Genomic DNA, 112488 nt, shown 5'->3' on the forward strand with positions numbered 1-112488 from the left:
CCGGGCGCGCATCTTCTGGCCGCGGTGCTCCTGGCTGCCGCGCTCCCGGCTGTCGCCCTGCTGCCGACGGGGGTGCTGGCCGCCGACGTCCCGGGCGCGCCCCGCGACGGGCGCTTCGTGGCGGCCTGCGAGGATCTCGGCCGGTTCTGCACGGCGCGGGCCTGCGGGCGCGACCAGATCGCGGCGGCGCTCGGCTGCCGGGCGCTCTGCCCGAGTTCGGTGGTGCTGCGCGTCGAGCCGGCCGCCTGCGCGATCCTGTCGCCGGTCCCCTTGCGGCGACGCGGCTGAGATACTTGGTCGACCTGGCGCAGGCCCGTGAAACGAAAAGCGTTCCAGCGCATTAACCTGCTTAAATGGCGGCTGCCGGCCGCCCGCCATCCCGAGACAATCCAGCACAGCGCGGCCGTGACGAAAGGCGGGCCGCGGGAGACCGTTCATGTCCGCGTTCCGGAGCGACCTCAACCCGCCCCATTCGGGCCCGACCTCGGACCCGGTCCTGTACGGGGTCGCCTCCGGCCTCGCCGAGCTGTTCCCGCCGGTCGAGCCGGGACGCCCCGCCTCGCGCAGCGAGGGAGAGGGCCGTCGCGACCGCGACGACGAGGCGCACGAGGCCGAGGATTCATAGGCTCTCGCGCGCCGTGTCCTGCCAGCGGGTGAGGGGCTTCGTCAGCGCCACCAGCGCCGCGTCGGCGAGCTTGCCGAGGACCGCGAAGGCGATGATGGCGGCGAGGATCTGGTCCGGCTTGCTGAATTGCTGGCCGTCGACGAGCAGGTAGCCGAGCCCCTCGGACGCACCCATCAGCTCCGCCGCCACCACGAACAGGAAGCCGAGGCCGAGGCCGGTGCGCAGGGCGACGAGGGTCGCGGGCAGCACGGCCGGCAGCAGGATGCGCCGGGCGAGCGCCGCCTTCGAGAGCCGGAAGATGCGGCCCACCTCGACGAGCTTGCGGTCGACCGAGGCGATGGCGCCCGCCACCCCGACATAGACGGGAAAGAACACGCCGACCGCGATCAGCGCCACCTTCGGCGTCTCCAGAATGCCGAGCCACAGGATGAAGAGCGGCACCCAGGCGAGGGAGGGCACCGCGCGCAGGGCCTGCAGGCTCGGGTCGAGGAGGTCGCGCGCGAGCGGCAGCGTGCCGGTGAGCGCCCCGACCGCGATGCCGGCCACCGCCCCGAAGGCGAAGCCGAGCGCCACCCGCAGGAGCGTCGCGGCGACATGCGTCCACAACTCGCCCGAGGCCGCGAGCCCGTAGAGGGTCGCGCCGATCCGGCTCGGCGGCGGCAGCAGGCGCCCCTGCGCCAGGCCGTGGCGCACGGCGAGCTCCCAGCTCACCGCGAGGACGAGGGGCAGCAGGAAGCCGAGCGCGAGGCGCCCACCCGAGCCGAGGCGCGCGGCACGGCGCGGCAGGGTCCGCGCGGGCGGAGTCGTGGTGTCGGTCGCGAGGCCGTGCGCGCTCATGCGGGCGCCGTATCACATGCCGGCGCGAAACCCGAGACCCGTCAGCGGGCGGCCGCGGGCGGGTTGAACTGCGGGTCGATCAGCCCGTCCACCGCCGCAGCGACGTCCGTGTCGGCCGGGATCACGCCAGCCTGCTGGAGCGCCAGGCCGGCGGCCCGGATCGTCTCGGCCTGCGCCGGCCCGACGGCGGGCTGGCTCAGGTCGGTGCGCTCGATCTGCCGGGCGATCACGGGCTCGGGCAGCCTGGTCGCCGCCGCCAGAGCCGACTTCAGGGCATCCGGGTTCTTGAGCGCGTAGTCGCGCGCCTTCTCGTAGGCCGCGATCACGGTCCGGACGAGGTCGGGATGGGCCTTGGCGAATTCCTCGCGCACGTCGAGGACGCCCCAGGTGTTGGCCGCGGCATCCCGGAAGAACAGCACGTCGCCGTTCTCGATCTCGGCCGCCGCCATCATCGGGTCGAGGCCCGCCCAGGCATCGACGTCGCCCCGGTCGAGCGCCGTGCGCCCGTCGGGATGCTGCAGCAGCACGAGCTTGGCGTCCTTCTCGGCGAGCCCGGCGCCCTGGAGCGCGCGGATCAGGAAGATGTGCGGGTCGGTGCCGCGGGTCACCGCGATGCGCTTGCCCTTGAGGTCGGCGACCTTGGCGATGCCGGTTTCCTTGCGGGTGACGAGCGCCGTCCATTCCGGCCGCGAATAGGCGTAGATCACCTTGATCGGGTTGCCGTTGATGCGCGCCAGCAGCGCCGCGGCGCCGGCCGACGAGCCGAAATCGATGGCGCCGCCGTTCAGGAACTCGAGCGCCTTGTTGGAGCCGAGCGACTGCGTCCAGCGCACCTTGATGCCCTGGGGCTTCAGCGCCTCCTCCAGGAAGCCCTTCTCCCTGAGGACGAGGCTGACGGGGTTGTAGGTCGCCCAGTCGAGGCGGATCTCGCCGACATCGGCGGCGCGGGCGGGGGCGGCGAGGGGCAGGGCGGCCACGGCAAGGCCGCCGAGCACGGCGCTCACGAGGGTCCGGCGGTCGAGGCGCAGCGTCATGAATTCCACCCTTCGCATCCGCCGCACCGAAGGGCGCCGGTGCCTATCAGCTAGGCGGCGGCGTTCTTTAAGTCAAACGAAAAATCCGCGGAAGAGAACGGGTTTCGCTGCGCCGTGCGTGGTCACGCCGGTGTGTCGCGCCGGGCCGCTGGCACCTTCAGCGTAACATGCTACGGGGTTGGGATGTTCGACGCCGCCGCAGCCTTCGACAAGGTTCTGGACAACCTCGACCGGGAGATCCGCGAGCCGACGAAGCTCCGCGCCGTGCTGGTCCCTGAGCTGCGCCGGGTGATGGAGCGCGGCCATAAGGAGGCCGAGAAGCGCCTCCTGAAGGACCGCGACGGCATCGCCTGCGCGCAGTCGATCAGCAACCTCACGGACGCGCTCGTCCGGGCGATCCACGACGCGGTGGTGTGGCGGCTCTACCCCAACGACAATCCCTCGACCGGCGAGCAACTCGCGGTGGTCGCCACCGGGGGCTACGGACGGGGCACGATGGCGCCGGGCTCGGACATCGATCTCCTGTTCCTGCTGCCCTACAAGCAGACCGCCTGGTCGGAGAGCGTCGTCGAGGCGATGCTCTACGTGCTGTGGGACCTGAAGGTGAAGGTCGGCCACGCCACCCGCTCGGTGGAGGAGTGCCTGCGCGAGGCCCGCGCCGACATGACGATCCGCACCGCGCTGCTCGAGGCCCGCTTCATCTTCGGCACGCGGCCGCTGTTCGAGGAGCTGGTGACGCGCTTCGACGCGGAGCTCGTCGTCGGCACGGCCCACGAGTTCGTCGAGGCGAAGCTGCGCGAGCGGGACGCGCGCGTCGCCAAGGCCGGCGCCTCGCGCTACCTCGTCGAGCCGAACGTGAAGGACGGCAAGGGAGGGCTGCGCGACCTCAACACCCTGTTCTGGATCGCGAAGTACACCTACCGCGTGCGCGATCAGATGGAGCTCGTCACCGCCGGCCTGTTCACGGCCGAGGAGTACAAGCTGTTCGAGCGCTGCGACGAGTTCCTGTGGCGGGTGCGCTGCCACCTGCACTTCGTCACGGGCCGGGCCGAGGAACGCCTCTCCTTCGGGCTGCAGCCGCGCATCGCCGAGCGCATCGGCTTCGGCGCGCGCGGCGGCCTCTCGGGCGTCGAGCGCTTCATGAAGGCCTATTTCCTGATCGCCAAGGATGTCGGCGACCTCACCGCCATCGTCTGCGCGGAACTCGAGGCGCGCCACGCCAAGCGCACGCCCGTGCTCGACCGCTGGATCGGCCGCTTCCGCGACCGCTTCCGGGCGACCGCCATCGAGGCGGAGGATTTCTGGATCGACCACGGACGGGTGAACCTGCGGGCCGAGGACGCCTTCGAGCGCGATCCCGTCAACCTGATCCGGCTGTTCTGGCTCGCCGACCGGCACAACCTCGCGATCCATCCCGACGCCAAGCGCCTCGCCAACCGCAGCCTCCGCCTGATCGGCCACTCGCTGCGGGCGGACGAGGAGGCCAACCGCCTGTTCCTCGACATCCTGACCTCGAAGAACTCGCCCGAGACGATCCTGCGCCAGATGAACGAGGCGGGCGTGCTCGGCCGCTTCATTCCGGATTTCGGCCGCATCGTCGCGATGATGCAGTTCAACATGTACCACCACTTCACGGTGGACGAGCACCTGCTGCGGTCGATCGGCGCCCTCGCCTCGATCGATTCCGGCCGGGTCGACGAGGAATACCCGCTGGTCTCGCGCCTGATCGGCACGATCCACAACCGCACGGCCCTCTACGTCGCGATCCTCCTGCACGACATCGCAAAGGGGCGGCCGGAGGACCATTCCATCGCGGGCGCGGCGATCGCCGAGAAGCTCGGGCCGCGCTTCGGTCTCGGCCAGGCCGAGACCGAGATGGTGGCCTGGCTCGTCGAGCATCACCTGCTGATGTCGATGACGGCCCAGAGCCGCGACCTCTCCGACCCGAAGACCATCGAGAAATTCGCGAGCGTGGTGCAGACGCTGGAGCGGCTGAAGCTCCTCGCCATCCTCACCGTCGCCGACATCACGGCGGTGGGACCGGGTGTCTGGACCGCCTGGAAGGGCACGCTGATCCGCACCCTCTACGACGAGACCGAGGTGGTGCTCTCCGGCGGCCATTCCGAGATCGCCCGCACCGACCGGGTGCGCCTGATCCAGATGGCCTTGCGCGAGCAGCTGACCGACTGGACGTCCGAGGCGTTCGACGCCTACGCGGCCCGCCACAACCAGGCCTACTGGCTGAAGGTCGAGGCGGTGCGCCAGTTCAAGAATGCGGGCTTCATCCGGCGCCTGACCGAGGAGGGCCGCACGGTCGCCACCGAGGTCGAGACCGATCCGGTCCGCGGCGTCACCGAACTCACCGTCTACTCGCCCGACCACCCGCGGCTGCTCGCCATCGTCACCGGCGCCTGCGCGGCGGCGGGCGGCAACATCGTGGACGCCCAGATCTTCACGACGACGGACGGATTCGCCCTCGATTCGATCTTCGTCTCGCGCGCCTTCGAGCGCGACGAGGACGAGATGCGCCGGGCCCGGCGCATCACGGCGGCGATCGAGCGGGCGCTCAAGGGCGAGATCAAGATCGCCGAGCTCGTGGCCGACAAGCACCCGCCGACGAGCGCGCGCGCCAAGACCTTCCCGGTGCCGCCGGACGTCATCATCGACAACGCCCTGTCGAGCCGCGAGACGGTGATCGAGATCACCGGCCTCGATCGGCCCGGCCTCCTCTACGAGCTGACGACGGCGCTGAGCCGCCTCTCGCTCAACATCACCTCCGCGCACGTGGCGACCTTCGGCGAGCGGGCGGTGGACGTCTTCTACGTCACCGACCTCACGGGCACCCGCGTGATCCAGCCCGACCGGCAGGCCACGATCCGCAACACGGTGATGGAGGTCTTCGCGGGCGACGTCGCCGCCCTCAAGGCCGAGGGGCTCGAAGCCCTCGTGGTCGCCCCGCCGCCCCGCGAGGCGTGACACGGCGAGGGAGCGCAGCCCCTCGCCGGGCACTTCGGCTCAGCGGCCGGTATTGGCCGAGGGATTCGACTCGCTGCCCGCCTGATTGCCGGTGCTGGTGCTGCCGCCGCCGCTATGGCCGCTGCTCGGCGCGTTGCCCTGGGCGAGGGCGGTCCCGGCGGTGCCCGCGGCGAGGGCGAGGGCGAGGGCGATGAGGGCGGTGCGCAGCGTGGTGGCGCTTCTGGTCATGGCGGTGGTCTCCGTGTCCTGACGTGCGTGGCGTCTGTTCGTTGGTCGGCCGCGATCCGGCCGGGACGGCTTGGTCGGGACCGCGTCCCGCCCCAACCGGCGCGCCGACAGGGTCGTTCCGAAAAAGCCCTCGCTCCGCGCCGCGGGGCGGTCACGCTCGCGCGCACCGCGGGTTGATTTCGAGGCTCCGCCGTCTGATATCAGCGCCGACCCCCGAACCAATCCGGACGACTGAATCGCAATGATGGGCAACGACATGGAGCATGACGACCGGCGCGAGGAGCAGCGTGCGGACCTCGGCGGCGACGGCGCCGCGCAGGCCGGCACCGCGCCCGAGCCGCAGCCGGGCACCGAGGCCCTGGCCGCCCTCACGGCCGAGCGCGACGACTTCAAGGACCGGCTCCTGCGCACGCTTGCCGAGATGGAGAACCTGCGCCGCCGCACCGAGCGCGAGACCGCCGACGCCCGCACCTACGCGGTGACGAACTTCGCGCGCGACATGCTCACCGTGGCCGACAACGTGCGCCGCGCCGTCGAGAGCGTGCCGGCGGAGGCCCGCGCCGGCGCTGACGGTGCCTTCAAGGGGCTTCTCGACGGCATCGAGCTGACCGAGCGCGACCTCCTGAAGACGCTGGAGCGTCACGGCGTGAAGGTGATCGAGCCCGAGGGCCAGCGCTTCGACCCGAACCGGCACCAGGCGATGTTCGAGGTGCCCAATGCCGAGGTGCCGAGCGGCACCGTCGTGCAGGTGGTCCAGACGGGCTACGTGATCGGCGACCGCGTGCTGCGCCCGGCCCTCGTCGGCGTCGCCAAGGGCGGCCCGAAGCCGGCCGGCGCGCCGGACGCGGCCTAGGAGCATGCGGCCGTTTCGTGGAAACGGCCGCATGCTCCATCTTCCTAGGACCGCATGATGCTTTCGGAGAGCCGGGTTCCACGCTTCCGCATCATGCTCTAGCCGAGCCGCGTCCCCGGCCCGCCCGACACGGGAGCGGCCTTCCGTCAATCCAGGCAGGGCAGCAGCAGGGCGCCGTCGGCGATGAACTGCGCCTTGTCGCGGACCGCCCGCGACGTCGACGGGTTCCGGGCGACCAGGGCGGCTTCGGTATGCAGGCGGTCGTGGCAGGCGCAATGCGGGATGTCGCCGGGCGGCGGCGTGCAGGCGTCGTGGTGCATGCAGGCGACGTCGAGCGCGTCGACCGGCGGATGACCCGGCCCGCGATTGCCCGGCCCGCAATAATTGCCGTGGATCAGAAGCGCGCCGCGGGCGGCGTCGATCCTGGGCAGGTCCTGGGCTGCCGTCGGTCCTGTCGCGACGGCGAAGATCAGTGCGGCCGCGCGAAGGCGGCTCAGGATGGAGGCATTCAAGGCAGGTCCTTCCGGATGAGAGGGCTCCCCTTCCGCCCGCCAAGATGGATCAGGTCCGCGGGCCGGCAACCGCCTGCGACCGCACTGCACAAAGGCCATGCCCCACCGCATGCCGCGGGCCCGGCCCGCGGAACCGCTCGTTCGGGCCGGCCTCACAGCGCCAGCATCAGCAGGCCGACGATGGTGACGGCCAGGATCAGGCAGATCGCCAGATCGAGGATCCGCGTGCCGCCGCAGGGATCGGATTCGTCGCGGCGGCTCATGGAGGCGGTCGGGATCGAGGCCGGGATCATGGGTGCCAACGTGGGAGGGAGCCGGAGGGAGGGACGGATCTCGGGCCGGGGCCGCGAGGTGCCGCCGCCGCTTCGATCGGGGGGACGCGCGGAGCGGCGGCCTGCGGCGCTCCTGGAATGCCGGCGCGGTGGACCTGATCCGCGAAGGCGGTTCCGAGGACGGGAAGAGCGAGTGCGACGAGGCCGTAGAGGCCGCGGCGGAACGGGGCGAGACCGGGACCGCGCGGGAGCGCCGGGATCCGGGTGGAGGCGAGCCGCAGCGGCGGCAGCGGAGGGCAGGCGTACCGTTCATCGGTCATCGGGATCACTTCCGTGGGAAATTTGACCACGCCAAAACCTACGTGTGCAAAAATCCCACGTCAATCGGGAATCGAAGTCCGGAAGTGCGCTGCCACACCGTGTGGGATTGTGTCCCACGTTCACCACCGTATGGTGACCCCATGTCCGACACCACCGAGCCCGGCCCGGAGGGGGCCCGCGACGGCGTGAGCCTCCACGCACCGGTGGCCCGCCTCCTGCGGCCGCTGGTGCGGCTGCTCGTGGCCCGCGGCATTACCTTTCCGGCGCTCACGAACCTCCTGCGCGAGCTCTACGTGAACGTCGCCGAGTACGATTTCGCGCTGCCCGGCAAGGAGCAGACGGACAGCCGCGTCAGCCTCCTGACCGGCATCCACCGCAAGGAGGTGCGGCGGCTGCGCGGCGCGGGCGCGCCCGTGAGCGCGGTCCCGGCGGTGGTCTCGCGCACGAGCCGGATCATCGCCCGCTGGATCGCCGACCCGAGATTCACCGACGGCCAGGGCCGCCCCCTGCCGCTGCCGCGCACGGCCGAGGGCGAGGGTGCCTCCTTCGAGAGCCTCGTCTCGGGCATCACGCGCGACCTGCGCCCGCGCGCCGTGCTCGACGAGTGGCTCGACCGCGGTCTCGCCTTCCTCGACGCCGACGGGCGCGTCGTGCTGGCGGAATCGGCCTACGTGCCGAGGGGCGGCGGCGAGCCCCAGCTCTACTATTTCGGCCGGAACCTGCACGACCATATCGCGGCGAGCGTCGCCAACATCGTGGGCGATGAGCCCCGCTTCCTCGAGCGGGCGGTCCATTACGACGGGCTCTCGGCCGACCTCGCCCGACGCCTCGAAGGGCGCGCCCGCGAGATCGCCATGGACGCGCTGCAGCAGGCCAACCGCGAGGCGCACGCCGCCTGCGAGACCGATCCCGGCGGCGGGCATCGCTGGAACTTCGGCATCTACGTCTATGCCGAGGAGGCGCCGCCGTCCGGCTCGGGTAGCGCGGCGTGAGGAGCAGCCGCGTGCGTGCCCCGAACCGCCGCGATCTCCTGCGCTGGCTCGCGGCCTTGAGCGGCGCGCTGCTCCAGGCGCCGGCCCGGGCCGCGCCCGACGCGCCGGTCCGCGACCAGGGCATCGGCGGCACCGGCGCCCGGCCGGAGACCGGCCCGGGCGAGGGTCCGCTCGGCGAGAGCGACCGCGGCATCGGCGGCACGGGCGTGATCGGCACGATCCGCCGCTTCGGCTCGATCGTCGTCAACGACCTGCGCATCGGCTACCCGGCGGACGTCGCGGTCCGCATCGACGGCGAGGCGGCGAGCGCCCGCGACCTGAGGATCGGACAGGTCGTGCGGGTGGTCGCGCGGCCGGGCGAGCACGGCCCCTCGACCCGGCGCATCGAGGTTGCGAGCGAGGTGGTCGGGCCGATCGAGTCGGTCGCGAAGGGCGGCCTCACGGTGCTGAGCCAGCGGGTCTCGACCGCCGGCCTGAAGGGGGCATGGGCGGCGGGTGACCGGGTCGCCGTCAGCGGCCTGCGCCGGCCGGACGGCGTGATCGTGGCGAGCCTGATCGAGCCGCGGCCGAACGGGCCCGCCCGGGTCGCCGGCCCGGTGCGGCGCGGGCCCGACGGCGTGGCCGTGATCGGCTCCTTGCGCCTCGACGGGGTGGAGCCCGGCCTGATCGGCCGGCGCGTCCTCGTCACCGGCGAGCCGGCGGCGGGGGGCTTGCGGGTCGCGTCCGCGAGCGAGGCCGGGGCGCTGTTCGTTCCGGGCCTCGAGCGGGTCTCGATCGAGGCCTATATCGGCCGCAGCGGCGACCGGCTGGCGCTCGGTTCCGGATACGGCGTCGCCGGCACCCCGAGCGCCGCGGTGCCGCGGCGCGGCAGCGTGCGGGCGGTGCTCACCACCGGGATCGCCGGCGACGGCCGGCTCACCGTGGAGCGGCTGCGCATCGACGATCGGCCGGCTCCCGGCAGCCCCGGGCGCGGAACCGGCGAGCCCGGGAGCCCGGCCGGGCCGGGCCGCTTCGAGCGCCTGCCGGACCGGCTCGACTTCCGAAACGGTGTGCCGGGGATGCCCGACCGGCCGGGCGTCCCGTCGCCGCGCGGGCTCGAAATCGACACGCGGCCGATCCCGGGCAACCGGCCCGGCGGCTTCGGCGGCGGTCTCGCCCCGGGGGGCGGGCCGGGCGGCGGGTTCGGAGGCGTGGCGCCGGGCGGCCCCGCGCCGGGCGGCCTCGGCGGACCCGGCGGGTTGGGGGCGCCGGGCGGCCTCGGCGGACCCGGCGGATTGGGTGGCCCGGGCGGGCTGGGCGGCCCAGGCGGCCTCGGTGGCCCCGGCGGCCGCCGCTGAGACGCGGCTCCGCTCAGGTCAGCATGTAGGTGAGGAGCGAGCGCAGCTGCGCCGGCTTGATCGGCTTGTGCACGAGTTCCGCCCCGATCCCCGCCGCGCGGCGCTCGATCTCGGGCGAGTAGTCGGCGGTCGTGACGATCACCGGCACGGCGGCCCGGGTGAGGTTGCGCAGGTAGGCGGCGACGTCGAGGCCGCAGGCGCCCTCGTCGAGGTGGTAGTCGAGGATGAGGAGGTCGGGGGCGACGCTGCCCTCCGACACGCCCGCCATCACGCCCGCGAGGTCGCGATAGGCCGAGACCTCGGCGTCCCAGTTCCGCAGGAGGCGCTTGAGGGCGTCGGCGGTCGAGGGATCGTTCTCCACGATCAGGATGCGGGCGCCCGTCAGCCGGGTCGCGATCGGGGCGGCGCGCGCCTCCGGTTCCGCCTGATCCAAGCCGAGCGGCAGGCTCAGCCCGATCCGGGTGCCGTGGCCGGGGCGCGAGGCGAGGTCGAGGGGGTGGCCGAGGGCCTGCGCCATGCGCCGCACGATCGAGAGCCCGAGGCCGAGGCCGGGCTCCTCGCCCTTGCCGGTCGGAGAGCTGACCGAGGTGCTCTTGCCGCCCCCGCCCCGGTAGAATTCCTCGAAGACGAGCTCGCGCTCGCCCTCGCCGATGCCCCGGCCGGAATCCACCACCTCGATCCGGCACTGCCCCGCGCGCCGCCGCGCCGCCAGCATCACCCCGCCCCGTTCCGTGTAGCGGATCGCGTTCGAGACGAGATTCTGGAGGATGCGCTGCAGGAGTCCCGGATCGCTCGTCACCACGAGGCCGCGGTCCCGTATCCGCAGGCGCAGGCCCTTGCGCGCGGCGAACGGCTGGAAGCTTCCCCCGATGGCGGCGAACAGCTCGCGCAGGGCGATCGGCTTCACCTCCGGGCGGACGATGCCGGCATCGAGCTTGGAGATGTCGAGCAGCGTCTTGATCAGGTCCTCGATGGTCTGGAGGCCGCGGTCCACCTGGCCGGCGATCACGGCGGCCTCGGGGCCGAGGGGCAGGTCGGACAAGGCCGAGATCGAGAGGCGGGCGGCGTTGAGCGGCTGCAGCAGGTCGTGGCTCGCGGCGGCGAGGAAGCGGGTCTTCGAGCGGTTGGCGGTCTCGGCCTCCTCCTTAGCGGCGGCCAGCGCCGCGTTCGAGCGCTCGAGGCGGTGCATCAGCCCGGTGAGTTCCTCCGTGCGGCTGCGGACGCGGCCTTCCAGCGTGATCGCGGTCTGGAACAGCGAGTAGGCGCTGCCCTGCTGGTCCATGCTGCGCTCGACATGGGCCATCAGCGCCGCGTTGATGCGCTCCAGCTTCTCGATGCGCCGCTCGAGGGAGTCCGGCGCGGGGCTCGCCGTGAGGGTCACGTGGCGGCTGGGGCCGCGGCCGATCGCCCGATCGCGATGCCCGTGAAGGTCTGGTTGAGGTGCATCGCCCGGTACTGCTCGCCGTAGGTCTCGAAGCCGACGACGTTGTAGCGCCGGTAGAGTTCCGCGATGCCGTGGCGGACCTGCCGGCTCTCGGCATCGAGCCGGCGCAGCACGCACTCGAAGCCGATCACGAGATCGACCCCGCCGAGCGCCTCGTCGAGGCGGGTCAGCTCCGCACGCGTCGCCGCGACGATGTCGCAGGGCTGGGCGAGCGTGAGCACCACGCCCTCGTCGACGGCGCAGAAGAAGCTGAGCGACCCGTCCTGGTTCATGCGCCGGATCGAGCGGCAGAAATACTCGCCGCCGATCTTCACCGCGAGCGGGTAGGCGGCAAAGCTCATCGGCGAGAGCCGCTCGGGATCGAGCCCCACCGCCATGGCGTACTCGCGCGCGGCGGGCTCGGCGTTGAGCTCGCGGACGACGCGGCCCTCGTTGTCGGAGGCGGTGACCACGAACTTCGTGCTCGTCGGCTCGAAATTGTCGCTCTTGAAGATCTGGACCGGGAAGTCGGTCTCGACGAGCAGCAGCACGGCCGCGTCGCGGTGGATGCTGCCCTCGTGCAGCAGCACCGTGTCACGGAAGGTGAGGTCGTCGCCCGAGGAGCCGCCGACGAGCGGGATGCCGTCGAGCGCCCAGGCGATGGCCGAGACCACCGTCTCCTCGGCATCCGCGAGCCCGTCGATGAGCGAGAGGGCGAAGCGCCGCTCCCGCATCTGGTCCGGCCCGTGCGGCTCGAGGGTGCGGCGCAGGGCGCGGACCGTGGAGGCGGTGCGCTCGACGTCGAGATGGCCGATCGCGTCGACGACCGCCGAGACGATGCGGAAGCCCTGCTTCGGGAAGGCGATGACGACGAGGCCCCGGTCGATCCCGCCCGCGGGCGAGAAGCCGCCCGACATGGTGCAGCCGGCGGTCGCCGCGCCGGGGAAGCGCGCGCGCAATGCCCGGTTGAGCGTCTCGGGTTCGTAATCGGGGGAGAAGAACACGACGAGCTGCGCCGGATCGGCCTCGGCGATGGCCGCCGCGATCTCGGCGACGGCCTCGGCGGCGTCGGTCGCCTCCGTCCAGGCCGTTCTGATCCCGCACAGATGCGCGCGCATCTGCGTGCCCTGTCCCACGTCCCGCTCCCGTCCCGTGCCGGGCTTGGCGCCCGTGCTGTTGCGGGCGGAGTATGTCGGGGTGCGGGTTCGCGCGCAACTGGACCGGCCGCGGCACGCGTGCGCGGTGCCGTCCGCCCATCCGGGCGGACGACGTCGCAGATCACGCCTTCGCGGTAAATCGCGCCGCGCAGCCGTCATAGCCGGCTATCAAAAGCCCGCCCCCCGCCTCGCCGAGCACCATGGCGGCCGTCGAGAGGCCGTCGGCGAGAAGGCCTGTCGGCGCCGTGACGGTGACCGAGGACAGGGCCTTCGGCGAGCGGCCGGTGCGGGGATCGAAGATGTGATGGTCGGCGTGATCGGCCGAGAAGCTCGTCGCGTAGTCGCCCGAGGTCGAGGCGAAGCCCGTGAAGGGGGCGATCACCTCGGCGATCCGGTGCGGCGGGCGCGGGTCGGCGAGGCCGAGGCGCCAGGGCGTGCCGTCGGGATGCCGCCCGCTCGCGCCGAACTCGCCGGTGTCGATGAAGGCGTCGCGGATGCCGTGGGCCTCGAGGCAAGCCATCACCCGGTCGGCGGCGAAACCCTGCACGAGGCCGTTCAGGGTCAGGCCCATGCCGGGCGGCAGCCGGATCGCGTCCTCCCCCACGCTCACCCGGCGCCAGTCGACCCGGGCGACGGCCTCGCGCAAAGCCGCCTCGCCCGGGCGCTCGCCGCGCGCGGCGGCTCCCGCCCACAGGGTCCAGAGGGGCTGCACCGTCGGGTCGAAGGCGCCCCCGCTCGCCTCGGCGAGGGCGAGGGCGAAGCGCAGCGGCGCGAGGAGGAGCGGGTCGGGCGCGTCGAGGACGCCGTCGCGGTTGAGCCGCGCCAGCGCGCTGTCCGCCCGGAACAGGCTCGCGGCGGCCTCGACCGCCCGGATCGCCCGGAACGCCGCCTGCAGGGCGGGTTCGAGGGCGGCCTCGTCGCGGTGGGCCAGCGTCAGCGCCATGACGGTGCCGAGCGCGAGCCCCGTACGGGTGCGCGTCGCGAGCCCGCGCGCGGCGGCGTGGCCGCGGAAGGCCGCGACGCCGCCGAGGCCCGCGGCCGCCGCGAGCGCCCCGGCCGCGCCGAGAAGCACCTTGCGGCGCCGCATCGGGGGAGCCCGCCCGGTCATTCGGCGGCCATCGGCTCGGGCGCCAGCACCCGCCCGCGCTTGCGCGCCAGCACCTGCGGCACGCATTGCCCCGGATCGTGGATGATCGTGACGCAGTCCATGCACTGGAAGCACTCGGCGTAGTCGATCTGCCCCGAGGGCGCGATGGCGCCGTAGCGGCAGCGCACCCGGCAGAGCTGGCAGGGGCTGCCGCACTCGGCCCGGCGCGGGATCCAGTCGAGGAGGCGCAGCCGCCCGGCGAGCGCGAGGCCGGCGCCGAGCGGGCAGAGATAGCGGCAGAACGCCTTGTAGACGAAGAGGTTGAGCAGGATCAGCCCGGCCCCGTAGAGGACGAAGGCCGGAGCGCGCACGAAGGTGAGCGTGATCGCGGTCTTGAACGGCTCGATTTCCGCGAAGGCGTCGGCGAGCGGCGAGGCGAGGGCGGCGGCCCCGAGGATCGCGGCGAGCACCCCGTATTTCAGGAGGCGCAAGGGGCGGTCGATCCGCGGCGGCAGCGCGATCTGGCGCAGGCGCAGCGGCCGGGCCGCCCAGGCGGCGAGCTCCTGCAGGGCGCCGAAGGGGCAGAGCCAGCCGCAGAAAGTGCCCCGCCCCCAGGCGACGAGGCTCGCCAGCACGAAGGCCCAGAGCAGGAGCGAGGGCGGGTCGTACAGGAGGAAGCTGAGGTCGCGGGTCGACACGCCCGCCCGCACGAGGCCGACCAGCGTGACGATCGAGAGCTGCGCCTGCGCATACCAGCCGATGAACAGGAGCGTGAAGGCGAGGAAGGCGAGGCGGACGGGCGCGAAGCGGCGCTGGTCCGCCACGAGGCCGCGCTGGCGCACCAGCACCGGCACGAGGAGGCCGAGGGAGGCCGCGATGAGGCCGAGCTCCAGCCCGCGCGCGCGCCAGGACTCGGTCCAGCTCGGGCCGGCATCGGATGTCTGGCGGTCGAACAGGGCGGCCGGCAGGGCATAGGTGGCCGAGAACTCCCTCGGGACCCGCTCGACCAGGATCTGCCCGCGCTCGCGCTCGATCTTCTCGGTCAGCGTCCAGGGGGCGCTCGGGTCGAACCCGGCCTGGCTCGCGATCCTGAGGATGGTCCAGGGCCCCTCCGGCAGGCCCGCCATGCCGGCGCCGCGGCGCTCGATCGCCATGTCGCGGGCGTTGATGGTCAGGCCGCCCTGCTGCACGGCCAGGCGGTCGGGGATCGAGCCCAGAACGAAGTCGTCGCCGAGCGGGTTCAGGGGGCCGGCGCTCACCACCATCACGGCGTGGTCGCCGGGGCCGAGCTCGCGCATCAGGGAGGCGTGGCGAGCCTCGCCGAGGAGGTTGCGGCCGATCACGGGCGCGTTGAGATAGGCGATGTAGAGATCGGTGAGCGGCGCCCCGGGCGGCCCCTCGCCCTGGCCCTCGACGGAGCTGCCCCGGAAGGCCGCCTCGGCCTCAGCGTTCGTGACGGTGAAGCGCTTGACGGAGCCGCGCGCCAGGAGCTCGCCGAAGCCCAGGGGCTCGTAGGTGTCCCGCGCCTCGACCTTCAGTCCGACATTGGCGGCGGCCCCGAAACCGAGCTTCCCGCGGGCGACCGCCAGCGAGGCGGCAAGGATCGACTCGTTGATCACCCGCGTCGAGGCGGTTGCCATCGAGACCCCGTCGACCACGCCCTGCGGCGACGCCCCGTTCGCCCGCGCGTTCGGCCGCCCGACCCGGATCGAGCGGCGGGCCGAGAGGCCGACATACTGCTCGACGAAGGCGAAGAGCGGGCCCTCGCCGAGCCCTTCGAGGAAGACGGGCTCGTGGTGCGAGAGCACCCGCACGTCCCGGAAGCTGCCGTCGGGCGCGAGCGCGATCAGGAGGTCGGGCGGGATTCCGCCGAAGCCCGGGATCGGCGCGAGGTCGATCGACTCGAAGGCGTAGGCGAAGACCTCGTAGGAGCCCGCCTCCTGTTTCAGGATCGGCCAGACCGGCACCGCGTCGTCCTTCTCGCCGACCACGAGGGGCGCGGGGAAATACCTCTCGACGCCGGCCCGGTCGAGGCTGCCGGCGCGGGCGGGGGCCTGGGCGAGGAGGAGGGCCGGGAGGAGGGCGAGGAGGACGGCGGTCAGGGGGAGCGCGGGCCGCCGACCATGCCCGCGACGGGCGCCCTCCCGGTCTCGCGGCGGCCCGGCGCCGACATGGCCCCCCCGCGCCCTCACGGCGCGGCGCCCGCGGAGCGCTGGTCCCCGCTCGGGCGCACCGCCGCGCCCCAGGGGAAGCGGCCGACCTTGATGCTCTTGACCGCCTTGCCGGCCGCCACGTCGATCACCGTGACGTCGCCCGAGACGCCGTTCGTGGTGAGCAGCCGGCTGTCGTCGCCCGTGAAGGCGAGGTGCCAGACCCGGCGCCCGACGAGGATGTAGCTCAGGACCTTATAGGTCCTGGCATCGACCACGGCGACGCGGTCGGAGGGGCCGAGCGCCACGTAGGCGAGGCGACCGTCGCGCGACAGCGCGATGCCCACGGGCTGGATCCGGTCGCCCGCCACGCCCTTGATCTCGAAGGGGATCGTCTCGATCACCTGCCGCGTCGCCACGTCGATCACCGAGACCGTGCCGCCGATCTCGGAGGAGACCCAGAGCCTGGTTCCGTCGCGGCTGAACTCGGCGTGGCGCGGGCGCTGGCCGACCGGCGTCGCGTCCACCGCCTTCAGGGTCGCGGCGTCGATCCAGTGGACCATGTTGGTGGTCTCGGAGGTGGTCACGGCGATCCGGCCGTCGGGGCTCACCGCCATGCCCTCGGGCTCGATGCCGACATCGACCTGCGCCAGCACCTTGCGGGTCTCGGCGTCGACGACGGTGGTCGTGGCGTTCTCCTCGTTGGCGATGAAGAGCGTCCGGCCGTCGGGCGCCAGCGCGAACTGCTCCGGGTCCTCCCCCGAGGGCAGGTTGTGCAGGAGCCGGCCGGTCTCGGGGTCGATCACCTGCACGGCGTCGGAATCGCTCGCGCAGAGGAAGAGGCGCCGTCCGTCGCGCGAGAACACGATGCCGCGCGGGCGGCGTCCCACGGCGAAGGTGCGGGTCACCTCGAGCGTGCCGGTGTCGATGACCGAGACCGTGTTGTCGCGCTCGTTCGAGACGAAGGCCTCCTCGGCCCGGGCCGGCGCGCCCGCGAGCCCGAGCAGGAGGAGTGGGAGGAGACGCGAGGGCGCGCGGCGCCGCGTTCTGGTGCCGGTCATCCGGTGCCTCCGGAAAAGGCCCTGCAGGCGCTCTCGGGCGCGTCGAGGCCGAGCGTGTCGAGATCGGTGCGGTGGTGCAGGAAGCCCTCGACGGGGGCGGCCGCCACCACGGCGCCGGGCCAGAGCAGGAAGAGGGGCTGGCGCAATTGCCCGTTCCAGGGCCGGAAGCTCAAGGGGCGCCCCTTGAAGCCGCCGACCTCGAAGCGGGGCGAGAGCATCAGGGTCCGGATCGCGGCCGGGTCGATGCTCTTGAGCTGCACCGCGGCCTCGCCGACCGCGTGGACGGCGAGCCAGCCTGCGTAGTCGATGGGCCGCATGGCGCGGCCCGCGAGCTTCCGGAAGCGGCCCTGCAGCTGCACCGCCGCCCACGCCTCGACCGCGCGGCCCCAGCCCGCGGGGCTCAAGCCCTGCGTGCCGACGACGGGCCGGGGCGAGGCGGTGTTGTAGACGAGGTTCGTCCCGAAGGCGTTCGCCTCGTCGGCCACCGCAACCACGTCGTGCTCGGGGCCGCGGGTGACGAGGGCGAATTCCCTGAGCGCGGAATCCCGGATGTCGGCCCCGTGCACGTCGAAGCTCGACTCGGCGACGATCCGCGCGCCGAACTTCCTCGCGCTGCGGCGCAGGGATTCGGCGTAGAGGCGGTCGCCGGGCTCCGGCCCCGAGACGAGCAGGATGCGCGTCCAGCGCTTGAACACGAGGAGCTCGACGAGGGCGTCGGTGAGCATGGCGCGCGAGGGCAGGACGTGCAGGAGGCGCGCCCGGCAGTCGCGGTCGCGCAGCCGCGTGTCGGGCGCGCCGATATTGAGGAGGACCGTGTCCTTCGCCTCCGGCAGGTCGGAGAGCGCCAGCACGTCCTCGGCGGGGGCGTTGACCACGAGGAAGCGCGGCGCGCCGAGCGCCCGGAACGCGGCGGCGAGCTCCTGGCCCGGCTCGACGACGCGCGTCTCCAGCGCGAAGCTCAGGCCGACGAAGCGGCCGGTGGCGTTCGAGTCCCTGAGGCCGAGCTCGGCCCCCCGCGCACCCTCGTCGTCGGGGACCGGGTCCTCGTTGTTGAGGGGCGTCGGCCGCTCGATGCGGCGCTCGAGATAGTGGATCGTCAGCGGCGGGGCGGGCTCGGCCCCGGCCGGCACCGGGAACAGGGCCGCCAGGCCGAGCCGGAGCGCGACCAGCCCGGCCGGCCGCGCCGATGCGGCGGTCCGCGTCGTCGAGCCGTGCCCACGCTGGAATGCAGCCCGCATCCGGCCGATCTCGCTTCCACCCGGTCGTCGTTCGTCGCGTCGTTCGTTGCCCCGACGATACGGTGGGGCCGGCAGGCCCGATATTGGACGAAGGTGCACAGCGGGGAAATTCAGGTCTCCTGTACCAAAGTACGGTGTACCAAAGCACAATGGGTTTGGCCGGACCCGCTTGATACCGTCCTTCCAAGACTAGGAGGAAGCGGTATGTCGAAGGTCCCCATGCTGGTGGGGAGCGCGCTCGTCGCGCTCGGCCTCGTGCTGACGGCCCAGGCCGTCCGGGCCCACGGCGACGTCCAGCCCCAGCCCGTCGACACGACCGGGCTGGAACCCCTCGGCGATGATTGGCGCGGCGAGAACCCCTACCGCGGCAACGCCAAGGCCATCGCGATCGGCGATTCCGGCTACAACCAGAACTGCGCGCGCTGCCACGGCCTGCAGATGATCTCGGGCGGCCTCGCGCCGGATCTGCGCTACCTCGACAAGGGCCAGGAGGGCGACACCTGGTTCCAGGAGCGCGTGCGCCACGGCGCCGTCATCAACGGCGTCACCAAGATGCCGCCCTTCGAGGGCGTGCTCTCGCAGGAGGCCCTCTGGGCGATCCGCAGCTACATCGAATCCAAGCACGAGGATTGAGGAGGCCGGCCGGGCCGGAAGGGGGCTTGAGGTGATCATGCGCGCGATCGACGTCCGGGTGCTCCGCCGGTGCCGCCTCCTCCTCGTCGCCTGCGGGCTCCTGCTCGCGGCGCCGTCCCTCGCCCGCCCCCTCGACGAGGTGGTCGCGTCCGGCTTCCTTCGGGTCGCGCTCTACGGCGACAACCTGCCCTTCTCGAGCGAGGAGGCGGGCCGGCCCCGCGGCATCGACGTCGATCTCGCCCGGGCCATCGCGGAGAAGCTCGGGGTGAAGCTCGACCTGCGCATCGTCGATGCGGGCGAGAACGTCGACGGCGACTTCCGCCTCAACCTCTGGAAGGGGGACCTCGCGGGCTCGCCGCTCGCCGACCTGATGCTGCACGTGCCCAACGACCGGCAGCTCGCGATCCGCAACGAGCAGATCTTCCTCACCACCCCTTACTTCGACCAGCACCTCGCCTTCGCCTACCGCAAGGGCAAGCTGGAGGGCTTCTCGGCGATCCGCGACATCGAGGGGAGCGAGGTAGCGGTGGAGGGTGCGAGCGCCTCCGACCTGATGCTCCTGACCGCCGAGGGCGGCCGCTACCGGCAGAACCTGAGGCACTTCCGCGACTTCGGCGGGGCCGCCCAGGCCTATCTCGCGGGCGAGGCGCCGATCCTGGCCGGCACGCGCGCCGGCATCGAGGCGGCCCTGCACGCGGCCGGCGCCGCCCCGGAGGAGAACCCGATCGTCGAGATCGCGGTGCCGGGCCTCGTCAAGACCCGCTGGGAGATCGGCGGCGCTGTGCGCACCGATTCCCGCGATCTCGCCTACGCCGTGGGCGATGCCGTCACGGCGCTGATCGCGGAGGGCAGGCTGAGGGCGATCTGCGAGGCCTACGGCGTCAGCTTCACGGCGCCGAAGGGCTACTGAGGACGGCGGCCGGAGCTCTGCTCCGCCGGCGGGCCGGCACAGGCGCGGGAACCGGCTCCGCAACCGCCCGCGCGGATGCGGACGACGCGGCTGCGTGGCCGGATCGTGATTGGCCAGTCTTGAGATGGTCGACGGCCCGCGCGGCAAGTCGGGGCATCGCGCGCGGCGCGGAATGTGCAGATGTCGCCTCGTGTCTGCATCGATTCTTTCTTAGGAAAATCGAAGATCTTCGACCAATGGCCAATAAACCCCTGCGCGGCTTGCCCCTAAGCTGATCATAAGGGGCGCCTTCGAATCGGGGGACCAAGCCCTGACGGCGCCGGAGACACGGGCCGCACGACCAGGACGGAGGACATGCCATGAGAGTGAGAGATCGGTTCTTGGCGGCGGTGGGGGCGATGGCGCTCCTGACCGGCGTCGCCGCCATGCCCGCCCTGGCGGAGGGCGTCAGTGAGCAGGACATCCTCAACGACGCCAAGACCACGAACGACGTCGTGACCTACGGGCTCGGGCCCCAGGGCCAGCGCTACAGCCCGCTCAAGAACATCAACCGCGACACCATCAAGGGCCTGGTGCCGGCCTACTCGTTCTCCTTCGGCGGCGAGAAGCAGCGCGGCCAGGAGAGCCAGGCGCTCGTGAAGGACGGCGTGATCTACGTCACGGGCTCGTACTCGCGCGTCTACGCTATCAACTCCCGCACGGGCGAGAAGATCTGGGAATACGATGCGCGCCTGCCTGAGGGCATCCTGCCCTGCTGCGACGTCGTGAACCGCGGCGCGGCACTCTACAAGGACAAGGTGATCTTCGGCACCCTCGACGCCAAGCTCGTGGCGCTCGACCAGAAGACCGGCAAGGTGATCTGGAAGAAGGACATCGACGACTTCAAGGCGGGCTACAGCTACACGGCCGCGCCGCTCATCGTGAAGAACAAGATCATCACCGGCGTCTCGGGCGGCGAGTTCGGCATCGTCGGCCGGGTCGAGGCGCGCGACGCCGACACGGGCGAGCTGATCTGGCAGCGCCCGGTGATCGAGGGCCATATGGGCACGCTGAACGGCAAGCCCTCGACCATGACCGGCAAGGTCAACGAGACCTGGCCCGGCGACATGTGGAAGTTCGGCGGCGGCGCCACCTGGCTCGGCGGCACCTACGACCCGGACACCAACCTGATCTATTTCGGCACCGGCAACCCGGGCCCGTGGAACTCGGCCCTGCGGCCGGGCGACAACAAGTGGTCGGCTTCCCGCATCGCCTTGAACCCCGAGAACGGCGAGATCGTCTGGGGTTTCCAGACCACCCCGCACGACGGCTGGGACTTCGACGGCGTCAACGAGTTCGTGCCCTTCGAGCTCAACAAGGGCGGCAAGACCGTCAAGGCCGGCGCCACTGCCGACCGCAACGGCTTCTTCTACGTGCTCGACCGCACGAACGGGAAGTTCATCTCGGCCACGCCCTTCGTGAACAAGATCAACTGGGCCAAGGGCATCGACGACAACGGCCGCCCGATCTACGACGACGCCTTCCGCCCCGGTGACCCGACCAAGTCCGAGGACGGCAAGAAGGGCAAGACCGTGTTCGCGGTGCCGAGCTTCCTCGGCGGCAAGAACTGGATGCCGATCGGCTACAGCCCCGACACCAAGCTGTTCTACGTGCCTTCGAACGAGTGGGGCATGGACATCTGGAACGAGCCGGTGAACTACAAGAAGGGCGCGGCCTATCTCGGCGCCGGCTTCACCATCAAGCCGGTCTTCGACACCCATATCGGCTCGCTGAAGGCCATCGATCCGGCCACCGGCAAGGTCGCCTGGGAGTACAAGAACAAGGCCCCGCTCTGGGCCGGCGTCCTCACAACGGGCGGCAACCTCGTCTTCACGGGCACGCCCGAGGGCTTCCTCAAGGCCTTCGACGCCAAGACCGGCGAGGAAGTCTGGAAGTTCCAGGTCGGCACCGGCGTCGTCGCCTCGCCGATCACCTGGGAGCAGGATGGCGAGCAATGGGTCGGCGTCGCGGCCGGCTGGGGCGGCGCGGTCCCGCTCTGGGGCGGCGAGGTGGCAAAGTCCACCGCCGGCATCAACCAGGGCGGCAGCTTCTGGGCCTTCAAGCTGCCCAAGACGGTGGCCTCGCGCTGAAGCGATAGCATCTCGCCGCCGGGGCAGCGCTCCGGCGGCGGGCATGCTAAGGTCTCGGGACGCGCGGGCGGTCATCTCAACACCCGCCTGCCGTTCCGAGGCCGCCGGGCCCTGGGCGCCTTTCCGGGGCGCCCGATGGCATTCAAGGCGACAGGAGCGGGCATGTTGTTGGACCAGGGCTCCGAACGTCAGCGCAGCGGGGCTCTCGGGGAGGACGTCGCGGGAGGGGCGGCCATGCAGCTCTTGATCGTCGACGACCATCCACTGTTCCGCGACGCGCTCGCCAGCACCATTCGCCTGACCTATCCGGACGCGACCCTGCACGAGGCCGACGGCATCGAGGGGGCCTGCCGGGTGCTCGCCGCCCATCGCGGCATCGACCTCACCCTCCTCGACCTCTCGATGCAGGGCGTCAGCGGCTTCGACGGCCTCGTCACGATCCGCACCCGCTTCCCCCGGGTGCCGATCCTGATCGTCTCGGGCCACGAGGACCCGCGCATCATGCGCGAGGCCCTGCATCACGGGGCGGCGGGCTACGTGCCGAAGGCCGTCGACAAGGCGACGCTCACCCGCGCCATCGCCGATGTCCTGAGCGGCGCCCTCGCGATCCCGCCCGGGCTCGCGCAGCAGGCGAGCCCGGGCGCGGGCGCTTCCCGCAAGGCGTCGCTGGCCGAGCGCGTCGCCCGCCTCACCCCGCAGCAATTGCGGGTGCTGATGATGATCCGCCAGGGCAAGCTCAACAAGCAGATCGCCCACGAGCTGCAGGTCGGCGACTCGACCGTGAAGGCCCACGTGTCCGAGATCCTGCGCAAGCTCGAGGTGATCAGCCGCACGCAGATCGTGATCGAGACCGCGCTCCTCGATTTCAACCAGATCCACAACACCCACGCGGGCTGAGGAAGCGGCGCCGCGCGGATGTCGCGAACGCGCTTTGAACCGGACGGCGCGCTCGCGCGACCAACGGAATGCCGGGGCCGCCAGGGGGCGGCTCCCCGCTCCGGAGGCCCCCGCGCCATGATCCGCAAGCCCGTCCTGCCCGCCCTCGCCGCCCTGGCATTGCTGACCGCCGCCCCGGGCGCCGCCGAGGCCGGCCCGCTCAAGCTGCCGAAGCCGGGCCCGGCCGCGAAGGTCTTTCCCGGCCTCGCGAAGAAGCCCGTCCATCGCGGCCGGGGCTACGGTGCCGCCGCGCTCGCGGGCGGCGCGCTCCTCGGGGCGATCGCGGCCGGCGCGGCGGAAGACGGCTGCGCGATCGAGCCCCGGCGCGTGACCGACGGGGACGGCGTCTACCTTCGCGGTGCCCGCGTCTGCGAGTGATCGCACGTATTCGCTCGCACGCCAGTGCTACGCTCCAAGTCCTCTCGCAAAGTCCTCGCCCAAGGTAGACTTGAAGCGTAGACTCGGAGTGTGGGCTCACCTACAGTCGACGTGTCGAAGATCCGCAGGATCGACGATGCCGAAGGGATTGCCTGCCATGCGGGAGCCATTCGATCCGGGCCCTCGGGGGCCATTCCGTCCGCACCATGCCGCGGCGGCCCTGCTTCTCCTTCTCGCAGCCTGTCCAGGTTCGAGCCCTCCCGCCGCGGCGCAGGGCCGGATCGGATCGGGCTACGAGCGCGGCGCTCCCTCGCCGGGGGCCGGCCCCGGCGGGCGCGGCGACGGCCTGGGCTTCGGCCTTCCCGGCCTTCCCGGGGTGCTCGGCCTGATCCCGCGCCTGTCCGTGCCGGTGCCGGGCGGGGCCGAGGATGTCGACGAGACGGAGCCGCCGCGCCGCCGGGCCGCGCCGCCGCTGCAGGCCGGCCCGCCCCGCACGGCGCCGCGCCCGCGCCCGCAGCGGCCGGAGCCCCGCATCGCGGCGCCGAAGCGGCCGGAGCCCCACATTGCGGCGCCGAAGCGGCCGGAGCCCCATATCGCGGCGCCGAAGCGGCCGGCCGTCCCCGCCAAGGCCGCGCAACAGCCCGCACCCCCGCCCCCGAAGCCCGTCAAGGCCGTGAAGGCGGCCCCGCCGCCGCCGCCGGTCCGACGCCCGCCCCTGCCGGCGCCGACGCCGCCGCCCGCGCGCGCCGTCGCCGCCGCGGCCGAGGAGCCTGGGACGGTGCCGGGCGAGGTGCTGCTCACCCTGCGCGGCGACGCGCCCGAGCGGGCGCTGCCCGCCATCCTGCGCCGGGAGGGCCTCGTCCTCGTCTCGTCGGACCGCTTCGCGCTGGTGCCCGAGACGATCCATCGCGTGCGCATCCGCGACGGCCGCGGCGTCGAGAGCGTGGTCTCGGCCCTGGGGCGGGACCCGCAGGTCGCCTCCGCGCAGGCCAACCACGCCTACGCGCTCGTGCAGGACGGGTCGGCCCCGATGTTCGCGGCCGCCCAGTACGCTCCGGGCAAGCTGCGTCTCGCGCAGGCCCATCACGTGGCGACGGGTCGCGACGTGACCGTGGCGGTGATCGATTCCCGCGTCGATCAGGCCCATCCGGCGCTTCAGGGCGCGATCGCGCGGAGCTACGACGCGCTGGCGGGCGGCGACGCCGAGACGGCGGAGCGGCCCCCGCATGCCCACGGAACCGCGATCGCCGGCATCCTCGCGGCGCGGTCGCAGCTCTCGAGCGCGGCGCCGGAGGCGCGGCTCATCGCCGTCCAGGCCTTCTCGTCGGAGACGGGGCCAGGCGCGCAGGGAACCACGCTCCACATCCTGCGCGGGATCGACTGGGCCGCGACCGCGGGCGCACGCGTCGTCAACATGAGCTTCGCGGGTCCGCGCGACGCGGCGCTCGCCCGCTTCCTCGCCGCCGGCGCGCGGCAGGGCGCGATCTACGTGGCGGCGGCCGGCAATGCGGGGGCGGAGGCCGCACCCCTGTTCCCGGCGGCCGACCCGAACGTCATCGCGGTGACGGCGACGGACGCGGACGACCGGCTGTTCCCGGCGGCCAGCCGCGGGGCGCATCTCTGCGTGGCGGCACCCGGCGTCGAGATCCTGGTGGCGGCCCCGAACGGCGCCTACGGGTTCTCCTCCGGCACCTCCCTGGCGGCCGCCGAGGTGAGCGGCATCGTCGCCCTGATGCTGCAGGCGCGGCCCGGCCTGGCCCCGGCCGAGATCCGCGCCGGCCTGAGCCGCAGCGCCCGCGATCTCGGGCCGCCGGGGCCGGATGCCGAGTTCGGCTCGGGCTTCGCCGATGCCGAGGGAGCCGTGCGCGCGGTCTTCGAGCCGGACCGCGTCGGCGCATCCCGCCCGCAGGGCGGGGATGGCATGGCCGCGCCCGTCCGCACGGCGGCGCCGGCACGCCCATGAAGCTGGGGGACGTGACGCCGGCGCGGTCGAGGGGCGCGACAGGGCCGCGGGCCGGATGAGCGCGGCGTCGGATGCGGAGCTGATCGTGCGGATCGCCGGCGGCGACCGTCTCGCGATGCAGGGCCTCTACGCCCGGCACGCCACCGCCGTGTTCCGCTTCCTCGTGCGCCTCCTGCGCGACGCGAGCCTCGCCGAGGATCTGATGAGCGACGTGTTCTTCGACGTGTGGCAGCAGGCCGGCCGCTACGAGGGCCGGGCCAGCGTCACCACCTGGATGCTCTCGATCACCCGCTTCAAGGCGCTGTCGGCCCTGCGCCGCCGCCCGCACGAGCCGCTGGAGCCCGAGACCGCCGAGGCCCTGCCGGACGAGGCCGACACGCCCGAGACGGTGCTGCAGAAGGCCGGCAAGGCGGCGGCCCTGCGCCGCGGCCTCGCCGCGCTCTCGGCGGAGCACCGCGAGGTCGTCGATCTGGTCTATTACCACGAGCTCGGCGTCGAGGAGGTGGCGCAGGTGCTCGGCATCCCGGCCGGCACCGTGAAGACCCGCCTGTTCCACGCGCGCAAGCGCCTGTCCGAACTCCTGCTCGCGGCCGGCATCGACCGCGGCTGGCCCTGAGGCACGAGGACGATGACGACCGAACCCGATCCCGACGAGACCGAACTGCTCCTGCCCTGGCACGTCACAGGCCGGCTCGACCCGGCCGAGGCCGCGCGGGTCGAGAGCGCCCGCGACGCCTCGCTCGCCCGGCGCCTCGACATGGCCCGCGCGGAGCGCGACGCCGCCGTGGCCGTGAACCGCTCCCTCGGCGCTCCTTCGCCGGCCGCCCGCGAGGCCCTGTTCGCGCGCATCGACGCTGACCTCGCCGCGCGGGCGCGGCCGTCCGGCGGCTGGCTCAGGCGCCTCGGCGCGGCGCTGGCCGGCCTCTCGCCGCCCGTCCTCGCCGGGGCGGCGCTCGCCGCCTGCCTGGTGATCCTCGCCGAGGCCGGCCTGCTGACCGGCTTCTGGCTGGCGCAGCCGCCCGCCCGCTACGAGACCGCCTCGCACGGGGCCGCGCCCGAGCGCGGGCCGGGCACCTTCGCCCTCGTCGCCTTCGCGCCGACCGCGAGCGCCGCGCAGATCGCGGAGGCCTTGCGCGAGGCCGGCGCGAGCATCGTCGACGGGCCGCGGCCGGGCGGGGTCTACCGCCTGCGCCTGTCCGCGGGCGCGATGGAGCCGCGGGAGGCCGCGTCCGCGCTCGAACGGCTGCGGGCCAGGCCCGGCCTGATCCTGTTCGCCGGGCCCGAGACGGCGCCGGCCCGCTGACCGGCTTGCGGGCCCTCCGCGGCGGGTCTCGCCTGTGCACGGGGCGCGGGACTTGCGCACAGCATTAACCCAATCTGAATCGCCCGGATTGCCGCGGCGGCCCGGCCGTGAGAGCTTCGTTAATGAAAGCTTAACGGGTTGGGCCACGGCCATGCGGTTCGCGATTTGCAAGGGGCGGGATGCGGTGTCGGGCAAGGGCCGGCGCCTGCGCGGGGCCGTCGCCGCATTGGCGCTCGCCGCGGGTCTCCTCGCCGGCCCCGCCGCGGCCCAGACCTTCGCGGCCCTGCCGAGCGAGCCGAGCGCCGCCACCGCCTCGGGCGAGGCCAAGCCGATCTCGGCCTGGGTCACCTTCTGCCAGGCCTATGCCGCCGAATGCGCGGTCAACCGCAGCGAGCCCGGCAGCATCACGCTGACGCCCGCCCTCTGGAACACGATCGTCGCGGTCAACAAGCGTGTGAACAAGGCCGTGCAGGCCATGACCGACATGGATCATCTCCACGTCGCGGATCGCTGGGACCTCGCGGAGGACGGCATCGGCGATTGCGAGGATTTCCAGCTCCTCAAGCGCCACCTGCTGGCCGAGGCCGGATTGCCGCGCCGGGCCATGCGGATGACGGTGGTGATCGACGAGAAGGGCGAGGGCCACGCGGTGCTCACGCTGATCACCGACCGGGGCGACATGATCCTCGACAACAAGACGAACCTCGTCCTGCCCTGGCGCCGCACCGGCTACACCTTCATCAAGCGCGAGAGCCAGGATGGGGTGGCGTGGGTGTCGCTCGGCCGCAGCCTCTCGCCGGTGACGACGGCCAACCGCTGAGCGGGCCGGAGTCCCGATCCGGGACAGGACGGTTCACGGCCCATTCGCGGATTGGTCAGTATGTTCGTGCCAGGCTCCGGGCGTTCCGGAGCCGACCGCGCATGACGATCCGCCCCCTCGTGCTCGCCGTCACGCTGATCGGCCTGTCCTCGCTTCCGGCTGCGGCCGGCGAGGTCGCCGACCTGCACGGGGCGTGGCGCGGCTGCCTGCACCGCAGCTTCGGCATCCAGGCGGCGCTCACGAGCCGGCTGCTCGCGGCCGACATGGCGCTGCGCGCCTGCCGCGAGGCCGAAGGCGCGTATCTGACCGCGCTCTCCGCCTCGCCCCTCGTCGACGGCGACGACGTGGCGCGCGTGCGCCCGGCGCTCGTGATGCGGGCCAAGGACTGGCTCCTCGGCCGTCGTCCGTCGCCGACGCTGTGAGGGACGACGGGATACCGGCCGCACGGCGCGGGGCACAGCCCGCGCGGCCGACCGGCCAGGGCCCGCCCTCAGGCCGCCGCAGCCGTCTTCCGGCTTCCGCGCCCCTTGCTCGCCGCGCCGCCCGTGGATGCGCCCCGACGCCGGCCGCCGCTCTCCTGCGCCGCCTCAGCTGCCGCCTCCTGGGCCTGGGGCTCGGCTTCGCCCGCGGCGCGTCCGGGCTGGCCGAGGCCGAGGCTCTTGGCCAGAGCGGAGCGCTGGGCCGAGTAATTCGCGGAGGTCGTCGGGTAATCGGCAGGCAGGCCGAAGCGCTCGCGGTAGCTGTGCGGGTCGAGCCCGTGCTTCGTCAGATGGCGCTTGAGGGTCTTGTACGACTTGCCGTCGATGAAGCTGATCAGTCCATCCGGCTTGATCGACTTGCGGATCTGCGCCGCCGTCGGCCTCTCGACAGTCTCCGCCTCGGCCCGCGGCGCGCCGGCCGCCAGTGTGGTCAGGGCCTCGTGAACGCTGGCGATCAGAGCCGGAAGATCAGCCGTCGGAATGGAGTTATTGGCAACATAGGCGGACACGACATCGACGGTGCGTTCGATATGAGTGTCGAGCGGTGTTTGTTCGCTTTCCGACATTTCATGATCCTCTGTCAAGCATCCCCTCCCGCACAACGTTATGACAATATCCAAAGAATGCAAGGTCGTTCAGGGCAATATCTTTGCATGCAGCAGGATTGAACGGTGAAATGCTAACGTCGCAGTCCCGGGAGCTGGCATATATCCGTGATCAAATCCAGCAAACCTTAGACTCGTGGTGAGCCAATGTTGCTCTGCGTACGAATTCAAGCGCGCAGAGTAGAAAAAATAGTGTCCACAGGCGCTTGCCGGCACACGATCGTCACTTTCGATTGTGATCGCACCGCGAAATCATCAGGCCGGCACCGTCCGCCGATCGGCGTCCATTGCATTCGCGCGATGAACCGTACGATATGGTCTCGACTGGGGTTTATCCGGGCGGCGGGCAGGTCTTACTGGTTTGAAGACGAAAATCAGCTGATCAGAAATGCGTTCGCTCTCATCCGTGGCACCATTCCCAACCGCTGTGTTTCGGCAGTCTCAGGCTGCGGCCGGTTCTATTGATGACGTGCCGATTCCTGCTCGACCACCATCCCTATCGGGCCGCTGACCTCAGCATTCGCCCGTGAACGGTTTGCTGGCTGCTCCGAAGCAACCCATCGATTCATCGGCGGTTGTGATGACGTGTCCACTGCAAGTCTTGCTCATCTGGGCAAGCTGGGCCGCATCGAGGAAAGCCCCATGAAGATGTTTGCCACCGTGAGCGCGATCGTCCTGCTGCTCGCGACGCCGGTCCTGGCCCAAGGGCGTGACCCGCACAGCTCGTCCGGCTCTGCCGGCAATGCCGAGGAGAACAACAAGCCGCAATCGAACAGCGCCGGCGGCGGCGGCGGCGGCCGCTGACGGGGGCCGTCCGGCCATGCCGTGCCTCGGGGGCGGCGTGGCCGGGTCCGCAGCCGGTCAAGTGCCGGGCCGGGGTCAGGCGAAGGTCTTGCGCGGGTCGAACGCGTCGCGGACCGCCTCGCCCGCGAAGATCAGCAGGCTCAGCATCGTCGCCACGACGATGAAGCCCGTCAGCCCGAGCCAGGGCGCTTGGATATTGTCCTTGCCCTGCGCCAGGAGCTCGCCGAGGGAGGGCGAGCCGGGAGGCAGGCCGAAGCCCAGGAAGTCGAGGGAGGTCAGGGTCGTGATCGAGCCGTTCAGGATGAACGGCAGGAAGGTCAGGGTCGCCACCATGGCGTTCGGCAGGAGGTGCACCGCCATGATGCGGATGTTCGAGAGACCGAGCGCGCGGGCGGCGCGCACATACTCGAAGTTGCGCGCCCGCAGGAACTCGGCCCGCACCACGCCGACGAGCGCGACCCAGGAGAACAGGAGCAGGATGCCGAGCAGCACGAAGAAGCCCGGCGCGATGAAGGCCGAGATGATGATGATCAGGTAGAGGGTGGGGATGCCGCTCCAGACCTCGATGAAGCGCTGGAATGCGAGGTCGATCCAGCCGCCGAAATAGCCCTGCACCGCGCCCGCGATCACGCCGATCACCGAGGAGATCAGGGCGAGGACGAGCCCGAACAGGACCGAGATGCGGAAGCCGTAGATCACGCGCGCCAGCACGTCCCGCGTGGTGTTGTCGGTGCCGAGCCAGTGCCACTCGATGTCCCGGCAGCCGGTGCCGCCCGCCGTCTCGGCGACGGGCCGGCACTGCGCGTCCGTGAGCATCCAGGTCGGCGGCGAGGGCGAGGGCGTCGGCAAGCCCGTGAGGATCGTGTCGTAGGAATAGGGGATCGGCGGCCAGACCGCCCAGCCGTGCTCGGCGATCTCCCGGCGGGTCTCCTCGGAGCGGTAGTCGGTGCGCGCCAGGAAGCCGCCGAACTTCTCGTCCGGATAGTCGATCAGGACGGGGAACAGGATCTCGCCCTTGTAGGAGGCGACGATCGGCTTGTCGTTCGCGATGAACTCCGCGAACAGGCTGACGACGAACAGCGCGACGAAGATCGCGAAGGACCCGAAGCCGAGCCGGTTGCGCCGGAAGTTCGCGAGTCGCCGCCGGTTGAGGGGCGAGAGACCGCGCCGGCCCGCCGGGGCGAGCACGAGGGGCGCGGCGCCGGGCATCGGCGCCGAGACGGCGTCGCCCTCGACGGGGCGGGCGACCTCGTTCATCGGTTCGCCCCCCCGGCGTCGAGCCTGCTCACCCGTCGAGACGGACCGCCGTGCCCTCGATCTCGTTCGGGCGCACCCCGCCGGTCCGCTCGAGGTGCCGGCGCAGCAGGCGCACGTTGCGCCGGTTTGCCTTGAAGGCCGCGTCGAACAGGTCGCCGGCGAGCGGCACCGCGCCCACCATCCCGTCGAAGGCGACGTTCATGGCCATCCGCGCCAGCAGCCATCTCGGCACGCCGAGGCGCCGGGCCTCGTACAGGATGTAGGAGGACATCACCACGCCGGCGAAGTCGCCGATCACCGGCACGAGGCCGAGCACCGCGTCGATGCCGACCCGCCGGTTGATGCCCGGGATCAGGAAGGCCGAGTCGAGCAGGAAGGCAAGCTTCTCGAGGCGCGCGAGGCTCGCCTCGCGGCTCATGTCCGCGAAGGGGAAGGCCGACCCGGCCCCGCCGGCGCGTGCGAAGGCGGTCGCGGGATCCCGGGGTGCGGCACGGAAGGTCTGTGAAGCGGTCATGCGCGCTGATGTGGCCCCGCCGCCGAGCCGCGGCAAGGCCGTGCCGGCGCGCTGCGAGACCGCGCCCGCGCTGGCCGGCGTCCGGGCGGCTCACGCGGCCCTCCGGGCGAGGCCCGCCATCCGCTCGAGAGCGGCATCGAGCGTCGCGTCGTCCTTGGCGAAGCACAGGCGCACGAGGTTGCGCGCGGGGCTGTCCGCGTAGAAGGCGCTCACGGGGATCGCCGCGACCCCGTGGCAGCGCACGAGCGCCTCGCAGAAGGCGACGTCGTCCGCGAAGCCGAGCCCCGCGATGTCGATGTTGAGGAAGTAGGTCGCCCGGGACGGCAGCACCCGGAAGCCGAGCCCGGCAAGCCCGAGGCCCAGCCGGTCGCGCGAGCGGGCGAAGCCGCGGCGCATGTCCTCGAAATACGCGTCGTCCTTGGCGAGCCCGTAGGCCACGGCCTCCTGCAGGTTCGGCGGCGTCGTGAAGGTGATGTACTGGTGCGCCTTGGCGAGGACCCGCATCAGGCGGGCCTCGGCCATCACGAAGCCGACTTTCCAGCCGGTGAGGCTGAAGATCTTGCCGGCCGAGCCGATCTTCACCGTGCGCTCGCGCATGCCGGGCAGCGCCATCAGGGGCCGGTGCCTGGCGTGATCGAAGATCACGTGCTCCCAGACCTCGTCGCAGACGGCGACCGCGTCGAAGCGCCGGCAGAACCCGGCGAGCAGGGCGAGATCCTCGTCGGGAAACAGCGTGGCGCCCGGGTTCAGCGGGTTGTTGAGGAGGACGACCCGGGTGCGCGGACCGAAGGCCGCGGCGAGCGCGTCCGCGTCGAGGCGGAACTCCGGGTGGCTCAAGGTCACGATGCGGGGGATGCCGCCGGCGCGGCGCACCAGCGGCAGGTAGGCGTCGTAGAGGGGTGCGAACAGCACGACCTCGTCGCCGGGCTCGATCAGCGCGAGGAGCGCCCCGGCCAGCGCCTCGGTGGCCCCCGACGTCACCATCACTTCCGTGTCCGGATCGAGCGCGAGGCCCTGGTGACGGGCGTAATGCGCCGCGATCGCCCCGCGCAGGGCGGGCAGGCCCATCATCGGCGGGTACTGGTTGAAGCCGTCGCGCAGGGCCTCGGCCGCGCGCTCGCGCACGTCCGCCGGGCCGGGACCGTCGGGGAAGCCCTGGCCCAGGTTGATCGCCCCATGCTCGCGGGCGAGGCGCGACATCACCTCGAACACGGAGGTCGGCAGGTCGGCGAAGACCGGGTTCATGCGCTGGATTCTGCCACCCTGTCTCGATCGCGGCGGCTCTCCTCGGTCCGGCCGGCGCGTGCCCGCGTGCAGTAGCACGTGGCCGCGGCGCGGCGAAACGTGCGAAAGCGCACGGCTCCGAGCGCGCAACTCGTACCGGCGGCTGACGAATGTTGACACTCATCAGTCGTGAGATATCTCTTGGTTACACGGCTGGAGCGGTACACGCCTGGATGGAACTCCGCCCCCTCGTTCGGTTCATGCGATGCCGTTCCGGTCGTGGAGAGGGCCGCCAATGTCCTTGGCGGCCCTTTTCGCGTGTGCGGGCGGCGCGCATCCGCTAGACCGGGCGCCCGTCCCGAGCCGCCGCACCTGACGATGCGAACCTGCCTTGCCCTCGCCGCCGCGATCGGGGCCCTCGGCCTCGCCCTGCGCCTCGCCGTCCCGGTCGCGCCCGTGGACGAATCCTTCCGCGACGTCGTGCGTTTCTACCGCTCGCTGGAGAAGCCCTGAGGCGCGCGACGGAACAGCAACACCCCGGAAACGTCCACGCCGTACTGACACCGCATTGGCCGCCCATTGGCCGGGCGGGCCGGCTCGCGGCCGCGGGACGGATGCTCGGATCGGGCGTTCGAAGATGCCGCACGCGGGATCCCGCGCGGATCTTGTACAGAACGAAACGCTCACGACGTCTCTATGGAAGGATATTTCGTCCTACAATCGGCTTCGGCGCCCGGCGCGGGCTGGACGGGCAAGCGCCGTCGCCGCGGCCAGGGGCGGCGGACCGATCGAGCCGTCGTCCCCGGGGGCAGGCCGGCACGAGGCGTTCAGGTTAGGCAGGCATGAACGAGAGCTCACCCATCCGGACGGAGACGGCGCGGGAGATCCCGACGGCGCCAGCGCCCGTGCGCCGGCGCAGCCGCGTCGGCCGCTGGATGCTGCTGATCCTGCTCCTGATGGGCGCCGGGGCGGTCGCGCACCGCTGGTACGAGGGTGCGAGGACCGAGACAGCCGGCGAGCCGGGAGCGGCCAAGGGCAAGGGCGCCGGCCGGGGCGGCCGCCACGGCGGCGACCAGCCGCAGGCCGTCGGCATCGCGAGCATCACCGCCGGCGACATCCCGGTGGTGCTGCAGGGCCTGGGCACCGTCACGCCGCTCGCCACCGTCACGGTGCGCTCCCAGATCAGCGGCTATCTCACCGAGATCGGCTACCGCGAGGGCCAGATGGTGAAGAAGGGCGACTTCCTCGCCCAGATCGACCCGCGCCCCTACGAGGCGCTGCTCGCGCAGTACCAGGGCCAGCTCGCCCGCGACCAGGCCCTCCTGCAGAACTCGAAGCTCGACCTCGCCCGCTTCCAGCGCCTCGTGCAGCAGGACTCGATCTCGAAGCAGAACGTCGACACGCAAGGAGCGCTCGTGAAGCAGAACGAGGGGACGGTCGCGGCCGACCAGGCCCTCGTCGACCAGCAGAAGCTCAACGTCGCCTACACGCGCATCACCTCGCCGGTCGACGGGCGCGTCGGCCTGCGCCAGGTCGATCAGGGCAACTACATCACGGCCGCCTCGACCAGCATCGTGGTGGTGACGCAGCTCCACCCGATCTCGGTGCTGTTCACCCTGCCGGAGGACGACGTCGCGCGGGTGATGCGGCGGGTGCGCTCGGGCGCGAAGCTGACGGTGCGCGCCTACGACCGCGGCGACGAGCACGAGATCGCCACCGGCCTGCTCGACACGGTGGACAACCAGATCGACACGACCACCGGCACGGTGAAGCTGCGGGCGATCTTCCAGAACGAAGACGAGGCCCTGTTCCCGAACCAGTTCGTGAACGCGAAGCTGACGGTCGACACCGTGCGCGACGCGGCCATCGTCCCGACCGCCGCGATCCTGCGCGGCACGCCGGGCACCTACGTCTACCTGATGGAGGGCGACGACAAGGTCGTGGTACGCCCGATCAAGGCCGGCGAGACCGACGGGGCGCGCACCGCGGTGGTCTCGGGGCTGGCGGTGGGCGACCGCGTCGTGACCGACGGCACCGACCGCCTGCGCGACGGCGCGAGCGTGCGCATCACGGGCGGCCCCGCCGCGGGCGCCGACGGCAAGGCCCCGGCGGACGGCAAGGCCCCGGCGGACGGCAAGGCCCCGGCGGACGGCAAGGCCCCGGCGGACGGCAAGGCCCCGGCGGACGGCAAGGCCCCGGCGGATGCCAAGCCTGCCGGCGACAGGGCCGCCGCGGGCGAGGCGCCCCCCGCGGAATCCGGCCGCAGGCAGGGCCGCCGCCAGCGGCAGGCGCCGTGAGCCGGCTCGGACGATCGATCGGCCCGAATGCGGGCTGCCGCCGTCCCTCGGAACTGCGGCCGGCCCCCTCTCCCGTGCGGGAGAGGGCCGGGGTGAGGGGTGCGACCCCTCCGGATACGGCGGACCCCTCACCCGGTCCGCAGCGCGGACTCGACCTCTCCCGAACGGGAGAGGTGACCCGCGGCCGATCCGGTCTCGGTAGGCGCCGAGCGGCGGGCCCGACCCCATGAACCCGTCGCGCCTCTTCATCCTGCGGCCGGTGGCGACGACGCTGACGATGCTGGCGATCCTGATCGTCGGCATGGTGTCCTACCTGAACCTGCCGGTCTCGGCCCTGCCCTCCGTCGACTACCCGACGATCCAGGTCCAGACCTTCTATCCGGGCGCGAGCCCCGAGGTGATGACCTCGGCCGTGACCGCGCCGCTCGAGCGCCAGTTCGGGCAGCTCGCCAACCTCAACCAGATGACCTCGCAGAGCTCGGCCGGCGCCTCGGTCATCACCCTGCAATTCAGCCTGGACCTGGCCCTCGACATCGCCGAGCAGCAGGTGCAGGCGGCGATCAACGCGGCCGGCAACCTCCTGCCCTCCGACCTGCCCGCGCCCCCGATCTACGCCAAGGTGAACCCGGCCGACGCCCCGGTCCTGACGCTCGCGCTGACCTCGAGAACGCTGGCGCTGACGCAGGTGCGCGACCTCGCCGAGACGCGGCTCGCGCAGAAGATCTCCCAGGTGGCGGGCGTCGGCCTCGTCAGCATGGGCGGCGGCCAGCGCCCGGCCGTGCGGGTGCGCTTCAACGCCCGCGCGCTCGCGGCCTACGGTCTCAACATCGACGACCTGCGCACCACCATCACGAACCTCAACGTCAACACGCCCAAGGGCAACATCGACGGGCCGAAGCAGAGCTACACGATCAACGCCAACGACCAGATCCGGGACCCGAGCGCCTACAACGACGCGATCATCGCCTACCGGAACGGCGCGCCCGTGCGGCTCTCGGACGTCGCCGACGTGGTCGACGGGCCGGAGAACACCAAGCTCGGCGCCTGGATGGACGAGACGCCCGCCGTCATCCTCAACATCCAGCGCCAGCCGGGCGCCAACGTCATCGCCACGGTCGACAAGATCAAGGCGCTCCTGCCCCAGCTCCAGGCGACGCTGCCGGCCGCCGTCACGGTGACGCCCCTCACCGACCGCACGACCACGATCCGCGCCTCCGTGGAGGACGTGCAGTTCGAGCTCGGCCTTGCCATCGCCCTCGTGGTGCTGGTGATCTTCCTGTTCCTGAGAAGCCTCTCGGCGACCCTGATCCCGAGCCTGTCTGTGCCGCTCTCCCTCATCGGGGCGCTGGCGGTGATGGACCTCTACGGCTTCTCCCTCGACAACCTCTCGCTGATGGCGCTCACCATCGCGACGGGCTTCGTGGTCGACGACGCCATCGTGGTGATCGAGAACATCGCCCGCCACGTCGAGGACGGGGAATCGCCGCTCGAGGCGGCGCTGAAGGGCTCGCGCGAGATCGGCTTCACCATCATCTCGCTCACCGTCTCGCTCATCGCGGTGCTGATCCCGCTCCTGTTCATGGGCGACGTGGTCGGACGCCTGTTCCACGAATTCGCCATCACGCTCGCGGCCACCATCGTGATCTCGGGCGTGGTCTCGCTGACCCTCGTGCCGATGATGTGCGCGCGGCTCCTCAAGCACGTGCCGGAGGGGCAGGCGCGCCGCCGCGAGGGCTACCTGTCGCGGATGGGCCGGCGGGCGACCGAGCGCACCATCGCGGCCTATGGCCGGGCGCTGCGGGTGGTGCTCAACCACCAGTTCCTGACGCTCCTCGTGACGTTCGCCACCGTCGCGCTGACGGCCTACCTGTTCGTGGTGATCCCGAAGGGCTTCTTCCCCGTGCAGGACACGGGCGTGATCCAGGGCATCACCCAGGCCGACCAGACCGTCTCCTACGCGGCCATGGCCGAGCGCCAGCAGCGGCTCGCCGCGATCGTGCTGAAGGACCCGGACGTGGCGAGCCTGTCCTCCTTCATCGGCGTCGACGGGCAGAACGTGACGCTCAATTCCGGCCGCTTCCTCATCAACCTGAAGCCCCGCGACGCGCGCACGGCGAGCGCCGGCGGCATCATCGCGCGCCTCAAGGAGGCGAGCGCGAGCGTGCCCGGCATCCGCCTCTACATGCAGCCGGTGCAGGACCTCACCATCGACACGGCGGTCTCGGCGACGCAGTACCAGGTCATCCTGGAGAACCCGAACCTCGACGAGTTCGAGACCTGGGTGCCGCGCTTCGTCTCCGCGCTGCAGCGCTCGCCCCTGCTCTCGGACGTGGCGAGCGACCTCCAGGGCAGCGGGCTCGCGGCCTACGTCACCATCGACCGCGCCACGGCGGGCCGCTACGGCATCACCCCGGCGACCGTCGACAACGCCCTCTACGACGCCTTCGGCCAGCGCATCATCTCGACGATCTTCACCCAGTCGAACCAGTACCGGGTGATCCTCGAGGCGGATCCCGACCTGCACAAGACGCTCGACAGCCTCAACGCGATCTACCTGCCCTCGTCCACGGCGACGTCCGGACAGGTGCCGCTCTCCGCGGTCGCCCGCGTCAGCGAGCGGCGGGCGCCGCTCCTGATCAGCCATCTCGGCCAGTTCCCGGCCACCACCGTCTCGTTCAACCTCGCGCCCGGCGCGGCCCTCGGGCAGGCGGTCGAGGCGATCGACCGGGTCCGCCGCGAGATCGACCTGCCGGGAAGCTTCCGCATCGTGCCGCAGGGCTCGGTCTTCGCCTTCCAGGCGGCGCTCGGCAACGAGCTCTTCCTCGTGCTCGCCGCCATCGTCACCGTCTACATCGTGCTCGGCGTGCTCTACGAGAGCTTCATCCACCCGATCACGATCCTGTCGACGCTCCCCTCCGCGGGGATCGGCGCTCTCCTCGGGTTGATGCTGTTCGGGCTCTCCCTCGACGTCATCGCCATCATCGGCATCGTGCTGCTCATCGGCATCGTCAAGAAGAACGCCATCATGATGATCGACTTCGCGCTCCAGGCCGAGCGCGAGGACGGGATGAGCCCGCGCGCCGCCATCTACGAGGCCTGCCTGCTGCGCTTCCGCCCGATCATGATGACGACGCTCGCGGCGCTGTTCGCGGCGGTGCCCCTCATCCTCGGCACGGGCGTCGGCTCGGAGCTGCGCCAGCCGCTCGGCATCGCCATCGCGGGCGGCCTCATCGTCAGCCAGGTGCTGACGCTCTTCACCACGCCCGTGATCTACCTCGCCTTCGACCGCCTGGAGCGGCGCCTCACGGGCCGCAGCGGCGTGCCGACCGGCGAGGCGCTGCCGTGAAGAGCCGGCGTTCCGCTCGTCCAACCCACGCCCCTCATCCTGAGGTGCCCGCGTCAGCGGGCCTCGAAGGAGGCCTCCAGAGGTCCCCGCGCGGTCTGGAGCCCTCCTTCGAGGCCGCCGCTTCGCGTCGGCACCTCAGGATGAGGGGGAGGGGTGGAGCAATCGTCGTCGGAGAACGGCGATGAACGTCTCCGCCCCCTTCATCCGGCGCCCGGTCGCCACCACGCTCCTGACCATCGGGGTGATGCTGGCCGGCCTCTTCGCCTTTATGAGGCTGCCGGTGGCGCCGCTGCCCCAGGTCGACTTCCCCGTCATCCTGGTCCAGGCCCAGATGGCGGGCGCGAGCCCCGAGACCATGGCGACGACGGTCGCCGCGCCGCTCGAGCGCCGCCTCGGGGTGATCGCGGACGTCAACGAGATGACGTCGACGAGCTCCACCGGCACGGTGCGCATCGTCCTGCTGTTCGGCCTCAACCGGGATATCGACGGGGCGGCGCGCGACGTGCAGGCGGCGATCAACGCGGCCCGGGCCGACCTGCCGACGGCGCTGCGGCAGAACCCGACCTACCGCAAGTTCAACCCGGCCGACGCGCCGATCCTGATCCTGGGGCTCACCTCCGACACCCTGTCGCCCGGCCAGCTCTACGATTCCGCCGCCACGGTGGTGCAGCAGAAGATGTCGCAGCTGCCCGGCATCGGGAACGTCGATATCGGCGGCTCCTCGCTGCCGGCGGTCCGGGTCGAGCTCGATCCGACGGCGCTGTTCCACTACGGCATCGGGCTCGAGGGCATCCGGGCGGCGCTCGCCTCGGCCAACGCCAACTCGCCGAAGGGCGCGATCGAGACGGAGGCGCGCCATTACCAGCTCTACGCCAACGACCAGGGCCGCACGGCCGCCGATTACCGCGACATCGTGGTGGCCTACCGCAACGGCGCGGGCGTGCGCCTCAGCGATGTGGGCCGCGTGGTCGACGGGGTCGAGGACAAGCGCAACCTCGGCCTCATCAACGGCAAGCCCGGCGTCATCCTGTTCATCTACAAGCAGCCGGGCTCGAACGTCGTCGAGACCATCAAGGGCGTGAAGGCCGCGATCCCGCAGGTGCAGGCGGCGCTGCCCGGCGACATCGACCTCACCATCACGGGCGACCGCAGCGCCACGATCCGCGCCTCCCTCGCCGAGACCGAGCAGACGCTGCTCATCGCGGTCGGCCTCGTGATCCTCGTGGTGTTCGTGTTCCTGCGCTCGGGCCGGGCGACGCTCATCCCGGCCGTGGCGGTGCCGATCTCGATCATCGGCACCTTCTCGGCGATGTACCTGCTCGACTACTCCCTCGACATCCTGTCGCTGATGGCGCTCATCATCGCGACGGGCTTCGTGGTCGACGACGCCATCGTGGTGCTGGAGAACATCCAGCGCCACATCGAGCGGGGCAGGCCCCGCCTCGAGGCCGCGCTTCTCGGCGCGCAGGAGGTCGGCTTCACCGTCATCTCGATGAGCCTGTCGCTCGTCGCCGTGTTCCTGCCGATCCTGCTGATGGGCGGCCTCGTCGGGCGCCTGTTCCAGGAATTCGCCGTCACGCTCTCGCTCGCGATCCTGATCTCGCTGGTGCTCTCGCTCACCACCACGCCGATGATGTGCGCGCGCCTGCTGCGGCCGGAGGCGCACGATCCGGGGCGGCGCCCGAACCTCCTGATCCGGGCGCTCGAGGGCGCCTTCGACGGCACGCTGCGGGCCTACGAGCGGACCCTGCGGCTGGCCCTGCACCACCGCCGCCTCGTGATGCTGACGCTGTTCGCGACGATCGGGCTCAACGTCTACCTCTACGTCATCGTGCCCAAGGGCTTCTTCCCCGAGCAGGATACGGGGCAGATGATGGGCGGCATCCAGGCCGACCAGCGCATCTCCTTCCAGGCCATGGAGCAGAAGCTGCGCCAGGCCACCGCGATCGTGCAGGCGGACCCGGCGGTCGACAACGTCGTCGGCTTCACGGGCGGGCGCGGCACCAATTCGGCCAACGTCTTCGTGAGCCTCAAGCCCCTTGGCGAGCGCGCGCCGATCGCCGAGGTGATGAACCGCCTGCGGCCGAAGCTCGCGCGGGTGGCCGGCGCGCGCCTCTACCTGTTCCCGCGCCAGGATCTGCGCATGGGCGGGCGCCAGAGCTTCGCGCAGTACCAGTACACCCTGCAGGGCGACACCGCCCCGGAGCTCTACGCGGCCGCGCCCCAGCTCCTCGAGGCCCTGCAGAGGAACCCGATCTTCGCCGACGTCACCTCGGACCAGCAGGAGGGCGGCCTGGAGAGCCGCCTCGTGATCGACCGGGCCACCGCCTTCCGCTACGGCATCACCCCGGACAAGATCGACAACACGCTCTACGACGCCTTCGGCCAGCGCCAGGTCTCGACGATCTACAACCCGCTGAACCAGTACCACGTCGTGATGGAGATCGCGCCGCGCTACCTGCAGAGCCCCGAGACGCTCAAGATGGTCTACGTCTCGACCTCGGGCGGCAAGGCGCGGGGCTCGGCCACCACCAACGCGGTCGCCGGCACCGTCGCGGCGAACGGCACGGCCAACACCAACGGCACCGGCAGCGCCGCCTCCGTGCCCGACACCAGCGCGACCGACCCCTCCGCGACCGCCGCGGCCATCGCGGGCGATTCCGCCCGCAATGCCGCCTCGAACGCCATCGCGGCGAGCAAGGGCGGCGCCTCCTCGAGCGCGCCGGTCTCGGCGGCCCGGGAGACCATGGTCCCGCTCTCGGCCTTCGCGCGGCTCGAGACCGGCAACGCCCCCGTGCAGGTCAGCCACCAGGGCCTGTTCGTGGCCACCACGATCTCGTTCAACCTCGCGCCGGGCAAGAGCCTCTCCGATGCCACCGCGGCGATCGAGGAGGCGATGGCGTCGCTGCGCCTGCCCGCCACCATCCACGGCGAGTTCGCGGGCGCGGCCAAGAACTACCAGGCCTCGGCCTCGCGCCAGCCGCTCCTGATCCTCGCCGCGATCCTGGCCGTCTACACGATCCTGGGAATCCTCTACGAGAGCTTCGTCCACCCGGTCACGATCCTCTCGACCCTGCCCTCGGCCGGCATCGGGGCGCTGCTCGCCCTCCTGGTCTCGGGCACGGAATTCACCGTGATCGCGCTCATCGCGGTGTTCCTGCTCATCGGCATCGTGAAGAAGAACGCGATCATGATGATCGACTTCGCGCTCGACGCCGAGCGCACCCGCGGGGCGAGCCCGCACGACGCGATCTTCGAGGCCTGCCTCTTGCGCTTCCGCCCGATCATGATGACAACGCTGGCCGCGCTGCTCGGCGCGGCGCCCCTGATCCTCGCCGGCGGCGAGGGCTCGGAATTGCGGCGCCCGCTCGGCATCGCGATCATCGGCGGCCTGATCGTGAGCCAGATCCTGACCCTGTACACGACCCCCGTCGTCTACCTGTACCTCGACCGGATGCGGCACTGGGCGATGGCCCGCCGCCGGGCCGCAGGCGGCACCTCCGCGCTTCCGGCCGGCGAGTGATGCGGATCCGGGGATTTCTCGCGGCCGTCGGGCTCGCGGCCGCCACGTCCGGCTGCATGGTCGGGCCCGACTACTCGCGCCCCTCCGTCGAGACGCCGCTCGCCTTCAAGGAGGGCGGGCAGCGCGAGGACAGCGCGGCCTACGTCGCCTCGCGCAAGGGCTGGCGCCCGGCCCAGCCGAACGACGGGGCCGAGCGCGGCGACTGGTGGCGCGTGTTCCGAGACCCCGCGCTCGACCGCCTGGTCCGCCTTGTCGACGTCGACAACCAGACCCTGCGCCAGGCGGTCGCCGGCTACCGGCAGGCCCGCGCGCTCGTCGAGCAGGCCCGCGCCGCCCTCTACCCGACGGTGATCGGCGCGCCGAGCATCTCCCGCAGCCGCGCCGGCGGCGTCGAGCGCACCAACGTCTCGCTGCAGGGGCAGGCGAGCTGGGAGCTCGACCTGTTCGGGGGCATCCGCCGCAACATCGAGAGCGAGGTGGCCTCCGCGCAGGCGGATGCGGCCCAGCTCGGCCTCGTGCGCCTCTCGATCCAGGCCGAGGTCGCCACGAACTACCTGCAATTGCGCTACGCCGACGCGCTGCAGCGCCTCCTGAACGAGACGGTGGAAGCCTACAAGAAGACCCTCGCGATCACCGAGAACCAGTACAACGCGGGGGTCGCCGCCCGCTCCGACGTGATCACGGCCCAGACCCAGGTCCAGACCACGCAGGCCGCGGCCATCGCGGTCGGGCTGCAGCGGGCGACCTTCGAGCACGCCATCGCGATCCTGGTCGGGCGCCCGCCCTCCGAGATCGCGATTCCCGTGGCACCCCTTGCCCAGCGCCCGCCCGCCGTGCCGGTCGGCATCCCGTCCGAGCTCCTGGAGCGGCGCCCCGACGTGGCGCAGGCCGAGCGCCTGGTGCAGCGCCAGAGCGAGCTGATCGGGGTCGCGGTCGCGGCCTTCTACCCGACCGTGACGCTGACGGCCTCGGGCGGCATCTCGGGCGACCCGCGCAACGGCCTGTTCTCGGCCGCCAACCAGGTCTGGTCGGTGGCCGCCGCCGGCACCGAGGTGCTGTTCGACGGGGGCGCCCGCGCCGCCGCCCTGCAGGCCGCGCGGGCGGCCTACGACAGCGCCGTCGCCAATTACCGGCAGGTGGTGCTCACCGCCTTCGGGGAGGTCGAGAACGGCCTGTCCGGCGTGCGCATCCTGGCCCGCCAGCAGGGCGCGCAGGACCAGGCCGTGGCCTCGGCGCGCCGCGCCGTCGAGATCACGCTGAACGAGTACCGGGCCGGCACCCAGAACTTCACCACGGTGGTCACCGCCCAGGCCCTCGCCCTCAACAACGAGGTCGCGGCCCTCCAGGTCCGGCTCAACCGCTTCACCACCGCCGTGTCGCTGATCCGGGCGCTCGGCGGCGGCTGGGACGTGCGCAGCCTGCCGGGCGGCCCGGAGCTGACGGGGCCGAGGCTGCCGATCGACTCAGGCCAGGCCGTGCGCACCGACGAGTAGCGCGAGCCGCACGCAGCCGCGATCGGCCGGAACGTCGGCCGCCACCGGCCGTTTGACGAGCGACCCGCCGGCCGAGCTTGCGGCGGGGCCCGCATAGACCCGGAGGCTGCCGATGGATCCGACCGTCACTCTCAGCGGGCCTGCCGCCTGCGGCACCGAGCCGGCCCCGCCCTGCACCCTGGTGATCTTCGGCGCCGCCGGCGACCTGACGAAGCGGCTGCTCATGCCCGCGCTCTACAATCTCGCCGGAGCGGGCCTCCTCGCGGACGGGTTCAAGATCCTGGGCGTCGACCACAACGACAACACCGACGAGGGCCTGCGCCAGGATCTCACCGCGACGATGGAATCCTTCACGAAGGACGCCTCGTCGGAATTCCACGCCGACCATATCGATCCGAAGGCCTGGGGCTTCGTGCGCGACCGCATCGGGTTCCTGAAGGGCGATTTCGAGGACCCGGCCGCCTACGCGGCGCTGAAGGGCAGGGTCGGGGGAAGCGTCGTGTTCTACCTCGCGGTCGCGGCCCGCTTCTTCGGACCGATCGTCGAGCATCTCGGGCAGGCGGGCCTGCTCGAGCAGCAGGACGGCGTATTCCGGCGCGTCGTCATCGAGAAGCCGTTCGGGTCGGACCTCGCCTCGGCCCGGGCCCTCAACGCCCGCATCCTCGCCCAGGCCGACGAGAGCCAGTTCTACCGGATCGACCATTTCCTCGGGAAGGAGACGGTCCAGAGCATCATGGCTCTGCGCTTCGCCAACGGCATGCTGGAGCCGGTCTGGCGGCGCGAATACGTCGACCACGTCCAGATCACGGCGGCCGAGACCATCGGCGTCGAGGAGCGCGGGGCCTTCTACGAGCCCACCGGCGCGCTGCGCGACATGGTGCCGAACCACCTGTTCCAGCTCCTCTGCATGGTGGCGATGGAGGCGCCGAACTCCTTCGACGCCGAGGCCGTGCGCGGCGAGAAGGCGAAGCTCGCCGAGGCCGTGCGGCCGATCGAGCCGGGCGATGCCGTGCGGGGCCAGTACACGGCCGGCCGCGAGGAGGGCCTCGATGTCGTCGGCTACCGGGACGAGCCGCACGTGTCCGGCGAATCTCACACCGAGACCTACGTCGCCCTGAAGCTCGGGATCGAGAACTGGCGCTGGGCCGGCGTGCCGTTCTACCTGCGCACCGGCAAGCGGATGACCGAGCGCCTCACCGAGATCGCGATCCATTTCAAGCCGCCGCCGTTCCACCTCTTCCGCGAGACGGCGGTGACGGAGCTCGCCCCCAACGTGATGCGCCTGCTGATCGATCCCGAGCAGGGTTCGAGCACCATCCTCAACGTGAAGCGGCCGGGGCCGCAGATGCAGCTCGGCAGCGTCGCCACCGCCTTCCGATACGCCGACTTCTTCCAGGAGAAGCCGAATGTCGGCTACGAGACCCTCCTGTACGATTGCATGGTGGGGGACGCGACCCTGTTCCAGCGCGCGGACAACATCGAGGCCGGCTGGGCCGCGGTCGACCCGCTCCTCAAGGCCTGGGTTGATGCGCCCGTCGCGTTCTACGCCGCCGGCACGGACGGGCCGAAGGAGGCGGAGGATCTCCTGGCGCGGGACGGGCGGCGCTGGCTGCCCCTCGACGGCGGCTCGCGCTGAGGCTCAGGCCCGCAACGGCGCCGCGCGGCCCCGCGCCGGGACCTGCCGGGTCGGGTGCAGTTCCGCGAGATCGTCGTGATGGAGTAGGAGAACGCCGGTCGCGGCCGCGAGCTTGCGGGCGGCGGGAGTGAAGCCCGCATTCGAGACCACGGCCGCCATGTCGCCCGACCAGTAGCGGCAGGCGGCGGCCACCTCCTGCACCGCCGCGTTGCCGACGGGCTTCGCGTAGCGCTTGCACTGCACGACGAGGCGCACCCGGTCGCGTTCCGCCACCACGTCGGCGCCCTGGTCGCCGCTTGCCCGTGTGGCGTGGGCGCGCCAGCCGGCGGCCGCGAGGCGGTCGGCGCAGAACTGCTCGTAGGCGACGCCGTCCTCCGGCGCCTCGGACGCGTCGGGCAGCGCCACCGCGGCGGCGACCTCCTCGACGATGGCGCGCATCGCGTCCCATCGGGCCGCGGCGCAATCGGCGAAGCCGCTTGCCTCGATCTCGGGCAGGACCGTGCGTTCGAGGAAGTAATCCCGCTCGCGCAGCCAGCCGTCCTCGATCAGGTTGCCGTAGGCGTCGACGAAGCTTTCCTGGCGTCGGCGCAGGGCGAGCGTCCGGGCGTGGCGGCGCGCGACCGTGCGCACCCGCCGCCGGAACCGGCGCGGCCGATCGAGCGCCCGCAGCAGGATCGCCGCGAGCGCGAGGCCCGTCGCCGCGAAGGCCGCGCGCCCGTACCAGAGCCCGAGGCCGCCGCCGATCACGACGGTCCAGAACAGGCGTCCGACGATGTGGGGCCGGCCGGCCATGGACCTTCCTCGTCGAGCCGGGCGCCCGCGCCCCAGCCGATCCCGCGAGCCTTGCCACCGCCTCCTTGATCGATCTCTAACGGGTCGGCATCCGCGGGCGGGGGCAAGGGCCCGGCGCCGCGCCTGGCCGGAGCCGCCGCGCCTGGCCGGAGCCGCCGCGGCACCCGCGCGGCCGCTCTCCGCGGGCCGCCCGAGGCCGAGCCATGCGGCCCTAAATAACTGGGCGATCTGCGGACTCTGATCGGGAGAGCCGATCACCGCCATGGCCTGCGGAGGGGCGGCGCGAGGCGCCGGCGCGTCCGCCGCGCCGCGTTTCCGCGCGACGCGCGGCGAGGCTGACGCGCGGGAGAACAAGCTGTGGACAGAAGGATGCGCCGATCGCGGCGGACGACCCGGACGGTGAGGGGGCCGGTGCCGGAGCGCTGCCCGCGGTCACCTGACCACGAACCGCGCTCCGGCCTCTCATGGTACCGCCTGGTCACGCGCCGGACCGGCGGGCGATGCGCTAGCCTTCGGCCGCGACGCGGGGGCGGCGGCTGCGCGTCGCGGGCTTCGCCTCGGCGGGCTGCGCCTTGGTGCGCGACTTCCGGCGCTGCTGGCCGAGACCCATGCTCTTGGCGAGTTCCGAGCGCGCGGCCGCGTAGTTGGGAGCCACCATCGGGTAGTCGGCCGCGAGGTTCCACTTCGCCCGATACTGGTCCGGCGTCATGTCGTAGCGCGTGCGCAGGTGGCGCTTGAGCGACTTGAACTTCTTTCCGTCTTCCAGGCAGACGATGTAATCCGGCGTGATCGAGCGCTTCACCGACACGGCCGGAGTCAGCGGCTCGGCCTTTTCCTCCGCGGGCGAGATGGACAGGCGGTTGAGCGTTCCGTGGACGGACGCGATCAGGCCCGGAAGTTCGGTGACGGGAACGGAGTTATTGCTCACGAATGCGGACACGATGTCCGCCGCCAACGCAATGTAATCCGGCGTAACGCCGTTCTCAACCGACATTATGTTCCCCCGTGGGTGGATATGGCTCTCAGAGGACGCTCATCAGGCTTAGGCCCTGAGGAGACTGGCCTAGTGAAGATCGTGATTTTCAAGCTACTATGATGTTGGAAGTCGTGATGCAAGTGGCAAGTGCAGTCCTGAGATTTTTGCAAATTTCAACTGGATGATTTCCTGGTCGTCGCAGTTTGCGGCGTCTAAGTTGCGGACCCTGGGATCCGGTCCATCGTTTGGTTCAGGTTCGTCGCCGCCCGGAGCAGCGGAGATCCAGTGAAAATCCGCTTCTGTGCCAGGATTTGCCGCGCCGGGCCCGTGACTAAGCCTCGCTCGAGCCGGTGGCCGCCTGATCAACTGATGATTGAAACCGCGGAAGCGGCCCGATCCGTGCGGCAGGCGTCGTCCGGAGCCCGGCAAGCGCCGGGAAGGCGGATCGAGACGCGGAATGAATATGCAAAACTACGCGCGAGGACGCAGATTTCAGGAGTTATTCTATCACATCTTCGCGAGCCGGTCAGGCAAAGGGCGCATCCGATCCACTGTGCAATAGTGTACGTATGGATGGGATACAGGTCAGCCGCCGCGCCGGCGCGGCCGATGTCACTCCACGCCTAACATAAGATAATTGCGGATCCGGGACGACGCTCCGCGGATTACTCGCGCGGCAGCCCGCACCGGGCATCGACGACTGGCCGGTCGACCCCGCGGGGCCCGTAGGTCTTGAAGCGCTCGACGGTCCGGGCGATCTCGTCATCCGACAGGATGACGGGTGCGCCCACCTGCAGGGCGATCGCGTATTGGCGGCAGAGGGCCTCGACCTCGACGGCGAGCCACAGGGCCTTCGCGAGATCGGGCCCGACCGCGATCATGCCGTGATTGGCGAGCAGGCAGGCGCCGCGGTCCTGCAGCGCCGCGAGGGCCGACGCCGAGAGCGCCTCCGTGCCGTAGGGCGCGTAGGGCGCGCACCGGATCGTCGGGCCGCCGGTCGCCGCGATCATGTAGTGAACCGCCGGGATCTCGCGCCCGCAGATCGCGAAGGCCGTGGCGTAGGCCGGGTGCGCGTGCACCACCGCGCCGACCTCGGGCCGCTCCCGCAGGATGTCTCGGTGGAAGCGCCACTCCGAGGACGGCGCGAGCGGGTGCTCGTAGCGGCCGTCGAGCTCCATCGCCACGATGTGCTCGGGCCGCAGGTCCTCGGCGGGGATGCCCGACGGCGTCACCAGGAAGCCCGCGCCCGCCCGCACCGAGACGTTGCCCGAGGTGCCCTGGCTGAGGCCCAGCGCGATGAGCCCGCGCATGGCCTCGACGATGGCGTGCCGGGAGGCGGGGTCGGTGAGCGGCATGGGCTCCCTCGTAGCCGATGCCGCGGGACAGGGAAACTGAGGCGCGGCCGGCACGTTGAGGTGGCAGGACCCCTGAGGGAGCAGGACCATGCAGCCCGACTGGATCAGCATCTCGCAATTGGCGCACGAGCTCGGGATCGACGTGGCGCAGGCGCACGCGCTCGCCGAGCGCATGCGCTGGCCGACCGTGTTCAAGGCCAACGAAACCCTGGTTCTGCCGCCTCGCAGGCCGGCCGCCTGAGACGACGCGCCGGGCCGGATGCGGGCCGTCCGCGAGGCCGCGCCTCGAAGCGTTGACGGCGGCGCCGATTTCGCGTCCCCCCTTGCCGCCAGCAGGGGCAGCACCGAGGGGCGCCGACCGGCATGAGCACCTACCGATTCGAGGCGCTGCTGCGCCCGCGCTCGATCGCGCTGGCCGGGGCGGGCGAGCGCGAGGGCTCCCTCGGCCGCGCCGTCCTGGAGAACCTGCGGGCGGCGGCCTTCGCGGGACCGGTCTGGCCCGTGAACCCGCGCCACGAAGCGGTCGGAGGCATCGCCTGCGTCCCGAGCGTGGCGGATCTCGCCGAGACGCCGGACCTCGTGGTGATCGCCGCACCGCCGGCGGCGGTTCCCGGTATCGTCGAGGAGGCGGCCCGCAAGGGCGCGGGCGCCGCCGTGATCCTCACCGCCGATCTCGGCGAGGCGCCGGGCGAGGCGGGGCCGCGGGCCCGCGCCATCGGGCGCCGCTACGGGCTGCGGCTCCTCGGACCGAACAGCATCGGGCTCGCGGTGCCCGGCGCGCGGCTCAACGCGAGCCTGCTCGCGCGCGCCCCGGCCCGCGGCGACCTCGCGCTGATCTCGCAATCGGGCACGGTGGCCTCGGGCATCGTCGAGTGGGCGGCGCGGCGGGCGGTGGGGTTCTCGGCGGTGCTGTCGCTGGGGCGGGCCTGCGATGTCGACGTGGCGGATTGCCTCGACCACTTCGCGAGCGACCTCGGCACCCGGGCGATCCTGCTTTGCCTGAAGGAAGTGCCGGACGCGCGCAAGTTCATGAGCGCCGCCCGCGCGGCGGCGCGCGCCAAGCCGGTCGTGGTGCTCCGCACGGGGCGCCACGAGGCGGAATCGCGCCCGGTCCGGACCCATACGGGCGCGCTCGCCAAGCCCGACGCCGTCTACCGGGCGGCCTTCCGGCGGGCGGGGCTGCTTTCGGTCGAGGATCTCGACGAGATGTTCTCGGCCGTCGAGACGCTCGGGCGCCAGCGCCCCTTTCCGGGCAAGCGCCTCGCCATCCTGACGAACGGCCGCGGCATCGGGGCGCTGGCGGCCGACCGCCTCGCCGACCGGGGCGGCACGCTGGCGGCGATCACGCCCGCCGCGGGCCTCGGCGCGGGAAATCCCGTCGACCTCGGCATCGACGCGGACGCGGCCTCCTACGAGGCGGCGCTGAGCCCGCTGCTCGCCGACCGCGCCAACGACGCGGTGCTGGCGATCCACGTCCCCACCGCCCGCTCGGACGGCACGGCGGTGGCGGCGGCGATCGCCGGCACCGTCACCAGGACGCGCGCCGAGACGGGCCGCAGGAAGCCGGTCTTCGCCGTCTCCCTCGGGGAGGACGAGGCGGCGACCCGCCTCCTCACCGAGGCCGGCATCCCGCGCTTCGCCACGGATTCCGACGCGGTCGAGGGCTTCCTCCACCTCGTCCGTTACCGGGAGGCGCAGGACGACCTGATGCGCACGCCCGACTCGCTGCCCCGCGACTTCGCCCCCGACGTGGAGGCCGCCCGCGCCGTCGTGGCCCGGGCGCTCAAGCAGGGCAGCGCCTGGCTCGACCCCTTGAGCGTCGCCGAGCTCCTGCGCGCCTACGACATCCCGAGCGTGCCGCTGACCCTCGCCCCCGACATCGACGCGGCGGCCTCCGCCGCCTGGCCGATCCTGGCGCAGGGAGGCACGGTGGCCCTCAAGGTCGTCTCCCCCGACATCGTGCACAAGTCCGACATCGGCGGCGTGCGCCTCGACCTCACGAGCGAGGCGGACCTGCGCGAGGCCGCCCGCGAGATCCTGGCGCGGGCGCGCCGCGAGCGGCCGGAGGCGCGCATCACGGGGTTCGCCGTGCAGCCGATGGTGCGCAAGGGCCGGCGCCGCGAGCTGATCGCGGGGCTCGCCGAGGACCCGACCTTCGGCCCCGTCGTGGTGTTCGGGCGGGGCGGCACCGCGGTCGAGGTCATCGACGACCGGGCACTCGGCCTGCCGCCCCTCGACCTCGCGCTGGCGAGCGAGCTGATCTCCCGCACGCGCGTCGCCCGGCGGCTCGCCGCCTACCGCGACGTGCCCGCCGTCGACACGCGGGCGGTGGCGCTCGTCCTCGTGAAGATCGCCCAGCTCGCCGCCGACCTGCCGCAGGTGCGCGAGCTCGACATCAACCCGCTGCTGGCCGATTCGACCGGCGCGGTGGCGCTCGACGCCCGCGTCATGATCAGCCGCGACCCCGGCCGCCCGGTGCGCGGGCGCGGCCACCCGCGCTTCGCCATCCGCCCCTACCCGGTCGAGTGGGAGCGCAGCATGATGCTGAGGGGCCGCCGGATCCTGGTGCGCCCGGTGCGGCCCGAGGACGAGGGCCTGTTCCGCGCCTTCTTCCACGCGGTGAGCGAGGAGGATCTGCGCCTGCGCTTCTTCTCGCCCGTGCGCGACTTCAGCCACGCCTTCCTCGCCCGCCTGACCCAGCTCGACTATGCCCGCGCCATCGCCTTCGTCGCCACCGACGTCGAGACCGGCGCCATGCTCGGCGCCGTGCGCCTGCACGCCGACGCCAACCACGAGAGCGGCGAGTACGCGATCCTGGTGCGCACCGACCGCAAGGGCACCGGGCTCGGCTTCGCGCTGATGCGGATGATGATCGACTGGGCGCGCGCGGAAGGGCTTAAGCGCGTCGAGGGCAGCGTGCTCGCCGAGAACCGCCCGATGCTGGCGGTGTGCCGCAGGCTCGGGTTCGCGGTGCACCCGGACCGGGACGAGCCGGGGGTCATGAAGGTGGGGCTGGCGCTGTAGGAGCGGGCCGCTGCCCTCTTGCAAGGTCTTCGGCGGGCCATCGCCGGACTGTCATGTCCCGATGCGCGCGCGACGCACGAAGGAATCCGAGAACAGGAGGCCCCGCATCGACGATGCGGGGCTCATGGCCGCTCAGGTGCCGGGAGAGCGCCGGCCGCCGGTCAATGCCCGCCCTGCGTCGCGTTCCGGGTCGACTCGTACAGGAACCAGGTGCGCTCCTCGGACTGGTCGATCCACACCTCGAGCAGGCTCGTCGTCGAGACGTCGTTGGCCTCGTCGGTGACCTCGTGCAGGTCGCGCATGTGGGCGGTGAGCGCCTTGTTGTCGTCCCGCAGCTCGATCAGCATGTCGAGCGGGCTGACGTACTCGGCGTTGTTGTCGGCGACGCGCTTCATCTGGCTGGCCTGGCCGAGGGAGCGCAGCGTCGTGCCGCCGATCTTGCGGGCGCGCTCGCCCACCTCGTCGATGATCGAGAAGATCTGCTGCGACTGCTCGTCGAGGAGCAGGTGGTAATCGCGGAAGTTCGGGCCGCTGACGTGCCAGTGGAAGTTCTTCGTCTTGATGTAGAGGGCGAAGAGGTCCGACAGGAGCACGGTGAGCCCCTCGGCGATTTTCCTGGTATCGGCCGGATCGAGGTCGGTCGGGGTGTTGAGCCGGTCGCTCTCGACGCGCGGGCTGGGCTTGGCCTTGGCCATCGGTGAAACTCCGTTGCTGTTTCCGGGTTTGGTCGTGTCCGGGCGCGGCGCGGGGAGGCGCGGCGTCGCTCGCTCGGCAAAATGAACGGTGAAGCCGATTGTTCCGGTGCGCATGCCTGCGGTGCGGGAAGCGGACGGCTTGGAACGGTTCCAGGATGCGGGCGTGGACTGTCCTCCCCGGTCCAGGCTCGCGGATCGACCCATCGCCGCCGGCGCAGGGCGCAGAGTCTCGAGGAGCAGGCGCGGGTCCCCTCTCCCGTGCGGGAGAGGGATAGGGTGAGGGGTGCGACCTCTCCGGAGGCGGCGAACCCCTCACCCGGTCCGCGGAACGCGGACTCGACCTCTCCCGTGCGGGAGAGGTGGGGCGCGTCGGCGGATCCGGCAGCCTTTTGCAAGGCACCCGAGACGACGGGCGAACGAGCGGGCCCTTGCAGAGAGGGGAAAGCCCCGCGCTACGCCCGCGGGCCGACGAGGCCCGGGGGGAGCATCGCGGGCTCGCGGGCGAGCGCCTTGGCAGGGGCGACAGGGGCGGTCCTGCGGGTCTCGGGCCTCGGCGGGGCGGGCTGCGGGGCCGCCTCCGGCGCGCGGGCGGGCTTCGGAGCGGCGCGCGGCCCGATCGAGCCCGTGGTCTGCACGTCGGCCGCGGCCGCCGCGGCCGGCGGGGCCGGGCTGTCGAGGTTGTAGATGTCGTCGCGGAAATGCGCGCGCCCATCGGGGGTGGCGTAGCCCGTCAGGTACACGAAGGCGACGGGAACCGGCTTGACCGGCTTGATGTCGCGCCGCTCGCCCGTGGCGATGCCGGTCTCGATCTCGATGGCGCCCCAGGCCGAGCCCGGGCCGTTCGGGCCGGGCGTCCCCTCGAGCAGCCAGCCCACGAACTCCTTGACCTGGCCCACCCGCACGCAGCCGTGCGAGTGGAAGCGGACCTCGCGGGCGAAGAGCGATTTCGAGGGCGTGTCGTGCATGTAGACCGCGTGGCGGTTCGGCATGTCGATGCGCACTTGGCCCAGCGAGTTGTCGAAGCCCGAATCCTGCCGCAGCGTGTAGTTGACCGCCTTCCCGCCCGTCCAGTCGATGGCGGTGGGGTCCACCTCGACGCCGCCGGGGCCGAGGATGCGGATGCGGTTCCGGGCGAGCCAGCCGGCATCCTTGCGCATCTTCGGGATGATCTCGTTCCGCACCACCGAGACCGGCACGGTCCAGGTCGGGTTGAAGTTGACGTCGGTGATGCGGGTCTCGACCGCGGGCGTCGGCTTGTCGGGGCTGCCGACCACCGCGACGTAGCGGCGCGCCACCGCGCCCTTCTCCACCGCCTCGACGACGGCGGAGGGGATGTTCACGATGACGTAGCGCTCGCCGAAGGGGAAGTTCGAGCCCATCAGGCGGGTGGCCGAGGCCGCGAGCTGGCGCTGGCGCACGCTCGCCGGCACGTTGAGCGCCGCGATGGTCTGGCGGCCGAGGATGCCGGTCTCGGGCAGGCCGTGGCGGGCCTGGAACGCCTTCACGGCCGAGACGAGCGGCGGGTCGAGGCGGTCGCTCGGCGGGGCATCGGCGGGCAGGTCCCCCGTCAGGGTGAGATGGTGGCGCAGCGACGGCACCGCCGGGTTGCGGGCGCCGGGCTTCAGCACGAGGTCGGCCGGCAGGCTCTCCCAGCCGCCGGCCTCGACATAGGCCTGGTAGCGCTCGGCCATGCGCAGCGTGTCGAGGAAGGTCGCGGGCGCGAGCGTCGGCACCGGGTCGGCCGAGACGCGGGCATAGACGAGGGGCACGGGCGGGCGGGGCTTCCTCGGCGGTGCCGGCGGCGGCGCTTCGGCGACGGGTGCGGGCGTCGCGGTCGCGGCGGCCGGAGGCGCGGCCGCGGGTGCCGGCGCGGGCTCCGCCGCCGCGGCGGGCGGAGCCGGCGCCGGGCCCGTGCCCTCGGCGGCGGCCGCGCCCAGGGCGCAGAGGAGCGCGAGGGGGGAGAGGCCCGCGCGCAGGCGAGCCGAGGACCAGGGGGAGCGCGCGGGCATCGCGGGCCTCTTGCGGGAGAGATGGCCCGGATGATGGGGGGTGATGGTTACCGATCCCTTCTCGCCTGTCCCTTCCCGCCGATCCGTTCCCGCCGATCCGTTCCCGCCGATCCGTTCCCGCGAAGGCTGCGGGCGCCCCCCGTTCACCGTACCGCGACATTAAGCGGGACCTCCGGGGGATTTGCGGATTTCCCTCGGCCGGTGGATCGGGCGAGATAGGAGCTCATCCGCCGGGCGGGGGTTCGATGGCGCACGGTTCAGCACGGGACGGGAGGGGCGCCGTCGCGCCGGATCCGCCGGCCGCGATGCCCTACCTGCCCCAGCTCGACGGGGTGCGGGCCGTGGCCGCGCTCATCGTGTTCGTCGCCCATGCCGGCTTCAGCCACGTCGTGCCGGGCGGCTTCGGCGTCACGATCTTCTTCTTCCTGAGCGGCTACCTCATCACCACGCTGCTGCGCATCGAGCGGGCGGGGACCGGCGGGATCAGCCTGCCGGCCTTCTACCTGCGGCGCTCGCTGCGCATCCTGCCGCCCATGTACCTGACGCTGCTGTTCTCGGGGCTGCTCTACGGGCTCGGCCTCATGGGGCTGCGGGTCGATGCCGCGGCCATCGTCGGGCAGGCGACCTTCCTGACGAACTATCCGGGCCTGTTCGGCACCGAGCACGTCCTGCCGGTCCCGCTCTGGAGCCTCGCCATCGAGGAGCATTTCTACCTCGCCTTCCCGCTCGCCTACAGCCTCTGGCTCGGGCGCGCGCATCCGCGCCGGGCGGCGCGGATCTGCCTCGCGCTCTGCGGGCTCGTACTCGGCATCCGCTGCCTCAACGTCTGGCGGCTCGAGGATTACAGCCTGAACTACAGCTGGACCCACACCCGCATCGACGCGATCCTGTTCGGCTGCTGCCTCGGTCTCTGGAACAACCCCGTGATCGAGGGCGCGCGCGCCTGGCGGCCGCGGGGCTGGCATCTCGCGGCGGCGGGGGCGGTCATCCTCGGCACGCTCGTCCTGCGCGACGAGGCCTTCCGCCAGAGCCTGCGCTACACGCTCCAGAGCGCGGCGCTGTTCGTGCCCTTCGCCTTCGTCCTGCACGGGCGCGGCCTCGCGGTGCGGGTCCTCGCCTCGGCGCCGCTGCGCCGGATCGGGCTCTATTCCTACAGCCTCTACCTCGTGCACCCGACGGTCTTCGCGGTCGTCGAGCACCTGGCGCCGGGGCTCGGCCGGCTGCCCACCATGGCCGTGTGCTTCGCCCTCACGCTCGCCTACGCGGCGCTGATGTACGCGGCCGTCGAGCGCCCCTGCGCGCGCCTGCGCCGGCGCCTCCTCGAGGGAGGAGGCCGGCCCCCGCAGCCGAGCCTCGCGGCCGACGGCCGGTCCGCGGCCGCGGAGCTGCCTCTCACGCGCGCCTGAGCCGGTCGCGCCGGGCCTTGTGGTCGGGCGCGTGCCGGAAGGCGTCGCGGAAGGCGTGCCAGAGGGACTTGCGGCGGAACTCGGCGTCGAGCGGCAGGGCGCGCTGGGGCAGGCCGTCCGGCCGCTTCCGGTTCGGGTGGTCGTTGAGCCAGGTGTCCGGGTCCCAGATGTCCCAGGTCACCACGTTGAGGACGGCCGGTTCCGCGCAGACCACGTCGAGGAAGCGCCGGGCCATGTCGGTCACGCCCCGGTCGCGGGCCGCGATGTCGGCCGGGAAGGCGCGGTCGTCGAAGTCGAGCTCGGTGATCTCGATGCCGATGCCGAGCTGGCCGAGCTCGGCCAGGAAGCGCCGCAGCCTGCCCTGGTCGATCGGGATCGTGCTCGTCAGGTGCGATTGCAGGCCGAACCGGCGGATCGGCACGCCGCGGGCGAGCATGCCCTCGATCCGGCGCAGCACCAGGGTGCGCCGCGCCTCCATCCAGGGCACGTCCTGCTCCACGGCGTCCTCGTTCCAGGTGCCGGCGGCGCCCGGATCGACCTCGCGCAGGATGCGGAAGGCGAGGTCGATGTAGTCGGGCCCGAGCGCCCTGAGCCAGGGCGTCTCGCGCAGCCCGTCCGGCCGGCGCGGCTCGCCGATCGCCAGCACTTCGTTGACGACGTCCCAGGCCTCGATGCAGCCGCGCCAGTGCCCGGCCGCCGCCCCGATCCAGCGCCGCATGAAGTCCTCGGCCTGGGCGGCGCTGCTGCGGGCGAGCAGCGGGCTCACCCAGTCGGGCAGCGCGTCGTGCCAGATCAGCGTATGGCCGCGCATGCGCTGGCCGTTGGCGCGGGCGAACCGCAGGGTCTCGTCGCCCGCCCCGAAATCCTCGCCGCCGGGTCGCGGCAGCACCTCCACCATCTTCATCGCGGTGCCGCAGACGAGCATGCCGCACTCGCGCGCGACGGCGCGGCGGTAGGGGGCGAGCGCCAGCCGGTAATGGGGCACCTCCGCCCCGTAGGTCAGGCCCGCGCGGGCGGCGGCCGCCTGCAGGCTGTCCGGCACCCAGGAGGGCGGGCCGACCGGGCCGAACGCGGGTGCCCCGGCAAGGGCGCGCGGCGCGCCGATCAGGCTCGCGGCCCCGGCCAGGAGGGCGCGGCGGGTCGGTGATGCGGAACGCACGGCTGATGGATGACCCCCGGGATGCCCGGCATTGAAGCACGGGGGCGGCCCGCGCGCGAGCGCCCCTCGACAAAGGCGGGGCGCGCCCCACCCTCACGGCCGCAGCAGGAACGAGGAGAGACACGATGCCCGAGCATCCCGCGATCAGCCCCGGCCGCGCGGCCGTCGTGACGGGGGCGGCGAGCGGCATCGGGCTCGCGGCCGCCAAGGCCTTCGCGCGCAGGGGCATGAACGTCTGGCTCGCCGACCTGCCGGGCGATGCGCTCGAGGCGGCCCGTGCCGAGGTGGCGCGGCTCGCGGCCGTCGAGGTGCGGGCGGTACCCGCCGATGTCGGCCGGCGCGAGGCGATGGAGCAGCTGCGCGACGCGGTCCTGGCGCGGGGCGGCAGCCCGGCGCTCCTGATGCTGAACGCCGGCACCGAGAGCGGCGGAAAGCTCTTCTCCGACCTCGACCTCTGGCACCGCATCCTCGACACCAACCTGTGGGGCGTCGTGAACGGGATCGGCGCCTTCGTGCCCGGCATGGTCGGGGGCGGCGCGCCCGGCGCCGTGATCGTCACGGGCTCGAAGCAGGGCATCACCACGCCGCCGGGCAACACGCCCTACAACGTCTCGAAGGCGGGCGTCCGGGTGGTGACGGAGGCGCTCGCCCACGAGCTGCGCGGCCAGGGCGCGCGGATCAGCGCGCATCTCCTCGTCCCCGGCTTCGTCTATACGGGGCTGACCCGGGCCCGCGGCGTCGCCGAGAAGCCCGCGGGCGCCTGGACGCCCGAGGAGACGGTCGCCTTCATGCTGGAGCGCATGGAGGCGGGCGACTTCTACATCCTCTGCCCCGACAACGAGACGACCCGCGCGCAGGACGAGCGCCGCATCGCCTGGGCGGCCGGCGACATCATCGCGAACCGCCCGGCCCTGTCGCGCTGGCACCCGGACTTCGCCGAGGCGTTCCGGCGGCACATGGAGGGGTGAGCGGGGGCGCACCGCGGGCTCGTGAAGACCCGCCGTCTGGCGAAGGTCTTGCGAGGGGTATAATCCGGTCGCCGAAGCAGGGGCGCCTCGTGCGCCCGCTTCGAGGCCGCACGAACACGGGAGCCGCCCTTGGCCACCATCATCCCCGTCGCCTCCTTCGACTGCGTCGTCTTCGGCGCCACGGGAGACCTCACCACCCGCAAGCTCCTGCCGGCCCTCTACTACCGCTACAAGGACGGACAGATCCCGCCGACGAGCCGCATCATCGGCGCCTCGCGCTCCGAGATCACCGCGGACGCCTTCCGGGAGCGGGCGCGCGACGCCCTCAAGCGCTTCGTGCCGGGCCACGACCTCACCGAGGAGGCGCTCGCCGCCTTCATCGACCATCTCGACTACGTCGCGGTCGACGGCGCGGGCGAGGACGGCTGGGAGGCGCTCGCGGAGAAGCTCGCCGAGCGGCCGGACCAGGTGCGGCCCTACTACCTCGCCACCTCGCCCGACCTCTACGGCGCGATCTGCCGGAATCTCGCGCGTCACGGGCTGATCGGCGCGAAGAGCCGCGTCGTGCTCGAGAAGCCGATCGGCAAGGACCTGAAATCGGCCCGCGCCATCAACGACGCGGTGGGCGAGGTCTTCCCCGAGGAGCAGATCTTCCGCATCGACCACTATCTCGGCAAGGAGACGGTCCAGAACCTGCTGGCCCTGCGCTTCGCCAACACCATCTTCGAGCGGCTCTGGACGGCGGACGTGATCGACCACGTCCAGATCACGGTCGGCGAGACGGTCGGGGTCGAGGGGCGCGCGGGCTACTACGACACGTCGGGCGCGCTGCGCGACATGGTGCAGAACCACCTGCTGCAGCTCCTCTGCCTCACCGCGATGGAGAGCCCGCTCAACCTCGACGCGAACTCGGTGCGCGACGAGAAGCTGAAGGTGCTGCGTGCCCTGAAACCCATCACGCCCAACGACGTGCAGCACGTGACGGTGCGCGGCCAGTACGCGGCGGGCGCCGTCGATGGCAGGCCGGTGGAGGGCTACCTCACCGATCTCGGCCCCGGCTCGCAGAGCCGCACCGAGACCTTCGTGGCGCTCAAGCTCGAGGTCCAGTCCTGGCGCTGGGCCGGCGTGCCCTTCTACCTGCGCACCGGCAAGCGCCTGCCGCAGAAGATGTCCGAGATCGTCGTGCAGTTCCGCGCCTCGCCCTTCTCGATCTTCCCGGAGGAATCCTTCGGGCGCGAGCCGAACCGCCTCGTGATCCGCCTTCAGCCGAAGGAGGGCATGAAGCTCGAGGTGATGACGAAGGACCCGGGCCCCGGCGGCATGCGGCTGCGGCCCACGAATCTCGACATCTCCTTCGAGGAGACCTTCAAGCAGCGCTACCCGGACGCCTACGAGCGCCTGCTGATGGACGTGGTGCGGGGCAACCCGACCCTGTTCATGCGCCGCGACGAGGTCGAGGTCGCCTGGGCCTGGGCCGATTCGCTCCTCAAGGCCTGGGCCGACCGCCCGGAGGCCCCGCGCCCCTACCCGGCCGGCAGCTGGGGGCCGACCGCCGCCATCGCGCTGATCGAGCGCGACGGGCGCACCTGGCACGAGGACCTGCGCTGAGGGCTCGACGCCGATGAGGCAGGAGCCCGGGCCTCGCGCCCCGGGCTCCACCCGACGACCCTCCGGTATGCCGAGGGCCGCCCCCCGACCCTACCGACCGGTGGTCGAGGTCGATTCCACCGGCTTCTTGCCGGGCGCGTGCGCCCCGGCCCCGGGGGCGCCCGCGTTCCCGGTCAGAGCGGGTCCTGCGCGACGAGCGCGAAGGTGAGGAGATCGACCGAGGCCGCCCCGCCCCGCAGCAGGGCACGCGCGGCGGCGTTGGCGGTGGCGCCCGTCGTGGCGACGTCGTCGATCAGGAGCACGCGCCGGCCGGCGAGGCGCGGGCGCGCGGCCGGCGGCACCCGGAAGGCGCCCTGCAGGTTCGTGGCCCGCCCCGCGCGGCTGAGGCCCACCTGCGGGCGGGTCGCCCTGACGCGCGCGAGCGCCGCGGGCTCGTAGGGCAGGCCGGCGGCGCGCGCGATCGGCCGGGCGAGGAGCGCGGCCTGGTTGAAACGGCGGCGCCAGAGGCGCCAGCGGTGGAGCGGCACCGGCACCACGCACTCGGCCCGCGCGACGAGCTCCCGCCCGCTCGCCATCATCATGCGGGCCATCGGCACCGCGAGATCGAGCCGGTCCTCGTATTTGAGGCGCTGGACGAGGCCGCGCGCCGCCCCGTCGTAGAGGGCCACCGCCCGCGCCTGCCCGAAGACCGGCGGCTCCGCGATGGCGCGCGGCGACAGGATCGGGCCGATGCCGAGATCGAGGGCGAAGGGGGTGCCGTAGCGGGGGCAGACCGGCGCCTCGATCAGCCGCAGCGCGGCCCAGCAGGCGGGGCAGAGCGCGCCGGGATCGGCGGTGGCGGCGCCGCACCCGGCGCAGGTCGGCGGGTAGACGAGGCCGAGCGCGCCGCGCAGAAGTGCGCGGAGGGCGGGCACCGCTGCCGGGAACGGTGCCCGCATGCAACCTCAGTGGGTGATCTGCTGGGATTGCCGCGTCGGCCGCTCGTCGCGGGCCTGCTTGTTGGCCCGGTGGCGGCCGATCGCGCAGCCGGCCGCAGCGCCGAGCACGCCGTGGCCCGCCATGTGGCCGGCGACGCCGCCGACGATCGCGCCCTTGATGCAGCCCTTCGCCTCGGCGGTCGCGCTGTAGGTGAGGGCGGTGAGAACCATCGCGGTTCCGACGAGACTCTGCTTCATGGCTGGATACTCCCGGTGGGGTGGAGCGGGAAACGGCGATCCGGCTTCGCCGTTCCGGGCTCTCGCAAGCGTGATCATCGATGCGGGGCGAAACCGCCGCGCCGGCGCCGATAAGCCGGCCCGCCTCCGCGCCTGTCCGGGGCGCGCGATGGTTCCGACGCGCGCGATGGTTCCGCGCCGCCCGCGCATCACGACCGGCCCGGCGATGCGTTCGCGAGGCTGGCCTCCGCGCCGGCCGCGCGCCATCTTGGGCCCCCGATGGATTCACCGCTTCCCCTGTTCGACACGGCGCTCGCCCGCCGCCGGCTCGCCCGCGCGCGGGCCGCGGGCTACGCCGATTTCCTGGTCCGGCGCCTCGTCGAGGATCTCGACGACCGGCTCGGGGCCGTGCTGCGGCGCTTTGCCCGGGCGCTCGACCTCGCGACCCCGATCCCCGCCGCCGCCGAGCGGCTGCGCGCGGGCGGGCGCGCCGACCTCGTCCTGCGCCTCGCGCCCGTGCCGGAGGCGGGCGGGGGCTTGCGCGCGGTCGGCGACCCGGAGGCGCTGCCGATCGCGCCGGGGAGCCTCGACCTCGCGGTCTCGCTGCTCGCGCTCCAGCACGTGAACGACCTGCCGGGCGCCCTGGTGCAGCTGCGCCGCGCGCTCCGGCCGGACGGGCTCTTCCTCGGCTGCCTGCTCGGCGGCCGCACCCTGACCGAGCTGCGCCAGAGCTTCGGCGCCGCCGAGAGCGAGGTGGAGGGCGGGGTGAGCCCGCGCGTCGCGCCCTTCGCGGAGGTGCGCGAGATCGGCGGCCTGCTGCAGCGGGCCGGCTTCGCCCTGCCGGTCACCGACACCGACATCGTGACCGTGCGCTACCCGGACCCGTTCGCGCTGATGCGCGACCTGCGGGCGATGGGCCTGACGAACGCCCTGCGGGAGCGCCGCCGCACGCCTCTTCGCCGGGCGACCCTGCTGCGCGCCGCCGAGATCTACGCGGAGCGCTTCGCGGACCCGGACGGGCGCCTGCGCGCGAGCTTCGAGATCCTGTGGCTCTCCGGCTGGGCGCCGCACGAGAGCCAGCAGAAGCCGCTGAGGCCCGGCTCGGCCCAGGCGCGGCTCGCCGACGCGCTGAACACCCAGGAGATCTCGCCGCTCCCGCCGGGAGGCCGGGCGGACCCGACCGACAGGAGCCCGCGATGAGAGAGCCCGGCCCCGATCACCCGATCGCGATCACCCGCCATACGAGCCGCGTGCGCGTGAGCCTGAACGGCGTGGTGGTGGCGGACACGCAGGCCGCGCTGAGGCTCGCGGAGGCGAGCTACCTGCCGGTGCTCTACATCCCCCGGCAGGATGCCCGCTTCGACCTCTTCGCCCGGAGCACCCGTACCAGCCACTGCCCCTACAAGGGCCGCGCGAGCTACTACGATCTCGCGGTCGAGGGCACGCAGCGCGCGAACGCGGCCTGGAGCTACGAGGATCCCTTCCCGGCGGTCGCGGCCATCCGGGACCACCTCGCCTTCTATCCCGACAAGGTCGATGCGATCGAGGAGGTCTGATCCGCCGGCCGCTCGGTCCCTTCGGTTCGGCGCCAGCCTTCCCGCCCTCGACCTCATCCTGAGGCGCCGCAGCGAAGCGGAGCCTCGAAGGAGGCTTTCCGGGATCTCCGCGGCATCTGGAGCCCTCCTTCGCGGCCGCTGACGCGGCGCCTCAGGATCAGGTCGAGGGTTTGGAGCGCTGACCCGCACCGAAGGGATCACGCGGACTCGGCACGATACGCCGGCCGTCTGATCGAAGCGGCCGGCCTATCGGCAAGCCCGCGCGGCGCGTGACGCGAAGGCGATGTCCGCCATCGCGGAGCGATCGATCGGACATCGTATGATGCCCGCCCCGGGGCAAGCCCGGCAGCGGCCCTCCGAACGCCGCGCGGAAGGCGGCTCAGCGGCTCGCCGCGCCCGACTTGTCGAGGTCCTGCGCCATCTGGAGATGGTGGGCGAGCGCCGGCTCGGTCTTGCCGGCCCAGGCCTTCAGGTCGGCATTGTCGCCGCCCTTGGCGTAGCGCTGGAACAGGTCCACGGCGTCCTTGTGCGCCTTAACCTGATCGCTGTGGTACTGCTTGGTGAAGTCGGCGCCCTGAAGGCCCTTCAGCTTGTCGAGCTTGCCCTGGTGCGTCCCGTCGAGCTCCGTCGGCAGGCCGGCCTGCACCTTGCCGCCCTGGACCATGCCCTTCATCTCGCCGGACGTCTTCTGATGGTCGGTGATCATCTGCTTGGCGAAGGTCTTGGTCGCGTCGTCGCCGCGCTCGGAGGCGAGCTGGCTCGACTGGATCTCGAACATGTCGCTGACCGCGGCCTCCTTGACGAAATCCGCCGTCGAGGGGCTCGCGCCGACCAGCGTGTTGAGGCCGCTCTTCTCGCTCAGGGATTGCGCCAGCGCGGGCGTCGCCGCGAGAAGGCATGCTGCAACGATAGCGTGTTTTTTCATCGTCGTTTCCCTCCGAAGTTGATCGGAAGGACAAGGCATTTCCCGTGAGCGGGTTCCGCGGCGGGCTCCGCAGCGGCTGCCATCGGCGCGGCCCCGGCGCGAACATGGCGGCGGAGGCCGGCCAGCAGGCGGCCCTGTCATGAAATCTCACGAAGCCGTCGACGGATAGGGCCATCGTCAAGATCAGCCTCGCACGGCTTCCTCTTGGCAGTCTCGACTGGCTGTCTCCGCTTGGCAGTCTCCGCTTGGCGGTCTTCGCTAAACCAGCAGGGCGAACAGGTCCGTCTCCGTCGCCTCCGGGTTCGCGCCCGCCGCGGTGTAGACTTCCCACTGCAACCCGGTGCGCGCGCGTCCCTCGCAGCCGGCGAAGAGGCGCTCCCAGGCAGCCGGCAGGCCCGCGTAGGAGCCGGTCAGCTTCAGATGCGCCGCCTGACCGGCCGGCAGCGTGAGCAGGCTGACCTCGCCGGTCGCCGCGATCGGCCGGGGGACGAACAGACCGGGGGCGTAGTCGACGAGCCCGCCGTCGACCGGGCGCCAGACCGTCAGCGGCGGGCCGTCGGGCACGACGTCGGCGGCGCCCAGCGCCGCCTCCAGCAGCGGCCGCGCCCGTCGTTGCGCGTCGCCCATCTCGGCGTACCTGACGCGCCGGCGCACCACGGCCGCGAGGCGCGGCGCCACGTCGACGATCCTGACCGGGCTCATGGAGGCGCTCGTCGCGATCATGCGCCGGCTCCGGCCGCTTTGTCGCCCGGCCCGCTATCGATCATCCAGGGCACGCCGAAGCGGTCGACCAGCATGCCGAAGCGCTCGCTCCAGAAGGTCGGCTGCAAGGCCATCGTGACCTCGCCGCCCTCGGCGAGGGCCGCAAAGACGCGCTCGGCTTCCGCGACGCCGCTGGCCGCGACCTGGACGCAGAAGCCGCCCATGGGCTTGCCCCGGCCGGGCGGGGCATCGGAGCCCATCAGCTTGCGGTCACCGAGTTCGAGGCAGGCATGCATGATCTTGTCGTGCCACTCGGGCGGCACGTGGCAGGCGGAAGGCGTGCCGGCATGCTTGAGCATGTGCGTGATCTCGCCCCCCAGGATGCGCTGGTAGGCGCGGAACGCCTCCTCGCACCGACCGGACAGGAACAGGTACTGGTTCAGGTGCATGGGCGATCTCCTGCTGCGTGAAAGTACTCTTCGAGGCGGTCGAGCGTGCTGCTCCAGCCGTAGGCGTGACCGCCGGCGCTGCGCTCGCTGGCGAGGCCTTCCTGCGTCAGGGTCAGGCGGGTACGCCCGCCGGCCAAGCGCTCGAACCGGACGGTCACGATCGTCTCGACGCCCGGCCCGTCCTCGTGGTTGGTCCCCTCCCAGCGGAAGGTGAAGCGCAGCAGGTGCGGCGGATCGACGTCGAGATAGCGCCCGGATTGCCAGAGCTCGTCGCTGCCATCGCGTGCGGTCAGGCAGGCGCGCCAAGCGCCGCCGACCTGCAGGACGGCCTCGACCCGCGTGGCCGGCCATTCGACCGGGCCGAGCCAGCGAACCATCTCCTCCGGGCGCGCCCAGGCCTGCCACACGCGCTCCGGCGCCGCCGCGAATTCGCGCTCGACCACGAGCCGCGGACGGCCTGACAGCACCGGAGTGAGAGCGCTGACGGCACGCGGCGCCGTCATGGCGCGTCCGCCCGCTCGGCCGTCTCCGCGAGATGGGCGGCCAGACGGTCGAAGCTGCCCTCCCAGTGCCGGCGGCAGGCGTCGATCCAATTCTGCACGTCCGCGAACGCCTCGGGCTGGAGGCGCACGGGCCGTATCGCGGAGCGCTCTCCACGCGCGATCAGCCCGGCATGCTCCAACACCTTGAGGTGCTTGGCGACGCCGGGGGTGGTCATCGCGAGGGGACGGGCCAGGTCGCTGAGTGTCGTCTCGCCGAGCGCGAGCCGCCCGAGGATGGCCCTGCGGGTCGGGTCGGCGAGGGCGGCGAACTTGGCGCTGAGGAGATCCTGCATCGACTAAACCAGATAGCTAATTTACTGGTTGGTTTAATCGTACTCGCACGGCGCCGTCAAGCTGCCATCGGTCACCTCCGGAAAGTGGCCATGTCCCTCGCATTAGCCCGAGTCCGCGCGACCCTTCGGTGTGGGTAGGGGCTCTCAACCCTCGAGCTCATCCCACCCTCACCCTCATCCTGAGGCGCCGCGTCAGCGGCCTCGAAGGAGGGATCCAGCGGCCCTCGCGCTCCCTGGAGCCCTCCTCCGAGGCCTCCGCTGCGCTGCGGCGCCTCAGGATGAGGGGGAAGGTGGGCGACGGGCTGCTGCCCCCGGACCGGTCGGGCGCGAACGGAATGAGGGCGCTCTTCGCCGAAGTGGATGCCGGTTCGGCATCAACGAGTGGGTCAAAACAGGACCCAGCGGGGTCGGGCCACCGCTCAGATGGGCGCCGAAATGAGCCTGCAGATTCCGGCCTACAACATGAAGCGGATGATCCAGATCTTCGGGGTCGAACAGCTGCTCACGGCGATTCGAGCCTGAGCATCACGCGCTCGCCTACCCGCAAGACCTGCCTGTAGCCCGCAGAGACGAGAGCCATGTTCTCACACGGCCTCGGCGGGAAGCGGTCCCCGGCGGCGGGTGCCCGGTGTCGGATCCTGACCGCTAGCCCCCGGCGACCAGGCTCCAGAAGCCGGACTTGCGGCCGTGCGCCCGGCGCAGCCCCTCGCGATAGGCGGCCGGGTCGGGGTCGAGGCTGCCGCCTTCGAGGCGGTTCGAGAGCCCGTCGAGCAGCGCGAGGTAGCGCGCGGCGTGCGCGTAGGCGTGGCCGCGCCCGTGTTCCAGGATGTCGTCGATCAGGAGGCGGTAGAGAAAGGCGGCTTCCCGCGGGTGGGCCTCCTCCAGGGCCTCGGCGGCGGGGGCCAGCACCTCGTAGCGCGAACCCTCCCAATCCGCGCGGCGGTCGCGCACGAGACGGGCGGCGGCGTCGAGGTTCGGCCAGTTGATCAGGAAGGTCAGCGCCCGGTAGGGCTGCGGATGGGCTAAGGCATGCGCGAAGGCGCGCTCCAGCGCCTCGTCGTCCTCGAAATCCGGGAGCTTGGCGAGGTGGTCGCGCAGCATCTCCCGGTCGAGGGTCTCCTCGAAGCGCCGCCAGCGCAGGGCCTGCGCCTCGTCCCGCCGCCCGAGCGCGTCGAGGGCACGGATCTCGAGCGCGACGCTCGTCCGCTCCGCATTCCCCGGCGCCGGCGCTCCCGCGATCAGATCCGCGCGGGTCAGCGTGCGGCCCCGCCCCGGCGGCCGCCGGAGCCAGTCGAGGGCCTCCGCGGCGCGGCCCGCCCCGAGCAGCCGCTCGCCCAGAGCGGCACGGTCCGGCTGATCGGGCGCGATCTCGGCTTCGAGCCGGATGAAGCCGTCGACGTCGCCGCGCCGGTCCGCCAGATCCTGGCGCAGCCGCAGCAGGCCGGTCCGCGCGGAGCGGCTCTGCCAGTCCCGCGGGGCGGCCGGATCCCGCGGCGGCGGCAGCGCCGCGGCGGCGCCCGCGAGCGCCGCGTCGAGGGCGCCGAGCGCGGCCTCGGGCAGGCGGGGGATCAGGTCCGCGAGCAGCACGCCGAAGAGGCCGTCGGGCCGGCGCGCGAGCCGCGGCACGAGCGAGAGGGCGAAGCGCTCGGCCGCCTCCGCCGGAAGCGCGGCCGCGATCTCGACCGCGGCGTCCGCCGCGCGCTCGTAGACGCCCTCCGTCAACCCGAGGCTGTCGTCCACCCGCTCCAGGACGGAATCGGCGCCGGAGAGGAAGCGCGCGAGCCGGTCGAGCGCCGCGGCCGGGTCGAGGGGGCGCAGTTCGTTGAGGATGACCGAGACGGTGGCGTTGAGGTCGGCCGTGAAGGCGCGCCGCTTCTGCCAGTCGATGTAGCCGCGCGCGCCCTCGAGCGCGGTGAGGCGCCGGTCGACGATCGCCGCGACGGCGTCCGGCCCCTGCAGGGCGGCGAGCGCCGCGCTGACGAGCTTCTTGAAGGCGGGGTTGCGGGCGGTCTCGCCGAGGATCAGGCCGATCAGCCGGTCCGGCCCGAGCGCCGCCAGGGTCTCGGCCGAGGGCGTGGTGCGGCGCGTCCCCTTGCGCTTCGGCGCCGGCTCCGGTGCCTCGGGAACCGGGTCCTGGCGAGCCGATGCCCTACGCGCCATTCCGGGTCTCCCTCGCCGCCCCGCGGCCGGAGCGGCGCCGCGGGCCGCCGAGCCTCGGCGCGGGCGGGCGCCGCGTCAACGCCGGACCGACCTCAGTCCTCGACCTTCGCGTTCGGGCGATCGTTGCCCCGGGCGGTCTCGTCGTGCCAGGCGCCCTGGGCGTCCTGGTAGCGGATGCCCTCGGTGGAGCCCGGCACCCGCTGCTCGGCCGCGGCCGCCCGGGCCGCGCGCAACGCCGCATCGTGGCTCGGGAAGGTCTCGGAGAAGACGTCGCCCACCTTGTAGGCGAAGCCGCCGTCATGCTCGACGATGCGGTAGGTGACCTCGGTCATGGTGGCTCCTCGCGGCTGGCCGGCCTCCGTGGAGCGCCAACACGCGGGCCGGCGTCCCCGTTCCTCCGGCCCCGCCCTCAGTGCCGGGTCGGCGCAAGCGCCCCGAGCCGCGCCACCGCCGCCTCGCAGCCCGCGATCAGCGAGCCGCGGACATCGTCGGCCGCGTAGCCGACGCGATCGGGGAACGCCATCAGGTGGGTCGCGCCGTCGCCGTCGCGGCGGATGCGGGCGACCCAGCCCTCGGGCGTGCGCTCGAAGCGCACCTCGAAGGTGACGCCGTCCTGCTCGAACCGGTGCGGTTCCATCCCATTCCCCTGTCGGTTCGCCCCGGCGCAGCCTGTGGGCCGGGATCCGCTGCTCCATCTGGTATGCGGTCGGACGCGGCGGAAGGGCTTCCCGGCCGCCGTGCGGCCAGGGCCACGGAATTTCATGATTTGTTCAACGAGGCGCGCCACGCGCGTCCGCCTCGCCCTCGCGGCCAGCCTGCTCGGCGCGGTGACGCGCCGGGGCCGCTAGGCCCTGTCGAGTTCCGCCGCGATGGCGCTGATCACCCGCGGATCGGTCGGCTCGACCTGCGTGGCGAAGGCGCTCGCCAGCGTCCCGTCGCGCGCGACGAGGTATTTGTGGAAGTTCCAACGCGGCGTCTCGCCCGGCTTCTCGGCCGCCGCCCACTGATAGAACGGGTGGGCGCCCGGCATCCTCACCCGGGTCTTGGCGGTCATCGGGAAGGTGACGCCGTGGTTCTTGCGGGCGGCCTCGACGATGGCCGCGCCGTCGAGGGGCTCCTGGTTGCCGAAATCCGGGGACGGCACGCCGATCACCGTCAGGCCGCGGTCCTGGAAGCGGGTCCACAGGGTCTGCATCCCGGCAAGCTGGCCGGCGAAGCCGCAGGCCGTAGCGGTGTTGACGACGAGGATCGGTTTGCCGGCAAATTCGCTGAGCGGCAGGGTGCCGCCCTCCGGCCGGTCGAACGCGAAGGTGCTCGCCCTGGCGTCGGCGAGGCCCACCGCTCGGGCAGGGCTCGCCATGAGGCTGCCCAGGAGGATCACGGCTTCGCGACGGCGCATGAGCATGGCATTCGGCTCCCGGCAGATCCATTCGGATTCTAGCCGGCTTGCGCCCCGCGTCCATGCGACCGATGGGAACCTTTGGCTGGCCTTGGCTTTGTGCGGGTGCACAATCCCGGCCCGATCGTCCGACTTCCGAAAGTTCATCCCATGCGCAGCCTGCTCGTCGCGACAGCCCTCCTCACGACTGGCGCGACCGCCGCCTTCGCCCAAGCCCAGGACGCGGCTCAGCCGCCGACGACGCAGCCGGCGCCCGCCGAGAAGGCCGCGCCGGCTCCCGACGCCGCGCCGGCTCCGGCCAAGCCCGCGACGCTCGCCGACGACCTGCGCCCGACCTTCGTGACCCAGTCTCCGAGCGACATGGTGGCCTCGAAGCTGATCGGCCTGACCATCCAGAACGCGGCGAACGAGACCATCGGCGAGATCGCCGACGTGGTGCTCGATGAGGGAGCCAAGGTGAAGTCCTGGGTCGTCGGCGTCGGGGGCTTCCTGGGTATCGGCACGAAGTACGTCGCCATCGACCCGAGCGCGATGAAGATCGTCCGCACCGACGCCAAGACGCTCAAGGCGACGATCAACACCGACAAGGACCAGCTGCGCGCCGCACCCGAATACGTCTATCTCGGCAAGGAGAAGGCGGGGGAGAAGAAGTAGGGCGGCGGGCTCAGCCGCGGCTCGCCAGGGCCTCGCGCACGGTGCTCGCGAGCGCGCCGTCGCGCGCGTGCTGGGAGACCAGCAGCGCGTCGGGCACGAGTTCCGCCGCCTCGGCCTCCGCTAGGTCGCTCGCCAGGACGATGCGCAGGCCCGGCCGGAGCGCGCGCGCCTCGACGGCGAGCTGCGAGCAGCACAATTCGCCCTCGAGAGAGACATCCGCCACCAGCACGTCGACAGGCAGGCCGAGAACAAGGACCGTGAGGGCGTCGACGCCGCAATCGCAGGCCGTGGCACTGTAGCCGGCCCGGCGGATCTGCCCCGCGATCTCGTCGCGCCATTGCTTCTGGCGGCCAGCGATGAGGACCTGAACGCCGTAGGCACCCCCCTGGGACGCGGCCGGGTTCATGATTGCGGATCCGACTTCAGGACGCGACATCCCGCCCTCGACTTCGCGTTCGCATTGCATCGCAGCATGCTATTCTGGACACGAGAGGCGTTTCAAGCCCTCTGCCGCAATCGCGCCGCAATGGTGAACCGGCTGCCCGCGAAACGGGCAGTTCCGCCCCTCCATCCTGCGGTTGACGCGGGGCCTCGGCACGGGGCAACACGGCCGCGCCGCCGGACCGACGGCGGAGAGCCGGAGCCGTGGAACCGATGTCGTCCGCCAAGTCGCCCCCTGTCTCGCCGCTCGCCCCCGAATCAGTGCCGGATCTGCCGCCGGTTCGCGGCGTGCATCTCGCGACCGCCCAGGCCGGCATCCGCTATTCCGGGCGCACCGATGTGCTCTTCGCGGGCCTTGCCGAGGGCACGCGGGCGGCCGGCGTGTTCACCCGCTCGAGATGTCCGTCCGCCCCGGTCGATTGGTGCCGCGAGGCCCTGGGCGGCGGTTCGGCCCGGGCGCTCGTGGTCAATTCGGGCAATGCCAACGCCTTCACGGGCCTGAAGGGTCGCGAGGCCGTGGCGCTCACCGCGCGCATCGCCGCGCAGGCCGCGGGCTGCCGCGAGGACGAGATCTTCATCGCCTCGACGGGCGTGATCGGCGAGCCGCTCGATGCCACGAAGTTCGACGGCGTCCTGGCCGAGTGCGCGGCGCGCGCCGAGGACGGCTCCGCCGCCTGGAGCGCGGCCGCGCGCGCCATCATGACCACCGACACCTTCCCGAAGCTCGCGACCCGCACGGCCGAGATCGCGGGCACGCGGGTCACGATCAACGGCATCGCCAAGGGAGCCGGCATGATCGCCCCCGACATGGCGACGATGCTGGCCTTCGTCTTCACCGACGCGGCCCTGCCGCAGCCCGTGCTGCAGACGCTGCTCGCCGAAGGCACGGGCAAGAGCTTCAACTGTGTCACGGTCGACGGCGACACCTCGACCTCTGACACCCTGATGCTGTTCGCGACCGGCGCGGCAGGCAACGCGCCTGTCACGGACGCCGCCGATTCGCGGCTCGCGGGCCTCCGGGCGGCCCTCGACGAGCTCCTGGTCGAGCTGGCGCAACTCGTCGCCCGGGACGGCGAGGGCGCACGCAAGTTCGTCACCGTGGAGGTCGGCGGCGCCGAGAGCGACGCCTCGGCCCGCCGCATCGCGCTGTCGATCGCCAACTCGCCGCTCGTGAAGACCGCGGTCGCGGGCGAGGACGCGAACTGGGGCCGCGTCGTCATGGCTGTCGGCAAGGCCGGCGAGCCCGCCGACCGCGACCGACTCGCGATCTGGTTCGGCGACGTGCGGGTGGCGGTCGCGGGCGCCCGCGATCCCGACTACAGCGAGGCGGCGGCGAGCGCCGTGATGCGCGAGCCGAACGTGACGGTGCGGGTCGATCTCGGCCTCGGCCAGGGCAGGGCCCGTGTCTGGACCTGCGACCTGACCAAGGGCTACGTCGAGATCAACGGCGATTATCGCTCGTGAGGCTGCCCTGCCTGCGCCTGTCCGGGGTGCTCCTTCTCGCTTGTGCCGCTGGCCCGACCCGCGCCGAGGACGCGCCGGCCCTCGCCGACGGCCTGATCCAGGTGGTTGGCCGGGCGCGCAGCGAGACCGCGCCCGATTTCGCGAGCGTCGAGATCGGCATCGAGGCGCGGGGGGCCACCCCGGCCGCCGCGCTCGATGCCACCAGCGAGGCCGCGCGCAAGGTGATCGCGCTCGCCGCCGGTTTCGGGGTGGGCGAGGCCGATATCGGCACGACGGCCGTGACGCTTGAGCCGGTCACGCGCACGGTCCGCCAGCCGGACGGCAGCGTCACCGAGCGGCAGGATGGCTACCGCGCCGCCAACCGGGTGAGCCTGCGCCTTGCCGATATGGGCCGCCTCGGCGAGCTGATGCGCCGGGCGCTTGATGCCGGCGCGAACCGAATCGAGGGCGTCGCCTTCGGCCTGAAGGATCCGGAGGCTGCCGAATCCGCGGTGCGGGTCGCCGCCATGAAGGATGCCAGCGCGCAGGCCGCCCGGCTCGCCGAGGCGGCGGGCGTCAGGCTCGGGCGCGTTGTCTCGATCCAGTCGCCGCCCCGGATTGCGATCCCGCCGGTGCTGATGGCGGCCGCCGCGCCCATGCGGGCGAAGGGCCGCGGGGGGGTGCCGGTCCCGCTCGTCGCCGGCACGATCGGGGCGAGCGCGGAGGTCGCTGCGACCTTCGCGATCGCGCCGTGAGCGCGCCGCTTCGCCTCCTGCTCGTGGTCGCGGTGGCCCTCGTCGACCTGGACGGCCGTGTCCTCCTGGCCCAGCGCCCGCCCAGCAAGCAGCTCGCCGGCCTGTGGGAGTTCCCGGGCGGCAAGGTCGAGCCCGGGGAGCGCCCGGAGGCGACGCTCATCCGCGAACTCGCCGAGGAACTCGGCATCGTCGTGGAGGAGGCCTGTCTCGCGCCGCTCACCTTCGCGAGCCACGCCTATCCGGATTTCCACCTGCTGATGCCGCTCTACGTCTGCCGGCGCTGGGAGGGTGCGCCGCGTTCGCTCGAAGGCCAGGCGCTGCGATGGGTGCGCGCCGGCGCCCTGCGCGACATGCCGATGCCACCCGCCGACGCGCCGCTGATCCCCTTCCTGATCGACCTGCTGGGGCCCTAAGGGGACGCCGCCCGCCGGCCGAGGGCCGGGATGTCGCGGGCCTCGATGACGCGGATCAGGCCGCCCCGTTTGGCGAGCCGCAGCATCGCGCGGGCAAGCTCTCCCGTATCCGTGACGTAGGCCGGAAGGGCGCGCTGGATCAGCGGCAGAACGGGCCCGAGAACGCGGTAGAGCCGATCGACGTAGGGCGTGCGCGAGCGGATCCCGTGAAGCGGCCGGATGCCGGCCGGGCGCACCGCGTAGACCCGCCGGAAGGGCAGGCGGAACAGGTCGTTCTCGGTCCGCCCGCGCACCCGCGCCCACATCACGCGGCCGTGTTCGGTCTCGTCGCTGCCGGCGGCCGAGACGTAGACGAAGACCATGCCGGGATCGGCCCGCGCGAGCGTGCGGGCGACCGCCAGGGTGATGCCGTGGGTGACGTCGGCGTACTGCGCCTCGCTCAGGCCCACCGACGAGATCCCGAGGCAGAACAGGCAGGCATCGTAGCCGTCGAGGTCCCCCTCGATGTCCGACAGGTCGAGCAGGTCCGCCCGGACGATCTCGCGCAGCTTCGGGTGCCGCTCGCCCGTCTCCCGGCGCCCGATCGCGAGGATTGCCTCGACGTCCGGGTCACCGAGGGCCTCGCGCAGCGCGCCCTGGCCGATCATGCCGGTGGCGCCGAACAGGATGAGCTTCATGGGAATCCCCGGGCTCCGCCGTGATCGGGCGGTGGCGGGGGGGCGATCAGGGCTGTCCGCCGAGCCGGGCCCCGCTCCCTACTCGGCCGCCTCCATATGGGATTCCGGATCGGGAATCGGGAAGGTGCAGGTCACCCGGGTGCCGATGCCCGGCGCCGTCTCAAGGGAGACGCGGCCGCCGTGAAGCTCCACGAAGGAGCGAACGATCGACAGGCCGAGGCCGACGCCGCGGTGGCGGGTGCCCAGCGTGTGGCTCTCGAAGCGGTCGAACACCCGGGCGGCCACCTCGGGCGGCATGCCGCGGCCCTCGTCCCGCACGCTCAGGACGAGCTCGGTCGGGCTGCGCTGCGCCTGCACGGCGATGCGCTGGCCGGCGCTCGAGAAGCCGACCGCATTCGACAGGAGGTTGAACAGGATCTGGCGCACGCGCTTGCCGTCCGCCACCACGCTGCCGATGTCGGCCGGCACGTCGAGGTCGAGGCTGACCGTCGATTCGGCCAGACGATCCTCGATGCCGCGGGCGGCCGCCTCGATGGTCGCCCGAACGTCCACGGTCTCGCGCTGGAGCTCCAGCGAGCCGGCGTCGATCGAGGCGAGATCGAGGATGTCGTTGATGATGACGAGGAGCGAGCCCGACGAGCGCAGGATGTGGTCGGAATATTCCCGCTGGCGCTCGTTCAGGGCGCCCACGGTCTCGTCGCCGAGGAGCTGGGTGAAGCCGATGATGTTGGTGAGCGGCGAGCGCAGCTCGTAGGAGACGTGGTGCACGAAGGTGTCGCGCAGCTGCGCGGCGCGCTCGAGCGCCTCGTTCTTCTCGGTGAGCGCCCGCTCCACGTTCACGCTCGCGGTGACGTCGATGAGCGTGATCAGGGTGGCACCCTCCGGCAGCGGCTGGGCGGCACAGTCGAGCACCGTGCCGTCGACCACTTCGAGGCGGCGGGCGAGGCCGGAGCGGGATTCGAGGCCCACCACCGCGTCGCGGATGTCCAGCCAAGGCTCCTCCGCCGGGGCGAGGCTCCGGCAGGCCTCGATCACCGCGTCGATGCGGGGGCGGGCCTCGAGGGTCGCCGGATCGAGCCGCCAGACGGTCGCGAAGGCGCGGTTGGCGAAGGTGAGGCGCCCGTCCGCCGCGAACACGGCGACCGGCTCCTTGAGGGTGTCCAGGGTCTCGGCCTGGACCTGCATCAGGGCGTTGTAGCGGGATTCGAGCTTCATCCGGTCCGAGACGTCGTCGAACAGGTAGGTCAGGCCGCCCTGCGGGTTCGGATCGGCGACGACGCGCAGCGTCCGCCCGTCCGGCAGGTACCACCAGGTCTCGTTGGCCTCCGCGGCCCGATAGGCGGCGAGCACGCCCTGCTTCCAGGACTTGAAGTCGGCCTGCTCGGGGAGCTTCCGCTGCGAGCGCAGGTAGTCGAGGATCTCGCCGTCGAGGGGGCGGCCGTCGAGGAAGGCGGCGTCGAGATCCCAGAGCTGGCGATAGGCGGCGTTGTGGAAGATCAGGCGCTGGCGGGCGTCGAAGATCGCGACCGCGGTCGGCAGCTGGTCGAGGGTGCGCACGTTCGCGTCCATCTGGCGCTGCAGGTCGGCGCGCACGCTCTCGAGCTCGGAGACGTCGACCGCGATGCCGACGCGGCCGCTCTCAAGGCCCGTCTCGGTGACGTCGAGGATGCGCCGGCCCCCAGCCACGACCGCCGAGAGGCGCAACGCCTGGCGGGCGCCCGGGCCGGGGCGGCGCCCGCCATCCTCGCGCGCGATGAACTCGCGGGCCTGCCGGTCGAGGAGCTCGACGCCCGCTTCGAGGGCCGCCTCGCGGGAGCGGGCCTCGACGGCTGCGACGTAGGCCGTGTTGACCCAGGCGAGGCCGCCGTCGCGGTTGCGCTGCCAGACGGGCTGGGGGATCGCGTCGAGGAGGCCGGCGAGGGCAGCGAGGCCGCGGCGGGCCTCGTCGAGCGTCTCGCGCAACTCGATCAGCTCGCGCCGCTCCTCCGTCGTCTCGCGCAGGCGCAACAGGGCGCGCCCGGCCACGGCCTGACCCTGAGCGTCGATGCTGCGGCCGGACTGGCTGCGCAGGTTCAGGCGGAAGCCCGCGCCGCGCACCCGCAGGGTCTCCACGGCCGCCTCGAGCGCGGCGGCGTCCGACGGGAGCAGCCACGACCCGAAGGCGAGGATCCGCCGCGCGGTGCTCGCCGCCGAGCGGACGCCGTCGAAGGCGAGGCTCACGTCGCCCTCGATCACGGGCTCGCCCCGGCCCGCCCAGGTCACGATGACTTGGCGCTCGGCGTTCAAGAGCATCTCGGCCCGGTCGTGCGCGCCGCGCAGGGCCCCGAGGGCCGCGGCCTGCTCGCGCTCGCGCCGGGTCCAGCGCGAGCGCTCGTGCAGGTGCATGAGCGAGAGGATCGTGGCGAAGACCGTGAGGCCGATCAGGATCGCGAGGCCGGCGAGATTGTGGGTGTGCAGGCCGCCCGCCAGGAGGGAGGAATCCGCGGGCGCGGCGGCCAGCACCGGGCCGGACGGCCCGGCCGCGGCGACGACGAGAGCGCCGACGCAGGCCGCACGGCGCGCCGTTCCTTCGACCCTCATGATCCGCACCGCCTCCACGAATCTTCGATGAGGCACACGAACGCGGCCCCGCGACGCGAACCGCGCCGTTCCCGCGCGCCGGCAAAGCCGCGCGCTGGGCACCTCGTCTGAGGAATCAGGCCATCCTAGCGCGCGGGCGAATCCCCTCGGAAGAGGATTAAGCTTAGCAATGAACTCTAGGGTGCATCTCGGCCGTAGCCGACACACGAAAGACACACTTCACGGCCGCGTCCGGCGCTTGACGCGATGCTCCTTTCGTGAGCCGGACGCGTGCCGGGGCATGGCAACCCGACGCCTCCGGGCGCGGACCTATCGCGCCGCCCGACTTGCAACTTCCGGCCCGAATCAGGAGGCCCGCAGGCCGGGCCCCGAACGTGCGAAAGCCCGGCCCCTGGCCGGGCTTTCGCGGATTTGGATCGCTCTGTACGCGAGCGGGCACGGTGCCCGTCGGCCTCAGTAGCGGTAATGGTCAGGCTTGAAGGGGCCGCTCTCCGGCACGCCGATGTAGGACGCCTGATCGGGACGCAGCTTCGAGAGCTTGGCGCCGATCTTCTCGAGGTGGAGGGCGGCGACCTTCTCGTCGAGGGCCTTGGGCAGGGTATAGACTTGACGATCGTACTTGCCGGGGTTCGTCCAGAGCTCGATCTGGGCGAGCGTCTGGTTCGTGAACGAGGCCGACATCACGAAGGACGGGTGGCCGGTCGCGTTGCCGAGGTTCACGAGGCGACCTTCCGACAGCAGGATGATGCGGTGGCCGTCCGCGAACTCGATCTCGTCGACCTGCGGCTTCACGTTGGTCCACTTGAGGTTCTTCAGGCCCGCGACCTGGATCTCGTTGTCGAAGTGGCCGATGTTGCAGACGATGGCGCGGTCCTTCATCGCCCGCATGTGCTCGAGCGTGATGATGTCCTTGTTGCCGGTGGCGGTCACGAAGATGTCGGCGCGGGGCGCCGCGTCCTCCATGGTGACGACCTCGTAGCCCTCCATCGCGGCCTGGAGCGCGCAGATCGGGTCGATCTCGGAGACGAGCACCCGGCAGCCCGCGTGGCGGAGCGAGGAGGCCGAGCCCTTGCCGACATCGCCGAAGCCCGCGACCATGGCGACCTTGCCGGCCATCATCACGTCGGTGCCGCGGCGGATGCCGTCGACGAGCGACTCGCGGCAGCCGTAGAGGTTGTCGAACTTCGACTTCGTCACCGAGTCGTTCACGTTGATCGCCGGGAAGAGCAGCTTGCCCTCACGCGCGAGGATGTAGAGGCGGTGCACGCCCGTGGTCGTCTCCTCCGAGACGCCCTTGATGGCGTCGGCCAGCCCCGCGAACCATCCCTTCGGCTTCTCCTTGAGCTTCTTCTTGAGGAGCGCGAAGAAGATTTCCTCCTCCTCCGAGCCCGGCTTGTCGAGGAACGCGGTGTCGCCGTTCTCGGCGCGTAGACCCAGGTGCACGAACATCGTGGCGTCGCCGCCGTCGTCGAGGATCATGTTCGGCATGCCGCCGGAAGACCCCTCCCCATGCCAGTCGAACAGACGGGAGGTGTAGTCCCAGTACTCCTCGAGCGTCTCGCCCTTCACGGCGAAGACCGGGATGCCGGCGGCGGCGATCGCGGCGGCGGCGTGGTCCTGGGTCGAGTAGATGTTGCAGGACACCCAGCGGATGTCGGCGCCGAGCGCCTTCAGGGTCTCGATGAGCACCGCCGTCTGGATCGTCATGTGCAGCGAGCCGGCGATCCTGGCGCCCTTGAGAGGCTGGCTCGCGGCATATTCCGCGCGCACCGCCATCAGGCCTGGCATTTCGCTCTCGGCGATCGAGATCTCCTTGCGGCCGTAATCGGCCAGCCCGATGTCCTTGACGATGTAGTCCTGGGCCATGTGCTCGGTGCTCCGTGTCGCGTTCCGGGTGTTGCCGTGCCTATAGCAGGGCCGAACCGGCGAGGCAATCAAGACATAAAGATGTCTTTATGCGTATCGTTTCGGTGCCGTGCGGTGGAGCCTGTCAGGAGCATGATGACGGCTTTCGGGGCATCGAGGTCAGATGCCCGCGTCCGGGGACGGTGCGATCGGAGGCTTGCCTGCGACGCGCCTTCGGAAGCCTGACCCTGGTGATCACGGGCTCCATCCCGGCCATGCCGGGCCGGATCCCGGGGCCGAGAAGGTGAGCTTTGCGGGCCACACCCTTCGGGTCACATCGATGCTCCGCATGCCGGCCGGGTCCGCCACCAGATCTCAGTGCGGCCGCACGCCGTGTGGAGCGCGGACGGCGCTGAGGCTGTGACGCTACCCCTGCGCCCGCAATTCGCGCCGGATGATCTTGCCCGTCGTCGTCATGGGCAGGCTCTCGCGGAATTCGAGTTCCCGCGGGGCTTCGTAGGCGGAGAGGCGCTGCCTGGCGAAGGCCAGGATCTCGGCCTTCAGCTCGGGCGAGGGGGCAAATCCGGCCTTGAGCACCACGAAGGCCTTCACGATCTCGGTGCGGATCGGGTCCGGCTTGCCCACCGCCGCCGCGAGCGCCACGGCGGGGTGGCGCAGGAGGCCGTCCTCGATCTCGGTCGGGCCGATCCGGTAGGCTGCCGAGGTGATGAGATCGTCGTCGCGCCCGACGAAGTGGATGTAGCCGTCGGCGTCGCGCCGCGCCTGGTCGCCGGTGAGCATCCAGTCGCCGCGGAACTTCTTCGCGGTGGCCTCCGGCTGGTTCCAGTAGCCGAGGAACATCACGGGGTCGGGCCGGGCCACGCAGATCTCGCCGGGCTCGTCGACGGCCGTCTCGGTCCCGTCCGGGCGGAGGATCGCGACGCGATGGCCCGGCACCGGCTTGCCGGTGGAGCCCGGCCGCCCCACCCCGGCGGCCCGGCAGGCGGCGAGCACGAGGTTGCACTCGGTCTGGCCGTAGGCCTCGCCGACGATGAGCCCGAGCTCGCGCTCGGCCCAGGCGAAGGTCTCGGGCCCGAGCGCCTCGCCGGCCGAGGCGACGTTGCGCAGGCGCGAGAGATCGAAGCGCCCGCGCGGGTTCTCGACGGCGCGCAGCATCCGGAGCGCGGTCGGGGGCAGGAAGACGTTGGTGATCCCCAGATCCGCGATCATCCGCAGAACGGCCTCGGGCTCGAAGCGCAGATGCGGGCGGGCCACCACCGGCACGCCGTGGTGCAGGCTCGGCATCAGCACGTTGAGGAGGCCGCCGGCCCAGGCCCAGTCCGAGGGCGTCCACATCAGGTCGCCGCCCTTCGGCAGGAAGTCGTGCATCATGGCAAAGCCAGGCAGGTGGCCGAGCAGCACGCGGTGCCCGTGAAGCGCTCCCTTGGCCGGCCCGGTCGTGCCCGAGGTGTAGATCATCAGGGCGGGGTCGTCCGGACCGGTATCGACCGGCGCGAAATCGGCCGGGCCCTCGGCGAGGAGCGCGTCCCAGCCGACAACGTCGCCGTCCGCCGCAGCCAGCCCGCCGTCGCGCGAGACGATCAGCCGGAGCTCGGGCAGGCCGCCGCGCAGCTCCGCGACCTTGGCGAGGCCGGCGGCATCCGTGAGGACGGCCCGGGCTCCGGAATCGGCCAGCCGGTAGGCGAGGGCCTCCGGCCCGAACAGGCCGGCAAGCGGCAGCGCGATGGCGCCGAGCTTGTAGGCGGCGGCGTGCGCCACCATCACGGCGGCCGATTGCGGCAGCAGCACCGCCACCCGGTCGCCGGCTCCGACGCCGCGTGCGCGCAGCGCCCCGGCGAGGCGGTTGGATTCCGCCCGCAGGCGTCCGTAGGTCACGGTCGCGACCGAGCCGTCCGGGCCGACTTCGAGGATCGCGGGGCGCCCGGGCTCTCTGTCCGCGAAGCGGTCGCAGACGTCGACCCCCATGTTGTAGCGGTCGGGAATCCGCCAGCGGAAGCCCGCCCGCAGGGATTCGTAGTCGGGAGCAGGGGTCAGCACGGGCGGCTCAGCCGGTCTCGGCGGGAAAGCCGCCGGCGAAGACGAAATCCGTGATCGGGCGGCGCCCGTTCGGCCGCTCGCGCGCCCGCTGCTCCTCGCTGAGATGCCCGACCGGTGTCGCGCGTCCGACCGCGTAGGCGGCCTCGACCCGGTAGCCCTCCGGCACGTTGAGCACGCCGACCGCCCGGTCGCGGTCGAAGCCCGTCATGCCGTGGGCGTGCCAGCCCTGGCGGATCGCCTGGAGCTGGAAGGCGAGCGAGGCGGCGCCCGCATCGAGCGAGTGGCTCCAGGATGGCCGCAGCGTCTCGCCGACCTTCATGCGGCTGTTCGAGCACAGGATCACGAGGGCGCCGGTATCCTTCACCCAGGCCTGGTTGCTGGGGCTGAGGAGACCGAGGAAGGCGTCCCAATGCCGATCGCCGCGCAGCGCGTAGAGGAAGCGCCAGGGCTGCGAATTGTAGGAGGAGGGAGCCCAGCGCGCCGCCTCGAACATCCGCATCAGCTCCGATTGCGGAACCGCGTCCCCCGTGAAGGCGCGGGGCGAGCGGCGCTCGAGGAAGAGCGGGTCGATCGGGTGGTCGGGTTGGCGCGGATTCGTCACGTGCGGATCTCGGCTGGCAAAGCGGGCGCCCGCAGCGGCCGGCGCCCGCCTGCCATGCACGAGTGACCGGGGCTGTGCAAATGCCGCCCGTTCGCGGAAGCTCCGGCCCATGCAGATCGATCTCGCGCAGCACCTCGACGCCCTGCTCCACGGCCATGTCGGGCTGATCCGCCGGGGCGAGGGCTTCCAGCCCGTGCGCCTGCCGCCGGGGGAGCGGCGCCTGTTCGATCCCTTGACCCGCTGGATGGCCGCGATGACGGCGGGCATCCGCCTGCGTCTCGTCACCGATAGCCGCCGGCTTCGCATCGTCACGACGCAGCGCCAGGCCTACACGATCCGACCGAACCAGTGGCCGGCCCGCTACGAGCTGTTCGTCGACGGTGCACCCGCAGGCCGCTTCGTTGCGGCGGGCGGCGCCTATCGGGCGCCCGAGGGGCCGCTCGTCGGCGACGAGGCGGCCGTGCTCGATCTCGCGGGCTGGCCGCCGGGCAAGCGCCGGATCGAGCTGTGGTTCCCGCAAGGGGCCACGGTGGCATTGCGGGCCCTGGAAGCCGACGACGGCGCGCACATCGCCCCCTGGCCCGATCCACGGCCCGTCATCGTCTTCCACGGCAGTTCGATCACGCACGGCGTCGAGGTCGAGAGCGGCACGCGCTCCTGGCCATCCGTGGCGGCGGGGCTCGCGGGGGCGCAGGCGGTCAATCTCGGCTGGGGCGGCTCCTGCCTGATCAGCGGGCTCGCCGCCCGCATCGTGCGCGACCGCCCGGCCGACCGCATCGTGCTCGAACTCGGCATCAACGTCTGGGAAGAAGGCCTCCTCAAGGAGCGCACCTTCGCGGATGCCGCCCGTTCCATGCTGGCGATCATCCGCGAGGGGCAGCCCGAGACGCCTATCACCGTGGTCTCGCCGATCGCCTCGCCGGCCCGCGAGGCGGCGGGTGAGGCCGGCGGGCTCTCGCTGCAACGGATGCGTGCACTCCTGGAGGGTGTGGTGGCCGACCGGGTCGCGATCGGGGACGACCGCATCGGCTACCTCTCAGGCCTCGATTTGCTCGGTCCCGACGAGGCCCGCAGCCTTCCCGACGGCCTCCACCCCAATTGGGCCGCCTACCGGCGCATCGGGGAGCGCTTCTACGCCACGGTACTGCGGACGGAGCGCTGATTGGCGGCGGTCGGACAGCCCGCACGGCCGACGCGCATGCTTCATCTGCGCCTGCCAGCCGCGTCGAGGTCGATGGCGACCGAATTTGCTCGGCTGTGGCGCACGCGTCGCAGCGGAAGACCGACCGGCATGGCAGAGCAACCACAAGTCGAAGTTTCTTTCGGCCGGTTCAAAAGTGGCAAGCCCATGGCATCTCGTCATCCGCGGGGAGCGGTGGTGGCGTTCATCCCCGCGCTCGCGGCTGCGCAACCGGCCTGCGCCGGGCAGGCATCACCGGGGGGCGTCTCGGACGCGAAGGGCGGCACCGACCAGGGAAAGGCGTCCGGCAAGCACGACGGGACCGACAAGGCCTTCCTGACGCTTGCCTACTCGGCGCAGGCGGCCGGTCTCGATCGCGATCCGGATTATTCGAGCAGAGCCTTCGATCTCAGTCACTTCGAACGGCACGCGGTCCGCGTCAGATTCGGCGTGGCGATCTGAAGGTCTCCGTCAGATGCGCATGATCGACCCCCTTCGCGCCTTCTGGCTGCGCCCGCGGCTCCTCGGAGCCATCCTGCTGGCAATCGTCCTCGCGGTGGCGCTGCCGGTCGTCTCGATCTGGAGCCGGCTCCTGCTCGGCTGGTGTGTCGGCGTCGTCGCCTACATCGCCCTCGTGATCGGGCGGGCGGCCCTGCAGCCCCGCGAGGCCCTCCGCGAGGAGGCCTCGCGCCTCGACGACAGCGCGCTCGCGATCTCGCTCTTCGCGATCCTGTCGGCGGCGGCGAGCTTCGGGGCGGTGGCCATGCTGGTCTTTGGCGAACGGGAAGAGGACGGCTACCGGATCGCGCACATCGCGCTCGCCTCGGCCACCATGATCTGCGCCTGGGCCTTCGTGCAGGTCGTCTTCGCGATCCACTACGCGCATCTCTACTACGGCGAGGCCGGTCAGGGCCGGGCCCGGGGCGGGCTCGACTTCAACGGCGACACCGATCCCGACGTCTGGGACTTCCTCTACTTCTCGGTCACGATCGGCGCGACGTCGCAGACCTCGGATACCGACATCACCGCGAAGACGATGCGCCGCATCGCCACGGTGCAGACGGTCTACGCCTACTTCTTCAATACCAGCGTGCTCGCGCTCGCGATCAACATGGCGGCCGGCTTCGCGCAACATTGAGAGGGCTGGCCGGGCTCGCCCCGGACCGCGCCAGGCTTTCAGTGGTTGGCCGGCTTCCTGCGCTGCTGGCGCACGAACACGAAGAAGCCCGCCAGGGCGGCGCCGATGATGCAGAGTCCCCAGCCGTAGCTGTTGAGGGCCTGGTCGCCGATCGGGTGGCCGACGACGCCGAATCCGACGAGTGAGCCGAGCACGGCGAGGCCGGCGAACAGGACCGCGAAGACGAGCAAGGTTGCCTCCTGCCAGCAGGGATGTGGGACTGCCCAACTCACTAAGGCGCGCGGAGGCATGCCGTTCCGCGTCGCGTCGTTCGGACACGGCCGGACCCGCGACCCCGCTCCCGGTGTGATGAATGTGCGCGGCGCAATCTGCAACCTGCGATATATTTGATTTTATTCAGAATTGTATTTGTATATGCGCACATTTTGACAATTGTTCTGATATATACAGTATGACTGAAATGGTTTCGCGATATTGCGTCGACTTATGGAAGCTCGACGGGTTGCCAAGCATCACAAGGTCATTCTCCCCGCACTGTGCTGGAGCCGCGGCCGCGCGGATTTTTATGCCGTTACCGCCGACGTGTCTTCCGACGGGATCAGGCTCCGCTCCTCGACCGTTCCCCAGGTTGGCGAGGTCCTCACCTGCAGCATCCGCCACATCGGTCAGGTCCAGGGTCGGGTCGTGCGCGCCGGCGACCGCGAATTCGTGATGAGGGTCCTCGCCCGGCGCCACGTGACGGTGAGCGTCGCCCGCACGCTGATCTTCCTGGCTCAACAGCAGTAGCGGCCCTCGGAACCGGTGCGCGCCTATCCGCGGACCATCCCGTTGAGGACGGGGACCGAGATCCGGTTGCCGGGCGGACGCAGGTTGGCGGCAACCCTGCCGAATGTCCCGGCCACCGGCATTGCCCGGGTCCTCGAGAGACCGCTGGCAATCGGCTGAGTTCATCTTGATCGGGCGAACCCACGCGCGGGTCGTGGGGCGGTTCACGAGCGGAGACGGCGTCGTTCTCCTCCGCCCCTGAACCCTCGGGGACCTTAAGCGCGCAGATCACGCCGTAAGGGACCGCAGGTTCGGCGCTGCAAGCCTGAGGGCGATGGCGCCCGCCAGTTCTGCGCCGGGCCGGGCGCTTCGAAGAAAACGTGACTGTCACCGGCCCCGTCCCCCTGCTAGTGTCCCGCCCGGAGGCGAACGGGGTCTGGTGGCCCTCCTGGTCTTCAAAACCAGTGGTACGCCAACAGCGTACGGTGGGTTCGATTCCCATCCGCTTCCGCCGGAATTGACGGCGGCCGTCGGGGGAGTGGCGATGATGGCTTGGGCCGCGCGCTGTGCCGCGACGACCGCGGGCCTGCTCCTCCTGCCGGGCATCGCTTGCGCCGAGGGTGACCCCGTGAAGGGGGCGACCGCCTTCCGCGCCTGCCCGCCCTGCCACGCCCTCGAGCCCGGGCGGCACAGGACCGGGCCGAGCCTTGCCGCCATCTACGGTCGGGCCGCCGGCAAGGCGGAGAGCTTCGACCGCTACTCGAAGCCGCTCGCTGAGGCGACGTTCGCCTGGACGCCGAAGCTGCTCGACGCGTGGCTCGCCAATCCGTCCGAGCTCGTGCCCGGCAGCCGCATGACCTATCTCGTCGCCGACGGGCAGGTCCGTCAGGACCTGATCGCCTATCTGAAAGCACTGCAGGATGGAAACACGGAGGGGCTGGCGATCCCGCGGGAATCCGTGCTCGACCTCAAGTCGCTCGGGCGGGCCGGGCGCGTCGGCGCGATCCGCCTCTGCCGCGACACCTTCCACGTCACGCTGGAGAACGGCGTCACCTTGCCGCTTTGGGGCCGGAATCTCAGGTTCCGGATCGACACTTCCGCATTGGGGCCGGCGCCGGGCGCGCCGGCGCTCCTGCCCGGCGGCACGCAGGGCGACCGCTTCACCGTGATCTTCCGCGACCCGGCCGAGATCAGCGGCTTCATCCGGACGGAATGCGAAACGAAGTGACGGGGGCACCCGGTCCAGCGCCCCCGCGCAGCTCGCCTGCAGCCTACTTCGCCTTCTCGGAGAGGCCCTTGAGGCCGCCCTCGTAGACCCCGCCGATCACCTCCTGGGCCTTGGCGTCGGGCGCGCCCTTTGCCTGGAACGAGCCCGACCATGTCACCTTGGAGCCCGATCCCTCGGGCGCGACCATGATCGTCGACGTGTAGCCCGAGACCGGCAGGGGGCTCTCCAGGATCGTGTAGGTGTAGGCCATCTTCCGGTCGTCGCGGGACTGCTCCTCCTCGAGGATGGTGCCGCCGCCCTTGAGGCTCAGGGTGCGGACCTTCTTGCCGCCCTTCTCGGAGAGCGCGCATGTCTCGACGGCCGGATGCCAGTCGCCGATGCCGCAGAACGTGCCAATGGTCTTCCAGACGGTGGCGGGCGGAGCGGCGATCATGGCCGATTTCGTGACCTCGAGGGCCAGGGCCGGCGTCGCAACCGCGGCCGACAGGGCCGCACTCACGATCATTCGCTTCATCATCAAACTGTTTCCTCCAATGGCGGACCCCCTTGTCGGGTCCTTGTCCAAGGGCGCGACGGCCCGGAAAAAAGGCCTCGGGCGGATGCCCGGGGCCTCGATGACCGGCCTCGTGTTACTCGGCCGATGCCTTCCTGGGCTTGACGATCTTCGTCTCGGCAAGCTCCAGCATGAACGTGTCGTAGGGCTGGAACGAGACCCGGTCCGACACAGCGAACAGGGTGTGCGGCGAATACAGGAACAGGGCGTTCGCCTGATCGTGCTCGTACGCCTCGATCTCACTCACCAATGGTCCCTGGTCCTCCAGCTTCGGCGTCTCGATCTGGCAGGGCGCGCACCACGTCGCCCAGAAATACACGACGCTGACCTTGCCCCTGTAGGCTTCGAGGGTCTGCGGCGGGTCCTGCAGGTTCTTGAGGGTGGTGTAGAGGGAGGCGGTCGAGGGAGCCGCGCCCTTGGCGGCGAGCGCCGGGCCGCCCCAGCCCGTGCCCGTCCATGCTGCGGCGAAGCACGTGAGGGCGAAGGCTCCCCCCCATTCGGCTCAGCATCATGCCCGTACCTCCGGGGATCCGCCCTCCCGCGGAGCGGACCCTGTTTTGATCGTGCGCGATTTGCGATTTTGCGCAAGTGGATGGCGTGCAATCGATAGAGGTACAGTGCCGCCGTCGCGTCTCGTCCAGGAGCGGGACGGAACGATCCTGCTGCAGCGGCATCGGCCTCGGACCGGTCGTTGCCCCTCCGGGGCGATCGGGTGCCCATTCCAGACCGACATGTCGAGGCACAGGTCACGCACCGAAAATGCCTTGGTGATGGGCAGGGACACAGCAAGTCTCAGGATATTCCTGACATAACGCGCCGGATTTGTCTGATTATTTCGTGCGACATTTCCTGACTTGACGCTTACCGCCCCGGGAGCAACCTTGCTTCTGCTCGATACAGCTGCGCTCCACAGAGCCGCGCTCGCGAATGCCTCGATCACGCGTCATGCCTGTTGCTCGCCTCTCCCCTCGCTCGCGCAACGGAGGCTCTTCTCATGGCCACCCTGGTTGAGGAACCGGAGCAGACGGAGGCATTGCGCCAAGAGCAGACCGAGGATTCGTATGTATCGACTGGGCGTCTGCCTCCACCCAACCAAATCCGAGCGCTCGTTCTCGACGCCTACGACCGCTATAAAACGAATAAGGATGGACTGAATTCGCAAGTCTATCCGGCTCTTGCCCAGGTTTCGAGCGACCTGTTCGGGATTTGTGTGGCCGGCACGAACGGGAATATCTACGCGGTCGGCGACACAGAGCACGAATTCTCGATCATGAGCGTGTCAAAACCGTTCGTGTTCGCCCTCGTCTGCGACGTGCTGGGTCCGGACGTGGCTCGTGAGAAGCTCGGGGCCAACGCTACCGGAATGCCGTTCAACTCGCTCTCCGCCATCGAGCGGAGCGAGGACGGCCGGACGAACCCGATGGTCAATGCCGGCGCAATCGCCGCGACAAGCCTGGTGCCGGGTGCGAGTGCCGAGCAGAAGTGGGACTTCATCAGAACCGGGCTGGCACGGTTCGCCGGGCGGGACCTCCCCGTCAACGAGGAAGTCTACGCGTCGGCGTCGAGCACGAATTTCCGTAACCGCAGCATCGCCAGGCTTCTTCAAAGCTGCGGCGGGATCTACTTCGATCCGGTTCAGACGACGGACCTCTACACGCGCCAGTGTTCTCTGAACGTGACCGCGCAGGATCTGGCCGTCATGGGGGCAACGCTCGCCGACGGGGGCGTCAATCCGCTCACGAAGCAGCGCGTCATCGATGCCGAGATCTGCCATTACGCGCTCGTCGTCATGGCCACCGCGGGCCTCTACGAGACTTCCGGCGACTGGCTGTACGAGATCGGGCTGCCGGGCAAGAGCGGGATCGGCGGCGGTATCGTTACCGTGTCTCCCGGCAAGGGCGGGATGGGAACGTTCGCGCCGCCGCTCGATCGGGCGGGCAACAGCGTTAAGGGCCAGCTCGTCGCCAAGTACCTGTCGCGGCAACTCGGCATGGACCTGTTCGTCTCGAAGCCCGAGGCGTGAGGAGGACCACCGGCCGCGCACCTTCCACGGTGCCATGAGAGGGCTGAGGCCATGGTCGGTCAAACGCTTTCCGTGCCGGGCGCTGGCGAAAGTTCGGCCGCGCAGGCGCAAGCCTCCTGGGTGCCGATGACGGCCATCGCGCTCGGCCAGATGCTGATGTCCTTCAACGTGGCCTCCCTTCCCGTGGCACTCGGCGGCATGGTCAGGAGCTTCGACGTCCCGCCGACCACGGTCGGCACCGCGATCGTGATGTACTCGATGGCGGTCGCGGCCCTGGTGATGCTCGGAGCGAAGCTGAACCAGCGCTACGGTGCCGTGCGGGTCTTCCGAACCGTCGTGGTCGTGTTCGGGGCGGCACAGGTCCTGATGACGTTCAGCCCGACCGCGACGCTGATGATCACCGCGCAGGGCATCAGCGGCGCGGCCGGTGCGGCCCTCGTTCCCGCGCTCGTCGCGCTCATCGCCCACGAATACAGGGGCAAGCAGCAGGCGGCCGCTCTCGGCATCCTCGGCTCGGCACGCGCCGCCGCGGGCGTCGCCGCCTTCCTGATCGGAGGGATCCTGGGGACCTATATCGGATGGCGCCCGGCCTTCGGGATCCTGATCGCGCTGTCCGCGCTCGTCTTCGCCCTCAGCTTCCGCCTGACCCCGGACCGCGGGCGGCCCGATATCGGCATCGATCTCGTGGGAGTGGCTCTGGCCGCGACCGCCGTCCTTCTCCTCAGCTTCGGGTTCAACAACGTCAACCGCTGGGGGCTCGGCGTGGCGCTTCCGGGCGCGCCCTTCGATGTTCTCGGCTTGTCCCCTGCGCCGATCATGATCGTGCTGGGGCTCGCCTTCGGCCAGGCATTCCTATCCTGGACCCACCGGCGCCAAGCGGTCGGCAGGACCCCGCTGCTCGCCCTGCAGGTCATCGACTCGCCCGAGGAGCGGGCCGCCGTCTACGCGATGTTCTCCGTCGTCGCGCTGGAGGCGGCGCTCAACTTCTCGGTCCCTTTGTACATCCAGATCGTGCAGGGCCGGACACCGCTCGCGACGGCGATCGCCATGATGCCGTTCAACCTGTCGGTCTTCTTCTCCGCACTTCTCATCATCCGCCTCTACGACAGGCTGACGCCCCGCCAGATCGGCCGGTTCGGCTTCCTGCTCTGCAGTGCCGCGCTCGTCTGGCTGGCCTTCGTCGTTCACAACGACTGGAGCGAGTTCCCCGTCCTGATCGGGCTCGTCCTGTTCGGCATCGGGCAGGGATCCCTGGTGACGCTCGTGTTCAACGTCCTCGTCACGGCGTCTCCGAAGGAGCTTGCGGGCGATGTCGGCTCCTTGCGGGGAACGACCAACAACCTCGCGGCCGCGGTCGGCACCGCCGTCGCGGGGGCCCTGCTGGTCGGACTGCTCAGCGCCAACGTCATGCGCAGTCTGGCGGAGAACCCGAGGCTGCCGCCGGAAATCCAGTCCCAGGTCAACCTCGACAACATCACCTTCGTCAGCAACGACCGCCTGCGGAGCCTCATGGAGGGCACGACGGCGACGCGGGACCAGATCGACGAGGCGGTCCGCGTCAACACCGAGGCCCGCCTGCGGGCCCTGAAGATCGGTCTCCTGATCATGGCGGCGCTCGCCCTGCTGACCGTCGCGCCGGCCGGACGCCTGCCACCCTACAAGCCCGGAGAATTGCCGCGCGACCCGCCTTGGAATGACGCGGACGGCATCGCCTTGGGCGAAGCGCCCGGACCGGGAGGCGCGATCGCGAAGCCCGCCTGACCGGTGCGGCTGCGGCATCGAACTGCGCGCTCACGACAAGCGGACGAAGGGGGTTACGATGCTTGCCGGCCGCGGACGACCCTCTCGATCCTGGCTCTGCGCTGCCATTCTTCCGGCGCTGGTGCTCGGCGCATGCAACGATCCCGAGGCTCCGCCGGCACCCGAGGTCCGGCCGGTCCGCGTCTTGACGGTGGGTGAACTCGCCGGCGACGAGACGGTCTCGCTGACGGGCACCGTGCAGGCGCAGGTCGAGGTCAACCTCGCCTTCCGCATCGACGGGCGCATGGTCGAGCGCCTCGTCAATGTCGGCGACACGGTCAAGGCCGGCCAGATCGTCGCGCGCCTCGATCCCGAGAACGAGCGGAATGCCGTGCGGGCCGCCCGGGCTGCGGTGGTGGCGGCGGCGGGCCAGTACGACGAGGCCCGCAACAACTACGACCGGCAGCGTCAACTGCTCGCGGGCGGCTGGACGACGCGGGTGCGCTACGACCAGGCCCTTCAGCAGCAGACCACGACGCAGGCGCAGCTGGACGGTGCCCATGCCCAGCTGAGCATTGCGGAGGAGCGCGCGAGCTACACGGAACTCGCGGCCGATGCGGCTGGCATGGTGACGCAGCGGAGCGCGGAGCCGGGCGAGGTCGTCCGCGCCGGCCAGACGATCGTGCAGATTGCCCGAAAGGACGGGAAGGACGCCGTCTTCGACGTCTCGGCGCAGATCAAGGATCAGGCTCCCGCGAATCCGCTAATCGCGGTATCCCTGACGATGGATCCCGCGATCACGGCCGAGGGCCGGGTGCGCGAGGTCGCGCCGCGGGCCGACCCGGCGACCGGGACGTTCCAGGTCCGGGTCGGTCTGGCGGACCCGCCTCCGCAGATGCGGCTCGGCGCGGCCGTGACGGGACGGATGCGCCTTCACCGCGACGGCGAGATCGCGGTCCCGTCGACCGCACTGATCGGAGGCGAGGGGGGACCCGCGGTCTGGATCGTGGACCCGGCCGGGATGACGGTCGCCCTGCGTCCGATCGAGATCGCCCGCTTCGACCAGACCCGCATTCTCGTCGCCCGGGGCATCGAGCCAGGCGAGATCGTCGTCACGGCCGGTGTCCACGCGCTGCGGCCGGGCCAGAAGGTCCGTCTCCTCGGGGCCGCGTCATGATCGGCCCCAACCTGTCGAAATGGGCCATTCGACAGCCGTCCATCGTCGTCTACCTGATGCTGGCCTCGATCCTCGCGGGCGTGTTCGCGTATCTCCGGCTCGGCCGGGCCGAGGACCCGGCCTTCACCTTCCGCACCATGGTCGTGCAGGCTGCGTGGCCCGGCGCCACCCTGCAGGACACCCTGCTGCAGGTGACGGATCGGATCGAGCGCGCCGTTCAGGAGACACCGTATCTCGACACGGTGCGCAGCTTCACCCGGCCAGGCATCACGACGATTTTCGTCGACCTCAAGGGGTCGACGCCGCCAGCGAAGGTGTCCGACCTCTGGTACCAGGTGCGCAAGCGCGTCGGCGACATCCGCCACACGCTCCCGGCTGGTGTCGTCGGGCCGGGGTTCGACGACGATTTCGGCGACACGTACGGAATCATCTACGGATTTACGGCCGACGGATTCACGCATCGCGAATTGCGCGATGCTGTCGAGGACGTCCGCTCGCAGCTCCTGCCGGTGGCCGATGTCTCGAAGATCGAGGTGCTGGGCGCCCAGGACGAGCGGATCTTCCTCGAGTTCTCGACCGAGCGCCTCGCCGCATTGGGGCTCGACTACCCGTCCCTGATCGCCACGCTCAATGCCCAGAACGTCGTCAGGCCCGCGGGCGTCATCGAGACGGGGACGGAGCGATTGTCCGTCCGGGTTTCGGGAGCCTTCGAGACCGTCGAGGACGTCGCGGCCGTCAACTTCTCGGTGGGCGGCCGGATGATCCGCCTGAGCGACATCGCCGAGGTGCGGCGCGCCTACGCGGACCCGCCGCAGCCTCTCTTCCGGGTGAACGGCCGGTCCGCGATCGGCCTCGCGATCGCGATGCGCGAGTCCGGCGATATCCTGGCGCTCAAGCGCAACATCGATGCGACGATGACCAGGATCTCGGCCGACCTTCCGATCGGGATCGATTTCACGCTGGTCGCGGACCAGGCACTCACGGTCAGCACGGCCATCAACGAGTTCACGACGTCGCTCTGGCAATCCATTCTCATCATCATCGCCGTGAGCTTCCTCAGCCTCGGGCTGCGCCCCGGCGCCGTCGTCGCGTGCTCGATCCCGCTCACGCTCGCGATCGTCTTTCCCATCATGTCTCTCGCCGGCATCGACCTGCACCGCGTCTCCCTCGGCGCTCTGATCATCGCCCTGACGCTGCTGGTCGACGATGCGATGACCACGGTCGACGCCATGCTGCGCCGCCTCGCCGCCGGGGACGCCCCGCGCGACGCGGTGACCTATGCCTATCGCACGCTCGCGACGCCGATGCTGGCCGGGACCCTCGTCACCATCGCGGGCTTCGTGCCGATCGGGTTCGCGCGAAGCACGGCGGGCGAGTACACCTTCTCGATCTTCGCCGTCGTCGCGATCGCGCAGGTCGTGTCCTGGTTCGTCGCGGTGGTCTTCGCGCCGCTGATCGGTGTCTGGATCGTCAGGCCGCCGGCGCCGAAGGCCAGTCCGGCTCCGGGACGGCTCGAGCGCACCTACGTCGCATGTCTCCAGACGGCGATGCGGCGGCGATGGCTGACGATCGCCGTGACGGTGACGGCCTTCGCGGTTGCCACGCTCGCCATACGGTTCGTGCCGCAGCAATTCTTCCCGGCCTCCGACCGCCCGGAACTCGTCGTCGACCTCACGCTCTCGCAAGGGGCATCGATCTACGCCAGCGACGACGTCGCGAAGCGGGTCGACACCTTTCTCGAGGGCGACGCCGACGTTTCGCGGTGGAGCACCTATGTCGGGCGCGGCGCGATCCGCTTCTACCTGCCGCTCAATGTCCAGTTGCCGAACGACTTCTTCGCCCAGGTCGTCATCGTGACCCACGACGTGGCAGCGCGGGAGCGCCTCAGGTCGAAGCTCGAGACGTTCCTGTCCGAACAGCTTCCGGAGGTAGTCGGCCGGGTCTACCCGCTCGAGCTCGGACCGCCGGTCGGCTGGCCGGTCCAGTATCGGGTGATCGGACCCGACATCGCGCAGGTGCGGTCGATCGCGCTGCGGGTTGCCGAGCAGGTCGCCGCCCACGACGCGGCACGCAACATCAACTTCGACTGGATGGAGCCGAAGCGCCAGCTCCGCATCCGCCTCGATCAAGACCAGGCGCGGATCATCGGCCTGAGTTCCCAGAGCCTCGCTGCGGCCCTGAATGCCGCCGTGGCCGGCGCCGTGATCACTCAGGTGCGGGACCACATCTACCTCGTGGACGTCGTTGCACGGGCGAGCGCGGATCAGCGCGCCTCGATCGAGGCTCTGGAGAGCCTGCAGGTTCCCCTGCCGAACGGCCGGACGGTGGCTCTGAGCCAGTTCGCCACCTTCGGCTACGAGCAGGCGGAGCCGCTCGTCTGGCGGCGCAACCGCCTGCCGACCTTGACGGTCCGTGCCGACGTCGCTCCGGGCACCTTGCCGGAGGCGGTCGTGTCCGATCTCGCGCCCGCGATGCGCGGCCTTGATTCTGGGCTCCGCTCTCCCTACCGCGTCGAGACCGGCGGGATCGCTGAGGAGAGCGCCAAGTCCCGCGCCTCCGTCCTCGCGGTCGTGCCGCTGATGCTGCTCCTGACGCTGACCATCCTGATGTTCCAGCTCGCGAGCTTCCAGCGCACATGCCTGGTTCTCGCCGTCGTTCCTCTCAGCATCATCGGCGTCGTGCTGGCGCTCCTCGTCTTCGGCAGGCCGCTCGGCTTCGTCGCCATTCTCGGCATCCTGTCGCTGATCGGGATGGTCGCCAGGAACGCGGTCATCCTGCTCACGAAGATCGAGGCCGATCGCCAGGAGGGGCAGCCGATCTGGAATGCGGTCATCGACGCGAGCGTCTCGCGGTCCCGCCCGATTCTCCTGACGGCGGGATCCACCGTCCTCGGGATGCTGCCGATCGCGCCGACCGTGTTCTGGGGCCCGATGGCCTTCGCCGTGATGGGCGGGTTGCTCGTCGCATCCCTGCTGACCCTGCTCTTCCTGCCGACCCTCTACGTCGCCTGGTTCGGTGCTCGTGAACCCGAGCCGCGCGAGGCCGCCGTCGCGTCGAGAGATCTTGCGCGGCACGGGGCGAGATGACGAGCGCCGCCGAGGCACGGCGTTCAGCGGCGTCACGAGAGGGCGCCTATCGCAGCCTGCTCGCCGCCCATGTCCTGGCGCTCGTCAGCACGGGGGTCGCGACCGTCGCGCTGGCGCTGCTGGCTTACCGCCTCGTCGGCGCCGAGGCGGGTGCGGTCCTCGGCACGGCGCTCGCCATCAAGATGCTGACCTACGCGCTGATCGCGCCCGTGGCGGCCGCCTTCGTCGATCACCTGCCGCGCAGGGCGCTGTTCGCGGGCCTCAACCTGTTCCGGGCGGGCATCCTGCTGATTCTGCCCTTCGTCGGGCAGGCCTGGGAGATCTATCTCCTCGTCTTTATCTTCCAGTTCGCGTCAGCGATCTTCACGCCCTCCTACCAGGCGACGATTCCCGACCTCTTGCCGGACGAGCGCGACTATCTGCGTGCACTCTCGCTCTCGCGCTTCCTCAGCGAGCTCGAGGGCCTCGCGAGCCCGGCTCTGTCGGCTGTGCTGCTCCTGCTCGTCAATGCGCGTGGCCTGTTCGTCGGCGCGGCGATCGGCTTTGTCCTGGCGACATTGCTCATCCTGCCGATATCCATGCCGCAGCCGCTACGTAACCCGACCGGCGGCATCCTCGAGCGGACCGGCCGCGGGCTGGGCAGGTTCCTGACCGTGCCGCGGCTGCGCGGGCTCATCGGCATCAATGTCGCGGTCGCCTTGGCGGCCGCCACGGCGGCGGTCAACACCGTCGTGCTGGTGCAGAACCGGCTCGGCTTGGGCGAGCGTGAAACGGCCATCGCCCTGGCCTGTTTCGGCGCCGGCTCGGTGACGGGGGCGCTGCTCGTGCCGCACCTGCTGCGGAAGGCCTCGGACCGGCCGGTGATGCTCGTCGGGGCGGCCCTGGTGGCGTCGATGCTGATCGTTGCGCCGTTGATGCTCGGCTACGCGAGGCTCCTAGCGATCTGGTTCGTCCTCGGGGCCGGATGCAGCGTCGCCCACACGCCGGCCGGGCGATTGCTTTGCCGGTCCGGCACAGCCGCGGAGATGCCCGCGCTGTACGCGGCGCAGTTCTCCGTGTTCCACCTGTGCCTTGCGGTCGCCTACGCCGTCGCGGGCCGGATGGGGAGCGCGATCGGGATCCTCTGGGATTTCATCGGTCTCGGCTTGGTCGCCGCTCTCGCCGTAGCGGCGAGCGCCAGATTCTGGCCCCGAGCATCCCGGTAGCATCGGCGTTCGGACCGGGCCCCTTTGCAGGCGTATCGGCCGCTTGCCTCAGCCCGTCACGATCCGGGCGCCCATCATCAAGATGCCCACGGCTCCCAGGACGAGCGAGGCCACGATCATCCGCGCGCGCGTCCGGTGATTGAGCCTGCGCGCGGGTTTCAGGTTCAGCATCACCATGATCACGGCCGCCGCAAGGACGAGGACGCCCGCATCGTTCATCGATCCGCTCCCGCTCCCCGCGGTGAGGCGGTGGCGCCGCCGCGGCGCCGGCCGGTGACGAGACGCGAGCCCAGGCGCTCGGCCCCTCGATGTCCGGCCGACAGGATACGCCGGTGGCCATCGTCGGCCGAAATGCCGTCCGCGAGCATCACGAGCGCGCCATGCATCGCCGCATGAACTGGTTGCGGGCAGCGAATCGCCGCTCGAAGCGCTTGAGCCTCGCTTCCTGCAGGCATCGTGCGTGTCGTGCGGAGTAGTCCGTTGTCGAGCGCTTCTGGGTCTCCGCCCTAACCCCGGAGCAGGCGAGCAGGCAGGCGACGCCGACCGCAGCCGTGAAAATCCTCATGGAGATCTCCCGCACTTCGGCCGGCGAGGGCCTCGTTCGCGCAACGCCTCCCGGACAGCCGGTTTTCCCTCAGGCCTGCGAATGGCTGCCTCCGAGCCGTGGCGGTGCTAGCGCCACCCGCACACGCGGCGCCCTCTGCGGCGCCAGCAAACCCAGCGCCGCCGCCGCCGGCGGCGGGGATGCACGACCACAACCTGGGCCTTCTCGACCAGGTTCGGAGATGCGCCGTTCTCGTCCGATGGGATCACCACCGATCCCGGTCCGGCAGAGGCGGACATGACGGCCAGGCCGGCGGCGGCGGAACAGGCGCCTGCCGCCAGGTTCAGGATCATTCTGCGACGGCTGATCTCCGGCATCGATATCCCCATCGGTTCAGGAAGACCCGCCCGGAAACGGGCGGCGTCAGGCCGGGGCGGACGCGAGGGGCTCGGCCTGCTTCGCGCACTGCGCCAGAGCTTCGCGCAAAGCCGATTCCTTCGTCTCGTCGAACGATGTTCTCATCACCGTTCCGCCAACGCCACGAAGATCAGCGAGAACCTTGTCGACCGTCATCTTGCGGACCAGCAGGAAAAGCCCGGCGGTACCCGGCTGCAGCTCCCTGGCCGCGTCGCGCATGAACTGATCGTTGATTCCGGCATCCGTGAACTTGCCGGCGATCGCACCAGAGGCGGCTCCGAGTGCAGTCCCCACCAGGGGCATCAGAAAGATGAAGCCGATCAGCGTTCCCCAGAGAGCGCCGGACGCCGCCCCGGCGGCGGCCATGTTGACAAGCTGATTGAGTTTTATCTGACCGTCCTGGTTCTTGACTGCCACGACGGCGTCGCCCAGTTCGATCAAATATTCCTTCTGCATCGACAGGACGCGTTTGCGGATCTCTTCAGCTTTTTCCTCCGACGGGAACGCAATAAAGACGAGATCGCTCATTGCCCTTCTCCAGTTCTGCTGGCAGCGAAGCTTTAGACATGTGGAAGTCGAATCGCTCCACAGGACAATCATGAAGACCGAAGCTGCCTTAAAGCGCGCCGTCCGCCGTCCTCGTTCAGAGAGACTTTGGTGCGCTCGGTCTTCACGTCCGCTTCAGCGTTTGGCCTGACGCAGGTGGCAGGGTCTGACGCCTGCGAGAAGCTGCGAATAAACATCGATTTATCTTCAAACAATAGAATGGTGCGCCTGTGAGTGTAACCAGTCAAGTTAAAAATGTTCATTTGAGATATGAGTCTCGCTTGGTCTGATGGAATTGGAATCAGGAATTTCCTGATGCGCAGGCGTCTTTGCGGTGGACTTTGGAATCAGGGTTCGTATGGCTTGCCGGTCCGGTTTTGACCGGGCCGAACCCTGGCCCGGCCCTTGCCGAATGGATCGGCACGAACGTTGAGGCCGGGGGCGTTCCGAGGCCGTCCAGTTCACCGGACACGCGCACGACCGGTCTCCCGGCCACCTCCGCAGGAGCAGGACGAGCACCGGCGAGGATCATGCCGACGCGGCGGCGGATCGGACTTTCCACGGTTGCGTACGAAGGATCCGCGCGCTTGATTCGCACTCACCGTGACAATATGCTTGATGTGCGGCCGTTTTTAGGAATGGAATTGAGGTATTCGAATCCAAGTTAGTACTGAAAAATACGTTTATAATCTATTTTGATTGCTGATCTTGTTCATGGCGCAACGCGAGCGATGCGGGGCTGCGAGATGCGGGTGCTTATCGCGGATGAACATGATATCGTGCGAATGGGCGTTCGTGCCCTGCTCGCAAACTCGCCGGATCACGAGATCTGCGGAGAAGCGGCGGACGGCGGAACGACAATCGCCATGGCGCAGGCGCTGACGCCAGAGATTGCGATCATAGGTTGCAGTCTGGAGCGCTTCGGGGATGAGTGTGTTACCAGAAGAGTTTTGGATATCTCTCCGAGAACGAAGGTGATCTTGCTCGGGAGTCATTTTGACGAAGGCCTGATAGATGATTTTCTGCTTGCGGGCGCGCGCGGCTATATCCTGAAGAGTGAAGTTTGTGACCATATGCTGCCTGCCCTGACGGCCTTGGCTTATGGCAAGCCGTATTTCAGCAACAGCGTGGCCTCGCTGCTGATCGAAGACCGCGTCAGTCATCCGCACAGGCGTCGTCCCTTGACGACGCGCGAAAGGCAGGTCGTCCGCCTGTTGGCAAAGGCGCTCAGCGTGAAGAACATTGCCTCTCAGCTGAGCTTGAGTTCGAAAACCGTCGAGTCTCACAGAGCCTCGGCGATGCAGAAGCTCAACGTCACGAACGTTGCCGGGCTGACCAGGTGCGCGATTCGGCGAAGACTGGCCGATCTTTGAGGCATGCCCAAACCGTCATCGCAGCCTCGGCATAGGGCTCGGTTTGTCGCGCAGATGAGCGAAGATGCAGATGGCGAAGGTGGCTCGAGATCGTGACGCGCGACCGTCCCTGCTGGTCGATCTGGCGTTGCAAGGCGGTGGGTCGCATGGCGCCTTTACCTGGGGCGTGCTCGACCGCCTGCTCGAGGAGCTCTGGCTCGACATCGAGGGCATCTCCGGGACATCGGCGGGTGCCATGAACGCGGCCGTGATGGTGGACGGCTATGCCCATCGCGGACGCGATGGCGCGCGGGACGCGCTCGAGCGCTTCTGGAGACAGGTTTCGGACGCCGCGGCCTTCAGCCCGCTGCAGCGCAGCCCCCTCGACAGGTTGCTCGGACGCTGGACGCTCGACCACTCGCCGACCTACCTCGCCGTCGACCTGATGTCGCGCATGTTCTCGCCCTACGATCTCGACTTCGGCGTGCCGAACCCCTTGGTCCGGGTTCTGGAGGCGACAGTCGACTTCGACCGGTTGGCCGGCGCGGGAATCAAGCTGTTCATCACGGCGACCAATGTCCGCACCGGGCGCCCGCGCGTGTTTCGCAACGCGGAGCTGTCCCCGCAGGTCCTACTGGCCTCGGCCTGTCTGCCGACCATGTTCCAGGCCATCGAGATCGACGGCGAGGCTTACTGGGATGGGGGCTATTCCGGAAACCCGACGATGACGCCGCTCGTCCAGGAATGCGTGGCCGACGATGTCATCCTGGTCGCCATCAACCCGGTCGAGAGGTCGGAACTGCCTTACCGGGCCCGGGACATCCTCAACCGATTGAACGAGGTCTCCTTCAACGCCGCGCTGCTGAAGGAACTGAGGATGATGGCGTTGCTCAGGCAGGCCGTCGACCCGGGCGGCGCGGAGAATGCGCATTGGTCGCGCATGCGCATCCACCTCATCCGCAGCGAGCTGATGGCGGAGTTCGGCTCCTCGTCGAAGTTGAACGCCGAATGGGCGTTCGTCAGCAAGCTGCGCGAGGAGGGGCGACGCGCGGCGGACGTTTTCCTGACCGAACGGCGCGGTGATCTCGGGCAGCGTTCCACGCTCGATATCGATCGCCTGCTGCAAGGGACCTGACGGATGGGCCTCGCCGGCATCCTGCTCGGGCTCGCGCTGCTGATGGGGTTGGCGTTCCGCGGCTGGAGCGTCCTACTGCTGGCACCCTTGGCTGCCCTCATGGCGGCGGCGTTCTCCGGCGAGCCGCTGCTCGCGCACTGGACGCAGACCTTCATGGGCAGCGCCGCGCGCTTTCTGGCGCAGTTCTTTCCGCTGTTCCTGCTGGGCGCCGTGTTCGGCAAGCTGATGGAGGATAGCGGCTCGGTCGCCGCCATCGCGGCCTGGATGACGGAGCATCTGGGCACCGAGCGAGCCATGCTCGCCGTGGTTCTGGCCGGCGCGGTCGTCACCTACGGCGGCGTCAGCCTGTTCGTCGCGTTCTTCGTTCTGGCGCCGATGGCCGAGGCGCTGTTCCGAGCCGCATCGATCCCGCGCCGTCTGATGCCGGCGGCGCTCGCCCTCGGCACATCGACCTTCACCATGTCGGCGATGCCCGGCACGCCGGCCATCCAGAACGCGATCCCGATGCCGTTCTTCGGGACGACGCCGTTCGCGGCGCCCGGGCTCGGGATGCTGGCGGCCGCGATCATGCTCGGCTTCGGGCTCTGGTGGCTGCGGCGGGCGGAGACGGCGGCGCGCAGGCGCCACGAAGGCTTCGGCGACCCGGCTCCCGTGCCCGTCGACGCCGCGGCGGACGATCCGCTGGTGCGCGAGCGCTCGCTCACGGCCTGCGAGTTCGACCCTCATGAGGTCCACGGCGGGGTGCACGCCCGGGTGCCGCCGCCGATCTCGCTCGCGGTCATGCCGCTCGTCGTGGTGATCGCGGTCAATGTCCTGATGTCCTTCGTGGTGCTGCCGCGGATGGACACGCAGTTCCTGTCCGAGCCGCGCTGGGGCGAAACCTCGCTCGCCGCCGTCGGCGGGGTCTGGTCGGTGGTGGTCGCGCTCGCCGCCGCGATCCTGGCATTGCTGGCGGCGACCGGATCGCGCCTGCCGGCTCTGCGGGAGAGCTGCGACGCCGGCGCCAATGCGGCCGTACTCCCGGCCTTCAGCGTCGCGAGCCTCGTCGGCTTCGGGGCCGTGGTCGCGGCCCTGCCGGCCTTTGCCCTGGTGAGGGATGGGGTTCTGGGGGTCGGCGGCAGTCCGCTGGTCTCGCTCGCGGTGGCCACGAACGTGCTCTCGGCGCTCACGGGCTCGGCCTCGGGCGGCCTGACGATCGCGCTCGATGCGCTCGGCCCGACCTACATGCAACTGGCTGCCGAGCGGGGAATCGATCCGGGGCTGCTGCACCGGGTCGCGGTGATCGGCGCGGGCACGCTCGACAGCCTGCCGCATAACGGCGCGGTGGTGACGCTGCTCGCGGTCTGCGGCTCGACGCACGCCCAGAGCTATCTCGACATCGTCATGGTCAGCGTGACGGGAGCGTTGATCGCGCTGGCGTTCGTGATCGTGCTCGGCGGTGTGGTCGGCTCGTTCTGAACAACCGCGCTACGGGCTGGCGACGGCTTGCGCCGAAGCGACCCCGATCGACAACCTCTCGGGCGACAGGAGCGCGAGCCCACCCGCGCGCGCCGCGAGCCTGTGGACGTAGACATGGGCTGTCCGGTCCGCCGGATCGATCATCACCGGCGACGGCGTCGAGAGGATGCGCACGCCCCCGCAACGGCCGATCCAGTCGACGTGGCGATGTCCATGCATGACGACGATGCGGGCGGACCACGGCTGGATCCGGCGCAGAAGCATGCTGCCATTGATCAGTGCCGTTCCGATCCTCTTGGAGAGAATTCTGGTCGGGCGCGGATATTCGACGAGATGGTGATGGAGCGCAACGATCCAGCGAGCCTCGGGAAACGCGCGCAACGTGGCCGTGAGCCGGCTTGCCTGCTCTGCCTCGATCAAGCCGAGCGCATTCGTGAAGGAGAAGTGCGTATCCGCATTCGAGTTCAGCAGGACGACCCCAAGTCCATCCGGCGTCTCGGGCGCGAGCACCATCGGGAAGGCTTGCTCCCAGAGCTGGTTCAGGGGAGCGCCCCGCGAGCGCGCGCCGTCCGAGAAGTCCTTGATCGCGCGCTCGCAGGACGCGAGGCGGCGCGAGAGACGCTGGTCCGCGCCATCGCCGGCCCTCCCGGCCGAGACGCGCTCGCCCTGGATGCCTGCCGTGACCGCGAGCATCCGCAACTGCCGAAGACGCTTGGCCGGCGAGCCGGGGAGATCGAGCCGCGCAGGATTGGCGCGGTCCACCACGTTGACATCGTGGTTCCCCGGCAGGATCAGCATCCGCTCCATCAGGGCAGGATGGCGACCGAGCACATCCAGGAACTCGGCCCACTCCGTGGAACGGCCGGCATCGGTTATGTCCCCGGTGACGAGCACGAGGTCGAGGGGCCGCTCCGCGTGGACGCGCTCGAGCTCGGTCAGGACCCGTTCGAGAAGGCCGTTTCCCTGCGGCCCGTCGCGTCCGCATTCGATGCGGAACCCGTAGCGCTCTCCGACGACGTGCAGGTCGGAGAGATGGGCGACGCGCCAGACTCGGCCATGCGCCGGCTCGTCATCGAAGGCTTCGAGGTCGATGGGCTGGTCCATTGCCGCGTCAACGATGCCCCAGACCAGCGCCGCGACCGCGAGATAGAGGCCGACGATGACGACGCTGTTGGCCAGTGCCGGCATCAGCAGTCTCAGCGGGGAGGCGAGGTCCGCGATCTGGCCGGTCCAGCGGGAGTAGGGCCAGGCGCCGAGCACCAGCAAGGCGGCGACCGCCGACAGCAAGAGGCCGGCGCCCAGCGCCGTGGCTCGATGGAGGCGCGCTCCTTCGAGCCCGAAGCGCGCCGGCAGCCGATGCCCGGAGGCGTGACGCAGCGTCTCGCGCAGAAGCGTGAAGCTCGGTTGAACGACGAGCGCGTTGAGGGACCAGAAGCTGCCCTCGGCGAGCCGGTAAGCCCGCGCGCCGCCGAGCCAGCCGACCATTGCCAAGCCGATCAGCACGAGCCATGGCCAGAGGCCCGAGGCGGCATCTCCGAGCTTCCTGGAGACGGTGTACAACCAGGCGACTGCGACCAGGGGAGCGAGCCCCAGCAGGAGGCAGGGCAGGCCGATCAGCAGCATCCAAGCCAGGGCGAACTTGGGCAGGCTGATCTCGACGAGAAGGGTTCCCGCCAGCGCAGTCAGGGACCGCTTCCTGGGACTGGACGCATCATCCTCGATGTCGCCGCGACGCGGGTCGATCAGAAAGGCCATCGGGGCACGCCCTCCCGAGGATCACGGCCGCCGTGGCCGCTCGCCGGCGCGGCCTCGGGACGCCCGACCGGGCAAACAAGGCCGTCCGCTCCGATCCCGGATTCCGCGACCGGGCCGTGACAGATCTAGGCTAGCCGGCCGGCCCCGGGCCAGCGTCTGCCATGAACCATACGGGTTGCTGCATTCGGCCCCGGATCGGGTCATGCTGGCCGCCGAGGCGGGAACGGCCTGACGCCGGGCTCGCGGGACGAGGATTTGCGCTCGTCGAAGAATTTGCCGGCGAACCGAATCTGCGAGGGAGGACGAGCTGAGCCGCCCGCCGCGCTGCAGGGCAGCCGACGCCGCGCCGGATCCGACCGCGGCCGACCGGCGTCAGGATCGTGTCCCGTGGAACGTGGGTCGATGACGGCTGATCGAGGATTGCGCATATCCGCCGGCATCCTGGCCGTGCTGGGGCTCCTGACCGCGGCCTCGGCCGCCGTAACCGTGCTCGCGCCGATGACCTTCGCCCTGTTCCTGATCGCGATCGTCCGGCCCTTGCAGTGCCGGCTCCAGGCCCGGCTCCCCCGACCCGTCGCCCTCGCCGTCACCCTGACGGCGATCGTCGTTGCCTTGCTGGGCATCGCGGCGCTCGCGGCCTGGGCCTTCGGGCAAGTCGCCCAATCGCTCATCGCCGATGCTGGCCGCCTTCAGTCCCTCTACGAGTTCGGTGCGGCATGGCTCGGCGAGCGCGGCATCCTGGTGAGCGGCATCTGGTCCGAGCACTTCAACGTGAGCTGGCTCGTGCGAACGCTTCAAGGCGTGACGGGCAAGGTCAACACGGCCGTGAGCTTCTGGGTCGTCGCGCTTGTCTACGTGATCCTGGGTTTGATCGAGGTCGATGATGCGGCCCGGCGGATCGCCGCGCTCGACCGTCCGGAACTCGCGCGCATCCTGACGCGAGGAAGCGCCGAGACGGCGGTCAAGCTGCGCCGTTTCGTGCTGGTGAGGACCGCGATGAGCCTGGTGACGGGCATTCTGGTCTGGTGCCTCACGGCCGCCGTCGGGCTCCGCTTCGCCGCGGAATGGGGCGTCATCGCCTTCGTGCTGAACTACATTCCCTTCATCGGTCCGCTGATCGCGACGGCCTTCCCGACCATCTTCGCTCTGACCCAGTTTGAGAGCTGGCAGGCGGCGGCCGGCATCTTCGTCGGCCTGAACCTGATCCAGTTCGTCGTGGGCAGCTACGCGGAGCCGCGCGTGTCGGGCACCGCACTGGCGATGTCTCCCTTCGTCGTCCTGTTCGCGGTGTTCTTCTGGATGTACCTGTGGGGCCTGGCCGGCGCCTTCATCGGCGTACCGATCACGATCACGGTGCTGACCTTCTGTGCTCAGCACCCTGCAACGCGTTGGATTGCGGGCCTGATGGGAAACACGGTTCCCGCACGTTAGGGCATCGATCGCGCCTCGACCGCCGCTTCCGCAACGTCATCCGCGAGAGTGCGGCCTCATCTGCCGTCCCTGGCCGCGATCGGGGGCCGGCCCTGTCGGGTATCGCACGTGCGGATCGAAGACGATCGCCCCGCTCGGCCGAGATGGTAAGATCTCGTCGGTTGCAAAGCGCCATCGTCAAAGGCTTCGCCTCCCCGCGCAGCATTGACATGACCGGGACCTCTCCGATGGCATCGCGCGACGCCTCCGCGAGCAGCTGCGACGTATCGGGCCTCCCTGCTCCGCCGGCACTGACCGACGAGCGCACGCACGCCGCGGCCGCCGCTCTCATCCCGCTCGGCCTCGTCGAGGCGGCCTGCGCGGTCTTCGCCGGGTTGGACGTCGATCCGGCCCGGCTCCTCGCAGAGGCGGGCCTGGCGCAGTGGCAGCCCAGACGGAGAAACGGCGCGGTCTCCTGTGCCGCATTCGGCAGGCTGATCACGCTGGGCGCCGAACGGGCGCACTGCCCCCATCTCGGGCTCCTCGTCGGACAACAGGTCGCCGCCAACGCGCTCGGGCCGGTCGGATGCCTGATGCGGAACTCGGAGACCGTCGGCGACGCGCTGCGCGCCCTGGAGCTTCATGACTGGGCGTGGAGCTGCGGTGCCGCGGTCAGGCTCTGTGTCGAGGACGACATGGCGCTCCTCGGCTACTTTCCCTACCAGCCCGGCGCGAGCGGGACCGGCCTGAAGTCGGAGGGCGCGCTCGCCACCGTCACCAATGTCCTGCGCGCGCTGTGCGGCGCCGGATGGTCCCCGTCGGAGGTCCTGCTGCCCCGCTCCATGCCCGAGCAGACCGACCCCTACCGGCGCTTCTTCGGCGCGCCGGTCCGGTTCGACCAGGGGATGGCCGCGATCGTGTTCCCGACGCGTCTCCTGAAGCGAGGCATCGAGGGCGCTGACCCGGACACGCGCCACGCTGCGGAAATGCAGATCCGGCAGCTTGAGGCCGTCGCTCTGCCCCGACTGGTGGACGAGCTGCGTCAATTGCTGCGGACCGAGATCATCCAGGGTCGGTGGGCCGGCAAGGCGGTCGCGAGCCACCTGGCGATGCATCGCCGCACCCTCAGTCGTCGGCTGCGGGCGGAAGGGACGAGCTTCAGGCTGCTCGCCGTGGAGACCCGGTTCGAGATCGCGAAGCAACTGCTCGCCGACACCAACATCAGCCTCGTGCAGGTCTCGGCCACCCTGGATTTCTCCGAGCCCGCCGCCTTCACGCACGCCTTCCGGCGCTGGTCGGGCACGACGCCGAGCGCCTGGAGACGGGCGAACCAGGCGCCGTGACGGCCCGGGCTGCTGATCGGACATCGGGGCGATCGCTTCGCGAGCCGGAGCTCGGCACCGTCCGGCCATCGCGCGGGCTCGGCGACGCGCCGTGCCCATGACCCGTGCCCATGACCCGTGCCCATGACCCGTGCCCATGACGAGGCCGGCCGTTCGATCGTTCGAACGGAGGGAATGCCGTCGGGCAAAAGCGCTGGGCACGCAAGGCCGGCCCCGCCAGGGCGGTGGCTCCGCCCGGCGGCTTCGCGATCAGGTCGTGGGCGCCGCGCCTCAGTACGGGCGGCAGAAACCGGCATACGAGTCGTAGTAGCGGTAGGGACCGCAGCCGCCGTACGAGCCCGCGTTGCTCAGCGCGTAGCCGGCCGCGGCGGCGCCGACCCCGGCCGCGGCAAGGCCGTATCCGTAGGGCCGGTATCCCCCGTAGCGGCCATAGCCATACCCGTAGCGGCCGTAGCCCCCTCGGTAGCCCCCGGCCACGGCACCGCCGCGATATCCGCCGCGATATCCGCCGCGGAAGCCGGCCACGCGACCGCCCTGGAAGCCGCCGCCGCGGAAGCCGCCGCCATGGAACCCGCCGCCGCGGAAGCCGCCGCCGCCGCCGCGGAAGCCGCGCGCATCCGCCGTCACGCTGGTCAGGATCAGGGCGGCGACGGCCGCGGATCCGATGATGAGACTTTTCATGAAATTGCCTCCTGCTCGGAAGACAGCATGTCGGGCGCGTGCCGTCCCATCCGGCCCCGCCGGCCGGCCGGGGAGCCTGCCCGGCCGCGACACCGACGGGCGGGACGGTAGCGCCGAGGCGGGAGCGCCGCTTGATCGAGCGGGACATCCGGCCGTGTCGGATCTGGGCGACGTCGCGTCGGGCCCCGGCATCGCGGCCGGCGACGGCTCGGCCTCGGCGGCCTCAGGGCCATTGCGGCGATCGCGCGAGCTTGTCCTGGCGCGGTGGGCCTGCTGCAGCTAGAAGCAGCATCGGCATGATCGCGGACCGCACGACGTAGGACGGAAGTCAGTGAATTTGGTAGGAAGCTCGGTCCAGGCGTCTGCAGGAGATGCGTTATCGGGATCCCATGAGGATGGCCATTCGTCCCAGCCGCGCTCGAAAATGCAGCCGGCACGATAGCTTGAGGAACCTCATAGTCTAGACCCTGGCTCTGTTCCGGTTCGGCCGTGGTCGAATACGTGAGAAAATCAAGCCACGACCCGCATCAGTGATCCAAGAAAATGGCGATACAACAGCTGGGAGAGAAAGCATGCCGCGCAACATTTTGATCTTGGGAGCCTCGTATGGCTCCTTGCTCGCGACGAAGTTGTTGATGGCTGGTCACAAGGTGACCCTGGTTTGCCGAAAGAAGACCGCCGATCTGATCAATCGTGAGGGTACCGAAGTTCGGATCAAGTTGCGTGACGAGACGACCCACCGGGCCATACGATCGCGCGATCTGCCCGGCACCCTGGACGCGGCGCCGCCTGAAAACATCGATCCGACCCGCTATGACCTGGTCGTCCTCGCGATGCAGGAGCCGCAATACACCAACCACACGATCCGCGTCCTGATGATCAAGATCGCGGCGGCGAAGCTGCCCTGCCTCTCGATCATGAACATGCCGCCCCTGCCCTATCTCAAGCGGATCCCGGCGCTCGCGGAGATGGACCTGGAGGCTGCCTACACCAATGCCGGGGTCTGGGACCGGTTCGAGCCGGGATTGATCTCGCTCTGCTCGCCCGATCCGCAGGCCTTCCGCCCGGCCGACGAGGGGGCGAACGTCCTTCAGGTCGGGCTGCCGACGAACTTCAAGGCGGCGACCTTCGCGGACGAGGCGCATAACCGCCTGCTCCGGGAATTGGAGGCGGATATCGACGCGGTGCGGCTCGACGGCCTGGACGTCCCGGTGAAGCTCAAAGTGTTCGACTCGCTCTTCGTCCCCCTGGCGAAATGGTCGATGCTTCTGACCGGAAATTACCGCTGCATCACGCCGCGCGAGCCGCAGTCGATCCGCGACGCCGTGCACGGCGATCTGGCGCGTTCACGCGCGATCTACGAGCATGTCGACGCCATCGCCCAGCGTCTGGGGGCCGATCCCGGGGATCAGGTGCCGTTCGACAAGTATGCCAAGGCTGCCGAGAACCTCCTCAACCCCTCGTCGGCCGCCCGAGCCGTGGCGAGCGGGGCGCCCTTCATCGAGCGGGTCGACCTGCTGGTCAAACTGATCTCGCACCAGCTCGGCGCGCCTGACGCCGAGATCGACCGGACGGTCGACACCGTGGATCGGAAGCTCGACGAGCGGGTCATCGAGGGCGGATACGGCGCGGCGTGAGGGGCGGCCGTCTCGGCACCCGTCGCCAGTCACGGCTCTGTCCGATGCCGGCGCGCCGGGCCGTTTGACCTCCAACACTCGCGGACCCGGGCGTGACCGCGGCGGCCCCGAGAGAGGCCGCCGCGACGATCAGGACCGCTCGCGGCCTCAAGGTCCGTCCGATGCCGCGGCACGTCGCTCGCGTCATGGCAGGGCTCGCGTCATGGCAGGGCTCGCGTCATGGCAGGGCTCGCGCCGCGCCGGGCGCGCCCGGCGCGGCAAGCCGCCGACCTCAGACGTAGTGACGGAACACGGTCTCGACCATCTCGGCCTTTCCGGCCGCCTCGTCGTCGGCGCCGGCACACGGGCTTACCATGTCGATCGGCATGACGAGGGTCATCAGGGCCAGCAGCCGGCGAAGCGAACGGGCGAGGGACAAGCGAGCCTCCGTGGCGGGATCGGGTACGGCTCGTCACCACCGGTGGCGGCCAGGCAGTGCCCGGCGCCTTCATCGTCTCTTTCGGGCTGGCTGACTGTGACCGGGCTCATTGAAGGACCGCCCGGCGGGATCGCGCCGGGCTCCGCGACGCGCGGGGCGGACGGGCAGGGGGCCATCACCGGGCCGCCGCCCGGTCGAGAGCGCACGCGCGGCCCTCTCCGACGCTTCGCGCCGCGCAGCCGCGGCTCCGGCACGCTCATGCCATGACCGCTCGATTCCTTCGGCGCGGGTGCGGGCTCCCATCCTCGACCTCATCCTGAGGTGCCGCAGCGCAGCGGAGGCCTCCTTCGAGGCCGCTGGTGCGGCGCCTCAGGATGAGGGGGAGGGTGGGACGCTCAACGCCGAATGAACCCCTCCTTCGAGGCCGCTGACGCGGCCTTTCAGGATGAGGTCGAGGGTTCGGACCGTCAGCGCCGAACCGAAGGGATCGAGCGGCGGCGGGATCAGATGTGCCAGTCCGCGCTGCCCTGGCTGTAGAGGTTGGCCACGCCGTAGCTGTTGTAGCCGGCCGCGTTGCTGGCCAGGTCGCCCGCGTAGGCCTCGCCGTTGAAGCTGATCTGGTGGACGTAGAGGTTGCGGTCCGTCGCGGCCGAGCCGCTCCAGGCATCGTTGATGAACGTGACCGTGACGTCGTGGGAGCCGGAGCCGAACGCGCCCGTCACGCTGATATCCTGGGTCTGTCCCGCCGCATGCGACGCGTGCGTGCTCTGGACGTCGCCGACCTGCTTCCCGTCGACGCTCACGATGAAGCGCGGGTCGCCGTGATAGCTGTCGGCCGAGACGCGAAACACCAGCGTGTCGGTCTCGGAGGGAGCGGATGTTTCGAGGTCGGCGGTGGCCGACGAGGCACCGAACGTCTGTCGAAAGACCTCCCCGGCGCTCCAGTTCTGACCGTTTCGCAATTCGCCCGAGAAGCTCGCCGCGTTCGTCTCCCAGTAGTTCGCGTAGAGCATGTCGTGGTCCGAGAACCACTTGGCGGCATCCTGGATGTAGCCGCCGGCATGGGCATCCTGGATGCCCCATTCGGAGATCGCGGTCGGCTTGCCGTGAGCCGCAGCGAAGTCCTGCTGCCATTGCAGCCCGTATGCCTCATCGACCTTGCCCTGGAAGGCCTTGTGCGGGTCGGTCGAGTCCCAGGTGGTGTTGTAGTAGACGTCGGCCCCGATGACGTCGACGTCATGATCACCCGGGTAGGCGGTCGCGGGATCGATCACGCTGCCGCCGACATTCACGTCCCAGACGAACTTGAAGTCGCCCGACACCGCGCGAAAGCTGTCGACGAGGTGGTGGTAGGCATTGATGAACGCCTGCTCGTGACCCTGCGCCGCCCAAGGCGACCGGTTCAGGTTGAACTCCCATCCGACTCGGACATAGATCGGATCGCTTCCGGAATGGGCGGCCGCCAAGCCGAGGGCCGCCTCGCGGTAATGGTCGTCGAACGCGCCGGTCGCAGCCTGTTCCAGGCTGGACCCATTCACGGTGAGCGGCACGGACCAGATCACCGACCGCCCGGTCGGCTCCCAGAGCTGCGTGGCCCACGGAATGGATTTGTCGAACGCGTCCCAACTCGAATGGTCGAGGAACATCAGGACGTTATCGATCGGCCGACCGAGCCAGTTCTCGTACTGATAAAGCGAAGCAGAATCGTTGCCCAAATAAGCGCCAATTTTCATTAATTTATTCCTATAGCCTAATTTTTGTTGGCATCATTCGTTAATGCTGAGCTTATACATAAATTAACCTATCGCTCAAGCCTAAGATTGCTGCTGCGTTCGCACGGCCCTGCGCGCCGGCGCGACATGGGCCGGCTCTGTGCCCGGCGCGGTGACGAGGCGGGCGTGACGGGTCTGGCGGCGCTACCGAGGCTTGCAGGGAGGGCGTCGTTGTCATCGCGCCGCCCGCACCGGACTTGAGCGCGCGGCGCCCTGCGCCATGTCCCTTCGACAGGACCGGCCAAAGCAACGGACATGAGAGCCGGCCGAGGAGGATGCTCATGAAGACCGTGCCGGCCGATCCCAGCCGACCTTCAGGCACGCAACCGGCCGCTCGAGACGCCGAAGCGACGGGCACCCTCGCACGCCTCGGCATCCGCTTCACCGGCTGGGCCGAGAAGTGGTTCCCGGACGCCTTCATCTTCGTGGCGATCGCGGTGGTGATCGTGGCGCTCGGCGCCCTGGCGAACGGCGCGCCGGCGGCAGCGGTCGCCAAGACCTTCGGGGACGGCTTCTGGAGCCTGATCCCGTTCACCATGCAGATGGCCTTCGTGACGATCGGCGGCTACGTCGTCGCCACCTCGCCGCCGGTCCAGGCCCTGATCGACCGCCTCGCCACGATCCCCCGCACGGGACGCGGGGCGGTGGGCCTGGTGGCCACGGCGACCATGCTCTCGTCCTTCCTCAGCTGGGGCTTGAGCCTGATCTTCGGCGGCCTGCTCGCCCGGGCGCTGGCCCGGCGGACGGACCTGCGCATGGACTACCGGGCGGCCGGCGCGGCCGCCTATCTCGGCCTCGGCGCGACCTGGGCGATGGGCCTCAGCTCCTCGGCTGCCCAGCTTCAGGCCAATCCGAAGAGCCTGCCGCCGAACCTTCTGCCGATCACCGGGGTCATCCCCTTCAGCGAGACGATCTTCCTCTGGCAATCCCTCTTCGTGGCCGCGCTCCTGTTCGTGATCTCGGTCGTGATCGCCTACGCGTCGGCGCCGACGGCGGCCAGCGCCGTCACCGCGGAGGATCTCGGCGTGGACGTCTCGGCCAGGGAGGAGAAGCTCGATCCCCCGGCCCAGCCCGGGGAGAAGCTGGAGCATTGGCCGCTCCTGACCATCCTCCTCGTCCTGATCGCCGGCGGCTGGATCTGGCAGGAATTCGCGCGGCAATCCTGGATCGTCGCGATCTCGAACCTGAATACCTACAACCTGCTGTTCCTGACGCTCGGCCTGTTGCTGCACTGGCGCCCGAAGCGCTTTCTGACCGCGGTGGCGAGAGCGGTGCCGGCGACCGCCGGCGTCCTGATCCAGTTCCCGCTCTACGCCTCGATCAGCGCGATCCTCACGGGCGCCAAGAATGCCTCGGGCCAAACCCTGTCGGAGGTCATCAGCCACGCCTTCGTCAGCTTCAACACCGCGGGCAGCTTCCCGCTCTCGATGGGCGTCTATTCGGCGGTGCTCGGCTTCTTCGTCCCCTCGGGCGGCGGCAAGTGGCTGCTGGAGGCGCCCTACGTGATGCAGGCCGCCAACGAGCTGAAGGTGCATCTCGGCTGGGCCGTGATGATCTACAACGCGGCCGAGGCGCTGCCCAACCTGATCAATCCGTTCTGGATGCTGCCGCTGCTCGGCATCCTGGGGCTGAAGGCGCGCGACATCGTCGGCTTCAGCTTCCTGCAGCTCCTGGTCCACTTGCCGGTGGTCCTGTTCCTGCTCTGGGCGCTCGCCTTCACGCTGACCTATCACCCGCCGGTCATGCCCTGAGGGGGGCAGCATCAGGACGGGCAACCCGGGGAGTCCGGGCATTCCGGCCGGGAAACGCCCGGGGTCAGGGCCTGCACGTCGGCGCGAGGCGACGCTCCGGGTCCGATCAGCCGATCCCGGCCGAGATTGGGATGGCAGATTTCGGGCCTGGCAGATTTCGGGCCTGACAGAGTTCGGGCCTGACAGAGTTCGGGCCTGACAGAGTTCGGGCCTGACTTGGCGAGCGCGGCACGGCGAGTGCGGATGGTGGGCCTCGATGCGGCATCCGTAGCCGGCCGGCTGCGGATGCAAGATTGGCAAGCAGAATGACAGGGCTGGCGGGATCTGGATGAAGTAGTCGAAGAATCCTCGACCTTTCAGGAAAAACCTTTGATTGTAGATTGAGTTTTCGCGGCCTTGATCGGCAGTTCCGATACGGTTAGGCAAAAGGTCAAGCGTTCCTGCAAGCCTGGGCCAAGGTGCGTTTCCGTGCGCTCGCAACAGACGACCGATCAGCGCGCTTCATCCAGCTCGAGACGGTCCCGGCTCGCACCGATCTGGCGCGGCTACTTGCGCGTCCTGCGCGCCGCCATGGCCGTGACGGTCGGCGCGGCGATCCTCGTCCTCGGTGTCCTGTTCGTGAACTACGTCGTCCTGTCGACGCCGAAGGCGCGGGCCTATCGCGACCTCGACCCCTCCGTCCCCGAATGCCGCGACGGGCTCGCCCAGGGCTGGACCGTCCTGGCGGAGACCGGACGCCGGCGGCTTGTCGGGGCCAGCATGGTCGATGACGGCGGCTGGGCCGATGCCAGCAACGACGAGAACGCGGCCATCGCGAGCGATCCGCGCTGGCGCACCCGCTTCCGCTGCGCCCTGCAGCGCCACATCGTCACCTCCGAGCGTCCGGACGGCAAACCGCTCGATTACACGCTCGGCTTCCTGGAGTTCCAGGAAGACGGCGAGCCCTATGCCCTCGTGTCCCGCAGCGGCGGCAGCGACGTGGCCAATACGAGCGCGATGCTGCGCCACGCCATGGAGAGCCAGATGCGCGCGAGCGGCGCGGCGGCCTCCGGCGTCAGGCCGGTGATCACCCAGCTCGACGCGCTCAGGCAGCACCTCTCGACCGGGACGAACTACGTCCTGGTCTTCGTGCACGGCTGGCGCCACGACGCCCGCATCGGCGACGGCAACATCGCCGATCTGCGCCTCTACGCGGCCCACGCCGCCCGCTTCCTGCAGCAGCGCTGCTCCACCAACCCGAGGGCGTGCGACACCAAGGTCACCGCCATCTATGTCGGCTGGCGCGGCGCGCGCGTCGACGAGCGGGGCCTGCGGGACCTGTTCGGCGACGCGGTCGGAGGCTTCTTCGGGCAGGTCTCGGCGGCCGCCACCCTGTTCGACCGCAAGCCTGTCAGCGAGGCCATCGCGCCCGCCGCGATCTCGGCCCTGCGCTCCATCGAATCGGTCCTGGCCGCGCCGCGGCCGGACGGCGGCGAGCGCGACAACCGACTGATCGTGGCCGGGCACAGCCTGGGCGGCAACATGCTCGCCACCGGTCTCAAGGACGACGTGCTGAAGGCGGTGCGCCGCCACCGCTTCGGCGAGACGCTGCCGCCGGTCCTCGGCAACCTCGTCGTGCTGATCAACCCGGCCGCCGAGGCGAGCAAGTGGACGGCGATCCAGCGCGCCGTCTGGGAGCGCATCGCGCTCCACGCCGACGAGCATACCCCGGCGGCCGAGGTCGCCCGCGATGCCGGCTACTTCCCGCCCGAGCAGCGCCCCGTGCTGGTGTCGGTGACGGCGGCGCTCGCCTTCCCGGCGGGCGGCCTGCGGCCGGGCGACTGCGCCTGGATCGGCCTCGACGTCGACGACGGATTCCTGGCCGCACGGCAGCGGATCCGGCAGCGCCTCGCGGGCACCGACGCCATGTTCAGTTCCGGTGTCGACTACGATTGGGCGACGCACGACCTGTTCCCGACCTTCAAGCTCGATTTCCGTCCCGCGGCCGGCTACCTCGACCGTGCCGCCGCCCGCTTCGAGGGCCGCCGGCCCCGCGGGATGAGCTGCGCGCCGCCGAAGGCCGCCGGCGCGCTCGATGCGCTCCTGACGCTGCCGCTGCGCGCCCTCGCGACGGTCGCCGAGACCTTCCCGTTCCAGGTCAGCCAGAGGGAGGAATCGCACACGATCGGAAACCTCGATCCGTCCCGCCCGGCGGCCGGCGTGCTCGCGGACGCGCAGCCCTCGGCGGCGCCCTTCGGCACCACCCACGAACTGCTCGGCCTGCGCGATGCGGGCGCGGAGGGCCACCATCCCTACGCGACCTTGGCCGACGCCGCGATCGACTGCCCGCGTTCGGACCGCTGGCTGACCCGCGGGCGCGCCCGCAGGAAGGAGCTGTCCGGATTGTTCTGGGACAGCGAGGACCTCGCACCGGCCGAATCCGCCGATCCGAAGCTCGGCCGGCCGGCGGCGCGCTTCGTCCACGGGCTCAACCTCACCGGCATCGCGCCGATCACGCTCGCCAACGATCCCTTCTGGAACATGCGCGCCTTCGACAACGCGCTCTCGCGCCACGACGGCTATCGCCTGTCGTCGTTCATCTGCGCCATGAACCAGCTCGTGATGGACGACATCACGGAGAATGTGCCGCGCATGATCGACAGGATGGCCGCGCCGGGTCGGCAAGGCGCCGGGATGGGGCCCTGACCTCGGATGGCGTCGGGCCCAGAACTCCGCCGAAGCCGCAGGGCGCCGCCTCAGCTCACGCTCCGCTCCCGGCGGGCGAGGGTGCGCGCGAGGGCGACGAAGGTGCGGGCGATGACCCAGGCCGCGCGAAGGCTCGCGCGAAGGTTGCCCGAGACCTTCGAGGCCCCGCCCCTGCGCGCCCGCTGCCCCGCCGCGATCTCGCGGCAGGGCACCCTGGCCGCCGCGACCCGCATCAGCATCTCGAGGTTCCAGCCATAGCTCTCCTCGCGCATGCCGAGCCGGTCGAGCGTGTCCCGGCGGATCGCGCGGAACGGCGACATGTCGGTGAAGCGCACCCCGTACGTGATCCGGATCAGGATGCCGGCCAAGCGCCCGGCCACGATCTGGGGCATGCCGAGGGCGCCCGGCTCGCGCGGTCCTAAGAGCCGCGAGCCGTGCACGAACGCCGCCTCGCCCCGCGCGATCGGCCCGACGAGGTCGGGCACGCAGGCGAGCCG

The 112488-nt window shown here is 71.0% G+C and carries 102 protein-coding genes and 1 tRNA gene (2 of these 103 running past the window's edge); 53 read left to right on the forward strand and 50 right to left on the reverse strand.

What is annotated here, in order from left to right:
- Both WDW90_RS03445 and WDW90_RS03450 read left to right on the forward strand, forming a co-directional pair.
- Window positions 1–288, forward strand: partial view of a hypothetical protein gene (locus WDW90_RS03445; protein WP_336485863.1) — the 3' portion only. It extends 24 nt beyond the left edge of the window; the window shows 288 of its 312 coding nt (coding positions 25–312); its start codon lies off the left edge, out of view; its stop codon occupies window positions 286–288.
- A 148-nt stretch (window positions 289–436) separates the two neighbouring features.
- Window positions 437–625, forward strand: coding sequence for a hypothetical protein (locus WDW90_RS03450; RefSeq protein ID WP_336485864.1), 189 nt, complete (start codon window positions 437–439; stop codon window positions 623–625).
- On the opposite strand, the gene WDW90_RS03455 is transcribed toward WDW90_RS03450, so the two are convergent.
- Both WDW90_RS03455 and WDW90_RS03460 read right to left on the reverse strand, forming a co-directional pair.
- The gene (locus WDW90_RS03455) at window positions 620–1462 is read right to left on the reverse strand and encodes an ABC transporter permease (protein WP_336485865.1); all 843 of its coding nucleotides are present in this window, start codon (window positions 1460–1462) and stop codon (window positions 620–622) included. The genes WDW90_RS03450 and WDW90_RS03455 overlap by 6 nt on opposite strands.
- Window positions 1463–1503: 41 nt before the next feature.
- Entirely contained in the window at window positions 1504–2496 is a 993-nt protein-coding gene (locus WDW90_RS03460; RefSeq protein ID WP_431310968.1) for an aliphatic sulfonate ABC transporter substrate-binding protein, read from the reverse strand.
- A 183-nt stretch (window positions 2497–2679) separates the two neighbouring features.
- Here WDW90_RS03460 and WDW90_RS03465 point away from each other — a divergent pair, with 183 nt between their 5' ends.
- A complete protein-coding gene (locus WDW90_RS03465; RefSeq protein WP_336485866.1) occupies window positions 2680–5472 on the forward strand; it encodes a [protein-PII] uridylyltransferase in 2793 nt (930 codons plus the stop codon).
- Between the two features lie 39 nt (window positions 5473–5511).
- Here WDW90_RS03465 and WDW90_RS03470 read toward each other — a convergent pair whose 3' ends face one another.
- A complete protein-coding gene (locus WDW90_RS03470; protein WP_336485867.1) occupies window positions 5512–5700 on the reverse strand; it encodes a hypothetical protein in 189 nt (62 codons plus the stop codon).
- 244 nt (window positions 5701–5944) lie between these two features.
- Here WDW90_RS03470 and grpE point away from each other — a divergent pair, with 244 nt between their 5' ends.
- A complete protein-coding gene (gene grpE / locus WDW90_RS03475; RefSeq protein WP_431310969.1) occupies window positions 5945–6553 on the forward strand; it encodes a nucleotide exchange factor GrpE in 609 nt (202 codons plus the stop codon).
- A 146-nt stretch (window positions 6554–6699) separates the two neighbouring features.
- Here grpE and WDW90_RS03480 read toward each other — a convergent pair whose 3' ends face one another.
- The 3 genes from WDW90_RS03480 to WDW90_RS03490 all read right to left on the reverse strand — a co-directional run bounded on the left by WDW90_RS03480 (window position 6700) and on the right by WDW90_RS03490 (window position 7657).
- Window positions 6700–7065, reverse strand: coding sequence for a phospholipase A2 family protein (locus WDW90_RS03480; RefSeq protein WP_336485869.1), 366 nt, complete (start codon window positions 7063–7065; stop codon window positions 6700–6702).
- A gap of 152 nt (window positions 7066–7217) precedes the next feature.
- Window positions 7218–7358 carry a hypothetical protein gene (locus tag WDW90_RS03485; protein WP_336485870.1) on the reverse strand — a complete coding sequence of 47 codons (141 nt, stop codon included), beginning with the start codon at window positions 7356–7358 and terminating at the stop codon, window positions 7218–7220.
- Complete coding sequence (locus WDW90_RS03490) at window positions 7355–7657, reverse strand: hypothetical protein (protein WP_336485871.1); 303 nt, start codon at window positions 7655–7657, stop codon at window positions 7355–7357. Before WDW90_RS03490 ends, WDW90_RS03485 begins: the two co-directional genes overlap by 4 nt.
- Window positions 7658–7798: 141 nt before the next feature.
- Here WDW90_RS03490 and WDW90_RS03495 point away from each other — a divergent pair, with 141 nt between their 5' ends.
- Window positions 7799–8650 carry a DUF6502 family protein gene (locus WDW90_RS03495; protein WP_336485872.1) on the forward strand — a complete coding sequence of 284 codons (852 nt, stop codon included), beginning with the start codon at window positions 7799–7801 and terminating at the stop codon, window positions 8648–8650.
- Between the two features lie 11 nt (window positions 8651–8661).
- A complete protein-coding gene (locus WDW90_RS03500; protein WP_336485873.1) occupies window positions 8662–9987 on the forward strand; it encodes a DUF5666 domain-containing protein in 1326 nt (441 codons plus the stop codon).
- 13 nt (window positions 9988–10000) lie between these two features.
- Here the strand turns inward: WDW90_RS03500 and WDW90_RS03505 are convergent, their stop codons facing one another.
- The 6 genes from WDW90_RS03505 to WDW90_RS03530 all read right to left on the reverse strand — a co-directional run bounded on the left by WDW90_RS03505 (window position 10001) and on the right by WDW90_RS03530 (window position 18103).
- Entirely contained in the window at window positions 10001–11290 is a 1290-nt protein-coding gene (locus WDW90_RS03505; protein ID WP_336485997.1) for an ATP-binding response regulator, read from the reverse strand.
- Window positions 11291–11364: 74 nt separating this feature from the next.
- Complete coding sequence (locus WDW90_RS03510; RefSeq protein ID WP_336485874.1) at window positions 11365–12546, reverse strand: FIST N-terminal domain-containing protein; 1182 nt, start codon at window positions 12544–12546, stop codon at window positions 11365–11367.
- Between the two features lie 142 nt (window positions 12547–12688).
- A complete protein-coding gene (locus tag WDW90_RS03515) occupies window positions 12689–13675 on the reverse strand; it encodes an FAD:protein FMN transferase (protein ID WP_336485875.1) in 987 nt (328 codons plus the stop codon).
- A complete protein-coding gene (locus WDW90_RS03520) occupies window positions 13672–15846 on the reverse strand; it encodes a 4Fe-4S binding protein (protein ID WP_431310964.1) in 2175 nt (724 codons plus the stop codon). The genes WDW90_RS03515 and WDW90_RS03520 overlap by 4 nt, the downstream gene beginning before the upstream one ends.
- Entirely contained in the window at window positions 15843–16865 is a 1023-nt protein-coding gene (locus tag WDW90_RS03525; RefSeq protein ID WP_336485876.1) for a YVTN family beta-propeller repeat protein, read from the reverse strand. Before WDW90_RS03525 ends, WDW90_RS03520 begins: the two co-directional genes overlap by 4 nt.
- Window positions 16862–18103, reverse strand: coding sequence for an ABC transporter substrate-binding protein (locus WDW90_RS03530; protein ID WP_336485877.1), 1242 nt, complete (start codon window positions 18101–18103; stop codon window positions 16862–16864). The genes WDW90_RS03525 and WDW90_RS03530 overlap by 4 nt, the downstream gene beginning before the upstream one ends.
- 219 nt (window positions 18104–18322) lie before the next feature.
- Between WDW90_RS03530 and pedF the strand changes: the two genes are divergently transcribed.
- The 10 genes from pedF to WDW90_RS03580 all read left to right on the forward strand — a co-directional run bounded on the left by pedF (window position 18323) and on the right by WDW90_RS03580 (window position 27597).
- The gene (gene pedF / locus WDW90_RS03535; RefSeq protein WP_336485999.1) at window positions 18323–18736 is read left to right on the forward strand and encodes a cytochrome c-550 PedF; all 414 of its coding nucleotides are present in this window, start codon (window positions 18323–18325) and stop codon (window positions 18734–18736) included.
- Window positions 18737–18773: 37 nt separating this feature from the next.
- Window positions 18774–19646 (forward strand): substrate-binding periplasmic protein, encoded by an 873-nt coding sequence (locus WDW90_RS03540; RefSeq protein ID WP_336485878.1) that lies wholly within the window; start codon window positions 18774–18776, stop codon window positions 19644–19646.
- Window positions 19647–20005: 359 nt separating this feature from the next.
- Window positions 20006–21775, forward strand: a complete 1770-nt coding sequence (locus WDW90_RS03545) for a PQQ-dependent methanol/ethanol family dehydrogenase (RefSeq protein ID WP_336485879.1) — start codon at window positions 20006–20008, stop codon at window positions 21773–21775.
- Between the two features lie 162 nt (window positions 21776–21937).
- On the forward strand, window positions 21938–22672 hold the full coding sequence (locus tag WDW90_RS03550) for a response regulator (RefSeq protein ID WP_336485880.1): 735 nt from the start codon (window positions 21938–21940) through the stop codon (window positions 22670–22672).
- A gap of 117 nt (window positions 22673–22789) precedes the next feature.
- Window positions 22790–23089 (forward strand): hypothetical protein, encoded by a 300-nt coding sequence (locus WDW90_RS03555; RefSeq protein WP_336485881.1) that lies wholly within the window; start codon window positions 22790–22792, stop codon window positions 23087–23089.
- A gap of 157 nt (window positions 23090–23246) precedes the next feature.
- Window positions 23247–25052 (forward strand): S8 family serine peptidase, encoded by a 1806-nt coding sequence (locus WDW90_RS03560; protein ID WP_336485882.1) that lies wholly within the window; start codon window positions 23247–23249, stop codon window positions 25050–25052.
- Window positions 25053–25107: 55 nt separating this feature from the next.
- Entirely contained in the window at window positions 25108–25668 is a 561-nt protein-coding gene (locus WDW90_RS03565; protein ID WP_336485883.1) for a sigma-70 family RNA polymerase sigma factor, read from the forward strand.
- A gap of 12 nt (window positions 25669–25680) precedes the next feature.
- Window positions 25681–26355, forward strand: coding sequence for a hypothetical protein (locus WDW90_RS03570; RefSeq protein ID WP_336485884.1), 675 nt, complete (start codon window positions 25681–25683; stop codon window positions 26353–26355).
- A gap of 151 nt (window positions 26356–26506) precedes the next feature.
- The gene (locus WDW90_RS03575) at window positions 26507–27175 is read left to right on the forward strand and encodes a transglutaminase-like cysteine peptidase (RefSeq protein WP_336485885.1); all 669 of its coding nucleotides are present in this window, start codon (window positions 26507–26509) and stop codon (window positions 27173–27175) included.
- A 101-nt stretch (window positions 27176–27276) separates the two neighbouring features.
- The gene (locus tag WDW90_RS03580) at window positions 27277–27597 is read left to right on the forward strand and encodes a hypothetical protein (protein WP_336485886.1); all 321 of its coding nucleotides are present in this window, start codon (window positions 27277–27279) and stop codon (window positions 27595–27597) included.
- Window positions 27598–27665: 68 nt separating this feature from the next.
- On the opposite strand, the gene WDW90_RS03585 is transcribed toward WDW90_RS03580, so the two are convergent.
- Entirely contained in the window at window positions 27666–28220 is a 555-nt protein-coding gene (locus tag WDW90_RS03585) for a Ros/MucR family transcriptional regulator (protein ID WP_336485887.1), read from the reverse strand.
- A gap of 681 nt (window positions 28221–28901) precedes the next feature.
- Between WDW90_RS03585 and WDW90_RS03590 the strand changes: the two genes are divergently transcribed.
- Window positions 28902–29063 (forward strand): hypothetical protein, encoded by a 162-nt coding sequence (locus WDW90_RS03590; protein WP_336485888.1) that lies wholly within the window; start codon window positions 28902–28904, stop codon window positions 29061–29063.
- A 75-nt stretch (window positions 29064–29138) separates the two neighbouring features.
- On the opposite strand, the gene WDW90_RS03595 is transcribed toward WDW90_RS03590, so the two are convergent.
- The 3 genes from WDW90_RS03595 to WDW90_RS03605 all read right to left on the reverse strand — a co-directional run bounded on the left by WDW90_RS03595 (window position 29139) and on the right by WDW90_RS03605 (window position 32079).
- Window positions 29139–30320, reverse strand: coding sequence for an ABC transporter permease (locus WDW90_RS03595; RefSeq protein WP_336485889.1), 1182 nt, complete (start codon window positions 30318–30320; stop codon window positions 29139–29141).
- 28 nt (window positions 30321–30348) lie between these two features.
- Complete coding sequence (locus tag WDW90_RS03600) at window positions 30349–30834, reverse strand: DUF4112 domain-containing protein (protein ID WP_431310965.1); 486 nt, start codon at window positions 30832–30834, stop codon at window positions 30349–30351.
- Window positions 30835–30924: 90 nt separating this feature from the next.
- Entirely contained in the window at window positions 30925–32079 is a 1155-nt protein-coding gene (locus tag WDW90_RS03605; RefSeq protein WP_336485890.1) for an aminotransferase, read from the reverse strand.
- Between the two features lie 357 nt (window positions 32080–32436).
- On the opposite strand from WDW90_RS03605, the gene WDW90_RS03610 reads away from it, so the two are divergent.
- From WDW90_RS03610 to zwf (WDW90_RS03635), 6 genes are all read left to right on the forward strand, one after another.
- The gene (locus WDW90_RS03610; protein ID WP_336485891.1) at window positions 32437–32571 is read left to right on the forward strand and encodes a hypothetical protein; all 135 of its coding nucleotides are present in this window, start codon (window positions 32437–32439) and stop codon (window positions 32569–32571) included.
- A gap of 329 nt (window positions 32572–32900) precedes the next feature.
- The gene (locus WDW90_RS03615; protein WP_336485892.1) at window positions 32901–34355 is read left to right on the forward strand and encodes an MdtA/MuxA family multidrug efflux RND transporter periplasmic adaptor subunit; all 1455 of its coding nucleotides are present in this window, start codon (window positions 32901–32903) and stop codon (window positions 34353–34355) included.
- Between the two features lie 226 nt (window positions 34356–34581).
- Complete coding sequence (locus WDW90_RS03620; protein WP_336485893.1) at window positions 34582–37701, forward strand: MdtB/MuxB family multidrug efflux RND transporter permease subunit; 3120 nt, start codon at window positions 34582–34584, stop codon at window positions 37699–37701.
- A gap of 181 nt (window positions 37702–37882) precedes the next feature.
- Window positions 37883–41224 (forward strand): efflux RND transporter permease subunit, encoded by a 3342-nt coding sequence (locus tag WDW90_RS03625; RefSeq protein WP_336485894.1) that lies wholly within the window; start codon window positions 37883–37885, stop codon window positions 41222–41224.
- Window positions 41224–42717, forward strand: coding sequence for an efflux transporter outer membrane subunit (locus WDW90_RS03630; RefSeq protein ID WP_336485895.1), 1494 nt, complete (start codon window positions 41224–41226; stop codon window positions 42715–42717). Before WDW90_RS03625 ends, WDW90_RS03630 begins: the two co-directional genes overlap by 1 nt.
- A 112-nt stretch (window positions 42718–42829) precedes the next feature.
- Complete coding sequence (gene zwf, locus WDW90_RS03635) at window positions 42830–44353, forward strand: glucose-6-phosphate dehydrogenase (RefSeq protein ID WP_336485896.1); 1524 nt, start codon at window positions 42830–42832, stop codon at window positions 44351–44353.
- Window positions 44354–44356: 3 nt separating this feature from the next.
- On the opposite strand, the gene WDW90_RS03640 is transcribed toward zwf (WDW90_RS03635), so the two are convergent.
- The 3 genes from WDW90_RS03640 to WDW90_RS03650 all read right to left on the reverse strand — a co-directional run bounded on the left by WDW90_RS03640 (window position 44357) and on the right by WDW90_RS03650 (window position 47476).
- A complete protein-coding gene (locus tag WDW90_RS03640) occupies window positions 44357–45145 on the reverse strand; it encodes a restriction endonuclease (protein ID WP_336485897.1) in 789 nt (262 codons plus the stop codon).
- A gap of 505 nt (window positions 45146–45650) precedes the next feature.
- Entirely contained in the window at window positions 45651–46139 is a 489-nt protein-coding gene (locus tag WDW90_RS03645) for a Ros/MucR family transcriptional regulator (RefSeq protein WP_336485898.1), read from the reverse strand.
- A gap of 647 nt (window positions 46140–46786) precedes the next feature.
- On the reverse strand, window positions 46787–47476 hold the full coding sequence (locus tag WDW90_RS03650) for a class II aldolase/adducin family protein (protein WP_336485899.1): 690 nt from the start codon (window positions 47474–47476) through the stop codon (window positions 46787–46789).
- Between the two features lie 88 nt (window positions 47477–47564).
- On the opposite strand from WDW90_RS03650, the gene WDW90_RS03655 reads away from it, so the two are divergent.
- Both WDW90_RS03655 and WDW90_RS03660 read left to right on the forward strand, forming a co-directional pair.
- Entirely contained in the window at window positions 47565–47717 is a 153-nt protein-coding gene (locus WDW90_RS03655) for a hypothetical protein (RefSeq protein WP_336485900.1), read from the forward strand.
- A 122-nt stretch (window positions 47718–47839) separates the two neighbouring features.
- Window positions 47840–50500: a bifunctional acetate--CoA ligase family protein/GNAT family N-acetyltransferase gene (locus WDW90_RS03660; protein WP_336485901.1), complete on the forward strand. Its 2661-nt coding sequence runs from the start codon at window positions 47840–47842 to the stop codon at window positions 50498–50500.
- Window positions 50501–50661: 161 nt separating this feature from the next.
- On the opposite strand, the gene WDW90_RS03665 is transcribed toward WDW90_RS03660, so the two are convergent.
- Together WDW90_RS03665 and WDW90_RS03670 are read right to left on the reverse strand one after the other, a co-directional pair.
- Window positions 50662–51195: a Dps family protein gene (locus WDW90_RS03665; RefSeq protein ID WP_336485902.1), complete on the reverse strand. Its 534-nt coding sequence runs from the start codon at window positions 51193–51195 to the stop codon at window positions 50662–50664.
- A 452-nt stretch (window positions 51196–51647) separates the two neighbouring features.
- On the reverse strand, window positions 51648–53204 hold the full coding sequence (locus WDW90_RS03670) for a L,D-transpeptidase family protein (protein WP_336485903.1): 1557 nt from the start codon (window positions 53202–53204) through the stop codon (window positions 51648–51650).
- Between the two features lie 245 nt (window positions 53205–53449).
- Between WDW90_RS03670 and WDW90_RS03675 the strand changes: the two genes are divergently transcribed.
- The gene (locus tag WDW90_RS03675; RefSeq protein ID WP_336485904.1) at window positions 53450–54610 is read left to right on the forward strand and encodes an acyltransferase family protein; all 1161 of its coding nucleotides are present in this window, start codon (window positions 53450–53452) and stop codon (window positions 54608–54610) included.
- Here WDW90_RS03675 and WDW90_RS03680 read toward each other — a convergent pair.
- Window positions 54597–55769: an endo-1,4-beta-xylanase gene (locus tag WDW90_RS03680; RefSeq protein WP_336485905.1), complete on the reverse strand. Its 1173-nt coding sequence runs from the start codon at window positions 55767–55769 to the stop codon at window positions 54597–54599. The two genes, WDW90_RS03675 and WDW90_RS03680, sit on opposite strands and share 14 nt — an antisense overlap.
- Window positions 55770–55894: 125 nt before the next feature.
- Here WDW90_RS03680 and WDW90_RS03685 point away from each other — a divergent pair, with 125 nt between their 5' ends.
- Window positions 55895–56737, forward strand: coding sequence for an SDR family NAD(P)-dependent oxidoreductase (locus tag WDW90_RS03685; protein WP_336485906.1), 843 nt, complete (start codon window positions 55895–55897; stop codon window positions 56735–56737).
- A 129-nt stretch (window positions 56738–56866) separates the two neighbouring features.
- The gene (gene zwf / locus WDW90_RS03690) at window positions 56867–58345 is read left to right on the forward strand and encodes a glucose-6-phosphate dehydrogenase (protein ID WP_336485907.1); all 1479 of its coding nucleotides are present in this window, start codon (window positions 56867–56869) and stop codon (window positions 58343–58345) included.
- A 173-nt stretch (window positions 58346–58518) separates the two neighbouring features.
- On the opposite strand, the gene WDW90_RS03695 is transcribed toward zwf (WDW90_RS03690), so the two are convergent.
- Window positions 58519–59283: a ComF family protein gene (locus WDW90_RS03695; protein WP_336485908.1), complete on the reverse strand. Its 765-nt coding sequence runs from the start codon at window positions 59281–59283 to the stop codon at window positions 58519–58521.
- A gap of 6 nt (window positions 59284–59289) precedes the next feature.
- Window positions 59290–59520, reverse strand: coding sequence for a hypothetical protein (locus WDW90_RS03700; RefSeq protein WP_336485909.1), 231 nt, complete (start codon window positions 59518–59520; stop codon window positions 59290–59292).
- Between the two features lie 258 nt (window positions 59521–59778).
- Here WDW90_RS03700 and WDW90_RS03705 point away from each other — a divergent pair, with 258 nt between their 5' ends.
- Window positions 59779–60699 carry a methyltransferase domain-containing protein gene (locus WDW90_RS03705; RefSeq protein ID WP_336485910.1) on the forward strand — a complete coding sequence of 307 codons (921 nt, stop codon included), beginning with the start codon at window positions 59779–59781 and terminating at the stop codon, window positions 60697–60699.
- On the forward strand, window positions 60696–61055 hold the full coding sequence (locus WDW90_RS03710) for a DUF427 domain-containing protein (RefSeq protein WP_336485911.1): 360 nt from the start codon (window positions 60696–60698) through the stop codon (window positions 61053–61055). Before WDW90_RS03705 ends, WDW90_RS03710 begins: the two co-directional genes overlap by 4 nt.
- A 379-nt stretch (window positions 61056–61434) precedes the next feature.
- Here the strand turns inward: WDW90_RS03710 and WDW90_RS03715 are convergent, their stop codons facing one another.
- The 9 genes from WDW90_RS03715 to WDW90_RS03755 form a co-directional block, all read right to left on the reverse strand.
- Window positions 61435–61980, reverse strand: a complete 546-nt coding sequence (locus tag WDW90_RS03715; protein WP_336485912.1) for a DUF4142 domain-containing protein — start codon at window positions 61978–61980, stop codon at window positions 61435–61437.
- Between the two features lie 258 nt (window positions 61981–62238).
- Window positions 62239–62703, reverse strand: a complete 465-nt coding sequence (locus tag WDW90_RS03720; RefSeq protein WP_336485913.1) for a GyrI-like domain-containing protein — start codon at window positions 62701–62703, stop codon at window positions 62239–62241.
- Window positions 62700–63131 carry a VOC family protein gene (locus WDW90_RS03725; protein ID WP_336485914.1) on the reverse strand — a complete coding sequence of 144 codons (432 nt, stop codon included), beginning with the start codon at window positions 63129–63131 and terminating at the stop codon, window positions 62700–62702. The genes WDW90_RS03720 and WDW90_RS03725 overlap by 4 nt, the downstream gene beginning before the upstream one ends.
- The gene (locus WDW90_RS03730) at window positions 63122–63634 is read right to left on the reverse strand and encodes an SRPBCC family protein (RefSeq protein WP_336485915.1); all 513 of its coding nucleotides are present in this window, start codon (window positions 63632–63634) and stop codon (window positions 63122–63124) included. Before WDW90_RS03730 ends, WDW90_RS03725 begins: the two co-directional genes overlap by 10 nt.
- The gene (locus WDW90_RS03735; RefSeq protein WP_336485916.1) at window positions 63631–63966 is read right to left on the reverse strand and encodes an ArsR/SmtB family transcription factor; all 336 of its coding nucleotides are present in this window, start codon (window positions 63964–63966) and stop codon (window positions 63631–63633) included. The genes WDW90_RS03730 and WDW90_RS03735 overlap by 4 nt, the downstream gene beginning before the upstream one ends.
- 645 nt (window positions 63967–64611) lie before the next feature.
- Window positions 64612–66126 (reverse strand): DUF6880 family protein, encoded by a 1515-nt coding sequence (locus tag WDW90_RS03740; RefSeq protein WP_336485917.1) that lies wholly within the window; start codon window positions 66124–66126, stop codon window positions 64612–64614.
- Between the two features lie 92 nt (window positions 66127–66218).
- A complete protein-coding gene (locus tag WDW90_RS03745; protein ID WP_336485918.1) occupies window positions 66219–66458 on the reverse strand; it encodes a hypothetical protein in 240 nt (79 codons plus the stop codon).
- A 77-nt stretch (window positions 66459–66535) separates the two neighbouring features.
- Window positions 66536–66763 (reverse strand): hypothetical protein, encoded by a 228-nt coding sequence (locus tag WDW90_RS03750; protein ID WP_336485919.1) that lies wholly within the window; start codon window positions 66761–66763, stop codon window positions 66536–66538.
- A gap of 207 nt (window positions 66764–66970) precedes the next feature.
- Entirely contained in the window at window positions 66971–67531 is a 561-nt protein-coding gene (locus WDW90_RS03755; protein ID WP_336485920.1) for a glutathione peroxidase, read from the reverse strand.
- Window positions 67532–67675: 144 nt separating this feature from the next.
- Between WDW90_RS03755 and WDW90_RS03760 the strand changes: the two genes are divergently transcribed.
- The gene (locus tag WDW90_RS03760; protein ID WP_336485921.1) at window positions 67676–68179 is read left to right on the forward strand and encodes a PRC-barrel domain-containing protein; all 504 of its coding nucleotides are present in this window, start codon (window positions 67676–67678) and stop codon (window positions 68177–68179) included.
- Window positions 68180–68189: 10 nt separating this feature from the next.
- On the opposite strand, the gene WDW90_RS03765 is transcribed toward WDW90_RS03760, so the two are convergent.
- Entirely contained in the window at window positions 68190–68585 is a 396-nt protein-coding gene (locus WDW90_RS03765) for a response regulator (protein ID WP_336485922.1), read from the reverse strand.
- 248 nt (window positions 68586–68833) lie between these two features.
- Between WDW90_RS03765 and argJ the strand changes: the two genes are divergently transcribed.
- Genes argJ through WDW90_RS03780 form a run of 3 tightly spaced genes read left to right on the forward strand, consistent with a single transcriptional unit; the run spans window position 68834 to window position 71231 of the window.
- Window positions 68834–70084 carry a bifunctional glutamate N-acetyltransferase/amino-acid acetyltransferase ArgJ gene (argJ, locus tag WDW90_RS03770; protein ID WP_336485923.1) on the forward strand — a complete coding sequence of 417 codons (1251 nt, stop codon included), beginning with the start codon at window positions 68834–68836 and terminating at the stop codon, window positions 70082–70084.
- A 26-nt stretch (window positions 70085–70110) separates the two neighbouring features.
- A complete protein-coding gene (locus WDW90_RS03775) occupies window positions 70111–70818 on the forward strand; it encodes an SIMPL domain-containing protein (protein ID WP_431310970.1) in 708 nt (235 codons plus the stop codon).
- Window positions 70815–71231: a (deoxy)nucleoside triphosphate pyrophosphohydrolase gene (locus WDW90_RS03780; protein ID WP_336485924.1), complete on the forward strand. Its 417-nt coding sequence runs from the start codon at window positions 70815–70817 to the stop codon at window positions 71229–71231. Before WDW90_RS03775 ends, WDW90_RS03780 begins: the two co-directional genes overlap by 4 nt.
- On the opposite strand, the gene WDW90_RS03785 is transcribed toward WDW90_RS03780, so the two are convergent.
- The 5 genes from WDW90_RS03785 to WDW90_RS03805 form a co-directional block, all read right to left on the reverse strand.
- Window positions 71228–71908: an NAD-dependent epimerase/dehydratase family protein gene (locus WDW90_RS03785; RefSeq protein ID WP_336485925.1), complete on the reverse strand. Its 681-nt coding sequence runs from the start codon at window positions 71906–71908 to the stop codon at window positions 71228–71230. The genes WDW90_RS03780 and WDW90_RS03785 overlap by 4 nt on opposite strands.
- Before the next feature lie 78 nt (window positions 71909–71986).
- Entirely contained in the window at window positions 71987–74488 is a 2502-nt protein-coding gene (locus WDW90_RS03790) for a sensor histidine kinase (RefSeq protein ID WP_336485926.1), read from the reverse strand.
- A gap of 453 nt (window positions 74489–74941) precedes the next feature.
- Entirely contained in the window at window positions 74942–76354 is a 1413-nt protein-coding gene (ahcY, locus tag WDW90_RS03795; RefSeq protein ID WP_336485927.1) for an adenosylhomocysteinase, read from the reverse strand.
- 405 nt (window positions 76355–76759) lie between these two features.
- Window positions 76760–78391, reverse strand: a complete 1632-nt coding sequence (locus tag WDW90_RS03800) for an acetate--CoA ligase (RefSeq protein ID WP_336485928.1) — start codon at window positions 78389–78391, stop codon at window positions 76760–76762.
- A 7-nt stretch (window positions 78392–78398) separates the two neighbouring features.
- A complete protein-coding gene (locus WDW90_RS03805) occupies window positions 78399–78992 on the reverse strand; it encodes a nitroreductase family protein (RefSeq protein ID WP_336485929.1) in 594 nt (197 codons plus the stop codon).
- 109 nt (window positions 78993–79101) lie between these two features.
- Here WDW90_RS03805 and WDW90_RS03810 point away from each other — a divergent pair, with 109 nt between their 5' ends.
- From WDW90_RS03810 to WDW90_RS03820, 3 genes are all read left to right on the forward strand, one after another.
- Window positions 79102–80154, forward strand: coding sequence for a GDSL-type esterase/lipase family protein (locus WDW90_RS03810; RefSeq protein WP_336485930.1), 1053 nt, complete (start codon window positions 79102–79104; stop codon window positions 80152–80154).
- Between the two features lie 72 nt (window positions 80155–80226).
- Window positions 80227–80634, forward strand: coding sequence for a hypothetical protein (locus WDW90_RS03815; protein ID WP_336485931.1), 408 nt, complete (start codon window positions 80227–80229; stop codon window positions 80632–80634).
- Window positions 80635–80653: 19 nt separating this feature from the next.
- Window positions 80654–81310, forward strand: coding sequence for a DUF1345 domain-containing protein (locus tag WDW90_RS03820; RefSeq protein ID WP_336485932.1), 657 nt, complete (start codon window positions 80654–80656; stop codon window positions 81308–81310).
- A gap of 38 nt (window positions 81311–81348) precedes the next feature.
- Here WDW90_RS03820 and WDW90_RS03825 read toward each other — a convergent pair whose 3' ends face one another.
- Complete coding sequence (locus tag WDW90_RS03825; protein ID WP_336485933.1) at window positions 81349–81540, reverse strand: hypothetical protein; 192 nt, start codon at window positions 81538–81540, stop codon at window positions 81349–81351.
- A gap of 256 nt (window positions 81541–81796) precedes the next feature.
- Between WDW90_RS03825 and WDW90_RS03830 the strand changes: the two genes are divergently transcribed.
- The 3 genes from WDW90_RS03830 (at window position 81797) to WDW90_RS03840 (ending at window position 83303) form a co-directional block, all read left to right on the forward strand.
- Window positions 81797–82096, forward strand: a complete 300-nt coding sequence (locus WDW90_RS03830; protein ID WP_336485934.1) for a PilZ domain-containing protein — start codon at window positions 81797–81799, stop codon at window positions 82094–82096.
- A gap of 400 nt (window positions 82097–82496) precedes the next feature.
- Window positions 82497–82586 (forward strand) — tRNA-Sec (locus WDW90_RS03835).
- Window positions 82587–82619: 33 nt separating this feature from the next.
- The gene (locus WDW90_RS03840) at window positions 82620–83303 is read left to right on the forward strand and encodes a c-type cytochrome (protein ID WP_336485935.1); all 684 of its coding nucleotides are present in this window, start codon (window positions 82620–82622) and stop codon (window positions 83301–83303) included.
- A gap of 43 nt (window positions 83304–83346) precedes the next feature.
- Here WDW90_RS03840 and WDW90_RS03845 read toward each other — a convergent pair whose 3' ends face one another.
- Window positions 83347–83820 (reverse strand): SRPBCC family protein, encoded by a 474-nt coding sequence (locus WDW90_RS03845; protein ID WP_336485936.1) that lies wholly within the window; start codon window positions 83818–83820, stop codon window positions 83347–83349.
- Window positions 83821–83932: 112 nt separating this feature from the next.
- Complete coding sequence (locus tag WDW90_RS03850) at window positions 83933–84226, reverse strand: TlpA family protein disulfide reductase (protein WP_336486002.1); 294 nt, start codon at window positions 84224–84226, stop codon at window positions 83933–83935.
- Between the two features lie 624 nt (window positions 84227–84850).
- Here WDW90_RS03850 and glsA point away from each other — a divergent pair.
- From glsA to WDW90_RS03875, 5 genes are read left to right on the forward strand one after another with little or no spacing between them, the layout of a single operon-like run.
- A complete protein-coding gene (gene glsA / locus WDW90_RS03855) occupies window positions 84851–85879 on the forward strand; it encodes a glutaminase A (protein WP_336485937.1) in 1029 nt (342 codons plus the stop codon).
- Between the two features lie 51 nt (window positions 85880–85930).
- Window positions 85931–87640, forward strand: coding sequence for an MFS transporter (locus WDW90_RS03860; protein ID WP_336485938.1), 1710 nt, complete (start codon window positions 85931–85933; stop codon window positions 87638–87640).
- A 58-nt stretch (window positions 87641–87698) separates the two neighbouring features.
- On the forward strand, window positions 87699–88796 hold the full coding sequence (locus WDW90_RS03865; protein WP_336485939.1) for an efflux RND transporter periplasmic adaptor subunit: 1098 nt from the start codon (window positions 87699–87701) through the stop codon (window positions 88794–88796).
- On the forward strand, window positions 88793–91882 hold the full coding sequence (locus WDW90_RS03870) for an efflux RND transporter permease subunit (RefSeq protein ID WP_336485940.1): 3090 nt from the start codon (window positions 88793–88795) through the stop codon (window positions 91880–91882). The genes WDW90_RS03865 and WDW90_RS03870 overlap by 4 nt, the downstream gene beginning before the upstream one ends.
- A complete protein-coding gene (locus WDW90_RS03875; RefSeq protein ID WP_336485941.1) occupies window positions 91879–93087 on the forward strand; it encodes an MFS transporter in 1209 nt (402 codons plus the stop codon). Before WDW90_RS03870 ends, WDW90_RS03875 begins: the two co-directional genes overlap by 4 nt.
- Window positions 93088–93135: 48 nt before the next feature.
- Here WDW90_RS03875 and WDW90_RS03880 read toward each other — a convergent pair whose 3' ends face one another.
- The 3 genes from WDW90_RS03880 to WDW90_RS03890 form a co-directional block, all read right to left on the reverse strand.
- Entirely contained in the window at window positions 93136–93306 is a 171-nt protein-coding gene (locus tag WDW90_RS03880; RefSeq protein WP_336485942.1) for a hypothetical protein, read from the reverse strand.
- A gap of 148 nt (window positions 93307–93454) precedes the next feature.
- Window positions 93455–93652, reverse strand: coding sequence for a hypothetical protein (locus tag WDW90_RS03885; protein WP_336485943.1), 198 nt, complete (start codon window positions 93650–93652; stop codon window positions 93455–93457).
- 402 nt (window positions 93653–94054) lie between these two features.
- The gene (locus WDW90_RS03890) at window positions 94055–94576 is read right to left on the reverse strand and encodes a DUF1269 domain-containing protein (protein WP_336485944.1); all 522 of its coding nucleotides are present in this window, start codon (window positions 94574–94576) and stop codon (window positions 94055–94057) included.
- Between the two features lie 764 nt (window positions 94577–95340).
- Here WDW90_RS03890 and WDW90_RS03895 point away from each other — a divergent pair.
- From WDW90_RS03895 to WDW90_RS03905, 3 genes are all read left to right on the forward strand, one after another.
- Entirely contained in the window at window positions 95341–95967 is a 627-nt protein-coding gene (locus tag WDW90_RS03895; RefSeq protein ID WP_336485945.1) for a LuxR C-terminal-related transcriptional regulator, read from the forward strand.
- Between the two features lie 70 nt (window positions 95968–96037).
- Window positions 96038–97081 (forward strand): patatin-like phospholipase family protein, encoded by a 1044-nt coding sequence (locus tag WDW90_RS03900; protein WP_336485946.1) that lies wholly within the window; start codon window positions 96038–96040, stop codon window positions 97079–97081.
- Between the two features lie 3 nt (window positions 97082–97084).
- Entirely contained in the window at window positions 97085–98539 is a 1455-nt protein-coding gene (locus WDW90_RS03905) for a GntP family permease (RefSeq protein ID WP_336485947.1), read from the forward strand.
- 9 nt (window positions 98540–98548) lie between these two features.
- On the opposite strand, the gene WDW90_RS03910 is transcribed toward WDW90_RS03905, so the two are convergent.
- A complete protein-coding gene (locus tag WDW90_RS03910) occupies window positions 98549–100294 on the reverse strand; it encodes a metallophosphoesterase family protein (protein WP_336485948.1) in 1746 nt (581 codons plus the stop codon).
- Between the two features lie 402 nt (window positions 100295–100696).
- Between WDW90_RS03910 and WDW90_RS03915 the strand changes: the two genes are divergently transcribed.
- Both WDW90_RS03915 and WDW90_RS03920 read left to right on the forward strand, forming a co-directional pair.
- Window positions 100697–101725: an AI-2E family transporter gene (locus WDW90_RS03915; RefSeq protein WP_336485949.1), complete on the forward strand. Its 1029-nt coding sequence runs from the start codon at window positions 100697–100699 to the stop codon at window positions 101723–101725.
- Between the two features lie 227 nt (window positions 101726–101952).
- Window positions 101953–103047: an AraC family transcriptional regulator gene (locus WDW90_RS03920; RefSeq protein ID WP_336485950.1), complete on the forward strand. Its 1095-nt coding sequence runs from the start codon at window positions 101953–101955 to the stop codon at window positions 103045–103047.
- Between the two features lie 270 nt (window positions 103048–103317).
- Here the strand turns inward: WDW90_RS03920 and WDW90_RS03925 are convergent, their stop codons facing one another.
- Entirely contained in the window at window positions 103318–103728 is a 411-nt protein-coding gene (locus WDW90_RS03925) for a hypothetical protein (RefSeq protein ID WP_336485951.1), read from the reverse strand.
- A 572-nt stretch (window positions 103729–104300) separates the two neighbouring features.
- On the opposite strand from WDW90_RS03925, the gene WDW90_RS03930 reads away from it, so the two are divergent.
- Window positions 104301–105365 (forward strand): ketopantoate reductase family protein, encoded by a 1065-nt coding sequence (locus WDW90_RS03930; RefSeq protein ID WP_336485952.1) that lies wholly within the window; start codon window positions 104301–104303, stop codon window positions 105363–105365.
- Window positions 105366–105636: 271 nt separating this feature from the next.
- On the opposite strand, the gene WDW90_RS03935 is transcribed toward WDW90_RS03930, so the two are convergent.
- Together WDW90_RS03935 and WDW90_RS03940 are read right to left on the reverse strand one after the other, a co-directional pair.
- The gene (locus WDW90_RS03935; protein ID WP_336485953.1) at window positions 105637–105783 is read right to left on the reverse strand and encodes a hypothetical protein; all 147 of its coding nucleotides are present in this window, start codon (window positions 105781–105783) and stop codon (window positions 105637–105639) included.
- A 503-nt stretch (window positions 105784–106286) separates the two neighbouring features.
- Entirely contained in the window at window positions 106287–107498 is a 1212-nt protein-coding gene (locus WDW90_RS03940; protein WP_336485954.1) for a carbohydrate-binding domain-containing protein, read from the reverse strand.
- 338 nt (window positions 107499–107836) lie between these two features.
- Between WDW90_RS03940 and WDW90_RS03945 the strand changes: the two genes are divergently transcribed.
- Together WDW90_RS03945 and WDW90_RS03950 are read left to right on the forward strand one after the other, a co-directional pair.
- Window positions 107837–109306: a short-chain fatty acid transporter gene (locus WDW90_RS03945; RefSeq protein ID WP_336485955.1), complete on the forward strand. Its 1470-nt coding sequence runs from the start codon at window positions 107837–107839 to the stop codon at window positions 109304–109306.
- Between the two features lie 549 nt (window positions 109307–109855).
- Entirely contained in the window at window positions 109856–111991 is a 2136-nt protein-coding gene (locus tag WDW90_RS03950; RefSeq protein WP_336485956.1) for a hypothetical protein, read from the forward strand.
- Between the two features lie 50 nt (window positions 111992–112041).
- On the opposite strand, the gene WDW90_RS03955 is transcribed toward WDW90_RS03950, so the two are convergent.
- Window positions 112042–112488, reverse strand: the 3' portion of a protein-coding gene (locus tag WDW90_RS03955) for a glycosyltransferase family 2 protein (RefSeq protein ID WP_336485957.1). The gene runs 279 nt beyond the window's last position; 447 of the gene's 726 nt are visible here — the last part of the coding sequence; the start codon falls outside the window, past its right edge; its stop codon occupies window positions 112042–112044.

The organism is Methylobacterium nigriterrae (genome assembly GCF_037106235.1).
Lineage (GTDB): Bacteria > Pseudomonadota > Alphaproteobacteria > Rhizobiales > Beijerinckiaceae > Methylobacterium > Methylobacterium nigriterrae.

Coding starts and splice junctions, on each gene's coding strand:
- WDW90_RS03450 (WP_336485864.1), top strand. CDS start 437: ATGTCCGCGTTCCGGAGCGACCTCAACCCGCCCCATTCGGGCCCGACC.
- WDW90_RS03455 (WP_336485865.1), bottom strand. CDS start 1,462: ATGAGCGCGCACGGCCTCGCGACCGACACCACGACTCCGCCCGCGCGG.
- WDW90_RS03460 (WP_431310968.1), bottom strand. CDS start 2,496: ATGACGCTGCGCCTCGACCGCCGGACCCTCGTGAGCGCCGTGCTCGGC.
- WDW90_RS03465 (WP_336485866.1), top strand. CDS start 2,680: ATGTTCGACGCCGCCGCAGCCTTCGACAAGGTTCTGGACAACCTCGAC.
- WDW90_RS03470 (WP_336485867.1), bottom strand. CDS start 5,700: ATGACCAGAAGCGCCACCACGCTGCGCACCGCCCTCATCGCCCTCGCC.
- grpE (WP_431310969.1), top strand. CDS start 5,945: ATGGGCAACGACATGGAGCATGACGACCGGCGCGAGGAGCAGCGTGCG.
- WDW90_RS03485 (WP_336485870.1), bottom strand. CDS start 7,358: ATGATCCCGGCCTCGATCCCGACCGCCTCCATGAGCCGCCGCGACGAA.
- WDW90_RS03490 (WP_336485871.1), bottom strand. CDS start 7,657: ATGACCGATGAACGGTACGCCTGCCCTCCGCTGCCGCCGCTGCGGCTC.
- WDW90_RS03495 (WP_336485872.1), top strand. CDS start 7,799: ATGTCCGACACCACCGAGCCCGGCCCGGAGGGGGCCCGCGACGGCGTG.
- WDW90_RS03505 (WP_336485997.1), bottom strand. CDS start 11,290: ATGGCCCATGTCGAGCGCAGCATGGACCAGCAGGGCAGCGCCTACTCG.
- WDW90_RS03515 (WP_336485875.1), bottom strand. CDS start 13,675: ATGACCGGGCGGGCTCCCCCGATGCGGCGCCGCAAGGTGCTTCTCGGC.
- WDW90_RS03525 (WP_336485876.1), bottom strand. CDS start 16,865: ATGACCGGCACCAGAACGCGGCGCCGCGCGCCCTCGCGTCTCCTCCCA.
- WDW90_RS03530 (WP_336485877.1), bottom strand. CDS start 18,103: ATGCGGGCTGCATTCCAGCGTGGGCACGGCTCGACGACGCGGACCGCC.
- pedF (WP_336485999.1), top strand. CDS start 18,323: ATGCTGGTGGGGAGCGCGCTCGTCGCGCTCGGCCTCGTGCTGACGGCC.
- WDW90_RS03540 (WP_336485878.1), top strand. CDS start 18,774: ATGCGCGCGATCGACGTCCGGGTGCTCCGCCGGTGCCGCCTCCTCCTC.
- WDW90_RS03545 (WP_336485879.1), top strand. CDS start 20,006: ATGAGAGTGAGAGATCGGTTCTTGGCGGCGGTGGGGGCGATGGCGCTC.
- WDW90_RS03550 (WP_336485880.1), top strand. CDS start 21,938: ATGTTGTTGGACCAGGGCTCCGAACGTCAGCGCAGCGGGGCTCTCGGG.
- WDW90_RS03555 (WP_336485881.1), top strand. CDS start 22,790: ATGATCCGCAAGCCCGTCCTGCCCGCCCTCGCCGCCCTGGCATTGCTG.
- WDW90_RS03560 (WP_336485882.1), top strand. CDS start 23,247: ATGCGGGAGCCATTCGATCCGGGCCCTCGGGGGCCATTCCGTCCGCAC.
- WDW90_RS03565 (WP_336485883.1), top strand. CDS start 25,108: ATGAGCGCGGCGTCGGATGCGGAGCTGATCGTGCGGATCGCCGGCGGC.
- WDW90_RS03570 (WP_336485884.1), top strand. CDS start 25,681: ATGACGACCGAACCCGATCCCGACGAGACCGAACTGCTCCTGCCCTGG.
- WDW90_RS03575 (WP_336485885.1), top strand. CDS start 26,507: ATGCGGTTCGCGATTTGCAAGGGGCGGGATGCGGTGTCGGGCAAGGGC.
- WDW90_RS03580 (WP_336485886.1), top strand. CDS start 27,277: ATGACGATCCGCCCCCTCGTGCTCGCCGTCACGCTGATCGGCCTGTCC.
- WDW90_RS03585 (WP_336485887.1), bottom strand. CDS start 28,220: ATGTCGGAAAGCGAACAAACACCGCTCGACACTCATATCGAACGCACC.
- WDW90_RS03590 (WP_336485888.1), top strand. CDS start 28,902: ATGAAGATGTTTGCCACCGTGAGCGCGATCGTCCTGCTGCTCGCGACG.
- WDW90_RS03595 (WP_336485889.1), bottom strand. CDS start 30,320: ATGAACGAGGTCGCCCGCCCCGTCGAGGGCGACGCCGTCTCGGCGCCG.
- WDW90_RS03600 (WP_431310965.1), bottom strand. CDS start 30,834: ATGACCGCTTCACAGACCTTCCGTGCCGCACCCCGGGATCCCGCGACC.
- WDW90_RS03605 (WP_336485890.1), bottom strand. CDS start 32,079: ATGAACCCGGTCTTCGCCGACCTGCCGACCTCCGTGTTCGAGGTGATG.
- WDW90_RS03610 (WP_336485891.1), top strand. CDS start 32,437: ATGCGAACCTGCCTTGCCCTCGCCGCCGCGATCGGGGCCCTCGGCCTC.
- WDW90_RS03615 (WP_336485892.1), top strand. CDS start 32,901: ATGAACGAGAGCTCACCCATCCGGACGGAGACGGCGCGGGAGATCCCG.
- WDW90_RS03620 (WP_336485893.1), top strand. CDS start 34,582: ATGAACCCGTCGCGCCTCTTCATCCTGCGGCCGGTGGCGACGACGCTG.
- WDW90_RS03625 (WP_336485894.1), top strand. CDS start 37,883: ATGAACGTCTCCGCCCCCTTCATCCGGCGCCCGGTCGCCACCACGCTC.
- WDW90_RS03630 (WP_336485895.1), top strand. CDS start 41,224: ATGCGGATCCGGGGATTTCTCGCGGCCGTCGGGCTCGCGGCCGCCACG.
- zwf (WP_336485896.1), top strand. CDS start 42,830: ATGGATCCGACCGTCACTCTCAGCGGGCCTGCCGCCTGCGGCACCGAG.
- WDW90_RS03640 (WP_336485897.1), bottom strand. CDS start 45,145: ATGGCCGGCCGGCCCCACATCGTCGGACGCCTGTTCTGGACCGTCGTG.
- WDW90_RS03645 (WP_336485898.1), bottom strand. CDS start 46,139: ATGTCGGTTGAGAACGGCGTTACGCCGGATTACATTGCGTTGGCGGCG.
- WDW90_RS03650 (WP_336485899.1), bottom strand. CDS start 47,476: ATGCCGCTCACCGACCCCGCCTCCCGGCACGCCATCGTCGAGGCCATG.
- WDW90_RS03655 (WP_336485900.1), top strand. CDS start 47,565: ATGCAGCCCGACTGGATCAGCATCTCGCAATTGGCGCACGAGCTCGGG.
- WDW90_RS03660 (WP_336485901.1), top strand. CDS start 47,840: ATGAGCACCTACCGATTCGAGGCGCTGCTGCGCCCGCGCTCGATCGCG.
- WDW90_RS03665 (WP_336485902.1), bottom strand. CDS start 51,195: ATGGCCAAGGCCAAGCCCAGCCCGCGCGTCGAGAGCGACCGGCTCAAC.
- WDW90_RS03670 (WP_336485903.1), bottom strand. CDS start 53,204: ATGCCCGCGCGCTCCCCCTGGTCCTCGGCTCGCCTGCGCGCGGGCCTC.
- WDW90_RS03675 (WP_336485904.1), top strand. CDS start 53,450: ATGGCGCACGGTTCAGCACGGGACGGGAGGGGCGCCGTCGCGCCGGAT.
- WDW90_RS03685 (WP_336485906.1), top strand. CDS start 55,895: ATGCCCGAGCATCCCGCGATCAGCCCCGGCCGCGCGGCCGTCGTGACG.
- WDW90_RS03695 (WP_336485908.1), bottom strand. CDS start 59,283: ATGCGGGCACCGTTCCCGGCAGCGGTGCCCGCCCTCCGCGCACTTCTG.
- WDW90_RS03700 (WP_336485909.1), bottom strand. CDS start 59,520: ATGAAGCAGAGTCTCGTCGGAACCGCGATGGTTCTCACCGCCCTCACC.
- WDW90_RS03705 (WP_336485910.1), top strand. CDS start 59,779: ATGGATTCACCGCTTCCCCTGTTCGACACGGCGCTCGCCCGCCGCCGG.
- WDW90_RS03710 (WP_336485911.1), top strand. CDS start 60,696: ATGAGAGAGCCCGGCCCCGATCACCCGATCGCGATCACCCGCCATACG.
- WDW90_RS03715 (WP_336485912.1), bottom strand. CDS start 61,980: ATGAAAAAACACGCTATCGTTGCAGCATGCCTTCTCGCGGCGACGCCC.
- WDW90_RS03720 (WP_336485913.1), bottom strand. CDS start 62,703: ATGATCGCGACGAGCGCCTCCATGAGCCCGGTCAGGATCGTCGACGTG.
- WDW90_RS03725 (WP_336485914.1), bottom strand. CDS start 63,131: ATGCACCTGAACCAGTACCTGTTCCTGTCCGGTCGGTGCGAGGAGGCG.
- WDW90_RS03730 (WP_336485915.1), bottom strand. CDS start 63,634: ATGACGGCGCCGCGTGCCGTCAGCGCTCTCACTCCGGTGCTGTCAGGC.
- WDW90_RS03735 (WP_336485916.1), bottom strand. CDS start 63,966: ATGCAGGATCTCCTCAGCGCCAAGTTCGCCGCCCTCGCCGACCCGACC.
- WDW90_RS03740 (WP_336485917.1), bottom strand. CDS start 66,126: ATGGCGCGTAGGGCATCGGCTCGCCAGGACCCGGTTCCCGAGGCACCG.
- WDW90_RS03745 (WP_336485918.1), bottom strand. CDS start 66,458: ATGACCGAGGTCACCTACCGCATCGTCGAGCATGACGGCGGCTTCGCC.
- WDW90_RS03750 (WP_336485919.1), bottom strand. CDS start 66,763: ATGGAACCGCACCGGTTCGAGCAGGACGGCGTCACCTTCGAGGTGCGC.
- WDW90_RS03755 (WP_336485920.1), bottom strand. CDS start 67,531: ATGCTCATGCGCCGTCGCGAAGCCGTGATCCTCCTGGGCAGCCTCATG.
- WDW90_RS03760 (WP_336485921.1), top strand. CDS start 67,676: ATGCGCAGCCTGCTCGTCGCGACAGCCCTCCTCACGACTGGCGCGACC.
- WDW90_RS03765 (WP_336485922.1), bottom strand. CDS start 68,585: ATGAACCCGGCCGCGTCCCAGGGGGGTGCCTACGGCGTTCAGGTCCTC.
- argJ (WP_336485923.1), top strand. CDS start 68,834: ATGTCGTCCGCCAAGTCGCCCCCTGTCTCGCCGCTCGCCCCCGAATCA.
- WDW90_RS03785 (WP_336485925.1), bottom strand. CDS start 71,908: ATGAAGCTCATCCTGTTCGGCGCCACCGGCATGATCGGCCAGGGCGCG.
- WDW90_RS03790 (WP_336485926.1), bottom strand. CDS start 74,488: ATGAGGGTCGAAGGAACGGCGCGCCGTGCGGCCTGCGTCGGCGCTCTC.
- ahcY (WP_336485927.1), bottom strand. CDS start 76,354: ATGGCCCAGGACTACATCGTCAAGGACATCGGGCTGGCCGATTACGGC.
- WDW90_RS03810 (WP_336485930.1), top strand. CDS start 79,102: ATGCAGATCGATCTCGCGCAGCACCTCGACGCCCTGCTCCACGGCCAT.
- WDW90_RS03815 (WP_336485931.1), top strand. CDS start 80,227: ATGGCGACCGAATTTGCTCGGCTGTGGCGCACGCGTCGCAGCGGAAGA.
- WDW90_RS03820 (WP_336485932.1), top strand. CDS start 80,654: ATGATCGACCCCCTTCGCGCCTTCTGGCTGCGCCCGCGGCTCCTCGGA.
- WDW90_RS03830 (WP_336485934.1), top strand. CDS start 81,797: ATGGAAGCTCGACGGGTTGCCAAGCATCACAAGGTCATTCTCCCCGCA.
- WDW90_RS03840 (WP_336485935.1), top strand. CDS start 82,620: ATGATGGCTTGGGCCGCGCGCTGTGCCGCGACGACCGCGGGCCTGCTC.
- WDW90_RS03845 (WP_336485936.1), bottom strand. CDS start 83,820: ATGATGAAGCGAATGATCGTGAGTGCGGCCCTGTCGGCCGCGGTTGCG.
- glsA (WP_336485937.1), top strand. CDS start 84,851: ATGGCCACCCTGGTTGAGGAACCGGAGCAGACGGAGGCATTGCGCCAA.
- WDW90_RS03860 (WP_336485938.1), top strand. CDS start 85,931: ATGGTCGGTCAAACGCTTTCCGTGCCGGGCGCTGGCGAAAGTTCGGCC.
- WDW90_RS03865 (WP_336485939.1), top strand. CDS start 87,699: ATGCTTGCCGGCCGCGGACGACCCTCTCGATCCTGGCTCTGCGCTGCC.
- WDW90_RS03870 (WP_336485940.1), top strand. CDS start 88,793: ATGATCGGCCCCAACCTGTCGAAATGGGCCATTCGACAGCCGTCCATC.
- WDW90_RS03875 (WP_336485941.1), top strand. CDS start 91,879: ATGACGAGCGCCGCCGAGGCACGGCGTTCAGCGGCGTCACGAGAGGGC.
- WDW90_RS03880 (WP_336485942.1), bottom strand. CDS start 93,306: ATGAACGATGCGGGCGTCCTCGTCCTTGCGGCGGCCGTGATCATGGTG.
- WDW90_RS03885 (WP_336485943.1), bottom strand. CDS start 93,652: ATGAGGATTTTCACGGCTGCGGTCGGCGTCGCCTGCCTGCTCGCCTGC.
- WDW90_RS03890 (WP_336485944.1), bottom strand. CDS start 94,576: ATGAGCGATCTCGTCTTTATTGCGTTCCCGTCGGAGGAAAAAGCTGAA.
- WDW90_RS03895 (WP_336485945.1), top strand. CDS start 95,341: ATGCGGGTGCTTATCGCGGATGAACATGATATCGTGCGAATGGGCGTT.
- WDW90_RS03900 (WP_336485946.1), top strand. CDS start 96,038: ATGGCGAAGGTGGCTCGAGATCGTGACGCGCGACCGTCCCTGCTGGTC.
- WDW90_RS03905 (WP_336485947.1), top strand. CDS start 97,085: ATGGGCCTCGCCGGCATCCTGCTCGGGCTCGCGCTGCTGATGGGGTTG.
- WDW90_RS03910 (WP_336485948.1), bottom strand. CDS start 100,294: ATGGCCTTTCTGATCGACCCGCGTCGCGGCGACATCGAGGATGATGCG.
- WDW90_RS03915 (WP_336485949.1), top strand. CDS start 100,697: ATGACGGCTGATCGAGGATTGCGCATATCCGCCGGCATCCTGGCCGTG.
- WDW90_RS03920 (WP_336485950.1), top strand. CDS start 101,953: ATGGCATCGCGCGACGCCTCCGCGAGCAGCTGCGACGTATCGGGCCTC.
- WDW90_RS03925 (WP_336485951.1), bottom strand. CDS start 103,728: ATGAAAAGTCTCATCATCGGATCCGCGGCCGTCGCCGCCCTGATCCTG.
- WDW90_RS03930 (WP_336485952.1), top strand. CDS start 104,301: ATGCCGCGCAACATTTTGATCTTGGGAGCCTCGTATGGCTCCTTGCTC.
- WDW90_RS03945 (WP_336485955.1), top strand. CDS start 107,837: ATGAAGACCGTGCCGGCCGATCCCAGCCGACCTTCAGGCACGCAACCG.